Consider the following 112,797-nt stretch of genomic DNA (forward strand, 5'->3'; position numbering starts at 1 on the left):
GCCCAGAGCTGGGGCGTCACTGACCTCCACGACGGCCACAAAGCCGTCTGGGTCCGGCTCGCACCAATCAGACCCGACCATCAGCCCCGCGTCACCCGCCAACCACGGACACACACCATCAAACCTGGTGTCGGAAAGCTGGCGCGACGAAGACGCCGCGCCGCGACAACGTCCCCCTGGACGATCAGCGAACGCCGCTTGTCAGAGTCGACGACGTCGGATCATCATCACTCGGACGGCGGGCTGCGCGTGGCAGGCCTGCCCGCCGCGGCTGGAAGGGAGTGCACGATGACGGTCGGCGCGCCAGCAGGCCCGGGCAGCGGCACCGGAGCGGCCTGGCACTGGATGACCGGCGGACTGCCCCGGCAACGACGCCGGCGCCCACCGGAGCAGATCCGCGCGTCCCGGCTGGAGACCATGCCGCCGATGACCCCGTTGTCCGACCGGCGCTGCGCGCGGCCCACGCCGCGCTCTGCACGCTCATCGCCGCACATGTCGCTGCCAGCACCACCGCACGAGGCTGCGCAGGCGATCCGGCGTCGGACGCCACCAGCGCGCGGAGGGCGCGACATGGCATCGGCGCTGCTGCTCACCCGTGCTGCGCTCGTCGTGGTCGTCGTGATCTGCGCATGTGTCGCCTCGTTGGTGATGGCTGCCATGCTGCGCTAAGCCATCTGCACCATCCCTGTGCCCGAGCAAGTAGCCTGCCAGGTCGAGCCGCCGCACCCTGGCAAGGGTTACCGCAGACGGATTCGCCGCAGGCCCACCCGGCCTCGACCGTCAACGCCCACCTCCCTCGCATTGGGCCGGTCCGTACTCGCCGACGTGACGGGCTTTTGTGGGGCAGCGCGTGTCCCTTACGGTCGCGCGCGACGACTGAGTGGGTGGGTGTCTGGCGGGACGCTGCGCGGCGGCCCAGCACCGCCAGCAGGCCAAGGCTGACCAGTGACAGGACCCATTGCGCCAGAAGCTTTTGGATGCCGTCCCAGACCGCGTGCAGTCCGACCGCTACCGCGAAGGCACACACGAACCCACCCACGGACCTGCTCCGCCAGCCCGCCAGAGCGCGGCTGCTGTCAATCCCGTCCAGGAGGCATGCACGCCGGGACAGAGCAGTCCACGGACGAGCAGGATCTCCATCAACGCCTGGATATCACCGCGGCTGTTGATTAATGCGGCCACGGCATAGTCCATCGTCTTGAAGACCGCGACCCCGGCGCCGAAGGCGACGCCGAGAACCAGACCCTCCGCCATTGGTCCCTGTCCGGTTTCCCGCCGCCGGTGGCCGGGTTGGCCAGTGGGCGGGGCATGAGTTCCAGAGCGAATGAGTTGAGGGAGCGGCGCGGGTGCTGTGGCCTGGCCGGGGTGCCGGCTACCTGCGACTGCGTACCTCGGGGCGCCCGGGTTCAGGGCATGAGGTGGTGGACGATGGCGGCCGGGCAGGGCGCGTGGTGCAGCAGGGCGAGGCTGGTGGAGCCGAGGAGGATAAAGCCGCCTCGGGCCGCGGGCGCCGACGACGAGGAGTTCGGCGTCGGCGTCGGCGAGGATGCGGGGTTCATCACGCAGGTGTTGTTCGTCGTTGATGCCCCGGCGGGTTGCCAGGCGTAGTTGGCGCGCCGGGGCGCGGCACGCTGGAAGGCTTCGCCGAAGGCGAACCCGATGGCGTGGTCGTTGGTGGGTGAGCCGTCGACGCCGACGATGACGGGGCCGGTGCGGTCGGTGTCGCCTTTGACGATGAGGACGGAGCAGGTGGCATGGGTGGTGGTCTGCCCGGCGACGGTGCCGATGAGCAGGCCGGTGAAGTTGCCGGGGCCGCGGGCGCCGATGACGATCATGTCGGCGGTGTGGGATTCGGCGGTGAGCATCTTGGAGGGGGCGCCGGTGACGACGACGCCGGTGACCTCGAGGCCGGGCTGGGCCGTCGCGGCAGTGTCGGCGGCATGCTCGACGATCACGTCCGCCTGGTTGCGCAGTCCGGCCTCGGGTGGGCCGTGTTCGGGTGGATCGAGGGGCACGTGGAACAGGGTCAGACGAAAGCGTGGACGATGCGTAGGGGCGCATGTCGCCAGGCGGCCTCGGGGGCGGCGTAGCGGACGGCGCGGGAGTGCGTCGTCGGAGCCGTCCACGCCGACGACGATGGGTGCGCGGATGGTGGTCATCGATTCTCCCGTGGTCGTCGTGAGGGTGGCTGCCCGCCGTTACGGTGAGCCGGTTCGGTTGGTGGTACGGCGCGAAGGATTCGTAGCAGGAGGGCGCCGACGACGTAGGCGGACAGGGCGATGGTGGGGATGCCCAGGGGGGCGGGTTGGGTGCGGGGCAGGAGGCTGTTATCGAGCAGCCCGAAGGACACCGCAGCCATACCGGTCACGGCCAACATCAGGCGGGGCGCTGGCCGGGCCAGCGCGCCGGCAGCGAGGGCGGGTAGCCAGCGGGGTCGGTGGCGTGGAGTTCGGACACCGCGGATCTCGATGGGGCCAAAGAGGGCGACCAGGACGGCGAGGACGGTGGTGAGCATGGTCAGCCAGGGCAGCCGCCACGCGAACCAGGCTGCGCTGCCCGCGGTGGGGGTGGGCAGGACGTCGAGGGTGTGCAGGGCGGCGGTGAGCAGGATCGCGGCGGTGATGTGCCACAGGAAGACGGTGAGGATGACCGCGTTGACCGCGATGACCACCATCCAGGGTCGGGTGCGGTGCAGCCACCGCTCGGCGCGGCGGCGTGTCAGCAGGGCGACGGCGAGCTGCACCGTGAGGAGGGCGAGCAGGGCGAGGCTGGGTGGGGACATGTTGTGCAGCCGTTCCCCCGGCACGTTGATCATGCTGACCGGGTACGGCCCGGGCACGGTCAGCACCACCAGCACGACCGCACCGCCGGCCAGCATGGCCCACAGGACGCGGGGCCGGGTGGGGAGGCGTCCGTCGCGCCAGAAGAAGCCGACCTGGTGGATGGCCAGCCATCCGAACAGGAAACTGCCGTTGCCCCAGGCCTCTTGCCCGGACAGGCGGGCGAGATCCCCGGCGGCGACGAGGAGAAGCAGGACTACGGGTACGGCGGCGCCGTAGCGGCGGTGCAGGACCCACATCAGTGGAGTGAGGGTGACCACGATCAGGTAGACGGCGAGGAACCACAGCGGGATGGCGGCGAACCACACGACCAGCCGCACTCGCTGTGGGTCGGCCTCCAGCAGGCGGGCGATGCCGGCGCCGGCGGCGAGAACCGCCACGAGGGCGGTGGTGGGGCGTACCAGTCGGGCGGCGCGGTGCACCAGCCAGTCCCCGGCGCGCTGGCCCTTGCGGCGGGCGGAGGTGAGGGAGGCGGCGTTGGCGTAGCCGCCGACGAGAAAGAAGATGGGCATGACCTGCACCAGCCAGGTGATTGGGTACGCCCACCGCAGGTCCGGCAACGCAGAACGGCCGGTCAACTGCCCGTCCTGGTATCCGACGACGGTGACCAGCCAGTGCCCGAGCACGACGGCGGTGATGGCGACCGCGCGCAGCAGGTCGACGAACCGTTCCCGCTCCGGTGGCGTCCGCTCGGCCAGGCGCCGCACACCGACCAAGGGCTTCACCCCTGTCAGCGCACGACCGGTCCGGCATCGCCGCTGGAGCGTCCGGTGGCGGACACCGGCTGCCGTGACGCGGGCTCGTAGCCGCCGGGCAGATCGTGCAGGTCGGGCAGTGGTACCTCGATGCCGGCGGGCGGCAGGGTGCGCCGACGGTGGCGGGCTGCCGCGGCGAGGGCCGCGGCGGCGATCGCCGCGCAGGCCAGGTGGAGGGGGCGGGCAGTGACCGGGCGGCGGGATGAGCGGCGCCAACGGTTCATGATTGGATGCCTTTCGGTGGGTTGGTTGGATGCGGGGCCGTATGCCGGCTCGCGGATGCGGTTGGCATCGGTGGGCTGCTTGTCAGTGGCCGCGGTAGAGGATGTCGATGTCGGCGGCGTAACGCTCGGCGACCACCTCGCGTTTGACCTTCAGCGTGGGGGTGAGTTCGCCGTCGGCCTCGGTGAGGTCGCGAGGCAGGATGCGGAAGGTCTTGACCTGTTCAGCTTTGGACACGGTGCGGTTGGCGCGGTCCACAGCAGTCTGGATGTCGGCGCATAACTGTGGGTCGTCCCGCAATTGGGCCACGGTGGCGTCCGGGCGACCGTTGGCGGTGCGCCACCGCTGCCAGGCCTGCGGATCGATGGTGACCAGCGCGGCCACGTAGGGGCGTCCGTCGCCGACGAGCATGCATTGGCTGATCAGCGGATGGGCGCGGACGGCGTCCTCGATCGGTGCGGGGGCGAGGTTCTTGCCCGCGGCGGTCACGATGATCTCCTTCTTGCGGCCGGTGAGGCGCAGGTAGCCGTCGGGGTCGAGGCTGCCGAGGTCACCGGTGCGCAGCCACCCGTCGTCGGTGAACGTGGCACGGGTCGCCTCGGCGTTGTTCCAGTAGCCGGGAAACACCACGTCCCCGTCAACCTGGATCTCGCCGTCGTCCGCGACGCGGATCCGCACGCCCGGTAGGGGCCGGCCGACGGTTCCGATGCGCTGCGCGTCGGGCAGGTTCGCCGTCAACGCCGGCGACGTTTCGGTCAGGCCGTAGCCTTCCAGCACCGTGATGCCCGCTCCACGGAAGAAGTGCCCCAGACGCTCACCCAGCGGCGCCCCACCGACGATCGCCATCTGGCACCGCCCGCCCAGAGCGGCCCGCAGCTTGCGGTAGGCCAGCGCGTCGAACAAGGAGTGCGCCAGCCGCAGCAGACTCCCTGGTCCCCGTGGTGTATCCAGGGCGCGGCTGTAACGTACGGCGATCTGGTCCGCAGCGGTGAACAGCCATCCGCGATGGGCGTCCTCGGCCTTCTGCCGGGCCCGGTTGTGCATCTTCTCGAACACCCGCGGCACCGCCAGGATGAACGTCGGCCGATGCTGGCGCAGCTGATCGAGGACCCCGGCGATGTCGGAGCTGTGCACCATCGTCGCCCGCGTCTGCACCATCCCCACCTGGATCAGTCGGGCGAACGCGTGCGCCAGCGGCAAGAACAGCACCGTCGACGCCCCTGTGTGCAGCAGCTGCGGCAGCACCGACACCGCAGCGGTCACGTCACAGAAGATGTTGCGGTGGGTCAGCACACAGCCCTTCGGCCTGCCGGTCGTGCCACTCGTATACACGATCGTGGCCACATCCGCGCCGCCCACCCGCCGGCGGCGCGCGTCGACCTCGCTGTCGGCGACGCTGCTTCCCTGCCCGGCCAGGGCGATCAGCCCACCGGCGTCGATCTGCCACGTCACACGCAGCGCGGGCAGACGCTCGCGCAGCCCGGCGACGGTGGCCGCGTGTCCGGCGGTCTCCACCACGCAGCCGACCGCACCGGAGCCGGCGAGGATCCACTCGATCTGCTCGCCGCTGGCGGTGTCGTAGATCGGCACCGTCGCCGCACCGACCGCCCAGAGGGCGTAGTCGACCAGGGTCCACTCGTAGCGCGTGCGGCTAATCAGTGCCACCCGGTCACCCTGCTCGATGCCGGCGGCGAGAAACCCGCGGGCGAGCGCGTGGACATCGTCGCGGAACGCCGCGCAACTCACCAGCGAAGCCGCCCCCCGTCGGGCCCGCTGCACGGGCCAAGACCGCGGATCCGGGTCCGGGCGGAGAAACTGCACCGCCTCCGGATCCTGCTCGGCGTTGTCCCACACCACCTCGGCCAGCCCCGGCACCCGCTCCCCGGTGAGCACCGGCTGCACTGCGACGTCCTGCATGCCATCCCCCGTCAGGTCATGACCGGGCCCGCGATGCACGTCATGCCCGTGAGGGCCATCATGCCGCCGTCAGGTGTGGCGGTGACGGCGTTCGGCGGAACGCGCCCCGCCCCGACGGGTACCTCCACGCGCGGGTGTCTGCCTCTCGGCCAGGAGGCAACCAACGAAGCCCGCGGCTAGGACGACCGCCACGACGCCGAGGTCGACCGCCACCGGAGGACGACCCACCGGCGTCTCCGACAGCATCAACTCCACCCCGGCGAGGACCGGCAGCACCGCCAGCGCGGGTCGCAGGTAGCGAGAGCGGCGGATCAGGACTGCCAGACCGAAGTACAGGCTGTGCAGACCGAGCACTGCGAACGCGTTCGCCGTCCACCATGCAGTGGGCCGGCTACCTCACCGAACTCCGTAACCGGGATGGAGGACGGGGTTCATGGTCTGCTCCGACGGCCTCAAGGCATGATCGACGCATCGAACAGGTCTGGCCAGAGGCGGTGCACCAACAGTGCGTCGCCCACTTGGTGCCGGCCAGCCTGCGGTACACCAACCGCAAGGACTGGCAGAAGATCACCCCCGCGCTACGGGAGATCTTTACCGCCCCCACCGTCGCGGCAGCGGAGGCCCGGTTCGAGACGTTCGCCGCCGAGTTCGGCAGCCAGTACCCGGCCGCGATCCGGCTCTGGCGGACCTCCTGGCCGCAGTTCATGCCCTTCCTCGACTACGACCACGAGGTCCGCAAGGTCCTCTACACCACCAACATCATCGAGAGCCTCAACGCCCGGTTCGCCAAGCCGCCCGCCGCCGCGGGCACTTCCCGACCGAGCAAGCCGCCATGAAGATCCTCTACCTCGTCGTCCAGCAGAATCGCCGGGTTGGTGGGAGCATCACCGGCCGGGTCTACGGTTGGGCCAAAGCCCTCAACGCCCTGATCCTCACCTACGGCGACCGGATCACCATCTAACAACCTCGATCACACCACAGGCCCAAACACGGAAAACGACACACTCCCTAGCCGAGGAAGCGCAGCATGGGCGCAAGAGCGATCAAGCGTCGCGTCTGTCGACAGATCGATGACGGCAAGGTAAGGCAAACCGGTGGTTTCGGCGGCGGCGACCCGCGACCTTCGTGGTAGTGCGACGATGTTGATCGCGGGCGACTAGGGGTCCGCGCTGCCGTGATCAGTCGAAGAGGGCCGGTAGGTGCGCGACGGTGACGGCGAGGCCCAGGGCCTTACTGGTGGGATTCTTGCGGTGTTGTGAAGATCGCGATGAGTTCTCCGATGGAGTGGTCGCGTTCGGCGGGGTGGCGGAAGGGCCCATCTTGGTTGATGGTGTATCGGTTGCGGCGCCCGACCCGTTGTCGGGTCAGGTACCCCTCTGCTTCGAGGTCGGACACGATGCTCTGCGCGGCGCGTTCGGTGATGCCGATCGCCTGGGCGGCGTCGCGCAGGCGAGCTTCCGGGTCTCGGGCCAGCGCCAGCAGCAGGTGCCCGTGGTTGCTGAGGAAGGTCCACGTGGGTCGGGTGTCGGTTTCGGGCATCGGATCAGGATAGTTGGTGGGTGACCTTGACGGTCGCCTCTGGACGAGAAGCAACGATCTGTGTTTCGCGTATTGCTCCTCTTCTTTCTGGGTATGGTCAACTGGTGGTGGTGCCGCTGTTGCATGACGTGCCGGCCAGCTTGGCCACTCTGCACGGCAAGCAGTGGCCGCTTCGGCCGTTGTTTGCCCGCTGGCTCGGCTTACGTCTGCGGGTGGCCGCGATCGACACCGACTCGTTCGGCACGTTCACCGGGGAGGTGCCCCGGTCGGGTTCGGCCCGGGAGACCGTGATCCGGAAGGCGCGTGCGGGGATGGCGGCGTCCGGCTGCCGGGTCGGGCTGGCCAGTGAGGGAAGCTTCGGTCCGTATCCCGGTACGCCGTGGCTTGCTGCCGATGTCGAGTACGTCGCCTTCGTCGATGACCGGTTGGGCTTGACTGTGGTGGAGTCGGTTCTGAGTGCGGAGACGAACCACGGTCACGTGGTGACCGACGGACGTGATCTCGGCTCGTTGTTGGCGTTTCTTCGGCGGTGTGGGTTTCCGTCGCACGCCGTGACGGTGCAGCCGGCTACCGGCGGCGGTCGGCCCGTGAAGGGCGTCCACCGGCTCGGTGAGTTGATCAGCACGGTTCGCGACGCCGCGCGGTTGAGCGCTGACGGTCGTGTGAGGGTCAGCGCGGATCTCCGTGCGCACGTGAATCCGAGCCGGATGCGGGTGATCGCCGCAGCCGGGCGCCGGCTGGCTGAACGGCTGGCGACGCCGTGCCCGGCGTGCGCGATGCCAGGATTCGGTCGTGTCGAGACGGTGATGGGGCTGCCGTGCGAGGCCTGCTGGTGTCCCACGGACCAGGTGGCGACGGTGGTCAGGTGCTGCGTGTCGTGCCCGTACACCGCGCGGACGGAGCGTACTGGCGGCGCCGACCCGAGTGTGTGCGAGCGGTGCAATCCGTAGTGACGGTCTCAGCGGTGGCTGGCGCGGTGGGTATCGTCGAGTGTCACGGGTCGGATGAGCTCACTCCTGTCCTGCCAGCACAGACCGACCAGGTAGCACCGCCGGGCTGAGACTGCGGTAGTCAGGATATTCGAGCGTTTCCGCAGCATCGCGGCCGTGTGGCGAATCCGGGTGTCGGGTGTGCTGCCGGGTAGGCGGCAGACGTCGTGGCCGAGGATGATCACCAGCGCGGCGTTCATCTGCTCGATGGCGTACTCAAGGCTTGCGAGCACGGCCGGACCGATGGCGAGGCCGGCGGTGCGCACCGTGTACAGCTGTGCTCCGGTGAAGAGGCTGTCGATGTCCGCGTGCGGGTCGGAGCAGGCGAACAGTGCCGCCGGGCGGTCGACGGCAGAATCCCGTTGGCGGTCAGGTGGCAGGAGCGGGTGGAGATCCACGGGCGGAAAGACCGCGTCGGCCCGAGACCCGGCCATCGAGGCGATCGGTAGCTCGGTCGGCGGTCGGCGGTCGCGGGTGGCCGAGGCCGGCCACGGCCGGAGCGGGGTGCAAAGTCGCATCAGTCTTCGCCCTGGGCGCGGGTGTAGCCGGGCTGTCCGTCGATGGTGAGCAGCCGTTCGACGTGGCAGATGTCGAAGTGGTGGGCGATGCGGCGTTGCAGGTCAATGATGTTCTGCCAGTGCAACGTGGTGTGCGGGTTGGTCAGGACGAAGCGGCAACGGTGCTGGTCGACCTCGTCGGTGATCGCGCCGGTGGGTGGATACACCCTCGTGCCGCGGTTGGAGATCATCTTGAGGTGAAATGGGCTGCCGTCGGTGAGGCGCTCGAGTCGCGGTCCGATGGCAGAGCTGGGGGCGGTGGACTGGATGAAGATGTCCGTGCCGACGATCCGCTGGTCGACCGGCGCGGTGCCCTGTGTGGCGGAGTGGCGTGGTAGGCGGATCGGCTGGTGTGCGCGGACGTTGGTCCGGGTGGGGGCGCGGCCAAGGTTGGCGATGATGCGGCGGGTGTAGTCGCTCGTGCTGAGGCCCTTGTCGTAGCCGACGACGTCGCCGGTGAGCCCGCCTTCCTCAAGTGTAACCAGGAGCGCTTGTTCTACGCGTTCGGCGACCTCGAAGCGGCCGAGGTGGCGCAGCATGGCCACCGCAGACAGCACCACGGCGCTCGGGTTGATCTGGTTGGTGCCGGCGTATTTGGGGGCGGAGCCGTGTACGGCTTCGAAGATCGCCACTTCGGCGCCTATATTGGCGCTCGGGGCGAAGCCGAGGCCACCGACGAGCCCGGAGGTGAGGTCGGACAGGATATCGCCGTTCATGTTCGTGGTGACGATGACATCGAACTGCTCGGGTCGCTTGACCAACTGGTGGGCGGCGTTATCCACGATCATGTGTTGGGCGGTGATATCGGGATACTCGCCTGCGATCCGCTCGAAGGTGCGTTTCAGCTCGCCTTCGGTGAGTTTCATGATGTTCGACTTGGTGGCGCAGGTGACGGTGTGCCGGCCTTCGGCGCGGGCCAGCTCGAACGCGAACCGGACGATCTTCTCGCAGCCAGTGCGGCTGATCAGCTTCAGGCACTGGGCGACGCTGGGGGTTTGCATGTGCTCGATACCGGCGTACAGGTCTTCGACGTTCTCGCGCACTACCACCAGGTCGACGCCACGACCGCTGAACGGGGTGTGCACGCCGGGCAGTTCCCGCACCGGCCGGACGTTAGCGTAGGTCTCGAACAACTTGCGCAGGGTGACGTTGGCGGACTTCTCACCGTACCCGACCGGCGTGCCCAGCGGGCCCTTGAGCACAACCCGGTTACGGCGGATCGATTCGATCGTCTCGGCCGGCACCCCGGAGGCCACGCCCCGGCGGAACACGCCCTCGCCGGCCTGCTGCTCGTCCCACACGATGTTGGCACCCGCCGCGTCGAGGATCGTCACCGCGGCCGCGACGCACTCGGGGCCGACGCCGTTACCGGAGATGACGGTGATCGTCGCTGGGGTGTCGATGTCACTGACTGGTTGCATTGGCCTGCCTCCTTGCGAGGGATGTCTACTCACGATAAGCCAAATACGAAGCATAATGCAAGAATTGCGCTTCGTATGTTTGGATTCCGGCAGCCAGCCGGCGGCGATGACTGCCCGTTAGGGGTGATGTCGCTCGTAGTCTTGGTGCCGCGGCGGCACGGGACTGTCGGGCGGGCGGTGCTCCTGGCGGTGTCTTCGCCGGACCCTCAACTACCTACACCTGGGGGAGACCGAGACGCGCTTACCCTGCTCGCGCAATGCCCCGGAGCCCACCGCAGGGCATCTGGCATGCCCGCTGCCTGTCTCGCCGCCTGCACCAGTCAGCCCCGAGATGCTCGCCGTTGACGAACCCCCGTCTCCCCGCCCGCCCTGGTGGCGACAGCCTCACCCTCCGGCGACGACCACCACACCTTTTCAGCTAGGGCACCCCGGACTGTAGTCCTCCTGGCCGTACCGAACGACCACCTGGCACAACTTCAAGAAGATCAACGATGAGCAGCGGGCCGGGACCCGCGGTTCATGTCTACCGGGTTGGCACACCGCCGCCCCGGTCAAGGTCACGTTCTACTCGTCTCGACCGAGGGCCCAGCCGATTCCGCCACCGCCCAACGGAAACCTGCGCCTGCGTGGCGGTCGGGGTGGTAGCAGCGGGACGATCTCGGCCCTCGATCGTCCGAGACGACCCGCGGCGGCTGCTCACCCCTCCTCACGTTCAGACAGAACGATCCTCCCGTCCCGAGGACACGCCCAACATCATTTCGTTAGGGGCTCTTGGTCGCAGGGGCCGAGGCGACGAAGCGCCCTGCTGACGTTCGCTTCCATCAGGCGCTGCGGCGGTGCTTGCCACTCTCGGCTACGAGCCCGCACCGGCGCAGAACTGGGCTTCGTCGCGGTCGCCGCCCTACTGTCGTTTCTCCGGGATAGGCACCCGCCGGTCCCTCGGGCGAAGTCATCGCTGTGACCCGGGCGACGGGCATTGCGGGCGGGTTCTGCCGCGGCACAGCCAAAGGCCGCGACGTATCGGTCACGACGGCGAGCCTGTCATGGAGGCCACCGGTCAACCACGCGGATCGGGTGAGGACGACCGGTAGACGTAGTACATCTCGCCGGTGAAGACGACACCCGTGGCGACGGTGCCGCACGCCACGGCCGCGACGGTGGAGGCGACAGTTACCGCGACGAGGGTCACGGCGAGCCCGACCAGCAGGGCGGTGATCGCCGCACTCATCGCCGCGGTGGTATAGAGCAGTTGGGTGCGGCCGGGTCGGGCGCCGGTCAGGCGCTACGGGGCGGCCATCGGATCGCGGCCGCCTGCGGCGGCATCGGCGAAGAACGGCTGCCCGGGGGCCATCTGGTCGTGGTAGTAGCCGCGAATACGTTGGATGCGCTGCAGGTTCGGGGAGTTCTCGACCATCTTTCTGGACGAGCCGGACGAAGGTCAGCCAGCCGATCAGGATGAGGGTGGGGATCACCGCCGCCAGGTACGGGGCGCGGATGTCGCTCTGGCCGGAGACGAAGCCGAGGCCGATCAGGGCCGCGGACAGGGTCGACAGGAAAATCGTTGCCCGACCGGTGGCCTCGGCGATCGTTGCCGAGCGAGAGGTCTGCAACATCATCGGCGTGTGCTGCGAGCGACACGTTCCCGTGGCAGGTCACTTCACCGGTACGGCCTCGCGCGTCGGTTCCTCGCCTCGTCGGTGCTGTCCGGACAGCTGGCACGCTGACGGTAGATATCTGGGCTCCCACTAGACAAGCGAACTGGTCTTCGTGAATAATGGTGCGTAGTTCGAGGGGGAGTACCCACCTACCGGACGCGTCGGCCGTCAGTACGGACCCACCCGGGCCCCGGCCGCGCGGACTGCCGCGCCACAGGGCGGTTCGGGGAGACCTTCGACCAGCACACCGGCGCCACACGCGCTGGTCCGGTCGAGGGGAGATTCCCGGATATGTCCGCACCCTGGTGGGCCTGGGTGGCCCTGACGGTGGCCATCGCCGTCATGCTGGCGGTTGACCTGTTCCTGCACCGCGACAACCACGTCATCGGCTTCCGCGAGGCCGCCATCTGGTCGGCGGTCTGGATCGCCGCGGGTCTGGCGTTCGGGGTGTTGTTGTGGGTGTGGCAGGGCGGTGACGTGGCCGGCACCTACTACGCCGGCTACCTGATCGAAAAGGCGCTGTCGGTGGACAACGTCTTCGTCTTCGCGTTGATCTTCACCTACTTCGCGGTGCCGGCGTCGGTGCAGCACAAGGTGCTGTTCTGGGGCGTCATCGGCGCTCTGGCCTTCCGGCTGGTGTTCATCTTCGTCGGCGCGGAACTCCTCGAAACATTCTTCTGGACCGCGTACGTCTTCGGTGTCTTCCTCATCTACACCGGCTACAAGATGGCCTTCAAGCACGACGCGGAGATGCACCCCGACCGCAACATCATCGTCCGCCTCGTGCGTAGGGTCATCCCGACCGACGCCCGCTACCACGGCGACAAGTTCTTCACCCGCATCGACGGCAAACGCGTCGCGACCCTGCTGTTCGTGGTGCTCATCGCCGTCGAGGCCACCGACCTGATCTTCGCCATCGACTCCGTCGCGGCGATCCTCGCGATCACCACCAGCACCTTCATCGTCTGGACCGCCAACGCCTTCGCGATCCTCGGCCTGCGCAGCCTCTACTTCTGCCTCGCCGGCCTGCTGCGCCGCTTCGTGCACCTGCACTACGGCCTGGCGTTCCTGCTCGCCTTCGCCGGCATCAAACTCATCCTCTCCGAAACCCCCGTCGGGAAACTGCCCATCCCGGTCACCCTCGGCGTCATCGTCGCCACCCTCGCCGTCTCCATCGCCTGGAGCCTCGCCGCCACCCGCGGCCAGCCGGCACCGGCCGACGACCCCAACACCCCCGCCCACCGCTAAGCACGGAGCACGGAGCACACCCATGACGCAGCTACCGCTTCCCGCCGACCCTGACGCCACCGCCCGCGCCACCGTCGGTACCTATCCCACCTACGCCGCCGCGCAACACGCCGTGGACTACCTGTCCGACCACGACTTCCCCGTCCAGCACGCCACGATCGTCGGATCGGACCTGCGGCTGGTCGAAACGGTCCTCGGCCGGATGACCACACCCCGGGCCGCGGCCGCCGGCGCGGCCAGCGGCGCCTGGCTCGGCGTGCTCATCGGCGCCCTACTGTCAATCTTCACCCCGCAGGCGTGGTGGCTGGTCCTGCCCGTCACCACCGCCGCCGGCGCGGCGTGGGGCGCCACCGCCGCAGCGCTCGCCCACGCCGCCACCCGCGGCCGCCGCGACTTCACCTCCACCCGCCACCTCGCCGCCGCCAGCTACGACCTCACCGTCACCGCCGACCACGAGAACAACGCCCGCCGCCTGCTCATGCAGCAGGCATGGCGCGACACCTGAGGAGAAGCCATGACAACACGCAGCACCGCAGGCGAAGGCATGAGCACCGAAACCGCCCGCAGCCAGCCGTCCATCACCGTCCCGTCCGCCGGCCAGATCACCGCTCTGCAGGCCATCCGCGAGTACCCGGCGATCTCGCTGCTGCTGACCACCACACCCGCGACCACCCTCGCCAACGCCGATGCGCTGCGCCTCGACGCGCTGGCTGAGCAGGCCGTCACCCGCGTCCGCGCCGAACTGCAACCCGCCGCCGCAGCACCGGCCATCCGGCGACTGCACGAACTGCTCCAGCAGGCCCGAACCGGCCCCGCCGGACACGCCCTGGCCGTCTACGCCAGCGCCAGCACCAGCGCGCTCATCCGACTGCCGCTACCGGTACGCGACCGCGCCGTCGTCGACCCCACCTTCGCCACCCGCGACCTCGTCCGTGCCCTACACCGCACCCCACGACACCTCGTCCTCACCCTCAACACCCGCCAGGCGCGACTCTTCGACGGCGTCGCCGACAACCTCCTACCCGCCCTCACCCACACCTTCCCCCTCCACGCCGCCCGAGCACGCGGCGACCGGGGCGGGCGTGCCGACCGTCCCGGACGATCGACCCGGGGCACCGGACCCGATATCGACTTCCTACGGCGAGTCGACCAGGCCCTCGGCGCGTACACCCGGCTGCACCCGGCACCGCTGGTCATCGTCGGCGACGACCGCGTCACAGCCGCCTTCCGGCACCTTTCGGTCAACTGCGACCGTCTCGCCGGCACCGTCCGCGGCAACCTCGTCGCCAACGCCCTGCACGACCTCACCGCCCGCATCCGGCAGACGCTCAACGACTACCTACGCCATCGAGAAGCCGAAGCACTCGCCCTGCTCGAGCAGCGCGCCGGCGCCGAACGGGTCGCCTCCGGCATGCCAGCCGCCTGGCTCGCGGCGCGCACCAACCGCCCGGAGATGCTCGCCGTCGATGAGACCATCTTCTATCCCGCCCGCCTCAGCGACGACGGCGACACCCTCACCCCCGCCAGCGATGTCGAGCACCCCGACGTCATCGACGACGCCGTCGACGAACTCATCGAACTGGTCCTCCTGCGCGGCGGATGGGTCGCCCTCACCCGGGCCGGCACCCTCGATCGGCACGACGGCGTCGCACTCACCCTCAGACGATAAGCACCACGCAGGGACGCAGACGAACAATGCCGTGGCACGACGAGCAAGCCAGGACCACACCGAAAGCTGCCTGAACCTGCCCCCGCCCCACAGCGGAGAGGAAGTCCGACAATGACACCGCACCACGCGGTCCACGTCTATCAAGTCGACGGACGACACCCCAGCCGGGGCCACGTCCTGCTCATCCTCACCGACGGCCCCGCCGACCCCGCCGCCGCCACCCTCGCTGCCCAACACGCCGCCGACGCCGGAGTGCTGCTTTACACCGCCGCAGTCGTCGCCGACACCGGCTTCAGCATCAACGCGCTACTACACCGCGCCCGTGCCCGCCGACACGCCACACACGCCGCAGCCATCACCAACCGCGTCGCCCCCACCCTGCACGCCGCCGGCGCCGGCCATTTCCTGGACGCCGCCACACTGAAACTACCCGTCAACGCCCAACACGCCGACCACCTGCCCACCCCCGCAGTCACACGACTCGCCCGAAACCTCGACGCCGCTCAAATCATCACCACACTGCCGCTACACGAACCACTCAACGGACTAACGCCCGGAACGCACCACGACCAGACCCGCAGGCAACTCCCCCAAACCTCCCCGGCAACACCATCAGAATGATCCCCGGGTCAGTCGCAGTGGTGAGAGGTTGACGGCGCGCGGGATGCAGGTCCGCCGGGAGGATTCAAGCTTCGTCCTTGACCGAACCATCTTGCCCTGGCCAACAGGGCCGCCGCCACGAGCGGCGAGCACTAGCACATCCGCCCGAGTGGCGCATCCGTTTCGTGATCTCATTCGCGACTCGAAGCATGACGTCTCACGGTTCGGACCTCTCGCGAACAGCGCGTCACGCGGCTGCGGCGACCAACGCATTTTCGCCGCCCGCCCCATTCATGGGTGCGCAGCCCCATGGATGGCTGGCCGGCCGGATGGGCGGCGGCGAGTTCGTCGTGCTCGCGACCTGCCGCATCACCACAGCCGGCGCTGCCATGGCTCACACCAGCGTCACCGCCATGCCGGTTCCCACATACCGCCGACTGCACGCTGTCGTTCTCAGTCGGCGTCGCCGACACCCACTGCATCGGCACCGACCCCGCCGCGCTACTACGCTCCGCGGACACCGCATGTAATGGGCCAAGTCCGCAAGCGGCGACCGGCACGCCACCTACCGTCCCGAGCAGCTATCAGATACACCGCAGTCGTGTGCTGGCCGACCTTCTGCGGATGATCGCTAACGGCTCGAAGCTCCGCTGCACGGATGACCGAGATGCGACCGAGGATCGGGTACTCCCGTAGCCGAGGTGTGCCTTAGGCTTCGCCGTGCTCAGATCCTGGAGACGCCAGAGTCCTGCGCTACCGCACTCGGTCGCACCGTGCCCTGCGGGCACTGGGCACCGCCCGTTGCTGCGGAGATACGGGTCTGACCAGACAAGGCACCTCGGCCCCCTGAAGGGATAACGGCAATGCTGACGGCAGACACCGTCCGTCCGGTCGGTCATGCGGGGCACGCCTCCCGCACTCTCTGGTCTTGACGTATGGATGGCAGGAGTCCGCGACAGCTGTCCTACTGGGTGCTTGGGCTGCTCCTGGCGTCGTCACTGATCGCCGCGGCCGCTTATCCCTTCGTGGTCGGCCCGAGCGGCGTGGCTCTCTACATCGGCGCGGCCACCCAGGCTACGATGCTGTTGGCCGGTGCTCGTCGACTGGCGATGTCGGGCCGGCATGACGCGCCCGCTATGTGGATGCTGTTGTGCAGTAACGGACTCGGTCTGTCGGCTGTCGCGTGGGACGCCCTGAGCGCTACCACGCTGATCGCAAGCCCATCCCCCACCGACTGGACCGCGATGACCGTCGTCCAGTACGGCTTCTTCGTAGTAGGCATCTTGGTGGCAGCCGGTGCGCACGCCGGCCGCGAGCGTGTCGAGGTGACCGTGGACGCGGCAATCATCGGGGTGGCGCTGGCCCTTCTAGTGTGGACTTTCCTTGTCCAGCCATTCCTCGGCTCTAACTCCCCCGATGCGATCGAGTTCGGCACGGTCGTCTGCTTGACGGTGTTGGACCTGCTCGTGCTGGCCTTCTTGGTCCGTTCGGTGATCGACCGGTCACTAACGGCCGGCCCCAGCCCGGTGCTAGCCGCAGCGGCCGTGGTTGTTCTGGCGGTCGACCTCGCTTACGCCACCCGGATGGCCAGTATCGGAATGACCGCTTTCGCTCCCGGCGGCGCAATATTCGCCGGCTGGCAGATCTGTCACGCGCTGATCGGAGCGTTCGTGCTGATCGCGGCGGCCCCGCCGCGATCAGTCTCCCCACCGGGCACTCCGCGGCGGCCCCCTGGGCGGGGACGCCTGGCGATCATGGCAGTCCTCGCGTTCCTTACGCCGATCGGAACCGCCGTCACCACACACCGGTCGCCAGCAGGCAAGGACACCACGTGGCAGCCGATGATGGCCGTGGCCCCGGCCATCCTCACCGGCGCCCTCTGCCTGCTACTCGTCGTCCGGGTCGGGATAGTCGCGCGGCTGGCCGCAGCACAAGCCGGCGCCCTACGAGCCCAGAAAGTCCTCGTACGCGAACAATCTGAGGCCCTGATATCCGCGATCGGCGAGCAACAGGTCCTCCACGCTCGGCTTACCCGGCAAGCGCTGATCGATCCACTAACAGGCTTGGCGAACCGCCGTCTCTTCCGGCAACGGCTCAATCAGATACTCAGCCAACCCGAGCCAGCAGGCACACTCCTACTCATCGACCTAGACGGATTCAAGGAAGTCAACGACACCCTTGGGCATCCAGCCGGTGACCGACTTCTCGTCGAAGTCGGTCACCGGCTCAGTGCACTGAGCACGGAGCACACAACTGTGGCCCGACTGGGAGGCGACGAATTTGCCATCCTCGACGAGACGGATGATGTTGACCGTCTCGCGCTGGCCCACCGAATCCTGGCCGCCCTGCGGCAGCCGTTCGCCTCCATCGCCTCCCAGGTCATCCACGTCACCGCCACCGTCGGTATCCTCGTCTTGCGCAAGGCAAACGACGAGGCGAGCGCCCTACAGATGGCAGACATCGCGCTGTACGCGGCCAAATCAGCCGGCAAGGACCGTGCGGAGATCTTCCACGATGGACTGCTCGCCGCTCAGCTCCATCGATCCCGACTGTCCTCCGAGCTGCGGACTGCGGTTGTCGCCGACGAACTCACCGTTGCCTTTCAGCCCATAATCGACCTGAGAACCGGCAAGGTAGTGTCGATCGAGGCACTGTCACGATGGCGGCGAGAGGACGGCACCGTCGCCTCACCGGCCGAATACATCACGCTCGCGGAGCAGACGGGCCTCATCCACGAGATCGGTGACCACGTACTTGAACAAGCCTGTCGTCATGGCGCCACGTGGAGTCGACGCCACGGAGTGTCCATCGCAGTCAACGTTTCGGCGCACCAACTCCATGAGGAAGGGTATGCGGAGCGGGTGTTCAGCGTTCTCACCGCCACAGGGCTGCCCCCGTCATTCCTCACCCTGGAAGTAACGGAGTCGACCATCGTCGGATCCGGCGCCAGCGGAAAGTTCCGACTGGCTTCCGATCAACTGCGTAGGCTGCGCAAACAAGGGGTGCAGGTAGCGGTGGACGACTTCGGCACCGGCTACTCGTGTCTCGCGTCGCTGCACACCCTTCCCGTCGACGTCGTCAAACTAGACCGATCCTTCACCGCATTACTCGACACAGACGACAACCGCGGGCGATTCGTTCACGCGATCATCGAACTTGGACTCAGCCTTGATTTGGCCGTCATCGCCGAAGGCGTAGAGACCATTGACCAACACAACCGTCTCCGAGATTCGAGTTGCTTCTTGGCGCAGGGATATCTCTTCGGTAGGCCCATGTCGGGGGACATCATGGCGACCCGACTAGCACATCATTCGGATTCGACTACATCATCGCCGGTTGCGATCGGGCATAGACACGGGGCCACGGGAGCAACCGATAGTGCGAACGTTCGAGCTGATCGATCTGGGGACGCGCTCCGGCAGCGTAGAACGTAATTGGTGTCCACCTCTCACGGGATTCACCGCCACCGCGGATCGTCTTGCACCATCCGTGGGCCCGGACCACCCGCTGCCACCCTCAGCACCGCGGCATCCTGCCCAGCCTGTTGACGACATCTTCGAACAGCCACCTTAAGCACGACAGACTCAGCAGGGCCTTGACATCGGCCGAGCGGGGTTGGACCTCCTCGCGCACCACACCCTCACCGCGCTTCTCGCGCCGCAGCCCGGGCCGGAGGCCCGGTGCGCACATAGGCGCCCCCTTCGCCGCCGCCGCGACGTGTCACCTACCTGGCGCGGCGCAACAGGGCCAGCAGCAACGCACCCAGGTCACGGCTGTCAGCCAACATGTCGAACGTGTGGTTGGTCTGCAACTCGGAAAGCACCGGCCCCCGGGCGTTGATCACCCGGAACGCGGCGCCGTAATCAACGGCAACGACATAACCGGTCACCAGCACGTGATGCCCGCAGACACCGAGACGGTCAACTCCTGCAAGATCAACAACAAGTTCATCGGCCTGATCACCGACCACCGCCTTGACGATCGCGGCCCGCAGCATCACCACATCCGGGCCACCCAGCAGACCGGCAACCCGCAACACGACGGCCGCATCATCAGCGAACCGAGTGATCTCCAGCAACGTGACCTCGCTCTCGCCATGACCGTCAACCGTTGCATCGCGACGCCACGCAACGCACAACCATCGATCACACAGCGAGGTCCGGGCCAGCAATCACCCCAAGCCTAATGCCAGCCACTGTCTCCAAGCCGGCCCCTGCTCACCACCCCGGCAGGACGGTTACTCAACGCGACCAAACAAGACCACGGTGGGGCCAAATCAGACCGTCACCCCAGCTCCCGACACAATGCAGTGGGGCCAACTCAGACCGTCCGGGTGGGGCCAGCGGAGACCGTCAGAATCACCGCTGGGCGAACTCGACGCATTTGCCCGCCGCCGCCCAGACCAACCATGACCAACAGATCCGCGAGTTGAGGTCCACGTCCCGACAGCCTGTGCTCACCGCTCGGGGCGTAGAAGAGTCTCCGCTTCGGAATGCAAGCGTGCGCCGGGCCTGTCCGGCGGACGGGTGCCGCCAGTCGCAGCGCTGCCAACGCGGGTGGAAGGCGTCGGCGACGACCGGCCGTCCTTCAGCATGATCACGGGCGGCCTGCAAGATCGAGCGATCAGCATCAGCGACCGCCGCGCCGACCCCTCACGCAGCCGCCGGGTGGCAGCTGGCCGGGACCTCGGTGACTTGCTCGGTGAAATGGCATGCGCGGGCGGCCGATCGTCAGTACCAGCGTTGTTGCGCCAGCACAGCCCGCACTGGTCGGGCACCCACCGGCAATTCTCGTGGCCTGGTCATGGTCCGCTGCTTCACCCTCACCGCCCGTTGCCCGCACTGCGGGCGGCATCGCGCCTGCTGAGCACCGTGGGCCAGCAGGATCTCGGCATCGGCCGGATCCCGACACGGTTGGTGCGGGCTTCGGCAGGGCCGCTCGCAGTCGGTCCCAGCGATGCAGCACCTGCGCACGACTCTGCGCGCCGCGCTCAACGTCGCCGTCCGCGACGTGCACGGCACCTACCTCGTCGGATCCGCCGAAGGACCGTCATCAGTCACAGCCATTCTCATCCTGCGTAGCGGTTCGCGTCGACGTGGTGCAGGATGAGGATGGCCTGCACGATCACGGTGGCGCGGCGTGGCAGCAGCGCAGCTTGGCAAGGATCTTGCCGGTCTTGAGGGTGGCGATGGCTCGTTCGCCGGGGCTCGGATCCTCGCGTGCGCTCGGTTGACCGTTTTCTGCCGGCGTGACAGCTTCGGCCGGAAGCGGTGCCGCTTGAACGGCGTTCGCACGGTGCCCCGGGCGCCTTGGTAGCCCTAATAGGCGAAGGTCATCACGTCGGCGCTGGTCAGCGTCGATGATGCCGTGGATGCGGGCGGAGGTGAGGTCGTACGCCGAGCCCGGCAGTGCCGGTGAGGCCCAGACGAGCCCGCCGGCGGCGTCGGCGATGACCTGCACGTTGACGCCGTGGCGCTTTACCGAACGGGACCGTGTCGATGGTGCGCATTCGTTCCAGGGTGAGGCACTCCTTGACCAGGATGCCGCCCCTGGCGGCGACGGCGGTGGACAGGGCGATCGCCATCGACCTTAGTGCTCGTCGTTGATGAGGCGGTCGAGGACGGCCGCTGTGGTGATCAGGGAGAGATGGCTGAACGCCTGCGGGAAGTTCCCGACCTGCTGGCCATCGGGGGCGATCTCCTCTGCGTATAGGCCGAGCGACGTGCTGTAGGTGAGCATCTTTTCGAAGGTCAGCACGGCGTCGTCGAGCCGGTTCGCTTGCGCGAGTGCCTGGACGTACCAGAACGTGCACATGTTGAAGGTGCCTTCGGCTCCGGCCAGACCGTCGGGCGAGGCGCTCGGGTCGTAGCGGTAGACGAGGCTGTCGGAGACCAGATCGGTGTCGATCGCTTGTAGCGTCGTCCGCCACAACGGGTCGATCGGCGAGATGAACCCGAGTGCGGGCATCGCGAGCAGTGACGCGTCCAGGATCGGCGCGTCGAAGTGCTGAACGAACGCCCGTCGCTCAGTATCATAACCGCGAGACATGATCTGCTCGTAGATGGCATCGCGTTCCGTCGTCCAACGGGCCGTGTCGCCGGGGCGTCCACGGCGCTGCGCGAGGCGGACGGCCCGATCGAGCGCCACCCAGGACATCAAACGCCCGTAGGTGAAGTCCTGCCGGCCGCCCCGGGACTCCCAGATGCCGTCCTCGGGTTGATTCCAGTGCTCGCAGAGCCAGTCCATGACCCGTGCGGCCTTCCGCCACCCCTCGCTCGTGGTGAGTAGCCCGCTGCGGTCGGCCAGGTCCAGTGAGTTGAGCGCCTCACCGTGGATGTCGAGTTGGAGCTGACCCGCGGCGTCGTTGCCGACCCGCACCGGCGCCGACCCTCGGTATCCCTCCAGGTGATCCAGCACCTCCTCGGCGATGTCCGAGGAACCGTCGACCCGGTACATGACCCGCAATGGCAGGTGCCCCTCCTCGGCCTCGCGCAGGCGCGCGTCGAGCCAGAACAAGTATTTTTCGGCCTCGTCGGTGAAGCCCAGGCTGAGCAGCGCCTGCACCGAGAACGACGCGTCGCGGATCCACGTGTAGCGGTAGTCCCAGTTGCGCTGCCCGCCAACCCGCTCCGGCAGGCCGGCGGTGGGCGCGGCGACCAGCGCGCCGGTCGGGGCGTACGTCATCAGTTTGATGGTCATCGCGGACCGCTCCACCTGCTCTCGCCAGCGGCCGCTGTAACGGGAACGACGCAGCCACCGCCGCCAAAAGTCGCGGGTTTGCGCGAGCAGATCGTGGGCCTGCTCACTGCTCAACGCGCGGGGGATGGTCGGGCCACCCGTTTCCAAGACCACCCCGGCGCTGTCGCCCTCCTGCATCGTGTACGTCACGGACAGGCCCTCCGCGTCACGCCGGATCTCCTCGGTGTCGAGCAGCCGCTGCCCCCTCGCGAAGGGTGTGAGGGTGAAGGTCAGGTTCGGGCTCCGAAAGGCGGCACCCCCCAGATGCATCTGGATCTCGTACGGGTCCCGGCCGTAGTTGAACCCGGGCTGGCAGTGGGCGTGGAACCGCATGCTTCCGCGCACCATCCGAATCAATCGGATCAGTTGGTGCCGGTCGGTGGCCTGCTCTCCGGCGACCGGCATGAAGTCCAGCACCTCCCCCACACCGTCCGGGCTGTGGAAGCGTGTGATCAGGATCGGCGTACCAGGAAGGTAGAGCTGTTTGCTCGCGTACTGGATACCGTCCGGCGCGACCTGGAAGTAGCCGCCCCTGCGTCTGTCCAGAAGAGCGCCGAACAGACTCGGCGAGTCGAACCGGGGTGCGCAGAACCAGTTGACCACGCCGTCTTTGCTGATCAGCGCTGCCGTCTGAAGATCACCGATCAAGCCATGATCTTCCACCGCCGGGTAGGTCGTTTCCACTGTTAGCTCCCGCCCTCGTCCAACCGACGGGCGGTGTACCCGGAAAACGGGACAATAGACGGTGCAGTGCGGCACGTACTCGTCATCGCTCCGGCCGAGATACCGCGCGGCTGGTGATCTGCTCGGCGTGGCGGGTCTGGGTGTGCAGGGCGTCGGCGACGAACAGGACATCGGTCAGGCTGCCGAGCACGGCCTCCACGGCGTCGAGCAGTGGGGTGAAGGCGGGGATTTCGTTGCTCTTGATGTCGACGGTGACCTGGGCCAAGACGATGCCGGTGCTGGTGTTCAGCGCGGACAGCAGATGCGTCTGGCGGCCGTCGGGCAGGCGGGCGCCCCTGAGTGTCTTGCCGTCCACGGCGATCACGGTCCGGTAGCGGCGCGGCCGGGTGGTCACCGGTGGTGTCCGGGTCCGTAGCCAGCCGGCCAGGACGCTGCTGATCAGGGTTGCGTCGAGGCGGGTCAGCAGCCGCCATACCGTGCTGCCGGCGGGCACGCCGCGGGTGAACCCGAGCCGCTGCTGGTCCGATTCGTCCAGGTCGTACAGCTAGTCGGTGATCGCGGCGAACGAGGTGGCGCCGGCCAGGACCGCGCAGACCGCGACAGCCAGCAACGCAGCGAGGGGGTACCGCACGCCGTGAGGGTTACGCGGGTCTGGGATCACGCTGACAGCGTCCAGGAGCGCACGATGTTCACCGTCGGTGATCGGCTCTGGCGGGTGTCGTGAAGTCCTAGAGAAACTCCATGATCACCTTGAGGGCTTCACCCGCTTCATCCGCCTCCATACAGGCCGGTCGCCCACCGTAATCCCAGCTCACAGGCTCGCCGAGCGAGGACGCAACGGCCCTGCCTGTTCGCCAGGCTGGAACTGATCGACCCCGGGCTCGTCACCTGCTCGCGCTGGCGCCCTAACGGCAACGACACGACGCCCGCCTCCGCGTACTGCGCCGTCGCTCGCAAGAACAACTAACGGCACGGGTATCGAAGATCGATACTGAGCACGGTATCCGACGGCACGCCACAGCCGCAAATCGCCATTTCCGACAACTGATTGCCCAAGTGGTGGTGACCGAATACGTCGGGCGGATCGCCCACCGGCTGTCCCGCTACTCGTCGACACAAGGTGGCAGGCCGGGTACGCCGCTACGGAGAAGGCGAGCAGCGCGATCCCAGCGAACGGTTCCAGGGTATTCACGTGGCCCATCTGGTGTCAGCGGCACCCTGGCGCGTAATCGGCTCAGGGGCAGCAGCGTTAATCGCCGGCGATGCGTGATTGAAGTCGGTGATCGTGGGTACCGTTCGGGTTGGCGCCCGTGCGCCACGTCGAGGTCGGCACCGCCGTGCGTCAGCTTTGTCCTCCCCGGCGCCGGATCGATGGTATCGATGGTGGCCACCTGATCCGGCTCACCCACCGCCTTCGCCGGGCGAGGACCGAGGCCTTTGGTGGACCTATCCCCTAGTCGCGGCGTGCTGCACGCCGACCATCACGACACGAAGCCGGCGCGGTATGTCGCCCTGCGCGGGGAAGCCGACGGATCGACAGCCGACCACCTCCAGGCCGAGCTGAGACGCCTGCTCGCGCCGTCCTGGCTCACTGTCCTCAGGGTGGACCTGAGCGCGTTGCGGTTCCTCAACTGCGCCGCACTGTCCGCCCTGCTGACGGTCAGGGCAGCCGCTACGCAGTGTGGTCAGCAGTTGTCGATCACCGGGGCCGACGGCTGTCCCGCCCGTGTGCTGGCACTCACCCAAGCAGATCTGGTGTTCGGTCATCCACCGCTGCCTGGACACCCTCGCACGCCTCTCGCGAGCCCTGCCCTGAACGCCGCTGTCGGCCCTGCCTGAAACTTTACCCGGCGTTGACCGGTGCTGGCACCCCTCAGACCCCCATTCGGTAATGCAAGCGTCGAACAGCGACGCAGCAGCCCCAACTCGACCGGCTGTTTGGAATGTCCAGATGCCGCGGCACCAAGGCGCTGGTGCTTCACTTCGCCCAACTCGCCGGCACCCGCACCGCCTCGAGCGTCGCCGAAGTGGGAGGGGGCGCGGGGGTCACGTCCACCATCCTGCCGCATGGCAGTGACAGGGCTCGCTGATCTGGTTCGGCCCCTCGCTGCGGTCGCCGGGCGGTGATGGGTGGGTGACGTCACTCTGATCGTCTGTTTGACTGGGGTCTATGCAGTCGGGGGAGGCGCGGCTGGCGATCGACTGGGGCGGTGCCAGCACGACAGGAGTGCTGGCGTGGCCTGACGGGTCATGGTCGCCGCTGAGGTTTGGTGCGGATCCATCGTTGTCCAGCGCGGTGTTCCTATCAGTGGACGGCAGCGTCGTTACGGGCCAGGACGCCTGGCGGGCCGCGGTGGCTGAGCCGGGCCGGTTCTTCCCGGCGCCGCGCCGCTCCGTTGAGCAGCAGACACCTGTCTCTAGTGGCGAGGTGGAGGGGCTGGACCTGGTCGCGGCGACGTTGCGGAAGGTGGCGGAGCAGGCCAGGAGTGTCGTCGGTGGCGAGGTAGGGGATGTGCGGCTGGTCGTGCCGGCCGGGTGGGGGCCGCGGCGGCGCACCTGGTTGCGGCACGCGGCGCACCGGGCGGGTTTGCCGCAGCCCCGGCTGGTGGAGGCGCCGGTGGCCGTGGCGAGCTATCTGCTGGCCTCAGGCGTGCAGGTGCCGGTCGGGTCGTATCTGGTGGTATGCGATGTGGGTGGTGGCGCGGAGGCGAGTGTCCTGCGGCGCGGTCCAGCCGGATTTGAGGTCCTCTCCACCCTGTCCGACTCTGCGGCGGGCGGGTTCGCCGTCGATGATGCGTTGACGGGATTGCTCTCAGAGGGTGAGGCGGGCGGGGAGGCGGTGGACGGTTCCCGGTGGGCGCTGCTGGCCAGCGTCCGGGTGGCGAAGCACGCCCTCGGCGAACAGCCGGCGGTGACCGTGCCACTGCCGGGCAGGCCGGCGGTGGTGGCGAACGGGATACTTCTCGAGCAGGCCGTACGGCCGGTCGTGGAGCGCGTCGCCGAGCTGACGGTAGAAGCGATCGCTGCGGCCGAGGTGGACCAGACGACGATCGCCGGCCTCTACTGCGTGGGCGGCATGGCCGGTATGCCGGCGGTGGCGCAGGCCCTCGCCGATCGGGTGGGTGTTGCGCCGGTTGTGCTCGCCGATCCGGTACTCGCGGCCGCCTGCGGCGCGGCGGACGCGGGCGCGGCGAGCGTCGCGGGTGACGCGGAGGTGATGGAGTCGCCGGTGCCGCCGGTGCGGCGGGCGGTGGCGATCGCCGTGCCGGGTTTTGCGTCCTTGGGGTTGGTGGGGCAGTTCCTGCTCACCGCGGAGTGGAATGGCGCGTCGGTGTACCGGTGGGCGTTGCTGAATTGGGGTGAGCTGGCGATGGCGGCGGTGTTCGCGCTGGTCGCTGCTCTTGGTGCGGGCACGGTGATCGCGTCGGCGCTGGCTGCCCGCCCTGGTGAGGCGCCGATGTCTGCTGGTGGGCAGGTGGGCACGGGCATCCTGGCGTCGATGTCGTTGGGGGTGACGGTGGCCGGGTTGTACGCGGTGGTGGGTAGCGTCTACATCGGTCAGGAGGTGGGTGCGTTCCTGCGGTGGGCGTTGCTGCCGATCGTTCCGGTGGTGGTGGCTGCCGTGATGGCCGTCGTCGCGGCCCGGCAGTGGCGCGCGCCCTTGGGCGGTTGGTCACGGTTGCTGGCGTTCCCGACCGGTTCGGTGGTGACCGCGGCAGTGGGAATGGCGCTGATCCAGTACTCGCTGACGGCGGACCGTTGGCCTGCGCTGGTGTTGTGGATCGACGTCTCGGGCCGTCTCGGGGGTGTGCTTCTGGGTGTCGGGGTGGCGATGGCGGTGGTGTCCAGGCCGCTGCTGCGGCTGATCCTCGCCGCTCCGCTCGGGGTGATCAGCGCGGCGATCGTCGGCCAGGCGGCGTCCGGCATGCTCGGGGTCATCTACGCCGCCGCGGTCGGGGTGTGGTGGGCGCGGCAGGTGTGGACGCGCGTCATCCGTCCGGCGCGGGCCGTGGTGCGCCAACCGTGAATGGCACCGCGCGACAGGCGGTCTGGCGGCGTTGTGGGAGTGGTTGAGGTGCGCTGGCCGCGGCGGCTCGGTTACCTGCTGCTCCTTGTGTTGCTTCTCGTGGTTCCACCGGTGGTGCTGGTGGAGATTGTCGGGTGGCCGGATCAGCAATGGCCGGGTCTGCGGCAGTGGGTGGCGACGCCGCTGACCGCGCAGACCCTGACCGTCGCGTTGATCGTGCTGGCCTGGCTGGTGTGGTTGATGTTGGCCGCCACGGTCACGCTCACTGTCGCCGCCCGGATTTGGTCCGGGGCGCGGTGTTTGCGTCGCGTGCCGCTGCCCACTCCGTTGCAGGCCACCGCTACCGGCGTAGCCGGTGCCGCCGCGTTCGGCGTCGGTGCTGGCTATGCCGGCGCGGTGGCCCCGCCGGAGGATCCGCTGCCTGCAACCGTCGGCACCCTCGACGACTCCGGCGGCGCTGCGGCGGCTGATCCCAGCGACCTGTTGCAGGGCGACCAGGACGGTGGGGTGGTGGTGCCGGGCGGCTGGTTGCCGCGTGAGGCTGCCGAGCAGGTCGCCGCCGCAGCTGGGCTGCTGTGGCTACGCCGGCGGCGCGCCTACCAACCCGGTGCCTCGGGGTCGAGCGCACTTGGCGATGGTGATCTGACGCCGCTGCCCGCGACCGTGACCGCCCTGCAAGCCGCTCTTGTCGTCGCACCTGCGGACACGCTGACGCGCTCGGCTGCGGCCACGGCGCCGCAGCTGTCGGGTTCGATCGCGGCCCTGCCGTCCGGCTCGGTCACGCTCACCGGTCCTGGCGCCCACTCTGCCGCTCGCGGTCTGCTGGTCACTGTCGTCCTGGAGGCACTGCGGCATCCGTCGCCTGCGCCGTTGGTGATCACCCGCACCGCTCTGGCCATGCTGCTCGACCCGGGGGGCGGGCGGGTATGGCCGCCGATGCCCGGCGTGCGGGTGGCTGACTCCGTCGACGACGCCGCGGCGGTGCTCGCGACTGTCGCCGGGCAGGACGGTCCCGGGGCGGAGCCGCGGCAGGCCGCCCCGCTCACGTCCAGTCGGCCGGTGTTGATCCTAGAGTCCTCGCCGCCTGCCGGCACGGTTGCCGCGGCGATAGCGGCCGGCGCTGGCACCACCGTTCTGCTCGCTGGCGGGGCGGACGCGGTGATCTGGCACGTCGACGCGGGCGGCCACATCCGTGACCCGCGTCGTCCCGACGAGGCTGGGGTGCGGCTGTGTGTGCTCGACCCGGTGGCGGCCACCGATCTACTCACCGTGATCACGATGACGTATGCACCGGATGTGCCCCCCGCTTCTGCGTTCGAAGCCGCCGCTGTCGCAGCTGAGCTGCCACGCATTCCCCGTCAGGCGACCAGGCTGCCACCCCAGCGGCCACCGGCGTATACGGCGTCTTTCAACAGCACCATTCGTGCGGCGGCTACGGTGGGCCGCCTCGACCTGCGGGTTCTCGGTGAACCGATCCTGCTCGCCGACGACGCACCCGTGCCGATCCGGCGTAGCGCTTCCCTGCAGGTGCTCGTCTTCCTCGCCGTGCACCCCGACGGGGCCACCACCGGGCAGCTCGCCGAGGCCATCTGGCCAGGTCTGCCCGCCCACCGCCTCACCGGCCGCCTGTACACCACCCTCAGCGACCTGCGCACCAGCATCCGGGCGGCCTGCGGTCTGACCGTCATCGACCACACCGACAACCGCTACCGCCTGCACCCAGCGCAACTGGATTCCGACCTGTGGCGGCTGCGCGCCCTGGCCGTACACGCCTCCACCGCCGTCACCAACCCGGCCGCCGCATGGCAGGCCGTCGTGGACGCTTACACCGGCGACCTCGCCGCCGGCCACCCGTGGCCGTGGCTCGACCCGGCCCGGGAGGCCACCCGCCGCCACGTCCTAGACGCCTACGCCGCCCTGGCCGCCGCCGACCCAGACCCGCGCCGCGCCCTCGACCTGCTCCACGCGGGCATCCGCGTCGACCCCTACAACCAGACCCTCCATCAACAGGCGATCGGAGTCCTCACCGCGCTCGGTGAGCACGACACCGCCGCCGAGCTCACCGATGTCTACACCCGGCGTCTCACCGCCGCCGGTCTCTTATCCGAGGCCCACAGGGCATCACACGACGGCGCCGAGCCGGTGTCCGGCAGGTAGCCGACCGCACCTCCTTCGCTCATCTCACCCCGGCCGGTCGGCGTCGGCTTGCGGCGACTGTCGTCAGCCGGTGTGGCAGTGACCTGCGGCTGTGAGGTGCTGTGAGGTTGTGTAAGGCCGTGTCAGCTCCCACGGCACCGTCACGGGCATCGCCCGCCCCTACCGTCAACGCACCGGATCAATGAGCGTTTGGGTGAGGTGACAGGGTCATGCGAACGACATCAGGCGTACGGTCGATCACCGCCACGCTCACCTCCGGGCTTGTCCTCGCCGCCGTACCGGCCGCCCTGGTCCGTTACCTCGGGCTGCCGGAGGTGGCCGTGCCATCGGCGAGCGCGGTACGGGTCTTCGTCCGGGAGCCCCTGACTGAGGACTTCATCCTGGTCCTGGTCCAGGCCGGCGCGTGGGGCATCTGGGCGCTCCTGGCCACCACCACCGGTTTACGCGGATACCAGCGGCTCACCCGCGCGCTGCGCTGGCTGCCGGCGCTACACCTACCCGGACCGCTGCAGCACCTGACCGCGGTGATGCTCGGCGCCACCGCCGTCAGCGCCGCCACCGGCGCGCTACCGGCCCACGCCAGCCAACCCGGCCCGACCGCCACGACCGGCGACGCCATCCCCCGAGAAGCAGCCCGGTCGGTCGATCGGAGCACCCTGATCGGGAGCCAGCCCGCCACTGATACCACCGCCCCGCGCGCTACCCACACCGTCGCCCGCGGCGACACCCTGTCCGCGATCGCCCAACGCCGCCTCGGCGACGACGACCGGTGGCCGGAAATCTTCGCTCTCAACCGCGGCACCCGCTTCCCCGACGTCGGCGGCACCCTGCGCGACCCCGACGTGATCCGCCCCGGCTGGACCCTCGACCTGCCCGCCGACGCCGCCGCGGCACCGCAACGGCAGACCCGGACCACCCCACCCGAGCCCCCCGCCACCGCCATACCGACACCCGCATCGCCGATGCCCTCGCCGCCCACCACCGCCACGCCCAGTGCCGGGCCAACAGCCTCCGCCACAGCCCACACGCCTACCTGCGGCGCGTCCACCGGTCAGGCCCCTGCTCGCACAGCGGCACCGACGACCGCTACCGACGGCTCCGACACCACCAGTGCGGCCCCGGACCGCGACACCCGCGGACGGTCCGGCAACGGCGTGCTCCTGCCCAGCGGCAGCTGGATCGACATCGGCCTCGCACTGGCCATCGTTGCCGCTGCGGCACTGGTCTGGGCCCACCGGCAACGCCGCTACGTACCCCGCAAGCCCTCCACGTCGCCCCGCACGCACGACACGGACCTGGCTGCCCTGCCGCGCGTGGTCACACAGATCCGCCGCGGACTGCGCTGCGCCACCACCAAGCCCGACACGACCGATCAGCAGGACGGCACGCCGTCCGATCCCGACGGCGGCACCGACACCGCCGACGACCCTGCCGAGATTGACGCACCATCTATGGTCAGCGCCGACGAGCAGGTGCAGAACGCCGGGAGCCCAGTGCCGGTGGCGCCGTCTCTCGCGCACCCACTCTCGGTGGTGTGGCAACCGGCTGGGCTGGGCCTTACCGGGCCCGGTGCGCCCGCCGCCGCCCGCGGTCTACTCACCGCCGTCCTCGCCGCAGGCGACGGGGATCGCCCCGATGGGCGCACCGTGGTGGTCATGCCGGCCGCGACCGCCGCGACCCTCCTCGGCTCCGCCGCGGCCCTGCCCCGCACCCCCAGACTGCTCCTTGCCGCCGACCTCGACGACGCCCTGCGGGTCATCGACGAGCAGACGATGCACCGCAGCAGGCTGGTGCACCAGCACGACGTCGACACCGTCGCCGACCTGCGTGCTGCCGACCCCTGCGAGGAACCCCTCCCGCCGGTCATGCTGCTCGCCCATGACACCGGCCGTCACGCCCGCTCCCGTGTCGCCGCCCTCCTAGCCCAGGGCCAGCGCCTGGACATCCACGGCGTGCTGCTCGGCGCGTGGCCAGAGGGCGACACCGTCGACGTCGCCCACGACGGCACCGTCACGCCCGCCGACGGCGACGCCCGGTGCGGCGGCCACCCCGCCGAGGTCGGCCGCCTCGCCGTACTCAGCCCCGCCGAAACCATCGACATCCTCGCGACCCTTGCCGAATCCCACACGGGCCAGCCGCCCACACCCGCCGCCATCGAAGCCGCACCCTCTGCACTCACCGCGCCGGCGGACACCGGCAGCGCCGACACTTCAGCGGCCAGTCCTTCGGCACCGTCACCATCGGCTGACGACGCCACCGCGAACACGTCCTTCGATCCTGTCGACGCCGGCCGATACCGCGCCGCCGCGCGGAACCTCGACGAGGCGACCGATACTGCCCGCGGCGGGGCAGGCACAGCCACCGACGACATTTCCGCCGCCGACCAGCCCATCCTGCGGACATCCACGGCCGCGGCCGACGGCGGCGACACCGCCCCCGCCGACACCATCCCGACCGTGCCCGTCCCACCAACAGAGTCGACCGGGAAACCTCGCCCCGACACCCAGCCGCTGCCGGTGGCGCGGCCCGACCGCGTCATGGTGACGGTGCTCGGCGCCCCAACCATCGTCGGGGCCGACCCGCAGCGAAAGCCCCGCGCGAAGTCCCTCGAGCTGCTGGTGTATCTGGCGGTGCACGACGGAGCAGCCACGGCCGAGGCGATCCTGGACGACCTGCTGCCCGACGCCCCGGTGAGCAAAGCCACGCACCGGCTGCACACCTACATATCCGACCTACGCGCGGTGCTGCGCCACCAAGCCGGTCCCGGAACCTACCTCACCCGCCCGCACCACCAGTACCAGCTCCACGGCGACCGCTTCGACATCGACTTGTGGCGTATGCGAGAGGCGATCCGCGTCGCCGACACCGCGGGCACACGAGCCGAACGCATCGAGGCGCTACGCCGCGCCGCCGCCTACCGGCCTCTGGCCGAGGGCTGCGACTACGAGTGGCTCGAACCCCACCGGCATGCCGTACAGCGCGAAGCCCTCGATGCCGTAGCCGCTCTCGTCGAGGAACTCACCGACCAGCCCGCCGAACAGGCCGCCGTCTGCGAGACCGCCCTGCAGCACCACCCCTACGCCGAGACGCTGTACCAGCAGGCGATGCGCGCCCACGCCCGCCTCGGACACCTCGACACCATCCGCGCGCTGCGCCGCACGCTGACCCGACGCCTCACCGAGATCGACACCGAACCGTCCGAGGACACCCTCGCTCTGGCCGACCGCCTCATCACCGACCTGCGGCGACCTCGACAGAACCCACGCAGCCCACAGCCCTTCGGCGACGGAGCACCCGCATGACCCTCGACAATCGACCACACACCCTCGCCGCCGACGCCATCACCGGCGAGCGTCTACGGCGGCTGCGGTGGGCGGTACGCGCCACCCTCACCCTCGGCGTCGCCGCGTCGCTGGCCGCGAACGTCCTGCACGCCCAGCCGAACCCGATCAGTCAAATCATCGCCGCATGGCCGCCCCTGGCGCTGCTACTCACCGTTGAACTGATCTCCCGCGTCCCCCACCACCGCTGGATGCTCGGCGCGATCCGCATCACCGCAGCCGCCACAATCGCGATCATCGCCGCCTGGGTGTCCTACTGGCACCTCGTCGGCGTCGCCGCACGCTACGGCGAAACCGGCTACGGCGCCGCCTACCTTCTCCCCATCTCCGTCGACGGCCTCGTCATCGTCGCCAGCGTCAGCCTCGTCGAAATCAGCGCCCACATCCGCGCCACGTCCTCGCAAGCAGCAAACACCCCCTGCAGCGAACACCGCCACACCCCAGCACCCACAGACCCCGCGACCGTGACTCCGCCACCAGCCGAACACTCCGGCCGGTCGGACACGGCAGAGATCGCCGCAAGCCACGCCGACGCACGTCCGCTCGCGGGCGCCGAACGGACCGCCGCGCCGACGGCACAAACCCACGCCTCAGTCGCGATGCCCCCACCTGCGGCTACAACCAGACCACCGAGCGCCGACGGCGACACACCGCCACTGCAGCCCGACACCGCGAAGACACCGCCCGACCCCGTACGAGCGTCTGCCACCGGAAAGCCGGCAGGACCGCCTTCGGGCAAAGCACGCACGGCTGCCGCGTCACGCACCAACACTAGGCGGTCGACGTCCACCGACACGGCACCCCAGGCGACGCATACCGCACAGACTGGTCGGGACGCGCCGTCACCCGGGAGAGCCAAGAGCGGTGACCGGCAGGAGGAAAACCCACAAGGCAATGGCGACACCTGGTTGACCGATACCGCCGCAGCGGTGGCGTACTGGCGACACAATGATCCCGCGCTGCAGCCGGGCGAGGTCGCTGCACGGATCGGCAGGTCAGAACGGACTGTGCGCCGCCACTGGCAGCCACGAGCAGAGTCCCTCACCGCACGGCCCAACGGCCATCCCACCGGCAAGCTGCACCGCTAATCCTTATTCCGACCCGGTGCCAATGATCCGGACGCCGGCCCGATGACAAAAGGACCGCTTTCCTGCTCCACGGGGCCGACGAGGTGGACGGCATTAGCCGGGGACAGGCCACCAGCGCACCCACCCCGTTACGACGGCGGGCTGCACAGGGCCATCCTGTCCAGCTCACCGAAATCCCGAGGCCGCCCTGCGGGTGCCCACTTCGCGTTGGCGCCCGCAGGGCGATCAGTGCTGCACCCCGGACGGCGACTGGGCAACAATTGCCTGACCGAGTAGCCGTGCGTCCGCACGCTCCTTTCGGCGCTGGGAACGTCAGGGACGTTGCAGGGTCGGCTGCACCGACGGCGGGTAGGCGTAGCCGGCGTCCCAGGGGAAGCGGCCCTGCGGGTCGGGCCACACGACCTGCTGCACACGAACCTGCTGGCCGTATCGGGCGACCGCGGCGCCCGGGTGTAGCTGCTCGGTCGGAGTGCCGTCGATGACGACCGCGTCGTAGCCGGCGATGAGGTCGCCGATGCGTTGACCGTTGGTGAAGCGCTCGGCTCGGTCGTAGACGCGGACGGCGAGGTCGTTGAGCAGTTGATGGGCGATGGCGGGATCAAGTCCGGCGATCAGCAGCTCGGGATGGTCGTGAGCGGTGAGACCGACGGTGTAGGCGAACGGGGCGTTGTCGTCGGTGTCGTCCGCGCCGGGGTGCACGAGCGTCACCGCCCAGCCGACCCGGTCGATGATCTCGCTTTGGCGGCGTAAGAAGTCCTCGTTGCCGGTCACCGGTCAGTTCCTTCCGTGCTGTCGTGACGCTCGGGCAGAGAGGGTGGATCGACTTCGACGAAGCCCCAGATCCGCTCGATGAGCTCCAGCGCCTGGGTGCGGTAGCGGTCGGCGAAACCGCGGCAGATCGCCGGCTTCGCCTGCGGGTGTCGGTAGTGCGGCAGGGTGTCATGGCAGATGATGTAGGTGCCTCGCTCGCGGGCATCGGCGATCAGGGCGCGGAGTTGCCCTGCATCGAGGTGCATCTGGTTGCCGGGGGCGAAGATGCAGGTGTCGCACTGCCGCGACAGCAGCCGCGACTTGCCGAGGACCGGATCGCCGACGCTCAGGTCGGCGTGGCCGTCCCCGCTGTCGGGGTCGCGCTCGGTGGGCACAGGTTCCATGATTGCTTCTCCTGCTGATACGTAGGGGGCACCGCTGTTGTGGCGGTCCCCAGGGGCGATGTCGTTCGTAAGTGAGGCCTGCCTGGCCAGGTGAGCCAGCCGGTCTGCCCGGGTTGGGGCATCACGCTGGTGGAGGTCCTGGCTGACGGCGCGCTGGTTATCGCGTGAATCCCCTGCCTGGCGCCTCGACGGCCACGGTTGTGTCCGGCGCACTGCGGGCGGCGTTGAACGGGCAGGGGATCGTCGTCGTGGCTGGTCGCTGATGACGAAGAGCGCCGGCCCGAACAGGTCAGGCCGGCGCGATGGACGAATACGGTTCACGGTGTAGGCGGTGTGGTCAGTCGCCCTTGGGAGTAGGTGGGTGTAGGGCGACGGTGAGTCGGTCGACGGGCGGCCATCCGTCTGTGTCGGGCTGCCACGCCTGCGCGTCGTCGGGGCTGGGGAAGGGGCCGACGATGACGATCTGGGCGCGGTCGCGGTCGAGTAGCACCAGGCCCACGCTGGTCGTGTCGGGCGTTTGAGTGTGGGCGGCTGCGGCGATGTCGGGCGGGATGGTCAGCCACTCGCTGGTGTCGATTGTCGTGGTGTCGGGGTGGTGCAGGGCGGCTGGTGTGGTGGCGGCGATGTCGGCGTTGTGCATGGCGAGGTGGGGGGCGTAGTCGCAGGCAGTGGCGCTGCCGGCGAGGGGGCCGTGCAGGGACAGGGTCGCGTCGGTGGTGGCGGCGAGCAGTGCGTGGGGTTGGCGGTCTTCGGCGGTGTCGAGTAGGGCGAGGCTGAAGGCGTCGCGGCTGCTGATGTCGATGAGGGTGAGCATGGCGGGTCGGCCGGTGGCGTTGTTCCAGCCGACGATTTCGAAGTGTTCGCCGGCGAGGGTGAGGAACCGCTGGTAGGCGCGGTTATCCGTGTCGAAGGGGTAGTCGGTGTCGAGCATGATGTCGCTCTTCCTTCTCTGATAGGGGGCGCTGATCGTCAGCGGCGGCGTGGATGCGGTGGTGCGCGGGTGGGGGTCAGCGGGCGAGGACGGAGACGGTGTCGCCGAGGAGCAGGGGCGCCCCGTCGGGGCCTTTGATGTGTGAGTGGATCCAGATGCGGTAGGGCTGGCCGTCGGCGTTGACCAGGCGACGCCAGTGCCCGCGCACGATGAACCGGACGCGGTAGTGCCATTTCGCCTCGCCGGTCGGTTCGGCGGTGGGTTTGGTGCGTCGGAGCATGACCACGCGGGTGTCGTGGCGCAGGCTGGCCCGCAGCGCCCGCCTGCGGGCGGGTCGGTCCAGGGGTGGGTGGGCGACGGTGGCGATGGGTTGTACCAGAATGCGTCAGAACGCGTAGAGCACCGCCGCGACGGCCCGCATGCTCATGACGGACTCGTCAACGCAGAAGCGGCCGTCGGGCGCGGATTCCCAGTCCGTGTCGACGGTTTCGGGTAGCTCGCCGTGAGCGGCGATCGGGGTGCCGATAGGGATCTCGGCGAAGGTGTTGAGCACATAGGGGCCGAACTGCGCGGCGAGTTCGGGGGCCTCGGCGATGTGGTGGCGGCGTCGGGTGGCGGCGGGGTCGAGGGGGTCGTCGCGGTCGCCCCAGCCGGTGATCAGCCAACTGGTGCGGCCGATGTCGCGGTTGTGGACCTTGGCCCAGGTGATCGCGCCGATGGAGGTGAACTGGCCGTGGACGCCGCGTTCGTAGATGGGTTCGGGCAGGAACAGCACACCGGCGTCGCTGGGCGCTACGTCGTTGGTGACGATGTCGCCGGTCAGGTCGAGAGCTTGGGCGGCGGCGGCGATGATCGCGGTCATGGCGGGGGCGAGGACGTAGGGTTCGCCGTCGCGCCACAGCTGGTGGGCGATGCGGCTGAACGCGTCGCAGACAGCGGCGTTGTGGGCGGCGTCGTCGTCGAAGCGGGATTCCAGCCACGCTCGCAGGTACTGCTGGGCGAACCGTCCACGGCTGTACTCGGTCATGCGCAGGCGCAGGTCGACCGCCGCGCGGGCGTAGCCGGCGAGGGTCCTTTCGGTATGGAAACTCACGGGTCGTCCTTCCTTGATGGGAGCCCGAGGGCTCGACGGCCGGTGGGGTTGCGAACTCAGAGGTCGGCAGGGCGGGCTCAGTGCTCACGCGGCCCGTGGCGACGGCGTAGACCGCGGCGACGGTGCCTGGATCGGCCGGGTGGGTCGGAACCAGCCGGCGAACCGCGTCGCGAGGGCGGCGGCCGGTGCGGTGACCCGTGCCCGGCCGCGCGCGATCAGGGTGCACCGGGTGGCGGCCTGGTAGGCCCGCCGTGCGTCACGTGCCGGTGGGCACGGGTATGCCTCGCCGACGCAGCGCAGGTTGGCGCAGTCGCCCGGCCGTTCGGGGTGGGGTGGGTGAGCGTCGGCGACGTCAGCGGCGAGCAGCCACAGCAGGACGTCGCTGACGTTGCGGGGTAGGTCGCGGCGGTGCGGCATGGTCGGGTATCCCTTTCTGAGGTCGGGTCGCCGCCCCGGCCAGCGGTAGTGCGATGCCCGCTGTCGGGTTCGTCCGGGCGGCGATCGGGTGCAGTCACGCTCGACTTCGCGCATTGATCAAGTCGTCGCCTACGCCTGGGAGCCGGGAGCGTGGCTGCCGGCCGGGGGTCTGGCGCCGAGCGCGTGCGACGTGACTGCCTCTCGCTGGGGCATGGTCAGCCGGGCCAGCCGCGTCGCCGCGGCTGGCCGCCGGTGGTAGGGGTTTGGTGGTGGGGGTCAGTCGTCGCGGTGGATGAGGAAGCAGTCGGGTGTGGCGGGGTCGTCGTGGCGGTAGTCGTCGAGGCGGGCGTCGTAGTGGGCGGGCCGGTCGCAGTGCCGGCAGCGCATCGGCGGCGCCTGATTGAGGTCCTGGCCGTTGGGGTCGTAGGCGGTGGTGTGGTCGTGCGCCGGGTAGTTGCACGCGCCGTGGGTGCAGTACGGGCGGTCGCCGTGGCGCAGGCGCGCCACGACGAGGCCCTGCACGGCGACGGTCAGATCGATGCTGGCCTGGGTGCCGTCGTAGGGGACACCGGCGGCGATGAGGTAGTCGTTGGCGTCGATGTAGCGGTGCAGGTCGGCGTAGGAGCCGATTCCGGCGGGCACGATGCCTTCGCTGATGTCGTCGTCGATCGCGGCGACGATGGTCTCGGCGTAGCGGCGTACCCGCCCGGCCTGATCCGTGGTGGGTGTGTCCGGGGTGTGGTGGGCCGGCCAGATGCGGACCAGGGCGCGCAGGTGAGTGATGTGCGTGGCGCGTTGGGCGGTCAGGGTGTCCATGGGCGGCCCGAGGGCTTGGAGCACACCGATCGGGTTGAGGGTGGGTGCCGGGTCGCCGGGGCCGGCGGCCAGTGAGCGGTTGATCTCGTCGAGGTGCGCGCCGATGGTGTCGGCGCATCGGGCGAGGTCGGTCTCGGTACCGGCCAGGGCGCGGCAGGCGTCGCCGATGGCCGCGGCGATCGTCGCCGCGACCTAACTGTGCTGTCGGGCATGGGCGATCTCGTCGTCGCCGATGCGGTGGCCGGTGTACTTGTGGGCAAGTCGCAACGACACGGATGGGCTCCTTCGCGGCGGGGTGGCGCGGTCGGCGGGAGACAGTGTCATCGCAGGCCCGCGGGGGTGTCGGTGGTGGTGTCGATGTCGCCGGGGGTGGCGTTGTCTCGGGCGGTGTTGTCCCAGTCGAGGTGAGTGTCGTGATCGGTGCCGCTCAGGGCGGCGTCGATGGCGTCCTCGGCGGCCTCGACGGCGTCGTCGCGGCTGGTGGCGGTAACCTCGACCGTCACCGGCACGGTGAGGCGGACCTGCCAGCGGCGCAGCAGCCCGGGCAGGTCCAGCGCGTGCAGGATCCGGTCGGCGGCATCCGGGGCGATGTCGTGCTCGGCGGCGGCGTCACGCAGTGTCTGCCACACCTGCCGGCGCAGTGCCACGGACCGCCCGTCGATGGCTACGGGTGGGGCGGTCGGGGCACTCTGCTGCGGCGTTCGGAGGTGGTCGTGAATGCGGTCGGTGGTGTGGGTGAGCCATCCCAGCGGTGCGGGTTGGCCGGGGTGGAAGGCGTCCCACGCATCGCGCAGGACCGTCTCCAAGCTCGCTGGGCGCGGCTCGTGGTTGTCAGCGGTGGACATGCGGTCTCCGAATCGGTGAACAAGCCGACGGCCCCGCCTCTTCGACAGGGAGGCGGGGCCGTTTGGGTGGGGTGGTCAGTCGTGGCGGCGGTTGCGGATGACGCGCACCTCGTAGGTGTCGGCGGTGACGGTGAGGTGCAGCCACCGGTAGCCGGCGGCGTGCGCGGCGCGCAGGGTGTCGATCAGCGGCGTGGGCGTTACCTCGGTGAGGTGCAGATGTTCGACGAAGTCGTCGCCGAGGTCCGGGGCGTGGGGGTGGCCGTCGGTATCGGGATTCCAGCCGTGGGCGTAGACGATGAGGTTCGCGTCGGGCCGGCTGGGGTCGGTGAGTCGGGGAAGGCCGCTGGACATGAGGTAGACGCCGTGGTCGTGGACCCACTCCAACGCGCCGGGGCACGGCGTGCCGTCCTCGCGTTCGGTGAAGGTCGGGGCGTGCTCGGCGGCGGCGACGGCGTGTTCAGCCAGCCGCAGTGTGTCGGTGAGGTCGAAGTACAGGTGCGTTGCCATCAGGGGTCTCCTTGCGTAGTTCGACAGGCCCTGGGACCGGCCGGCGTGGCTGGTGCGCGGGCCTCGTGTGTGCCGTTGCCGGTTGGGTTCAGGTGGAGCTGCTCCTGGGCTGTGGTGATCGCGCGGGCGCACCGAGGCCGAGACGGGCGCCGATGGCCGGGCCTTGGTGGACGGCGGCGACCGCGGTGGGGAGGTGGCGGTGTTGCCAGCCGCGCAGGGCCGCTTGCAGGTCGGCGCCGAACCGGCGGTGTTGGGTGAGGGCGGCGGTGAGGCCGGCGGCCTGTTCGATGCCGTTGTTCGCGCCGCGGGCGGTGTGCGGGCGTACGGGAGCGAGGGCGTCACCGAGCAGGACCGCCCAGCCGGAGCCGACGGGCCATGCCATGCGGGTGGGCGGGTCGATGTCCATCACCGGCACCGCCATCCGGACGGCGGTGGCGTGCACGGTCGCGGCGTGCGGGGCCGGCAGCAGCCGGGTGGCGTGGGCGTCGACATGTGCGCGGGCCGCGGCGCTCACGTGCTGCGGCAGGGCGAACAACCGCCGCTCGGGTGGCGCCCCGAAATGGCGGGTGTAGTCGACGGGGGTGCAGGTGAGGTAGAACGTCCAGTCCAGCCCTCCGGGGACGGGGGCGACGTTGTACTGGCAGCCCAGGCCCGGCTCTAGGCGCAGGAAATCGCGCAGGGCCGCCTCGGGGGTGGGTGCGTGTCCGCGGTGGGCGACGTAGCCGGCGTAGCGCAGCCGGCGCGACGGGTCGAGCAGGCGGCGGCCGGTGGAGGCGCGGCCGTCGGCGAACACCACCAGGTCCGCGACCTCCCGGGAGCCGTCGTGGAACGCCAGCAGGGGTTGCCCGTGGCGGGTGCCGAGGTCGGTGAGGCGACGGCCGGTGTGCAGCACGCCGTCGGGTAGGCGGCTGGTGAGCGCGTGGTGCAGCAGTGTCCAGGTGGTGTTGCGGCCCGGGTAGGCCTGTCGCGTGGTGTGGATGTGCTGGCGGGCGCGGACGGTGACCTGCCAGACCGTTTCGGAGTCGTAGGCGACAAACTCTCTCTGGTCAATGCCGAGCCGGTCGAGGACGTCCAGGGCGGGGTGTTCCAGGCCGATCAGTCCGCCTTCGCGCGGCGCCGCGTCGGGGGCGGCTTCGTAGATGGCGACCTTGTGGAAGCCGGCGTCGAGCAGCGGCAGGGCGGTGGTGCAGCCGGTGAGGGATCCGCCGATTACGGCGATGCGCGGTTGCGTGCCTTGGGCCAGCGGATCGATCGGGGTGGAGCGCGGTGCGCTTGTCGGGTGGGTGAGCAGGTGTCGTGCCATGAGGTTCCCTTCTGAGCAGGGGGAACCCGGGCACTGCCGCTCGGCCGTGCCCGGGTTGCGCGCAGGTGCGCGGGTGGCCGGGCAACGGCCTGGTTCGTGCGAAAGAAGGTCAGCGGCGAGAGGTTGGGGCTGTCATGCGTGTTCGAGGGCGGCGACGGCGGCGTCGGCGATCGCGTCGACGGCCGCAACGGGGTCGTCGACCAGGAGGGTGGTGGTGTGGCCGAAGGTGTGCCCGGTCAGGTCGGCGGGGCGTAGCCACAGAACCGCGCATCCAGACTGGTGCAGGGTGGTGATCAGCCGTTGCGCGGGTTCGATGTCGGGCAGGTCGCCGTCGGAGACGACGGCGAGCATCCGCAGCCGTCCGGGTTGGCGCAGGTGCAGCAGTTGGTCGGCGAGTTTGACCGCGTCGCCGAACGCGGTGGTGCCGCCGACGGCCGGCATGTCCAGGACGTGGGTGGGGTGCTGGCGGGGCGGCACGAGCACCGTCGCGCTGCTCCCGAAGCCGATCATGGTGGTGATGGCGTGGTTGGTGCGGGCGGCGTGAGCGAGCATCCAGCCGGCCGAGGACATCGGCGCCGAGTAGGAGTGCATCGAGAAGGACGTGTCGACGAGTACGGCCAGGTGCAGGGTGGGCTTCGGCGGCGGGATCTGGGAGCGGCGCTGCCAGGGTGTGGCGGTGGGCATGCTGCCGGCGGCGATCTGCGCTTTCGCGGTGATGGCGTGGCGGGTGCGCAGCCGCCCGGGCGGTATCGGGCTGGGTCGGCTGTCGGGCTCTGGTACGTGGGTGCGGGCTCGACGCATCCGGGCGGCAAGGTGGCGGGCCGCGCTCCGCTCGGCGTCGGTGGGATCGCGGCGCGTCCACCACGCGGGCGCACCGTGCTGGGACTGGATCTGCTGGGCGGCGTACTCCGCCGGTGTGACGCCGGTGGCGTGCGCGAGGTAGTCGGCCAGGGCCTGGGCGAGCTGGCCGGCGAACGCGCCGGGGTCCGGCTGCGGCGGTTCCGGCCGCTGGTGGGGATCGATGCCGAGGATGCGGCACCACCGCCACGCCAGGTCGATCATCGCGGTGGCGTCGGTGTCGTCGACGGTGTGCGCCTCGCGCCACACGTCACGCAGCTGCCGCAGCGTCTTGCGGCCGAGGACCGCGGTGACGACGGCCCGGACGCCCTTGATGTCCTTGGCGGTGATGATGCGCGCGTCCACGCGGGCCAGGAGCAGGCCGGCGAGGTGGGCGGCGTGCCAGGCGTCGTCGACCGGCGCGTCACCGGGGTCGAGGAGGGCGGTGACGGTGTGGCGCAGCCACCGGCGGTCGCCGCGGCGCCTGCCGCGCTGCCGGTTCTCGGCGCGGGATTCCTCGAGCAGGTCCGCGACGGCGGCGACGACCGGCGGCGTATCGGTAGGTGCTGTCCACAGGCTGTGGGCGGCGTGCGCGGCTTCATGCACGAGCAGCCCGTAGGCGGTCGGCACGAGGCGTTTGTGGCTGGCCTTGTGCGGGTCGGCGACGTCGGGTGCGCCGATGTGGGTGGCGTCGACCTCGACGCGGCGGGCATGCGGGTAGAAGCAGGCCGGGGCGCCCCCGCCCGCACCGGGGGCGACGGTGACGCTCAGGTCGTGCCGGCCGGTCAGGGTGGGGATGTGCCGGGTCCAGGCGTCGCTCCACGCGTGCCAGTCCGGGGCGCTGGCCGCCGAGGCGCCGGAACCGGCACTGCGGTGGCTGGAGGGATGCGGCATCGGGTTGTTCTCCTTCCGAGAGGGGTTAGCGCTGTTTGCCGAGGGTCAGTGGGGTGATGTCCGCGCCGAACTGCTGCTGGAGGGCGGCCAGGACCTGCTCGCGGTCCTCGAGTGGGGCACGGCCGACCAGGTTCGCCACCGCCGCGGCGGAGCCGAGGGTTTTGCTGAGGCGGGTGAAGCCGAGCAGTTCGCGCAGCTGAGGAGCCCAGCTGACCCGCCCGGCGGCGAGGTCGGTGTTCAGCGCGATAGCGGCCTCGACGGCGGGTCTCGGGACGCCGAGGTGGCGGGCGAGGTCCCAGTCGGTGGTGACCTCGATGTGCACGTCGAAGCGCGACGCGAGCGCCTCGGTGAGGATCGCGCCGTGCACGCCCGGGTTGTGCCCGGCGATGACGTAGAACCCGTCGGCGGCTTCGACGCGTTCGTTGCGGTAGCCGGGGATCGTGATGACGCGGCGGCCGTCCATCGCGGGGTAGAGCACGGCGAGGACCTTCGGTGTGATGAGGGTGGCGTCGTCGACCAGCAGCGCCCGGCCTTCGCGCATCGCCACGACGAGGGGGCCGTAGACGAACTCGAACCCGCCGTCGGGCAGGGGGATGAAGTTGCCGAGGAAGTCCTCGACGACGGTGTCGCCTGTTCCGGCGACGGTGAGCAGGTCACCGAAGGCGGCCTCGACGAGGGCGGTTTTGCCGGTGCCGGGTGGTCCGTAGAGCAGCACGGGGATGCGCTTGTCGCGCAGCCGTCGCAGCACGTCCACGTCGGTGGCCCCGGCCAGCCTGCGCGGGAAGTACAGGTCGCCGTTCGGGCGCGGCACCGGTTGGCGCAGGGTGGAGCGGGTGCCGCCGGTGCCGGGAGCACGCGGGGCGGGTGGGGGCATCGTCCCGGCGGCGTCGATCCCGGCCTGCGTGATCTGGTACCGGTGCGGGCCGGTCAGGTGCGTGGCGTAGCCGGCCTTGGCCATTTTCTTCAGCACCTCGGAGACCGCGCCGGTCGAGGGGACAGCCAGTGCTTTGGTGATCTCTCCGACCGTGAGCAGCCGGTCGGGGTGAGCGGCGAGGTGCGAGGCGACCTTGTGGTACAGGTAGCCGGGGCGCCTGCCATTGGCAGTGGTCGGTGTGGTGGCAGGTGCGGTGGTGGGGTCCATGCGGGTCCTCCTGTAGGCAGGGGTGGGCCCGCGCACCCGTCTCCGGGTGCGCGGGCAGGAACGAAGTCCGCGCAGCGGAGACAGGAACAGTCAGAGCGGCGTTACGACAGGGCGCTGGGTGTCATCGGTCGCGAGCCAGGTGCGCCAGCCGGGTCAGTCCGGCCGCGATCCGGGATCCGGCGACCCGTGGTGGCGCGCCGCGCCGGAGCGGGGGTGCCGCTAACCGGCGGTGTAGGCGGCCTCGCCGTCGGCGTCGGTCATGCGAATGATCCACCGTGGGGCCCCGGCGATGAGGTCCTCCCGGTGGACGTTGGGCCACTGGTAGCCGTCGCCGCCCAGCCGGGCGATGGTGTACCGGGGATCGAGAAACCCGTCGACCACGACGTACAGGTACCGGCCCATCTCCGCGGTCAGTGCCGGCGCGACGGTGACGATCTCACCCGGCTGCAACGACCGCTGGTTGTCCTCCGACAGATGGTCAGCCATCGGTCACGTCCTTGCCCCGCAGGCCCTGCTCGGCGTCGACAGGTGGGGCGGGGAGGGTGCCGGCGATGCGGTCACAGTCGTAGGGATCCCCCGGGATCCAGGTCCATGACCGGCCCATCACGATGTACCGGCCCTCGGCGTCCGGCCCGATCCGCTCGATGGCCTCCGGGTCGTCCTGCACGGGGGTCTCGTCGGCGACGATGACATCACCGTCGAAGAACATCCGCCCTACCGACTGGTCCGTCCTGCGGTCTAGGTCCACCTCGGGGCAACCGGCCTCGGCCAGGGACTGGCGGAAACAGTCGCGGACAGCCTGCTGGTCGGCGACGATCGCCTCGGCGACGTCGCGGGTGCAGGTGAACACCGCCCACCCGTTCCACCGGTCGACCAGGGTGCCGACGAACCCGACCGGAATGCGCATCTGCCCGTCGGCGTTGGGCTGCCACGCCCAGTCGCCGGCGAACACCCCCGGCCCGCCCAGGCGCACCCGGTCAGGATGTACGTGGGTGAGGTCCCGGTCGTCGCCGTCGGGGTGCAGGAGCATGCGGCACTGGCGGGCCGCCTCGGCGTTCGCGGCGTCGTCGTAGCCGTCGCACCACGCCCACCGCGCCTGATCGCACTGCCGCGCGGTCAGCTGCTCCCAGGGCGGCGCGTCGGGCGGGGCGTGCTCGGCGTACCGGTCGGCGTCCTCGGCGAGGTGGTACGGTTCGGCCGTCGGCAGCTCGCCGAGGACCGCCGGGTCGACGTCCTCGACGCCGCGCAGAACCTGTCGCGCGACCGCGGTGACGTCGCCGCGTGCGCGGCCTCCCAGACTGTGCTGCGCCCACCAGCCGGCGGCATCGCGCCCGGCAGCCGCCCCCGCCGCACGCAACGCGTCCAGGGCTCGCTGCCACCCGTCGGCGGTCACTGTGGCGGGCAGGACTCGGTCGCCCTCGGCGAGCAGCAGCGATAGGCGGGAGCCGCTGTCCCAGGCCACGTCGAGAACCTGGCTCTGCAGGTCGTAGCGGCGCACGGTGCCTTCGTCGCCGGGGCGCAAGAGGGTGTGCGGATCGGTGGTGTGTTGCAGGGTGACGCGGTCGCCGGGCTGGTAGGTCACCGGTTCGCTCCGTCGCCCGGGGTGGGCATGAGCCACCAGGACCAGTCAGGCACGGCGACGTCGAGCAGTAGCAGCCCGTCGGCGTCGCGGCGCAGCCGGTGCGGACCCCGACGGTCCGGCCAGTTCAAGTCGAACTCGACCCCCATTCGGCGCAGCCACGGCTCACGCCATGCGGCCTGCTCCCCGGTGGGGGCGGTGGCGGCGCAGACGGCCTGGGCGGTGGCATCGGGAAACCGCCAGACCGGCGCGTCGTGTGGATGCCGGGCGAGGCAGATCTCGGCGTCGAAGCCGGTGCGCGCGTCTGGCAGCCACAGGTGCGCGGGCTGCCAGTGGTGCCCGTGCAGGGTGTAGCCGCCGCACCCCAGCACCGGCTCGGCGGCGTCGGGATCGAACGGAACGGTGCTGTGCCGCAGCCACCGGCCGCGCCGGGTCGCCTCGTACACCTGCACCGAGTCGGTGGCGACATCGACCAGGTACATGCACTCCAGCCGATCATCGACTGGTGCGTCGAGCCGCTCGCGGCGGATGCTGTCCAGCAGGTCGGCGGTGTCACTGACATCAGTCACCGGATGGGTTACGCCGGCCGAGTCGGGACGGCCAGCCGGGGGGTTCGGCCACGCCCAGTCGTGTCGCAGCACCGTGTCGGCCAGAGCCTTGGTGTTGCTGTTGAGGGTGTGCTTCCAGACGAGCCGCAGCAGCGGGATCACCGCCTGAGGGTGGCTGTCCGGGTGCAGTAGCCAAGCGGCGTAAGCGCCCTCGGGGGCGGTGACGCCGATCAGGGTAAAACGATTCACGACGGTCCTCCATTGAAGATAAATGACGCCGCCCGGCTGGCCGGACGGCATGAAGGGTGTGATGGGTGGGTGGCAGCGCCACATCAGGCGGGCGCTGCCCGGGACGTCCAGCCGACGCCGACCTGGTTGCCTGGCGAACGGCGGCGGCGGTGGGCAGGCGGCGTGGCCGCGCGCTGCGGTGCCGCTCACCGCAGTGCAGGGATGGCGGTCAGTCCGCGCAGCCTTGGGTGCACCCGTCCGGGCTGCACTGCAGGTCCTTAGCCATCCGGGACAGCATCTGCCGGTCCCCGGGATCGTCGACGAGGTCGGTGATCGGCCAGCCGAGGCCGGCAGCGAACACACTCACCTTCGGCGCCCCGTACATCGGGTAGCCGGTGGCGGCCATCGCGGCGGCGACGTCGTCGTGGCCGAGCAGCCACGCCAGCTCCGCGAGCTTGGTGACCGAGCGGCTCGCCGAGCCACTGCGGTGGTCGAGGATCTTGCCGATCGGGAGATCGAGGTACCAGCGGGCGTAGTTCTCGGTGTCGCTGTGCCGGCTCCACCGCTGCTGGTCCCACTGCGCCGCGGTCGTTGCGGGGTCGCAGAACTGCTGGGCGTGTTCGAAGTCCAGCGCCTCCATGAGGACCTCCTCGGCGAATCCGAAGAGGTCGTCGTCGCTGGCGTGGATCACGTGGATCCGCGCGGCGATGTCCTGCGGCGATCGCATCGTCATGACAGGTACTCCTCCAGTAGTTGGTTGGCGTGTCGTAGATTTGTCGGCTGCTGACCCGGCGCGCGTCGGGCATGCTGGTGACCCGAAACGGGGATGGGGTGGGACGTGCATCAGGCGCTGCTGGCGTACGGCTACGACGGCGAGGTCGACGTCGATGAGGCGCAGGCGCTGCTGCCCACGGCCGCCCAGCTGGAGGGTCGGCTGCACCAGGCCAGCGCGGCTGGGCTGCTCGACGGCCCGGATGCCCGCGACCCGCAGTACCAGCTGTCCCTGCTCGGCCTGCACGTCGAGCCGTGGGGCGACGGGCATCGCGACCAAGCGGTCATCGCCTGCCGAATCGACATCACCGAGCTGGACGACCTCGTCGGCCCCGACCTCGCCGAACCGGTCGCAGACGGCGAGCGCGAGAGGCTGAACTCGGTGATGAAGACCCTCGGCCTGCCCGCCGACGACGAGCCGGGGTGGATGCGGCCGTGCAGGCGTGAGCCTTGCACCGGTGGCGGATCATCAGTGTAGGTTCGCGTCAGAAATGTCGGAAGCCGGTGCTGTTGACCTGGCGTCAGTTCATGCTTCTCATCGATTTGTCGGCGGATTCATCTCACCGATCTGTCGTTCTCTTGATGATCTTGTTTGTAGGCGAGTCCAGGTCCCGATTTGGTGAGGCGGGAGAAGGCGCGCTTGTGGCACGCTGGCCGCGTGTGACGCTGGATCTTGATTTGGTGGTCTTGTCGTACCGGGCTCCTACAATGCGCCGATGACGAGATTCGTGCAGCAGTCCGACTACACGGGCGCGGAGTTCATCGACCTGCCAATGTCCAGCGCCACCTTCCGCGAGGTGGATCTCAGCGAAGCCCGGATGCGTGGCGTGCTGCTGTTCAACGCCGACATCGACGGGGCGATCGACGGGCTACGGATTAATGGCGTGGAGGTCAAGCCGTTGGTCGAAGCCGAGCTGGATCGCCTGTACCCCGAACGGCTGCGACTGCGGCCGACCACACCCGAGACGGCGCGCGACGCGGTGGATGTCATCGAGGAGCTGTTGCACGCGACGGTCCGACGCGCGAGTGTGCTGCCGGAGGAAGCCGTCTATAGATCAGTGAACGACGAATGGTCACTCGCCCAAACCCTGCGGCACATGATCTTCGTCGTGGACGCCTGGTATGGCCACGCGGCAGCACTTCGCCCGTACCCGTTCCATCCGATCGGCGTGCCCGCATCGTTCACCACCAACGGCGCCGAGTTCGGCATCGACGAGTCGGCCGCGCCCACCCTCGGCGAAATCCTCGCCGTGCGCGACGAGCGGATCGCCGATCTGCGCGCGTATCTGTCGCAGGTCACGCAGGATGAGCTTGACCGAGTGCGGGGACCCAACACCGCGATCGGCTGCCCTCCACCCGCCGAACGCACGGCGCTTAAGTGCCTGCAAGTCATCGTCAATGACCAGTGGGCGCACGTGCAATTCGCCAACCGCGACCTGGCTATCCTGGAACAAGCGTATGCGTGATCTTCCACGACGTCCGCCAGCGATCGTGCTACCTTCAGATCGAAGTTGATCGACGCCACGCCGAGCGGTCTCGCAGAATCTTGTCGGAACCGACATCCGTACCGACACGGTTCTGAGAAACCGACATCGTCAATGCGAACCTACAATCAGAGCTGAGCGACGATCCGCCGGACGGCGGCCAGTTGGCTGGCCCACGCGGACAACTTGCTGATCTTGACGACGTCGCCGCTCTGCGGGGCCTGCACGATCAGTCCTTGGCCGAGGTACATGCCGACGTGACCGGGGCGGGCGGTGCTGCCGCGGCTGCCGGCGATGAACAGCAGGTCCCCGGGCCGCAGGTCCCGGTGGTCGCCGACCGTGGTGCCGGCGTGGATTTGCTCGCTGGTGGTGCGGGGGATGCCGATGCCGGCGGCGCGGTAGGCCTGTTGCATCAGCGACGAGCAGTCGCACTGGTGCCGGGCGATGCCGGAGTGCGGGTCGGTGCAGTCCCCGCCGAAGGTGTACGGCGAGCCGAGTTGCTGCAGGGCCCACCCGATGGCGGTGACCACCTGCGGCGGGGTGCCTGGTGGCAGGGTGAATCCATCTGGCAGGGGCGCCTGGTCGGCGCCGGGTTGTCCGTCACCTGCGTCGAACAGGCACAGCGGGTTGCTCATCGCCTGTTCCAGGTCGGCGGCCACGGGCCCGGCGGGGGTGCCGCCGGCCAGGACGCGGACCAGGGCGATCGCGTCGTCTTCCCATTTGGCGTAGGCGCCGGGGTAGGCGGATCGCTGCACTGCCTGCGCGGCGTCGGTCAGCGCCATGGCCTGCCATCCGTCGACGGCCAGCAGCGCGGTGTAGAACTTCCCGGCCGCGTAGGCGGGGTCCTGCAGTTGCGCAGGTGTGCCCCAGCCTTGGGAGGGGCGCTGCTGGAACAGTCCGACGGAGTCGCGATCTCCGCCGGGCAGGTTACGCAGGGTGGATTCCTGCATGGCGGTGGCCAGGGCAATGACCCAACCCCGGGCCGGCACCTTCCGCTGGGATCCGACGGCGACGATCGCGGCGGCGTTGCCGGTCTGCTCGCGGTCCCACCCGCCAGTGCCGGCGGCGGGCGGGGACACGGCCAGGGTGGGCAGCAGCGGCTGCCCGTCGGGGCCGACCGCCCCGTAGCAGGCGGCCGATGCGGTGCCGCCGCCGGTGAACAGGGCGCCGATCCCGCCCGCGCAGAGCACCAGCACGGCGATGACTCCGGCGGCGACGGCGGCGAGCGCGCGGGCGTTCACAACGGTGCTCCCGCCGCGACCCGCGACCCGCACAACTCCTGGTCCGGACCGCTGCTGGCGGGGTGCAGGCAGCTGATGAGCTGGTAGGTGGCGGTGCGGGTGCCGTCGCTGGTGTGCACGCCGATGGTGGAGGTGTCGGCCTCGATCAGGTACACCCATTCGATGTCGAGGTGCCCGGCGTGGCAGAGCGGGAACACGGTGACCGGCTCCGGCGCGTCGATGACGCCGTCGGTGCTGCTGGCCAGGGTCATGCCGACGCCCGGCACCGGTTGCTGACCGGCAAAGTTGGATGCGGTGGCGGCGGTGGTCTCCGGGTCGAGGTGCTCCCAGTCGTGGGCGAGGACCGCGCTGATCAGTTCGGCGGTGTCGTGGTGGGCGTGGCGGGCCCAGATGGCGGCCAGGGTGGGCGGCACGACGGCGGGGTGCCCGTCGAAGAGCACATACCGGGCGTGCACGAGGTGCGGGGTGTCAGGGCTGGTGGCGCCGATGTAGCAGGAGGTGCTCACGAGACTGGACTCCTTCAAACGATGAGGCGTGCGAGAGCAGTGGGTTGCTGTCAGTGCTGGTGGTTCTCGTCCGGGCGCTGCCGGGTGGCGGGCGTGGCGCGCCAGCCGAAGATCGGGTCGGTGGTCTCGGCGGATACACAGCGGTTGCAGCGCGCGGAGGTGTCCTCGCCGTAGCCGGCCATGGACGGCAGCTCGGTGAAGGTGACCTCGTCGACCGCGCCGCAGATCAGACAGCGGATCGACGCCCCGCCCGGCCCGCACGTGCCGAACACCGGCTCGTCCGGGTCGAGGCCGGTCATGACGCGCCGCCTGCGTGACCGGCCGCGGTGTAGCCGACGGTGGCGGCCAGCAGCGCGGCCAGCCCTGGGTGTGTGGCAGGGATGTCGGCCGGGTCGGGGGTGTCGTCGACCAGAACGAGCGGGTGGTCCTCGCCGCGCAGGTGGGTGAGCTGGTAGAGGCGCCCGTCGATGTCGACAGCGTCGACCCGGCGAACCTGCCGGGGTTCGCCGTCGCGGGTGTGGATGTCGTCGTAGCAGGCGGCCCAGGCCAACAGCCGCGCGTCCGGGGCGGTCGCGCGCACCCGGGCGACCATCGTGTGGAGGATTCTTTGGTAGGGCGTGGGCGTCGCGGGGTGGCGCAGGCTGTCGGCGAGGCGGTGCAGCAGCGCGGGTAGCCCGGCCGGGTCGGTGAGCAGGTCCTCGGGGTGCAGCGGGAACTGCAGGCTGCGCATCTTGCGTCGCCGTGGGGATGCGGGGTTGAGGGGCCAGTCGTGGACGAGCAGCAGTGTCGGGGTTTGGCCCCAGCCGAGGTGTTCCGCGTCGGCGTCAGCGTCGACGAGGCACGCGGTGAGGGTGTGGACGGCGGTGAAGGACAGCACGGGGTCTCCCATCTCAGGGGTGCAAGACGCCAAGGACCCCGCGGCCGAAGTGGCTGCGGGTCCTCGGCGTGGGGTGCAGACGGGGCGGGGTTCAGTGGCGCTGGCGGTCGCGGCTGCGCGCCGTCGCGGTGCGGTGGGGCAGGTACTCGCGGACCCCACCGTCGGCGGTCTTGGCCTCGTACATCGCGCTGTCGGCTTGGGTTAGCAGCTGCCGGGTGCTGACGTTGGGGTGGTGGGTGTGGGTGTAGCCGACCGAGGCGGTCACGTGCAGGTCGCCGTTGACCACCCGGATCGAGTCTGCGGCGATCGCCTGCCAGGCGGCGTTGGCCGCGGCGGCGGTGTCCTCGCGATCGCCGGTGACGAGCAGCGCGAACTCGTCGCCGGAGAGCCTCGCGGCGATTCGCATGGGGCGGGGGAGGCTGGCCAGGCGACGGCCGACCTGGTCGAGCAGGTCGTTGCCCACCTCGTGGCCGAGGGTGTCGTTGACGGTCTTGAAGTTGTTGAGGTCCAGCAGCACGACTCCGGCCGGTGTGTTGTCGGCGAGGGCGGCGCGCAGGTGAGTGAGGAACAGCCGCCGGTTGGGCAGGCCCGTGATGTCGTCGTGGGTTGCCGCCCAGCGAGCCCTCATGAGGGCTCGCTGCTGTCGCCACAGCAGGGGTGCGGCGAGGGCGAGACCGGCGAGGATCCCGCCGGCGCAGGTGAGCATCTGTTGCACGATTTGCGACACTGGTGTGGCTCCTTGTTGCAGAAGGAGCACCGGGGGCGGGCGAGCAGCGTCCAACTTCACGCCCGCCCCTGGGCTACCTGACGAGTGGGTGCAGCCGCTATTCGGCGGCGGGGGCGAGTTGGAAGGTCGCGGGCTTCTCGACGGTCTGCACGACCTTGCCTTCGCCGACCAACTTGACCGCCGCGTTCACGACCGCGCCCGGGCGGGCCTTCAGCACGCCGGTGCCGGCCTCGGCGGCGTCGATGAGCTTGCACAGCTCGCCGGTCTTGTAGGCCCGGTCGGGGTGCGATTCGAGGATGTCCAGCACCGCTGCGCGCAGGGAGCCCTTGGCGCGGCGGCTGCTCGCGCTCGACGTTTCCGTCGAGGCGGTCGTGTCCGGCTCGGCGTCCTCGGACGCCGCGGCGCGGGGCTCGCTGTGGCCGTCGAGGGCTGCGTCGGTGTCGGGCGCGGTCGGTGCTGCCGTCGGGGCTGGCGCGGCGGGCGGTTCGGCGTCAGTGGGGCTGGTGGGCTGTAGGGTGGGCGGCTCCTCTGCGGTGCTGTCGGCCGGCTCCGGCAGGTTCTCGTCGGGGGCCTGCGCCGGCGTCACGGGTGGCGCGTCGGTGCTCGTGTCGGCGGGCGGCGGGGTGCGATCAGCGCCGACGGTGGTCCGGCCGGCGTCGGTCAGCCGCCACACCGCGCGCTTGTCCTCGGTGCGCACCGGCTCGGCCTGCCCAGTGTGCTCCAGCGCGCGCAGTTTCGCGGTGGCGGTGGAGTAGCCGAGCCCGGCCGTGTCGGCGACGGCGGCGGCGGTGGCTTCGCCGAGTTCGGCGAGTGCGGCCAGGACCTTGAACATGGCGTGCGGCGATACCGGTTCGGGGGCGTCGCTCATGGGCCTCTCCTTGTGTGAGGTGGGATCGGCACTGATCCACGCTTCATCCGCTGCGCGGATCAAGTGCGATGGCCGGATCTCGGGACTCCGGGATCCGGCCACGGTCGGGTTGGGCGGGGTTGCGGGTCAGAACGGCGGGTCGTCGTGCGCGGCGGGCGCGGGCCGTGGCGGGCGATGGGCGGGAGCGCGCTCGCCCAGCCGTGCGGACAGGGCGGTCAGGTGCAGCCGCAGCCGATCCCGCACGGGCATCGCGGCAACGATCGGTGAGGTGTGCCAGAGCCACCGGTAGGCGCCGATGCTGTAGTAGCCGTCCTGGTCGGGGTAGCAGCGGTCATCGACGTCGAGGCGGATCCCATCGCCGAGATCGGATTCTTCGAGAAGCACGGCGGTGGTGCCGTCGAAGCGCAGCAGCGGGTACTCCCCCGGCATGGTGCCCAACCGCCAGGGTCCGGCGAGGTCCGCGGCCATCCGGCGGACCGTGTGTGGGTGGAAGCGGCAGATCAGGTGCCCGTCCACGCCGGTGTCGCAGCCGTCGGCGACCAGCGCGGGGTAGCCGCCGTCGCCCGTGCGTGCGGAGGTGACCATGGCCGGACGCCATCGTGTTCCCGGCGGGGCGATCTCCGCGCGGTAATCGAGCAGCGTCACGGCTCTGGCGTCCAGGGCGGTGCCGGGCCAGGTGTCGGTGTCGATCGCAAGCCAGGGCTGGTCGAGGTCTCGGCCGGCGCGCAGAATGTCGATCAGCCGCCGCCCGTCGGCGTTAACGTGGCGCAGCGGCAGATAAAGGTGCTGATCGGGTTCCGCCGGCGCGTTCTGACGCCGCCATGAGCCGCCGTGGGCGACCTGTTCGTCGCCCTGCGGGCTGTACCAGAGTGGCACGCCGTTGGAGCGCAGCTGTCCTTCGCTGCCGGTGCGGCGCAGGATCAGGGCGGGGGTGTTGTGCTCGCCCGCGGCGAGTTGTGCTCTGGTGAGGCGGTGAGTGGGGCAGGCGAGAGCGTGTTCTGCCAGGGGCAGCACGTCCTCGCCGCGGAACCACAGTTTGCCGGGCATGGTGAAGGGACCTCCTCAGATGAAGGGGAAGGGCTGGAAGAGGAACAGGGCGGCCTGTCTCAGGCCAAGCGGGCGCGGGCGGCCCCATGCCCGGGGCGCCCGGCGATCGCAGGACTCGCGCCCGCAGTCAGAGGAGCGCCCATTCGGTTGAAGAGGGGCGCGGCGGGCCGCGGCGATAGATCTGCGTGGTGCGAATTGCGGTGAGGACCAGCCCTGGCTGGCGAGGGTGCGCCGAGCGGGGCACAGACGGCAGCGGATCAGCTGCGGTCAGCGGTATGACCGGGTTGGCGGTAGTCAGGCGCGCGCTGCGTTGAGCAGTCGTCGCAGGCTCGCCGCGACGACGCTGGGGTGCATCTGTGGGGTCGGCTCGTCCACGGTGACGGTCGTGATGGTGGACGCGCCGCGCATGCGCAGCATCTGGTAGACGCGACCGTCGATGTCGTGGGCGGTCACTGCGCGTACCGGGATGCCGCCAGGATCGGCGGGCAGGCCGTGAGCGGCGGCGGCCTGGCGGCCAGCGTCGCTGGTGTCGAGTCCCTCACCGAGGAACGCCATGGCGACCATCGGTCCCAGTTGCGCGCGGGTCCACGCCCGCAGTTCACGGGCCTTAACGGTGGTCAGGGACTCGGCGACGGCGCGAAGACCGACCCAGTACGGCACTCTCAGGCTGGCACCGGGCATCGCGTGTAGCTGCCACACCGATGGATCGATGGGCAGTTCCTCGACGTCGAGGCTTCCCACGCGGGTGTGAGCGGTGGAGTCGAACAGGCCGAGCAGCGCCGGGTATGCGCCCCAACCTTGGGTGTCGGCGAGGGCTTCGACGGCGCTCAGCGCGGCCGTGACAGCGGCGGCGCGACGTTCTGGCTTCATATGTGCCTCCTTGGCATAGACAGGGGGCAGGAGCGTCAGTGCCCCCTGCGGGGACCGGCACCGCCGGGCGGCGCGCCTGGTGTCCCCCGGGTACAGGGATCAGGGCGCGCCGTCCGGACGGGTGTCATGCGGTGGTTTCCAGGGCGACCGCGAGGAGCCGCTGGTCGGGCTCGAGGGTGTCGAGGTGGCGCAGGGCCTGCTCGAGGTAGGTCACCCGGTGGGCGAGGGCGTCGCTGGTCGGGGCGAGCTTGCGGCCGTCGGTGGTGAGCAGCGCGTCGCCGACGACGGCGCTGGCGGCCCGGTAGTGCTGGTAGGCCATCTGGCCTGCCTGGTACATCTCCAGTTCTCCGACGCCGGGTTGGCCGGGGCCGGGGGTAGCGGCGGCGTGCAGTCGCATGGCGTTGACGCGCGGCTGGGCGTGGAAGTCCGCCACCGCCGTGTCGTACGGGTACTTCTGGGGGTCGGTGAGGTGGCGGGTTTCGAAGGTCGGCCACGGGGTGGCCGGCCTGGTGCCGTGTACCGCCTGCTGCCAGATCTGGTAGCGGATGGCGGCGCCGATGGCGGCGGCGTGGCGCATGCCCTGCAGGTCGAGCAGTCTCACGGGTCCTCCCGCGCAGGAGGCGGGGCGGCCCTTGCGCAGGCCGATCATCTGGTGGCGCTGCCACAGCCGCAGCTGGGGTACCGCCCAGAACAGTGGGGTGAGGGTGCCGGTGACACCGAAGTGGGTGCGCAGCTGGTGCGCGGTGAGCGCCTCGGCGGGCAGCTCGTCGGGCAGGCAGATGACCATCGTGGCGATGGTCGGCGCCGGCGTGACCGCCGCGGGCACGATGGTGCTGCTGGCCTTCGCGGGGGCCTGCGGGCGCGGCTGCGCCTGGGCGGCCTTCGCGGGGGCCGGTCGGATGGGGGTGGCGGGCACGCGGCTGCCGTGACGGGTCAGCGGGGTGCCGTTGACAGCGGACATGGTGGGGTCCTCCTTCGGGTGGGTGATGAGGTGTCGGGGCGCGCGGAGCTGACCGGCTCACCGGGATCGTGGGTCGGAGTCAGGTCGGCAGGCGATGCAGGTCGCGCGTGGGCGCGGAGGCGACCAGGCCACTGGGTTCGTGGGTGAGGTCGGTGGTGCGGGGCGCGTGGTGCGCTGGTGCGGGTTGGCTGGGTGCGACCGTGGGGGTCGCCGCGGGTGCGCGTGCCGACCGGCGTAGGCGGGTGGGCGTGGCGTACCGGATGTGCGGCGGGGATCCCTGCGGTGGGACCGAACCGGGTGAAGCGATATGTGGGTGATGTAGTGCCGTGAACGGTAGCTCCGCCCAGCCCCACCTGATCGTCGCCAGCACCACCGCCGTCCTCGCTCCCGGCCTGTACCAAACACCGTACGGGCTGGCCAAACGGCGCCAAGTCATCACCTACGCCCACGCCGGCATACCCGGAATCGCGCTGCTCCTGCCCATCCTGCGCCAAGCAGCAGACGACGCAACTCCGCGGCGCTGGCCGAGGTGGTCATTCGACCACGCCGCCAACGAGCTGCACTCGGCCGTAGAGGTGGCGCCCGACTCCGCGTTCATCGTCAAGGTGCCGAGCCTCGGCGGTGGCGCCCCGGACGCCGCCGACGGCCAGATCGGTCCTTCGATCCCAGCCGTGCTGAGGGCTCATCTCCAGTGCCTGCTAACCGATCGGAACAGTCTGCACGCTCACCGCAGCGCGGCCCGCTCCCGACTGGGTCTGTCTCCACCCCAGCTACGACGCCGCGTCGACCATCATCTCGCGCCGGCCGAGCTCGTCCGCCGCTTCGCCGACCGGTACCACGTCACGATCGTCCGCGACCACGCCGTCTCGACCCCGGACGGAGGAGAAACGCCGCCTCATGCCTGACCGGACGAAGAAGATTCTCGTCATCGGTGCCGGACTGTGTGGCCTCGCGATAGCCGTCACCGTCGCCCGGCGAGGGTTCGACGTCGCCTGTGCCGGCGACGGACGCCGGGGGGCCTCGCTGGCAAACTTCGGTCAGCTGCACTCCGGTGCAGTCTTGGCACCGGTTCTACCCGACGTCGCTCAGGCTTGCTGGCACCACCGGAACGAATGGCCGGACGAACTGCTCCGCCCCGCCCAGGTCGGCGAGCCGTGGGGCTACGCCCTGTTCAACACCGCCGAGGCTGTCGACAGGTACCGCACCGCCTGGCAGCACATTGGCATCGACGTCGAAGAGATCAACCCAGGCCACCCAGCCCTTGCGGCGACGCGCCCGCCTGCAGCCGCGTTCCGTGTACCGGACTTCAGCGTCGATCTCGACATCTTGCACGCCCGCCTGACCGCGCTGGCGCGCGACTCTGGCGTGTCATTGCTGCCGCGGCGTCAGGTCAGGCTGCATCGGGACCCGGAGACGGGGATGGTGACCGTCGGCGACGACGGCGGTAGGCAGGACTTGATCGTGCTGGCGGCCGGTGCCGACATCCCCGACTTGCTGGCCCAGGCGGGCATCGCGCACACGCTCCGGCAGCGCCGCATCGCCTGGGGTCGGCACGCCGGGATTCGTCCGACCGCCTTGACCTACTGGCTCGACGGTGACCTTCTGGCCATCAGTCCCGATCGCACCGACGCGCGCATTGGGCTGCCAAGCATCAACGGCGAGTACGGGACGAACGAGGTCGAGTACGCGCGGATGCGGATGGCACTCGTCCGGCGCGGGCTGCACTCGTCCGACGCCGAACTCCGCTTGCAGTGGGGCACCGTCTGCGAACCTTCCACTGCTCGGGCGGACCCGACCAGCTTCGTGGCGGACCTTCGTGATCCCCCTGCTGGCTGGAGCAGAGCGCTCAACCTTCTCGTCGCGGTACCCGGGAAGTGGACCACAGCGTGGCACTGCGCCGAACGCGTCGTCAGCTCCCTCGAAGAGGAGAGTCAGCTCAACTGATCCCGATGGCGTCGCGGACCCGCTCCAGCACCGGACGGGTCTGCTTGCGCGCCTTGTCCGCGCCGTGCGCCAGCAGGTCGTCAAGCTCGCTGCCCGACGCCATAAGCGTCTCGTAACGGTCGCGCATCGGCGCGAACCGTTCGTTGAGCGCCTCGGTCAGCTGCGCCTTGACCTCGCCCCAGCCCATTCCGCCCGCGAGCAGGCGAGCCCGGGTCTCGGCGACCACGGCGGGGTCGCCGAAGCGCTCCAGCAGCGTGAATACGGACGAGGATTCCGGCTCCTTGGGCGCCTCCACCGGAACGCTGTCGGTGGTGATCCGGCGGATCACCTTCTTCAAGGCAGCTTCGGGGGCGAAGAGCGGGATCGTATTGCCGTAGGACTTGCTCATCTTCCGGCCGTCGGTGCCGGGCAGCGTGTGAGCGGTCCCTTCCTCGGGCACGACGGGCTTCGGGATCTTCAGCTTGTACCGGTCGCCATAGATGCTGTTGAACGAGCCCGCGATATCGGCGGCGTACTCGACGTGCTGAAGCTGGTCGCGGCCGACTGGAACCACGTCGGCTTCGACGATCAGGATGTCGACGGCCATAAGCACCGGGTAGTTGAACAGGCCCATGTTCACGCCCGCGTCGAGGTCTTCCCGACCGGCCTCACGGTTGCGGTCGCGCGCCGCCTTGTAGGCGTGCGCCCGGTTCATGAGTCCCTTGGCGCTCATGCAGGACAACACCCACGACAGCTCGAAGATCTCGGGGATGTCGGACTGGCGATAGAAGGTGGTCCGGTCGGGGTCCAACCCCGCGGCCAGCCAGGTCGCGGCCACCGAGCGCGTGTAGTGCCGCATCAGGGCGGGATCACGGACCGTCGTGAGCGCGTGGTAGTCGGCGATGAAGTACATCGACTCGTAACTGTCCGCCAGGTCGAGCGCGGGCAGGATCGCACCAACGTAGTTGCCGAGGTGCGGCTCGCCCGTCGGCTTGATGCCCGTCAGCGAGACCTTACGCGCCGTAGAACCCATGCCCCGACATTACTATGCGGCCGAGGCTGGTCGATGTCCATGTCGGCCTTGCCGAGCGGTGATCCTGGCCTGTCAGCTCCTCGGCAGACTCAGCAGATCCGGCAACTCCGCCATGTCGGTGAAGAGCGCGTCAGCACCGTCGAGCGTCTGATCGGCCGGCACGAAGCCGAGTACGCGCATGCCAGCCGCCTGGGCGGCGGCGATTCCGGACGCGCTGTCCTCGACCACCACACAGCGCCGCGGATCTGCCCCACAGCGCTCAGCGGCCAAGAGGAACAGATCCGGAGCCGGCTTGCCGTGCGCGACGTCGGCAGCGGTGAAGATCCGGTGCTCGAAGTACCGTGCGAGCCCACTCGTCCGCAGCGTGAGGGCCACCTTCTCGGGGCGCCCGTTCGACGCCACGCAGAACGGAACATCGAGCAGGCGGATCACGTCCAGCACACCGGGCACCGGACGCACCCGAGCGCGAAGGGCCGCGTCAACGGACCGGGTGAGCGAGTCGAACCATCCTGCAGGGGTGGACGTGCCCAGTAGCGTGAGTACGCGCTCGGTGGCCTTCTCCTGGGATAGGCCGGCGAACTCCCGCTCACACTCCTCGTCGGTGATCTCGACGTCGAGCTGTCGTAGGTATCCCGCCAGCACACCGGCGACGATCGCCTCGCTGTCGACGAGCACCCCATCGCAGTCAAAGATCACGAGATCGGGGCGGCTGCCGGCGGCCACTTCGCTGTCCGCTTCACGCCCGCCTTGCACAGGTTCGATTGTCTCCCATCGGGCGACCCGGGGCGAGATGCGGAAGGCTGCGCCAACGCGCCCCGAGACCGCCGGGCATGACGCACGGTGAGCCCTGTCGAGGGGTGTAAACAGGCATCAGAGAGGCGTCGGCTCGCTGCGGTGGGCGGCGAGTACGGACCCGACAACGATCGCCGCGAGCCCGAGGATCGCAGCCATGCTGATCTGCTCGCGTAGGAAGGCCACGCCGAAGGCGACGGCGAAGGCGGGTGAGAGATAGAAGGCGAGCGCGGCGCGGGCCGGTCCGATCTGGGTGATGAGCTTGTAGAAAAGCGCGAGCGTCGCGCCCGTGCACGCGATCCCGAGCACGAGCAGGGCCGCTGTCCCTTCCAAGCCAGGCAACCTGCTCGGAACCGTCGCCGAGGCGGGCACGGCCACGGCTGCGGTGGTGACGAGCATGGCGGAGGTGGCGACACCGAGGGGCGGAGCCTCGGCGTACCTGCGATGTATCAGCATCGCGCCAGCGGCATAGCAGACCGCCGCGACGAGGATGAGCGCGCCGCCGAGCAGCGCCAGCCGACCTCCACGCAGGTCGACGCCGAAAAGCAAGACCAGGCCGACCAGGCCGAGGAGCACCCCGGTCAGGCCCTTCCAGCCTTGCGGACGCTCATCGGGTGCGAAGCGGAGGGCGAGGAGCGCGACGAACAGTGGCTGCGCACCGACGAGGATGCCGGCGACGCTCGCCGACACGTACTGCTGGCCATAGGTGAGCAGCAGCAGCGGCGCCGTGGACTGCACCAGCACCGTCTCGATGATCGCCCGAGGGCTGCGCCAAACGGGCCGAAGCGCGTCCCGGCGTATCGCGAGGGGAAGCAGCAGAAGCGCGGCGAGGAGCACGCGGCCAAGGACGACGAGCGCTGGCGAGAGATCGCGCAGAGCGACGGTGATGAGCGGGTACACCGCGCCCCACAGGGCGGACAGGATGACCAGTTCGATCCAGGAGCGGCGGGTCACAGCGGGTCGGACCGGGTCGACGTACGCACGCGCTCTAGTTAATCAGCACCTGCCGGTAGAGGCTCTGCACGCAGTCGAGGCCGGTCCAGGGCAGCAAATCGACCAGGAGCTGCCGTAGGCGCTTGCGGTTGCGTTCGGATCCAGTCCGGCGCGCGAGGACGTCGGCCTGGATGGCGGCGTGACAGGCCTGCTCGATCTGGTTCATCTGCGTGTACGCGACCGCGAGGTCGATAAAGGTGCCGGAGCGTTCCCGTACGAAGTCAGCGGGCAGCAGTGTCAACGCTTCGTAGAGCGAGCGGGTCGCCTCGGTGGGCCGGCTGAGTCGGGTCAGGCATCGACCCTTGAGTCGGGCGGCGTGGCAGTCGGCGTTGAAGAAGCTCAGCCAGGCGGGCGTGTTGGCCGCGCTGACGCCGTCGAAGACCCGCTCAGCTGCGGCCAGGGCGGCCATTCCCCGGCGAGGCTCGTCAAGGAGACCGTACGCCTCACCGATTGCCTCACTCAGCCAGGAGTTGACAGCGGCCGGCATGCCCTGCCCGCCGACGTCACGGGCGGTGCCCAGCAGGCTGAGGGCGGTACGGCCGTCACCGCGGTGCAGGTGGATCTGGCTGAGAACACCGAGACCATAGGAGTGCAGGGCTCGGTCGTTCGCCTTCTCGGCGAGCGAGATCGTGAGCCGGCAGAAGCCATGTGCCTGTTGGTAGCGCTGCGCGTCGATGGCGAACCAAGCCGCGAGCTGGGCGGCGTCGCCTGCGGCGCGCAGTAGCCGGTGATGGGTGCCGGTGTTGGTGGTGCGGTTGCTGACCTCCAGCATTCGGTGCAGGTGAGCGCCGAGATCTGCGCTTACCCGGCCGGAGCCCTCCCGGTAGTCGAGGTGCCGGTAGGTGTCGGTCAGGATCTCGAAGTCCTCGACGATCCGGTCGGTGACCCGGGTCAGGACCGTGCCGGCGGGCAGCGGAGCGCCAGTGCTGTGCTCGCCGGTCGATCGGCCAGCGTGCGGCTCCGGTTCGCTCTCGCGTAGGGCCGCTGTGTCGAGGTGGCTGTGGTCCTCGCCACCGAGCAGGTCGCCGGCCGCGCACCGGTAGAGAAACGCCAGCTTGTTCAGCGTGTCCAACGACGGGGCCCGGCCCGCCGGGCCCGGCCAGATCTCCCAGTACGAGATCTGCTTTGCGGTCTTCGGCGCCTCCGCGTCGGGCCACTGCTCGTTCCAACGCCGCGCCACGTCAGCCTGCGTCAAACCATGCGCGAGGCGGAAAGCCACCCGCGGGTTGAAGCGGTACCGCTTCCGCCAGTGCGAGGCGATCTGCCGGTACGTCCAGCCACTGGCGCGAAGCTCGTCGGCCTCCTGCTGGTAGCTACGCGCGCTCCTCGCCATCCCCGCCTCCGCCTCCGGGCCGCCGTGAGTAGCACGTTAGCGATCACCGTCGCTGTGACGGAAGCCATCCACCCGAGTACTCCCCGTGATCCGTGGAGTCCTGGCGGATCGGTGATCCCCACCAATCGGGGTCGATCTTTCCGGCTGCGGACGCGACCCTCGATCACGACGCAGATCGCCTGCTCAAGGGCATTGCCTGGCGGCACGCGATCCAGAACCGGCCGGAGGCGCGGGCGCTGATGGCGTCGCCCTCAAGCAGGTCGACCACCCACCACCTGGCGCTGCGCCCGAGCAATCGATGGGAAAAAGAGGCTCGCTGATGTATGAGCAAGACGAGTTAGCCCGATACGGCTACCGGCAGGAGTTGGCCCGGAGGCTGCGGTTCCGGGACTTGGTCGCCTATGGCTTGGTGTACATGGTGCCGATCGCGCCGATGGCGATCTTCGGCAGCGTCTACGCCGGCTCCGGCGGCATGGTGGCACTGGCGTACGCGGTGGGTGTGGTGGCGCTGGTGTTCACCGCGTTCTCCTACGCGCAGATGGTGAAGGCGTTCCCGATGTCGGGCAGCGTCTACAACTACGCCGGCCGGGGCATCAGCGCACCGGTCGGTTTCCTGGCCGGCTGGGTGATCCTGCTCGACTACGTTCTCGTGCCGGGTCTGCTGTACCTGGTGGCGTCGGTGGCGATGCACGCCACGGTCCCGGCGGTGCCGGTGTGGTTGTGGCTGCTCGGGTTCGTCGCGGTCAACACGGTCGTCAACTCGGTCGGCGTCCGGATGACCGCGATGGTGACCCGGGTGATGCTCGTCGGCGAGTTGATCGTCCTGGCGGTCTTCCTCGCGGTCGCCGGTTGGGCTCTTGCCTCGGGCAGGGGCAAGTTCAGCTGGGATGCCTTCTACAACTCCGACACGTTCACCTGGTCCCTCGTGGCCGGGGCGGTGTCGATCGCGGTGCTGTCCTTCCTGGGCTTCGACGGGATCAGCATGCTGGCCGAGGAGACCAAGGGCGGTTCCCGGCAGATCGGCCGGGCCATGGCCGCCGTCCTCGTCCTGGCCGGTGTGCTGTTCATCGCCCAGACCTGGCTGGCCGCGATGCTCGTCCCCGAGCCGGCCTCGCTGCTCAGCGACGGGGATCCGAACGGCACCGCCTTCTACGACGCCGCGGCCGTGGCTGGCGGAGGGTGGCTGGCGACGTTGTGCGCGGTGGCGACCGCGATCGCGTGGGGCCTGCCGAACTCGATGGTCGCGCAGGTCGCCACCTCACGCCTGCTGTACGCGATGGCCCGCGACCGGCAACTGCCTGCCTTCTTGGCGAAGGTGTCGATCCGCCGGAACGTGCCGATCAACGCGACCCTGCTCACCGGCGCCGTGTCCCTGGTGCTCGGCCTGTACATGGCCACCCGCGGCGACGGGATCACGCTGCTGTCGTCGCTGATCAACTTCGGGGCGATGGTCGCCTTCCTCGTTCTGCACGTCTCGGTGGTGGTGCACCACCTCATCCGCCAGGGCAGCGGCAACTGGTGGGCGCACCTGGTCATGCCCGGGATCGGGTTCGCGATCCTCGCCTACGTGGTGGTCAACGCCAACATCGCCGCGCAGCGCCTCGGTCTGGCCTGGCTCGCCCTGGGCACGGTTGTTCTCGCCGGCCTGTACCTGTCCGGCCGCCGGCCCGCCCTGTCGGGTCTGGCGCCCGCGCAGCCGCAGGCCCGCCACGTGGAACGGGTGTGACCGCCATGGACACGATCACCTACCGTCCCGCCCGCGACGAGCTGGCCTACACCTTCGGCGGCCGGATGCCGGTGGCCCACGTCCGCTCCGGCGACATCCTGCAGGTGCACACCGAGGACTGCTTCGGCGGTCTCGTGCGAGGGCCGGCGGACCTGCCGTCGCAGGTGTGCCGCATGCCATACCTGAACCCGGTGTCCGGGCCGTTCTTCGTCGAGGACGCCGAACCCGGCGACACCCTCGCCGTCCACCTCGCCGCCATCACCCCCGCCCGGAACTGGGGTGTGTCCTCGACGTTCCCGCACTTCGGGGCGTTGACCGGCACGTTCCACACTGCCACCCTGCAGCCGCCGCTTGAGGAGCGGGTGTGGGTGTACGACATCGACCGGCACGCCGGCACGGTCCGCTTCCACGCCACAGCCAGCGACCACTGCGTCGACCTGCCGCTGGACCCGATGATCGGCACGATCGGGGTCGCTCCTGGCGGGTTCGAGGCCCGCTCCACGATCGTCCCCGACAGCCATGGCGGGAACCTGGACACCCCGCAGCTGCGCGCCGGAACGACCCTCTACCTGGGGGTGAACGTGCACGGGGCGATGCTCGCCCTCGGCGACGGACACGCCCGCCAAGGCGAAGGCGAGGCCTGCGGGGTCGGGGTGGAAATCGCCACGACCACCACCCTGGCCATCGAGGTCATCAAGAGCACCCCAACGGTGTGGCCCCGGCTGGAGACCGACACGTCGATCATGTCGGTCGGCTGCGCCCGGCCTCTGGAGGACGCCTACCGAATCGCCCACCGCGACCTGGTCGCCTGGGCCAGCACGCTCACCGGCCTGGACGAGCTCGACACATACCAGCTGGTCTCGCAGGCGGGGCGGGCGCCGATCGGCAACGTGTGCGACCCGAACTACACGGCCCTCGCCGCCGTCGACAAGACGCTGCTGCCGGACCCGACCGCCGCCTACACGGGGGTACACGCCCGGCTGCGGCAGCGCGCGGCCGGGCGGGGATAGACGGCCGGTGCGATGACCGCGTCGATTCCTCAGCTGCCGCTGCGTGACGAGCTGTTCCTGCTTGGCCACAACGACGACACCGGCCAACCCCACATCCACCGGCAAGCCCTCTCTCTCGGCATGGCCGGCGCGGTCCTGACCGACCTGTACCTGGCCGGACGGATCGCCCTCGACGACACCGAGGACGCCAGCTCTGGCGGGCAGCAGCGGCTGTGGCTGCACCGCGACCGGCCTGTCGGCGACCTCATCGCCGACACCGCCATCGCCTCCATCCGCTACGCCAAATCCGCCCCGACGCTGCGCGGGTGGCTGACGTGGTTCGCCGAGGACCTGTACGAACGCACCCGCGCCGGCCTGCACGCCGGCGGGATCCTGCACCGCACCAGCCGACGCCGCCTCGGCGGCCTCGCCCGCACCGACGTCTACCTCGCCACCGACACCAAATGGGCGGTCGTGGCACGGTCCCGGCTGCGGTACCTCGCCGCCGGACGCGAACCGCCCGACAACCACACCGCCGCCCTCGCCGGCCTCGTCGCCTTCCTCGGCTTGGCCAGCCATCTCTATCTCGACGACACCGCTGCCGTCACCGGCCAGCTGCGGGCGATCGCCGAGCAGCACCACCGCCCGGTACGCGACATCACCGCCGCCGTCGACGCCGCGGTCGGTGACCTCGCCACCGCCGCCTACCGCTGACCCGTTTCTAAGGAGAACAGGTTCATGGACGCTGCCATGCGCATCCGCGCCGCCCGCTGGGCCGACAAAGACCCCGTCGCCGCGCTGATCGCCGTCGCCCTGCACCCCACGCCGCTCGCCGCCTGGCTCGTACCCGACCCAGCCGTGCGGTGCCGGGTGCTGACCGATGTCGCGGCGATCTGGGTGGAGCACGCCATGTTCTACGGCGACAGCCACGTCACCGACGACCTGAGCGCCGCCACCGTCGGGTTCCACCGCTACCGGCCAATCCCGCCACCGGCCAACTACCAAAGTCGACTGCGCGACGCGGCCGGTGCGCACGCCGACCGCTTTGACCAGCTCGATACCCTGCTGTCCGCAGCCCGGCCGATCGAGCCGCACTACCACCTGGCGTTTCTCGTCGTATACCCCGACGCCCAGCGAGCCGGGCGGGCGACGGCGATGGTCACCCACCACCGCAGCCGGCTCGACCGGATCGACCTGCCCTCCTGGACCGACACCACCACCAGCGCTCAGGCCCTGTACACCCGCCACGGCTACACCCCACGACCGTCGATCGTTCTGCCCGACGGGTCGGCCCTGTGCCCGATGCGCCGCGATCCCGACCGCAATTCCGGCACCTGGCCCACCAACCGTGCCCACCCCGCCGCAGCCGGCCAGACAAGTGCCGCCCCCTCAGCGACACGACGTTGAGGTGTCAGCGGCGGGAGATGCCGCAACGAATCACGCCCACATTTCGCCCGAGCTGACCGCAGCGCTGTCGACGCCGGCCGCCGTTGCCGGGCCTTCCCGCCACGCTCGCCAAACGGTCGTCGCCACCCACGTCCCAACATCAACGAGCTGTCCGAGGAACGTCGAGCCGATGGCCTACCCCCGCAAGTACTCTGACGACTTCATCAAGGCCGCCGTGCAACGGGTGGCCGCCGCACGTGACAACGGACATCGTGGTCCGATCTCCGCGGTCGCCCGCGAGCTGAACCTCGACCGGCGCCTCGTGCAGGACTGGGTCAGTAGGGCCCGGACCACCAGCGCCGCCGCACCCGACCCGCCGCCCGAAGCCGAGCCAGTCGTGGAACCGTCACCGGTTCTCCTGCCAGCTGATCTCCTGCTCTGCCGCACCTGCGAACAACCCATGACGAGTAACCCTGACGGGGACCGGGTCGTCTACCAGTGCCCGGGAAACTGTCGGCCGCACGGACTCGACGCCGCCGTCGTCACCGACACCGTCGGTCGGGCGGTCCTGCGCCACACACCCGCCATCGTCACCGCCACCGGTCACCCCAAGAGCGCCAACCTCGCCGCCGCGCACGCGGGCCGTGTCCTCGCCCGCGTCACAGCCGGGCTCACCGCCACCGACCTGCGCTTCACCTGGCGCGTCGCCCTCGCCCCGGCAGGCCATGCCGCGCCGGCCCTCGCTGAACGGCTGTGCTCAGCCCGAAACCTCGCGGCCACCGACCCGGTGCGCGCCCGAGAGGTCCTGCGCGACGCCCTCGCCGGCGTCGACCCATCCACCGCCGACGCGCACCCCGCCCTCGCCGACGCCGCGCACCTGCAGGCCGAGCTGCTCATCCGTCTAGGCAACCCCGCCGCCGCGATCCGCTGGGCCAGCTACGCCCACCACAGTCACGCGCACCTGCACGGCCCGTCCGCCCAGCCCGTCCTCACCGCTCTGCACACCCTCGCCACCGCCCACCGGCAGGCCGGGCATTACCAACGCGCGTACCACGCGTACCGACACCTCGCCGAACAACTCACCACCACCGCCGGGCCGGACGCCCACCCCACCCTCGCCACGCAGGCCACCCTCGCCCTCGTCCTGCGCGACCTCAGCCACTGCGGCGCCGCCCGACGCCTACTCGCCAACACCATCACCGCGCACCGCCGCGCCCACCCACATCACCGCGTCGCCGCCCGCATGCTTCAACACCTGCACGAGATGTGGCAGCACTGCGCAGACCGCGGACACAACCACCCCGACATCGAGGCTGATCCCATGGGAGATCAGCGTCAGGACAGTCGGGGGGACTGAGGCCTTCCGGCATCGCCAACGGTCACGTGGCCGACCGTCGATCAGCCGGTGCGCATTTGACCGGACCGTGGCAGGTCGACGGGTCTGTACCGTTGCGCCAATGAGCAACGAGTCCTCACACGCGAAGTCGAGGACGGTCACTGGCACCCAGCCGTGAACGACTCGCCACCGGGGAACCTTCCCACTATCAGTTCCGCGGGCGGTCACAGCGTTGAACCGCCGAGCAGCCGCGTCCCCGCTCACCCCATGGGCCGGCAGACCGATGCCGGGGCGAACCGAATCCGGGTCCAGGTGCTCGGCACACCGACGATCCTCGGCGTGCCCGACGGGCAGCACGTCCGCCCGCAGGCGATGGAGTTCCTCGTCTACCTGATCGTGCGCGGAGGATCGGCCTACCAGCACGACATCCTCAGCGACCTCCTCCCCGAACCGGCGCACCGCCTGGCCACACAACGGCTGCACACCTACACCTACAACCTGCGCCAGATCTTCCGCTCCATCAGCGGCAACAACACCCACCTGCGGCTACGCCGACACCACTACACCCTCAACACCGACGCCTTCGACGTCGATCTCTGGACCATGCGCGACGCCATCACCGCCGCCCAACACGCCACCAGCCCCGCAGCCAGCACCGCCGCCCTACGCCACGCGATCTCCGTCTACCGCGGACCCCTCGCTGCCAACACCGGATACCTATGACTCGCCTGGCACCAGCAAGCGGTAGCCCGCGAGTTCCTGACCGCGGCCGTCAAACTCGCCGAGGCACTCGCCCACCGCCCCGAAGAAGCCAACGCCGTCCTCGACATCGCCACCCACCACCACCCCGACGATGAACTCCTCACCTCCGCCGCTGCCACCATCCGTGATCGGCTGGGCTGACAGCCGCCCTCACCACCACCGCTGCCACAAGCGACCTGAAGGTCCCTGCACTAACCAAACCGGGTCCTGTCAGATTCTACGAACGCCTCAACTTCGTGATCTTGCAAGGTTCATCCGAAAGGTTGACGCCTAGAGCGGTGCAAATTATGTCAGAACCGACACCCACGAGTCACCAGAAGCACCATCGCCAGATGTCGGTCGGACCACCATCCACTTGGCGTCAGCGAGATGCGTAGCCCCACCATTCGACTGGGACATACGCGGCCCGATCCTGTCACCGTTGCGAGGCCGCACCTCCCGGAGCCCACTCGTTCGCGAACGTCTCCATCTGGCGAATGACCAGGTCGACGGCCTCACGCTCGTGATCGGGCGGATAGTCGTAGCGAGCCAGCAGGCGGCGGATATGGCTGCGGAGCTTGGCACGTACCGGTTCACGGGAGAACCAGTCCACCGTGATCGACGACTGGATCGACTTGACCAGCTGCCGGGCGATCTCCGCCAGGGTGCCAACACCCATGAGCTCCGTAGCCGCACCGTTTTGGGCAACGGCGTCGTAGAAGGCCAGTTCGGCGTGGTTGAGCGGAGGGTCGAACTGCTGGCCGCGCCGAGCGTCCGCGGACACCCGCTTGGCCAGCTCGACCAGCTCGACGATCAGCTGCGCGCTGGTCAGCTGCTGACGCATGTAGCGGTTCATCAGGTCTTCGAGCTGGGCGGAGAAACGTTCCTGACGGACCACGTTGTGCTTGGTGACCTCACGCATCTTCCGCTCGATCAGCCGGCGCAGCGCTGCGGCGGCCAGATGCGGGGTCTCCGAGTCCTGCAGGCGCTGCAACGCCACCCCGTTGAGTTCGGTGATGTCGAGCTTGCCGAGGCCCGCCTCCTCGTAGATGTCAGTGATGTCGGCGGCGTCGACCACCTCGGCGGCGAGCTGGGACAGGTAGCGTTCCACCTCGGCCGTGTTGGGCAGGCCTTTGGCCTCCCGATCGGCGGCCTCCTCCTTGACGATCCAGACCCGGACGTCACGGAAGTAGTGGATGTCGCGGCGCATCCGCTGGATGTCACCGGCGCGTTCGGAGAAGTCTCGGCTGGTCGCGCAGAGCGTATAGAAGCGTTCCAGCCGGCCCGCCGAGTCACGGAAACGCCGGTGCAGCGGCTTCGTGCCGGGTTCGACGTCGTTGCCGGGGGTTCGTGGGTTGCGTAGGAAGTTGGCGGCCTTCTTCACCGCCCGACGCCAGCGGGTCGGGTCCGTCTCGTCGTCCAGGATCTCCCGCCACTTGACCGGGGTCAGCATGGCCTCGAGGACAGAGATCTCGTTGTACACCTCGCTGATCGCCCGGTCGATCTCCCTTCCGAGGGTCTGGTCCTCCTGGTCGCTGGACGTGTACTCGGTGAGTGCCTTGCGCAGGTTCTCGGTCAGCGGGGCGTAGCCGACCAGCAGGCCGTCCTGCTTCTCCCGGAACCGGCGGTTGACCCGGGCGAGCGCCTGCATCAGGTTGGCGCCCTTCATCGGCCGGTCCATGTAGATGGTGTGGATCGGCGGCGCGTCGTAGCCGGTGAGCAGCATCGAGTGCACGATCAGCAGTTCCAGCTCGTCGTCCGGGTCCTTGGCGCGGGCCTGGATGGTCTTCTGCTGCGACGGGCGCAGGTGGTGCGGGCGGAGTAGCTCCTTGTCGCTGGGCACCCCATGGAAAACAATCTTCATCCTGCCCTTGTGGACGGCGGGGTCCGCCCAGTCGGGCCGAAGCTCCTTGAGGGCGTCGAAGACGCGGACGCAGATCTCCCGCGTCGCGCAGACCAGCATCGCCTTGCCCGGCCCGCCGAGCTGCGGCCGCATCAGCTCCCGCCGCTTCTCCCAGTGCTCGACGAGGTCCTTTGCGAGGGTCGCGACCCGGTCGGGGGCGCCGTAGACGGTGTTCATGGTGGCCGCGTACGCCTCGGCCCTGCGCCGCTCCGCGTCGTCCAGGCTGGCGGTGAGCTTCTTCACCTGCTCGTCGATGCTCTCCGGGTCAATGTCCGGTGGCAACGACACCGGAATGATCCGCGGCTCGTGGTAGACCCGCACGGTCGCCTCGTCGTCAACGGCACGCTTGAGGTCGTACACGTCGATGTGGTTGCCGAAGACGGCCTGGGTGTTCACCTCGGCGGTGGCGATCGGGGTGCCGGTGAAGGCGATGAACGTGGCGTGCGGCAGCGCGTCGCGGAGATGGCGAGCGTAACCGTCCAGGCTGTCGTAGTGGCTGCGATGCGCCTCGTCGACGATCACCAGGATGTTGCGCCGGCCGGAAAGGAGCGGATGCGGCCGGCCGGCGTCGCGCTCTTCCTTCGTACGCCCGAACTTCTGCAAGGTGGTGAAGATGATGCCGCCGGCGTTCCGGTTCGACAGCTTGTCCCGCAGCTCCGCGCGGGTGTCTGCCTGCTCCGGCTCCTGGCCCAGCAGCGTCTGGCTGTCAACGAACGTATCGAAGAGTTGGTCGTCGAGGTCGGTGCGGTCGGTGAGCACCACGATGGTCGGGTTCTTCAGGGCGGGGTGCCGGGCGGTCAACGCCGCCGTGCACACCATCTCCTCGGACTTGCCGGAGCCCTGGGTGTGCCAGACGACGCCCGCCTTCCCGTCACTCTGCGATGCCCGCACGATGCACTCGACGGCCCGGATGACCGCGAAGTGTTGGTGCGCCTTCGCGATCCGTTTCGCCTTCGACGTGAAGTTGACGAAGCCGCCGGTGAGCTGCAGGAAGCGCCGCTGGTTGAACAGTCCATAGAGGGCGACGGTGAGCGCCTCCGGGCCGTCGTAGTCGGGCGAGGTGGTGTCGACGCGTTCCCCCTCGTCATCGATTTTCCACGGCGCAAAGTGCTCGTAGGGGGTGAACGGGGTGCCGTACTTCGCGGTGACCCCGTCGGAGATCAGGCACAGCACGGCGTGCCGGAAGGCGAGCGGGAACTCCGCGAGGTACGCCTGTAGCTGGGCGTGCGCGCCCGTCAGCGTGGCGTTCTCGTCGGCGGCGTTCTTCAACTCGACGATCGCGACCGGCAGACCGTTGAGGTACAGCACGATGTCGAACCGGCGCCGGAAGTCGCCGTCGACGATCGTGACCTGGTTGATCGCCCGGTAGACGTTGCGGCGGGGGTCGTCCAGGTCGGCCAGGCGCACGGTGGGGTTGTGTTCGGCACCGAATGCGTCGGTGTACGTGATCGAGCGGATGCCGTGGACCAGCCGTTCGTGCGCCGCCCAGTTCTCAGCGAAAGCCTCCCGGCTGGCCACGTCGGTGGCGGCCCGCACCGCGTCGGCGATCGCGGGGGGCGGCAGGTCGGGGTTGAGCCGCTCGACCGCGGCCCGCAGGTCCTCCACGAGCACCAGATCGGCCCAGAACTGCCGCTGCCCCGACCCCGGCGCGAAATCCTTTCCGGCACCCGGCTCCCACCCGAGCTCACCGAGGTGATCCAGCGCGAGCGCCTCCCAGCCCGCCTCGTTCATCCACCCGCCCCCACCCATCCCAACCCCTCCCCGTAAACCCTTGCCCTACTTAAATCGTTTCTTCCACGGCTTCCACGGCTTCCCCGGCGTCTTTGACCCCCAACCGTCCCGCCATCAGTTCCGGTAGCAATGTGTCTCGTAGGGCAGCCAGGGTGCGCTTCTCCAGAAGGCTAGCTGCCACGCGACGATGAATGCCGGTAAGGACCTTTGAATAGTAGGCCCTGCGCTCGGGCTCCGGCAGTGGCAGCTTCCATGACGGCAGATCCGTTAGTGGGATCCGGTCCACTGTCGCTCCATGAATGGCGAGCTCTTTTATCTGGCGATGAAAGGCAGGGCTCAAGTACGAATGTAGCAACAAAGCGCCCGACGTATCCGGTGATTTGGGGCGCAGCGCTGCCATTCTTCGCCCTAGGCTTGCACGGATGCCGGGAAGCATCAGCGCCGCATCTCCCAAGCGTGTCTCATACGAGAATAGGACATCGCCTTCCTGCGGTTGAACGCGACGAGTCCATCGCGGGAAGTCCTCCTCTGCCATGAAGACGGACTCGTTGAGATCCAGCAGGCCATCTTTGAGGCTGCTGATGCTAAGGAACCAAGGGCCCTCAGGAACCTTCCGAGGTGTAGCGTGAGGCCCATCCAGTGCGGCCGCAACGTCGTCAATCGTCGTTTCCGTCTCAGGTTTTGAGGCATCGAAAATCGACTGTGCCAGCTCAATTGACGTTTTAGCGATACGCTCGTTGGCCACAATCTTATCATCGATCGCCTTCAGCAGCCTGACAATCCGCCGCTGCTCGACGAGGGCTGGCACCCGCAGCAACTCCGCGTCCAGGAACCGCTCGAACTGGAAGTTGCTAATTCCGGTTGACTGATTCTCGTAGGCGCCCGCCCGGCCGGAGTTGTACATGTCCTGCAGGCCGTAAAATGCGTACCGGGGCTCGACCAATGTGGTATCGAAGCGGACAACCCGGCAAAAGCTCGCCGGGATAACCGGACCCGCGAAGCAAGACAGTACGCCCTCGCCGATGAACAGAGTACGGCCGGTGGTCTGGCCGCGAGCGGCGCTGCCGCCGGAAATCTCCAGCACTACATCCCCTGGTCGCAGGACACGCTGGGCCAGCTTGGAACGCTTCTCCCAGCGCTGTGGCACCGCGTCTACTCGACCAGAGCGCACCGAGGCGAAATCGGTACCGCGGATAATCGACACCTGGTCGTGATCGTCGAGGGGGCTGTCCGAGCCCCATCCTCCACCCCGAGCGAACACCACCAGTTCTCTGAACGGGCGCTGCCTCATCCGAGCCTCCCGAGCTGCCCGCGCAGCGTTTCTTCCAGGTGGCGTGATTCGTCGAAGTGTGCGTACAGCTCCCTGGTGAGACGTTCGATGCGGTCGGCGAGCGGCTCGGCGTCCGGGTCTTCCTCAGCCTCGGCAGCGCCGACGTAGCGGCCCGGGGTGAGGACGTGGTCGTGGGCGGCCACCTCGTCCAGCTTCGCGGAGTAGCAGAAGCCGGGCACGTTCTCGTACGTCTGGCCCTTGGCCTTGGCGGACTTGGTGCCGCGCCAGGCGTGGTAGGTATCCGCAATCTTGGCGATGTCGTCGTCAGTCAGGATGCGCTCGGTGCGGTCGACCATGGTGCCGAGCGCGCGAGCATCGATGAAGAGGACCTCGTGGCGCCGGTCCGTCAGCGCCTTCCCGCCCTGCGGGGTCTTGTCCTTGGTCAGGAACCACAGGCACGCCGGGATGGCGGTGGTGCGGAACAGGTTCGGCGGCAGTGCGACCATGCAGGCCACTAGGTCCGCCTCGACCATCGCGCGGCGGATGTCGCCTTCGCCGGACTGCTTAGACGACATCGAGCCGTTTGCGAGGACGACGCCCGCGCTGCCGCGGTCGCCCAGCTTGTAGAGGATGTGCTGGAGCCAGGCGTAGTTGGCGTTGCTCTGCGGCGGCACGCCGTAGCGCCAGCGCGGGTCGGTCTCGCGCCGCGCCCAGTCGCTCATGTTGAACGGCGGGTTTGCCATGATGAAGTCGGCCCGCCGGTCCGGGTGCTTGTCGTCGGCGAACGTGTTGGCCCAGCGGTCGCCGATGCCGACCGGGTCCATGCCGTGGATGGCGAGGTTCATCTTCGCCAGCCGCCAGGTGCGCTCGTTGGCTTCCTGGCCGTAGACGGCGATGTCGTGGGTGTGGTCGCGGCCGGCGCGGGCCTCGACGAACTTCTTGGACTGCACGAACATGCCGCCGGATCCGCAGCACGGGTCGTAGACCCGGCCCTCGTAGGGCTCCAGCACCTCGACGAGAACCCGCACCACGCTGGACGGGGTGTAGAACTCGCCGGCTCGCTTGCCCTCGGCGCGGGCGAAGCGCTCTAGGAAGTACTCGTACACCTCGCCGAGGACGTCCTGTGCCTTGCGGTCGCCGTGGCCGGTGAAGCGGGCGTCGCTGATAAGGTCGACGAGTTCCTTCAACCGCTTCTGGTCGACGTTGTCCCGGTTGAAGATCTTCGGGAGGACGCCGGTCAGCGCCCTATTCTCCTGCATGATCGCGTCCATGGCGTTGTCGAGCAGTTCGCCGACGCCGCTGGGGGCGTTCTCCACCAGATAGTCCCAGCGGGCGGTCTCGGGGACCCAGAAGACATTGGCGCTGGTGTACTCGTCCCGCTCGTCGAGGAACTCGGCGCGGCGGTTCTCCGGGATGTCGGCGAGGCTGTCGGCGATCTGGTCGCGGCGCTCGGCGAACGCGTCGGAGACGTACTTGAGGAAGACCAGGCCGAGGACGAACTCCTTGTACTGGGCGGCATCCATGGAGCCCCGCAGCTTGTCGGCGGCCTTCCACAGAATGTCCTGGATCTGCTTTGTGCTGGACACGCCGAACAGCTCGGCCTGTCCATTGGCGCGTTTACGTGGGGGCACTATGTGTTCCGTTCTCTCGTTCAGGAGTTCGTACCGTACAGAGTCGTGAGGGTGCCGTCGGCGAAGCCGGTCACGATGAGTTCGCGCAACGTCGCCAGGAGGTCGGCCTGCCGCTGCAGTAGGTGCTCGCGTTCTTCCAGACGGCGAAGCGCCTCGTCCAAGCGAGCCGCCTCCTCACGAGCCAGGTCGGCGATCGTGGCGTCCATCAGTCGCGGCCCCCGCACTGCACCAGGGCTGCGCGCCATGTTGCGGGCAGTGCCCAGGAGTGCCGCCAGCACTCGGGGAGTGAACGGGTCGCTAGAGGAGATACGTAGGCCGCTGGCCGGAAACTCGATCACCGAAAAGCCTTCGTTATCGAGGAGAACCCCGAACCGGGGGACGCTGGTGACCACGAGGTCACCCGGTTCGGTGAAAGCGACCTGCGGGTACTGCGCGGCGAGGGTGAGCCGGTCCATCCAGCGCTTGGACGACTGCGCCAGCACCTCTGTAGTGCCGATGACCCGATGGTGGCCCCGCGGGCCGACATGCTCGGGGTTCAGGCGGTGCCCGGTGAGGGGGCGGACCCGGCGAGCCGTTCGTAGCGCCTCGCAAGAAAGCTCCTTCGGGCTGATTCCCTCGCGATGCACCGCTCCGGTGTTCAGGAAGCCATTCTCCTTCCCGTACCGGACGGCCTCTTGCTCAGCATCGGTGAGACGCCCCTCGACCTCGCCGATGAGTGCGGGGCGGTCGGCGGCCAGGCGGGCGCGGAGAGTAACTGACGCTGGTCCGGGCGGCCGGAGCGCGGCAGCCCGACGCAGGTCGAGGCTCTCCAGCGGGACGATTCGACCGGTCCGAGGGTCGTGGCCGTCGCTGCGGTGCCCCTCGGCGCGCCAGAGGAGGATGTCCTCAGCTGCGGACTCGACAGTGGTGTGGTCAAGCGCGTGACCGCTGAGGTCGGCGAGTAGCACGCGGCCCTTGGTGGTGGGGAGCGGGTCCCGGGTCAGAAGCCACAGAGCGGCGCGATGACCTGGCCTGGCCGGGTAGACGCCGCCCGGCAGTTGCACAACTGCCTCGACGATGCCGCTGCTCAGCAGCGCGGACCGGCGCAACGCCGCTGGCCCGTCCCGTAGTTGGTCAACGAGACTGCTGGCAGGGCCGACGATGATGGCCGTGCGGCCCGGACCGAGCAGATCGGCGATCGCTTCAACCCGGTCGAGGTCGGCGAGGGCTTCTCGGCTCTCCGCCGGTTGGTAGGGGAGCCGAGTGACGATGAGGTCCGGTTCGGCGAACTCCTCGTTCAGCTCATCGGCGCGCACGTCGAACTGGAACTCGGGTAACTCGGCGAGGAGTAACTGCCGGCGCACCAGACGGGCGAGTTCCTCGTCGGCGACGACCGCGTTGACTCGCAGATTGTCGCGGTCCTGGTCGCTTACCAGCGCTGTCAGTAGGTCGCCTGCGCCCGCGTTGCCGTCGGCGATGTTGAGGGTACGGTGGGCGCGCAGCCGGGTCGGTACGTCGGCCACCCGACGGATCAGGGCGACCGTCTCCGGGGTGAGTGCATCCGCTGTCAGCTCAGGCCAGCCGAGGCGGTTGGCGGAGCTGAGCAGGAACTGACAGCTGTGCCAGGGGTCGAAGGCTCCCTCGATCAGTTGCTCGACCAGTTGGGCGAGCCCGGTCGGTTCAGGGGCATCGGCCAGCTCGTGCAGCAGAAACTCGTCTTCGGGGTCGAGGCGGCGAGCCAGCGGCAGAGGATCGGCTGGCAGTGCCTCGCCGGAGAGGTGGCGGAGGCAGAGCGCGGTGCCGAGGACGACGACCGTGCGTCGGCCGCCGTGCCGCCGGGCGTACGCCGTCAGCGTGTGCATGGACCGCTCGGCGCGCAGGGTGTCCGGGTCGGCGTGGCCGAGCCCGGTCCGGAGTAGCCAAGCCACGACCGCGTCGGCGGGAAACAACGGCTGTACATGGTTGCCCGGAACGGGCGCAGGGAAGTCGGGGTGCCGCCGGCGCCAAGTCGTTACCGCAGGCTTTTTGACCCGCGCGAGCAGCGCGATCTCGCGCTGCGACATCAGCTCCGCCTCCACGATTCACCTCCTCGCTCTGGCGATCAAGGTACGAGTCCTGGACCGTGAGGACGACCGTGGATCTGTTATCCCGGGATAACAGTGTGTAGGGCAGTGTAGGCGACCAATCTGCGGTTCCCTCGATGCGCCAACGACATCAGGGGGTCTGATGAACGACACGCTCACGCTCTACCAGGAGCTCGTTGACCGCCTTCAGCGGTCCCAGGTGCCCGGCCCGGTCAGCGACCTGGTTCTTGCCGCCTTCCACGGCGGGCAGGTTCTCGATGACGTACTGCGAGGTGAGGCCCTCCCGCCGTCGCCCGAGTTGGGTGAGGCGGGCGGTGCAACACCGCAGGCATTCCTGGAAGAGGTCCGGGTTGCCGGCTTCCGCGGGATCGGCCAGCAGGTCACGGTTGGGCGGCTGCCCAAGACCGGGCTGACCGTGTTCGTGGGCCGTAACGGCTCCGGGAAGTCCAGCATCGCCGAGGCCGTCGAGTACGCGCTGACCGACGATTCCCTGCGCTGGGCGCAGCGCCCGCCGGCCTTCCGCGAAGGCTGGCGGAACCTGCACCACGACGGCGCATCGGAGATCCGCCTCAGCCTTCGCCTCGACTCCGGCCAGCAGGTGACGACCCACCGCACCTGGCCGGCCGGGGCCTCCGACCTGACCTCCGGGACGGTCACCACGACCATGGGCGGCGCCGCGATGCCGCCCGGTCAGGCGCCGGAGTGGATCGATCAGGCCACCAGGTACCGGCCGTTCCTTTCTGCCCGCGACCTCGAACGGGTCATCACCGCGAAGCCGACCGAGCTGTACGACGCGATCGCGCCGATCCTCGGCCTGGGCCCGCTACGCGACACCGACGCCCGGCTGCAGCAGCGGCGCAAGGTCTACGACGACCGGGCCAAGGCGCTCAAGGCGGCCTTCACCGAGCTGCGCGAACAGCTCGGCCAGGTCGACGACGACCGTGCCCGCGACGCCCTGAGCGCGCTCGGTGCCCGTCCGCTCCGCGCAAACCTGACCCTGCTGGCTGACCTCGCCTGCGGCGACACCGCCACGTCGGAGGAACCTGCAGCGGCAGCCGCCCGGCGGCTCGCTCAGCAGGACTTGCCCGACCTGGGTGGGGCGCTGGTTGCCCTCGCCGAGTCTGCGGCGGCGATGCGTGAGGCGACCGCGACCGACAGCGGCGCCGCGGATCGAAGCGCTCGGCTGCTGCGGGCTGCGCTCGACGTGCACCACGATCGTGGAAACGGCCCTTGCCCGGTGTGCCGCGTCGGGACCCTGGACCAGGACTGGCGTACGCAGGCCGAGGAGGAACTCGCCACGATCGCCGCGGTCGCCGCGGCGGCACGCGCGGCCCAGCAGGCTCACGCGCACGCCCGGCGTACGGTCGATGGGCTGCTCGGCGACATCCACCGGCTGCTGGCACCGGCCGCTGCCACTCTGGCGCCCTACGTCCCCGGCGAGAGCGCGGCGATGTGCGAAGCTCTCGCCGGCCTCGGCCCCGATCGGGTCTCCTGGGACAGCGTCGTCGCGGCGCACACCACCCTCGTGAAGGCGGCGGCCGGCTGGCTCGCCCAGCGTCAAGACGCCTGGCGCGAGCCCGGCGCCGCGATCCGCCGGTGGGTCGACGCCGCGGCCATGGTCCGCGCCGAGGCGCCGGCCCTGGCTCTGCTCACCAAGGCTCGTGCGGCTCTCGACACCGCCGAGAAGGCGATCCGTGCCGACCGACTGGGCAGCTTCGCCGCGCAGTCGGACCGGATCTGGCAGAAGCTGCGGCAGGAGAGCAACGTCGAGCTGCGCCGGCTGCGGATGGAAGGGGTGAACAACACCCGCCGGATCCTGTTCCCCGTAGCCGCCGACGGCGTCGAGACCAGCGCGCTCGCGGTGATGAGCCAGGGTGAGCTGCACGCCCTCGGCCTCGCGGTCTTCCTGCCCCGTGCCTGCGCCGACACCAGCCCGTACCGGTTCGTGATCATCGACGACCCGGTGCAGAGCATGGATCCCACCAAGATCGACGGCTTGGCCGAGGTGCTGCGGGAGATCGCCCTGACCCGGCAGGTCATCGTGTTCACCCACGACGACCGACTGCCGGAAGCGATCCGCCGCCTCGACATCGAGGCCGACGTCCGGGAGGTCACTCGCCGCGAGGGCTCGATCGTCGAGGTCCGGAAGGTCTGCGACCCGGCGGACCGCTACCTCGACGATGCCCGCGCCCTGGTCGCCGCGGACATCGCGGACGAGGCGAAGTATCTGATGGTCGCCGGGTTCTGCCGGTCCGCGATCGAGTCGGTGAGCATGGATCGCTACCGGGCCGCCGAGCATCGGCGCGGCACGCCCTACCAGCAGATCCAGGAAGGGCTCAGCCGGGCGCACACCGTCAAGGACCGGCTCAGCCTCGGGCTCTTCGGCCGCCTCGTACCCCGACCGGAGCTCTTCGCTCGTCTCGACCGTGACTACGGCACGCAGGCCACCCGGACGGTCAAAGCGGTGGCGGATGCGGTCCACGGCCACCGGAGCATGCCCGTCCGGGCGATGGTCGCCAACACCGCTGCGCTCGTGGGGCGGTTGCGATGACGACGTCCCTGTACCTCGCCACCGCCGACCGGATGCTGAGTAGCGTCATCCGAGGCACCCGTGGAGCCTGGCCCCGTGCGTGCGCGTGGCTGCTTTGCCACGAACTGGAAGCAGCGATGGACCGGTACTGGGCTCGCGTCTGCCCGGAGATCGGACGGACCCGGGTGCAGCGGCCGAAGCTGCTGCTGCTCGCCCACTACGCCGGCCCCGACCTTGGGCGCCGGGCCAGCTACCTGTGGTGGGCGCTGTCCCGCGCCGGTCACCACCACCACTACGAACTCGGCGTCACCGCAGCCGAGCTGACCCGGCTCCGTACCGAACTCCTCGACCTCGTCGCGCTCCTTGACCACTCGGAGGCACCCACATGCTGAAGCGAGATCAGGCCATGCTGATCCTCGGCGTTGAAGCGCTGGCCATCGTCGGCGTCGTCTACTACCTCATCACGCTCGACCTCATCAGCCTCGCCTGGTCGGCGTCGATCGCGATCGCAATCCCGGCCTGGCTGCTCGCCGTGAAGGCGCCGACGACGTGCGGCGTGACCACCCAGAACGGCGGCCGGTGCGGACGCAAGGTCAACGGAGTGATCTTCGGCTGCGGCCGGTCGAACCACACCTGGGTAAAGCTCTTCGCCCGCTTCGGCTGGCGTCGTCAGCCTGACCCGAGCAGTCGGCGGAGCCGGTCTACCGAGGCTACCGAGGTCACCGAGGTGGTGACGGTGAAGATCGCCGAGGACTGGAAGAGCACCGTGGCATTCTGGCTCGCCCTCACCGCGACGACGTGCGCCCTGGTAAGCGCCACCGTCGATGCCACCAACTTTCTTCGCGCTCAGGAGCCGCCGAAGTCGCCGGTCGCCGTCTCCCGCTGACCCTGACTTGCTCCATCGATGAATCGAAGACCACGTCCCGGCGAGGATCGCCCGCTACGGCCTCTCCCGCGCCACGCAGCACCTGTTCGAGTTGGCCTTCAGCTGCGCCAAGCCGCGCCCCGGCACTGCAACATCTCGGCCTGCTCGATGTGCCGACGAGGCGCGGCCGCACTCCAGGCAAGGAGGTGGAGGTTACTCAGTGGGGTCGTCCCGATGACGTCGGTGTCGGAAATCTGATGCATAGATGAACGTGTCATGCGCCCTATCCTGGAGGGCTTTGCCTCGGGCCGACGGCCCGGCGGATCAGCACTGGTGTACGTCGACTGACTTGGAGACGAGATGCTGTTGACCCAACCGGATGTGCTCCACCTCGTTCAACAGGCCGCCGGCCGGTGGGCAGACCAACTGATCGACTTCGGCCCGCGCAACACGCTGCTCTACTTCAAGGAGCGACAGACCACCACCCTCGATCTCGCCGAGGCGGCTGCTGAAGTGGTCGCCGATCTGCTCCGGGGACAGAAGGTTCGCCTACGGACGCTGTTCCCGGACCAGGACCGGCACACCACCGCCTGCAACACTGCCCGCAGTCTCCGCCGGAAGCTGGTCGAGCTGGAGGAGGAGCAGGGCATCCAGGCTGGTTGGGTGACCCGCGGTCTGGTCGGGCAGGTGAACGCCGTCGAAGTCCAGGCCGTGGACCTCGTAGTTGTCGTCGCCGTCGCGGTGAACGGGCTGATCGGTCAGGTCGTCGCAGGCGCCGACCAGCGCCTTGCGTAGCAGATCCCTCACGGTCGGGAACCAGGCCGCCGCGCTGCTGAACCGGCGCTGCCGAGCCTGCTCGTCCCGAACCCGGTCGAGAGCGGTCCGGAACGAACCGTCCTCCTGGATGGCTCTCGCCTTCACCATCGGGTAGTCCGCCGCCAGCTTCTCTATCGCGGCCCGAATCGAGATGTTCTCGTGGTCGGCCATCTCCTCGGCCAGCTCCGACTCGTCGCGGACGACGCCCAGCGCCTCGGAGTATGAGATGTCAAAGCTCTCCGCGAGTCTCTTGGCCTGCGGGTTTTTGCTCACGACGATGTCCGTCTCTCCCTCGTGGTGCCCACGCCACCACCGAGGGGTACGACATCCGCCATCGGTGATCATCTTCTGCGACGAGCTTTCGGCCCTTGTCCCTCGGTGTCGCGCAGGGGCGTGGCCGCGGGCGACAGGAGAACCGGGTGGCGCAGAGCCACCGCACCCACCACGGTAGCTCGCCGGTGCGCGCTCGATCCGAGCGGGCCGCTGGCCGCCTGGCGACGTGAGGGCGGGGCAGGTGTCCCGGCCGCGACTAACGGCGGCACACGGGCGACCAACGTGCGGCACGAGCGCGCACGGCCGCGCGCCTTCCTCATTCGGTCATGGCAATTCGCGACCAACCCGCCCCACGGGACATCGCAATCGACACTTATCGATCAATCCGACCGCTCTCGACGCTGCCGCCGGTCAGACCCACCCGGACACGCGTGGACTACCCGGGAAATGGCGGGACGTAGGGCACGCTCGTCGGACGAGCAGCCACCGAGCAGCCAAACGTCCACGAGGGACGAAGAAACAGAGAGCCTGACCCGCGTTTTCGCAGGTCAGGCTCTCTTGATCTTGTGCGCCCGAAGGGACTCGAACCCCTAACCTTCTGATCCGTAGTCAGATGCTCTATCCATTGAGCTACGGGCGCTCGGTGCTCGGCCAGTCTACACACCCGGCTTTCGCGCGGAGACTCCGGGATTCGAACCCGGGAGGGGCTTTAAGACCCCAACCGCATTAGCAGTGCGGCGCCATAGACCAGACTAGGCGAAGTCTCCTCGGTGGCCCGCAGACCACCGCGCCCGAGGATACAGGTCCCCACCCACCGGGAGCAAAACGACTTCCCCGGCGTACGTCGGGCGGGGAGGTGCCGTCTCACGTCGAGCGCTGTACTCGGGCGTGATCACCGCTACGCTCCATCGATATGCAGGAGCAGCCGTCCAGCGAGCCCACCCGCCGAGAGCCTGCTGCGGGAGGGCGGCGACGCTCCCCGAAGGCAGCCTTCACCCCGCCACCGGCACCGCCGGAGCCCGAACCGGATCCGGACACCGCCAAGCGGCCGACCCGACGGGCGAAGCCGGCGCCCACGGTTCTCTTCCAGCCACCCGAGCCGGAGCGGACGTTGCCCCGCCAGACGGCCCGGTCGACCGATCCGGAGCGGGTCGGTACGTCGGACCCGGACAGCCCGGGTGATCCGACCCACACCGCCGCCGACGCTGCCCGTGGGTCCGGAACCGGTCGGCCCGGGGACGACGAGTCCCCCTCGGTCCAGCTCACGGACGGCCCGGACGCCCCCGGCGAGGCGGGGGCGACGGCCGAGCGGACCGCGACCCCTCGTCCGGGGGCCGGCACCCGGAGGACGGCTCCGGCCGGGAAGGCAGCCCCAGCTACGAAGGCCACGCCGGCCGGAAGGGTAGCCCCGGCGAAAAGGACAACGCCGGTCAGGAAGGCCGCCCCAGCCACGAAGGCCACGCCGGCTGAGAAGGCCACGCCGGCGAGCGGGGCGACCCCGGCCGAGGCCACCCCGGTCGAGGCCACCCCGGACAGGGCCACCCCGGACAGGGCCACCCCGGTCAAGGCCACCGCGCGGAAGGCCACCCGGAAGCAGACCGCTTCCACCACACCCCGCACCAGGAGACCGGCCACCCCGGCGGCGGTCGACGCGTCGAGCGCGACGGACACGCCGGATCCGGTCCTGCTGACCCCGCGCGCCGCGGGGTCGACGCCGGCAGGGGACGCGGCGGTGGGGCGTACCTCCGGGTCGGAACTGGGGCGGATCGTCCGGACGGTGCGGGACCACCCGGGATTCGCGCCGGAACTGCTGGCCCTGGCCGCGGTCGCGGGGATCGGTCCGCAGGCGCGGGAGTGGGCGCGGGAGCTGCGGTCGGCGTACCCGGATGCCGGCGACGACGGCCTTGCCCGGCTCGCGACCCGGCGGTTCGTCCGGCGCGCCGGGACGGGCGGCGCGGTCGCGGCGGCGGCGGGACTGTTCGCGCCGGTGGTGGAGTTGGCGGCGGTGCTGTGGACCCAGGCGAACCTGGTGCTGCACCTCGCCGCGGCGTACGGGCGCGATCCGGCGCATCCGGACCGGGCGGTGGAGTTGCTGGTGCTGACCCAGGTGCATCCGGACGAGGAGAGTGCCGCAGCGGCGCTCGCCGCCGCTCGGGCGCTGGACGGACCGGGTGATGAGCCCTGGCCACGGGCGGCGGAGGCGGCCTGGCGGTTGGCGGCCCCGCTGACCGCGCAGGCCGGCGGGTGGATGGCGCTGCGGTTGGCGTCGCGGGTGCTGCCGGGGGCGGCGGTGGTGGCCGCCGCGGTCGGCGACGCGGCGGCGGCGGAGCGCGTGGCGGCCCGCGCGGTGGCGGCCTACCGCCCGATCCGGGGCCGCTGAGCCGACGGCACCGGTCCGGCGCCCGCGACGCGAGCCGCCGAGCGCCGGGCAGCGCGGGGCGGCAGGGCAGGGCTCAGAGCCAGTCGAACCACTCCCGGGGCAGCAGCGCGTAGCCGACGAAGGCCGCCACGTCGAGCAGCGTGTGCGCGACGACCAGCGGCATCACCCGCTTGGTACGCAGGTAGAAGAGAGTGAACACGACGCCCATCACGACGTTGCCGACGAAGGCGCCGAAGCCCTGGTAGAGGTGGTAGGAGCCGCGTAGCAGCGCACTCGCCGCGATGACCGCGCCGAGTCGCCACTGGAGTTGCCGCAGCCGGGTGACCAGGTAGCCGACCACGATCACCTCCTCCAGCAGGGAGTTCTGCAGGGCGGCGAGGATCAGCACCGGGACGGTCCACCACAGGTCGGGCAGCGCGGCCGGCACCAGGCTGGCGTTGATCCCGAGCTGGGCGGCCACCCAGAACAGCGCGAGGCCGGGCAGGCCGATCAGCGCGGCCAGCCCGGCCCCCCGGGCCAGGTCCTGGCCGGGCCGCCGGGCGTCCAGGCCGAGGGTCCGGGCCGGGTCGCCGGGGTCCCGCGCCAGCAGGTGTACGGCGAGCAGCACCGGCAGCAACGCGAAGACGATGCCGAGCAGTTGGTACGTGAGGTCGAGGTAGGGCCGGGCGGACCGGGAGGTGTTCAGCGCGGCGGTCTGCGCGGACAGCGGCCCGTCGGCGGTCAGCTTGGCCACGATCGAGACGAGTGCGTAGACGGCCGACTGGCCGAGGGAGAGACCGAGCACGAGCAGCGTCTCGGTGCCCAGGGTCCGGCGCGCCACCGGACGGTCGAGGTCGACGGTCACCGCACCACTGTGCCCGACGGCGACCTCCGGCGGCACGGCGAAGGACCCTCACGAGCCGATCGCACATTCTGTGCGACCGGTGGACACGCTCCGTGGACATTCTATGGATGCCCGATCCGCCCGAGGAGAAGGAGCGTCCGTGGACGACGTCGCGCGGTTGCTGAAGGAGAGCTGGACCCTGGTCGAGGAGGACCGGGAGCGGCTGAGCGCCCACTTCTACGCTCGGCTGTTCCTGCTCGATCCCGAGCTGCGCAAGCTGTTCCCGGTGCAGATGACCGGACAGGGCGACCGCCTGCTGGAGGCGATCATCACCGCCATCCACACGCTGGGGGATCCGGAGAGCTTCGACGAGTTCCTTCGCGGACTCGGCCGGGACCACCGGAAGTACCACGTCGACCCGGAGCACTACCGGACCGTGGGAGTGGCGCTGCTGGACGCGCTGCGCAGCACCGCTGGTGACGGCTGGAACCTGGAGTACGACCAGGCGTGGCGGGACGCGTACGCGGTGATCGCGGCGAAGATGGTGGCCGGGGCGGCGGCGGACGACAACCCGCCGTTCTGGCACGCCGAGGTGCTCACCCACGAGCGGTACGGCCCGGACACGGCGGTGCTGACCGTACGCGCGTTGCAGCACCCGCTGCCCTGGCGGGCCGGCCAGTACGTCAGCGTCGAGGTGCCTCGGCACCTCCCCCGGGTGTGGCGGACCTACTCGGTGGCGAACGCGCCGAACGACGACAACGTGCTGGAGTTCCACGTCCGGACACCGGCGGGCGCCGGCTGGGTCTCCGGCGCGCTGGTACGCCGGGTGCGGCCGGGCGAGCTGCTGCGGGTGGCGGCGCCGATGGGGTCGATGACCCTGGACCGCGAGTCCGAGCGGGACGTCCTGCTGGTCGCCGGCGGCGTGGGGCTGGCACCGGTGAAGGCGCTGGTCGAGGAGTTGGCCGCGGTCAACCGGACCCGCTGGGTGCACGTGTTCTACGGGGCCCGTACCGAGGCGGACCTGTACGGCCTGGACGGGATGCGGGAGCTGGTCGCGGCGCACCCGTGGCTGTCGGTCACGCCGGCGTGCAGCGAGGACCCGGACTTCGACGGCGAGCTGGGCGACATCGCCGACGTGGTGGCCCGGTACGGACCGTGGACGACGCACGACTGCTACGTGTCCGGTTCGGCGCGGATGGTCCGGGCGACCCTGCGGGTGCTCGCCGAGGACGAGGTGCCGCCCGCGCGGACCCGGTACGACACGTTCGGCGACCTGTAGGAGCGGCCGGGGGGCCGACCTTCGGGTCCACAGACCTTCCTCCCCCCGGACCGGGGTTGCGTGCCCCCGCCCCCTGGGGCACGCAACCCCGGTCCCCCCGAACGGGCGGCCCGGCACCGCCCCCGTGATCACGCCCGCCCGGCCGTCCTTTCCCACCCGGGCGGGCGTGATCGTCCCGCCTGGCCGGCGGACCCGGCCGGGCCGCGTCGGGTGCGCTCAGTAGCGCCAGGGGTTACCGGTCTCCCGGTACTCCTCGACCGGTACCAGGGGCACCCCGGGGGCCATCCGGTCGACGTAGAGCCGGCCCTCCAGGTGGTCGATCTCGTGCGCCACCAGCCGGGCCATGCCGTACTCGAAGGATGTGATCATCCGGCCGCCGTCCAGGCGGGCGTGCTCCACGTCGATGCGCAACGGGCGCGGCACCAGGCCGCGGTGGTCGAAGTAGGAGAGGCAGCCCTCGTACTGTTCGTCGATGTCCGCGGCGGCGTCGACGACCCGCGGGTTGAGCAGGACGACCGGCTCGGCGGCCCGGTCGGGGGCACGGACCAGCGCGGCGGCCCGGCCGATGCCGAGCTGCGGCGCGGCGATGCCGACGCCCTTGCTGAAGGGGTGCAGCTCGTCGAGGCGGAGCAGGGCCGCGGTGAGCCGGTCCAGCACGTCCCGGGCCACGTGCTCCTCGTTCGGCAGGTCGAACGACCGGCTGGGCTGGCGCAGCAGGTCGTCGCCGCGTTGCAGGATGCCCAGGCCGCGCATCCGGTCGCTGGGCCGGACCCGGCCCGGCTCCTCGGGGCCGCTCTCCGGCCGGGCCCGGAAGCGCCACTGCATCCGGTACCGGGCGTTCAGCGGCGGATCGTCGGTCGACCACTCGAAGATCACCCGGTCGCCCTCCGCGCGCCGGCCGACCGGCGTCCGCAGCGGGCCCTCCTCCGCCGAGAGCGAGGTCTCCGCGCCCCAGACCTGCGGGTCGAGCGACGCCGGCAGGTCGAGGGACACGCCGAGGTGCCGGGTCGGTACGCGGACCGCCCGCTGGAACCAGGGGCCCCACTTGTCCTGTCCGACGGTGTACGCGTACTCGATGGTGGCCCGGTCCCCGGGGTAGAGGGCGAACCGGCGGTCGGCGTTCTCGAAGAGCAGCCAGATCTCCTTGAACGCGTCCCGGTCGTGCTTGGCCCGCCAGTGCATCGCGTCCCGCTCGTCGCCCTGGGTGCGGTACGCCCGCAGTTGCAGCTCGGCGAAGGTGAGGGGGTGTTCGCGGTGGTGCCGGTTGGAGCGCCCCGGGTCGTTGGGGTAGCGGTCGACGGCGACCCGGACCAGGTAGCGGGTGACGGGTTCGGTGCCGGCGTTGTACAGCTCGCGGCGGATCACGCAGTGGTAGGAGTCCTCGTGGTGGGTGAGGCCGGCATGCTCCCGTTCCACGATCAGGCCGGTGCCGGGTGGCATCCACTGGCCGGGGGCGGGCAGCTCGCGGTGCGCCTTCTCGGCGCGGGTGTGCCGCAGTTCGTCGTACTCCCGGAAGCGCTGCCAGATCGCTCCGCTGGCCTCCAGGACGGCCTCGGCCCGCCGGGCGAAGTCCTCGGTGGGCCGGTGCCGGCGGCCCTCGACGTGGCTGACGTACGACGGGTCGAAGCCCATCAGGGTGGCCAGTTGCTTCTTGGACAGCCCTCGCCCGGTCCGGTGGCGGGCGAGTTCGGCCGCGAAGGAGTCGGCGGCCCGATCGAGCGGTGAGGCAGTCATCAGCTTCCTCGTGGCCGGGAGTACCAAGTTTCACGTTCCGTCGCCGCACAGACACGGATCTGCCAGGTTGTCGACACGAACCTTGACGATGCAACGAAAGCTGTCGATACTGCACCCGGCCGTCCCGCCGTTTCCCGCACCTCTTCGCGGGTAGTACGCCGACACGCCGGGCGAGCGACGCATCCCGGACGAGTGACCTGGGCCTCCCGCACAACCCAGGAGAGGCTTCCCTTACCGATCCGGTCGGGGTTAGGCTAGCCTTAGCTCAGTAACGAGCTCTTCGGACGGGGGATGGGTCAGGTGACAGCGGTCATGCCGGGGCGCGAGGTCGCCGTCGCACCGCTTGCCCCGGTGACGGCCGCCCTCCGCCACATGTTCGGCACCGACGCCCTGCCCGGCCTCGCGCCCGGCCTGCTGGTGACCGACGAGTTCGGCTGGTCGCCGGCCACCACGCTGATCGACGGCACCCGACTGCCCGAGTTCCTGCGCGCCGCCTCCGTGCGCTGGGGCGGCACCCCGCACGCCTGTGCGGCACTGGCCTGGAAGTCGTACAGCTACTGGACGGCGCTCCCGGTCGTGCTCGGCTGGGCGTCGGCGCGCCGGGTGCCGCTGCTCGACCCGGCCGACGTCCTGATCCACTTCGAGGACCACCGGCAACTGCTCACCATGGGCCTGCGCCGCTCGACCACGGTCGCGGTGCTGCCGAGTGACCCGCTGGCCCTCTCCGGGCTGCCCGAGGTGCGGGTGGTCGCCGACGAGGCGGAGCTGCTGGCCGCACTGCGCACCTCGCTCCTCGACGCCCATCTGGCCCCGATGGTCGCCGCGATCCAGGCCGAGGTGCGGATCGGCGCGCGTACGCTGCTCGGCTCGGTGGCCTCCGGCATCGCGCACGGCGTCCTGCGGGCCGCCGACGGCCTGCCGGGCTCCTCGGTCGACACGATCGACACGTTGCTCGGCGCCCTCGACCTGGCCGACCTGATCGAACTGGTGCCCGGCCCGGCCGGCGAGCCGACCGTGCAGCGGCGCACCTGCTGCCTCGCGTTCACCCTGCCCAAGCCCAAGATCTGCCAGGGCTGCTGCGTCCGGTCCTGAACGTCCAGCGGTGCGTCCGGGGGCTCAGTCGGTGAGCGGACGGACGTCCCAGAGCCAGACACCCCCGGTGTACGTGGGGCGGATCCCGGTCAACTCGGTCATCCCCCGGCGCAGCGCGTCGGCGTGTGCGGGCGTGCCGAGCACCACCGCACCGGCCCGCCAGTACCGGAGGTCGTCCACCGCGTCGACCCGCGCCTGCGGGGTGATCGGCGGGACCGCACCCGTACGCCGGATCTCGGCGAAGAATGCGCTGGTCGGACGCGGTGGGGCGGTGAAGAGCGCGACCCGGTCCCGGCCCGGCCGGGTGTCCGGGCCGAGGAAGTAGCCACGGGCGATCGGCATCGCCAGCCCGGTGTCGGCCGACCAGCGCAGCGGGTCGGCGTAGTGGGTGTCCGGCAGTGGCAGGGTCACCACACTGCGCCCGCCGGCCGTGTACGGGCGCCAGGCGCCGGAGGTGACGAAGTCCGGCGTCGGGTCGAGGCGGACCGCGGGCAGCGGGGTGGGCAGCAGGGGCACCAGCGCCATCGCCAGCACGGTGACCGTGGCGAAGCGGATCTGCCGGCGCGCCCCTGGGTTCTGGTCGGCGAGCCGGCGCGCCCGTTCCGCCGCGTACGCCAGGAGCAAACCCACCACCGGGGTGATCGCCAACGCCCACCGCGTCGGCACCACCGAGTGCAGCACCGGCAGGTCCTCCAGTAGGGCCCAGGGCGCTCCGATGCCGGTGCCGCGACCGTTCAGCTGGATCTCCCGACCGAGCGAGAGCACCGCGAAGAGCAGCCCGACGGCGGCCAGCCCACGGACGACGGCGTCCCGCCGCAGCCACCAGACCAGCGCCACCACGAGCACCACCAGCGGCCAGCCGAAGAACGCGTTCTCCTCGGTGGGGTTCTTCGCCAGGCCGCGCGCGCCGCGCTCGTCGCCGGCGAGCGACTCCCGGGAGTACGCCACGAACGACGCCAGGTCGGTCGAGTAGCCCCGGATCAGCCGGGACAGCCCGGAGTAGGCGCCGGGGCCGAAGAACTGGACGTACAGCGGGTACGCGAGCAGGACCAGCGACACCCCGGCGGCGACGGCCAGTCCGGCGAGGAAGGTCCTCCTCCGGTCGCGGAGTTCCGGCCGGCCCAGGGCGAGCGCCACGACCACCACGCCGAGACCGATCGCGGTCATGAAGAGGATCTCCAGGTTGACGAACGCCTGCCAGACGATCACCAGGGCGAGCAGCACGCCGTTGCGCAGCCAGCGGCCGGGCTCGGCGAGGCGGACGGTGCGCCAGACGATCAGCGGCACCACGTACTGCGAGACGATGTTCGGGTGCGCGTTGGCGTGCGAGACCATCGCCGGGGCGTACGCGCAGAAGACGGCGCCCAGCCAGGCGGGCCCCCGACTGCCGACGACCACCCGGGAGAGGACGAAGTACCACGCGGTGGCCGTGGCGATCATTCCGAGGGTCAGAAAGAGCAGAAAGGACGCGCGGGGACCGAATGCCAGGGTGATGGGCGTCAGTGGCAATGAAACGGATAATACGGACGTATTCGCCATCAGATTGACGCTGTCCGGAACGTTCATCCGGTCAGACCCGAACGGATAGGCGAATTCGGTCACCACCCGGGCGCCATGCGCCATCATCCACTCGAACTGCGACTGGTCGGTCCGGTTGTCCCGCACGCCGCTGGCGGGGTCCAACCAGAGCCGTGCGGTGATCCAGAAGGCCGGCACGACGAAGCTCAACACCGCGAGCACGTCCCGACGGTCGACGCGTTTTGGCTGCTCGACGGGCACCCGGGCGGAACCCTCCCGGGACGTACCGGCAGGGCGGTCCGATTCGGGAGTAGTCATAACGATTCGTAGAGTAGTCAGGCTATGACGCCGCCGTGACATGTTTCGGGGTACTGGGTACTATGTGCCGGGTTCGCCGACCGCCGATCACGCGCCCACCCCCCGACCGCAATTCGGCCACTCCGGTCCCCCGATTCTTCGCCGTAACACGCGGATGGTTCACTCTGTCGGTCCAGGCGCGGGTCGAGTCATACCGTGAGGAATCGACGCATGGCAGAAATCACTGGGGATCAGCGCGTGCAGTCCGAGGTGCTGGAGGGCCTCGCGACGGCGGTCAACCACCGGCGCTGGTTCGTCGAACTCGCCCTGCCCTACCTCGGCGACGACCCGATCGAGATCGGCAGCGGCCTCGGTGACTACGCGCTCGAGTGGGCCGATCACCTGCCCCGCTTCACCGCCACCGAGGCGGACCCGGACCGGCTGGTCTCGCTGAAGGAGCGGCTGTCCGAGAAGCCCGGCATCGAGGTACGGCAGATGCTCCTGCCGCACTCCGAGCGGGGTGACTACAGCGCGGCCGTGTCGTACAACGTGCTGGAGCACATCGAGGACCACGTGGGCGCGCTGCGCAGCATGCGCGAGCTGGTCCGGCCGGGCGGTGCGGTGATCATCATCGTGCCGGCGTTCATGTTCGCGATGAGCCCGGCGGACGTCGCCACCGGGCACGTACGCCGCTACACGAAGAAGACCCTGGGCGATGCCATGACCGAGGCCGGGCTCACCGTGGAGAAGATCCACTACGCCAACGCGCTCGGCCTGATCGGCTACTTCATGGCCACGAAGGTCTTTCGGCTGATGCCGAAGGAGGGCCCGATGGTGAAGGTCTACGACACCCTCGTCCTGCCCGCTACCAAGGCCGCCGAGCAGATCGCCCGCCCCCCGTTCGGCCAGTCCGTCTTCGCCGTGGCCCGCGTCCCCGCCTGACCCCGCCCCGCCCCCGCCCCCGTTTACGCCCCGTTTCCGCCCCGTTGATCATGGGGTTGACGGGTGAGTTGATCTCCAAACCACCCGTCAACCCCATGATCGACACGGATCTGCCGGCCGGACTACTCCTTGAGCTGGTAGGTGGGGCGGATGACCGCGCGGGCGAGGGTGTGGAAGGTCAGGTTGAAGCCGACGTACGCCGGGCTGGCGTCGGGCGTGACGTCCAGGGTCGCCACGTCCAGGGCGTGCACCGCGAAGACGTAACGGTGCGGGCGGTCGCCGGGCGGCGGAGCCGCACCGCCGTACCCGTCGCTGCCGTAGTCGTTGCGGACCGTGAAGCCACCGGCCAGGTCGTCGCCGGAAGCGCCGCGCGGCAGTCGTGTCACCCCCGCGGGCAGGTTGACCAACGCCCAGTGCCAGAAGCCGCTGCCGGTCGGCGCGTCCGGGTCGAAGCAGGTCACCGCGAAGCCCTTGGTGTCCGCCGGGAAGTCCGACCAGTGCAGCTCCGGCGAGACGTTGTCGCCACCGACGCTGTCGTGGGCGTACGCGGCGTCCATCGGCTCGCCGTTCTGCACGTCGTCGCTGGCCAGGGTGAACGCCGGGACGGTCGGCAGCAGCTCGTACGGGTCCGGGGCGATCGGTCGTTCCAGGGTCATCGGGACGGGTCCTTCCGGTGCGGGCGAATGGTCCTGCGACCCCTTCTTACCCCGCCGGACCCCGGGACCGAACGAGGAACCCCGGTCGTGCCCTGCGGACTCGACCGTACGGGGCCACAATCGCCCCGGAGGTGATCCACGTGGTCGACCGGAACAACGTCCCCGTGCTGCGTCAGGTGGTCCTCGACTGCACCGACGCCAGATCGTTGGCCGAGTTCTACCGCTCGCTGCTGGGCCTCAGCTACCGGGACGGTGACGAGCCGCCCCCGGCGGGCGAGCCGGACGAGCACGGATGCGACTGGCTGGTGCTGCGGACCGAGGCCGGCGCCCAGCTGGCCTTCCAGCAGGTCGACGCCCTGCCCGAGGCGACCTGGCCGGACGGCCCGGTGCCCCAGCAGATGCACCTGGACCTGACCGTCGGGTCGGTGGCGGACCTGCGGGTGCAGCACGAACGGGTCCTGCGCCTCGGCGGCCGGCTGCTGCGCGACGAGATCGACGACCCCGACGAGCCGCTCCGCGTGTACGCCGATCCGGCCGGGCACCCGTTCTGCGTCTTCGTCGGCTGACCAGTCTTCGTCGGCTGACCAGCGGTCACCGACGCGTCGTCGACGGAAGCGGAGGGTGTGGGATTCGAACCCACGAAGACATCGCTGCCTTACCGGTTTTCAAGACCAGCGCCATCGGCCACTAGGCGAACCCTCCCGGCCCGCGCGCCCCGAGGGGTACGCGGCCGTGCCTAGTCTGCCATGACGAGCGGTCGGGCGAGCGGGCACCGCTGGGTCGACGGCGCTCCACAGTGGTGTCCGGCGGTGGATTCCCGGGCCGGGCGTGGGGCGGCCGGCCGTTGGGGTAGACAGGAACCATGCGCGCGATCACGATCCCGGAGCCTGGCGGACCCGACGCACTGGTGTGGGCCGAGGTGCCCGACCCGGAGCCCGGCCCCGGCGAGGTGGTCCTCGACGTGCGGGCCAGCGCGGTGAACCGGGCGGACCTGCTGCAACGGCAGGGGCTCTACCCGCCGCCGCCGGGCGCGCCCGCGTACCCCGGGCTGGAGTGCTCGGGGGTGGTCGGCGCGGTCGGGGCCGGCGTGACCGGTTGGGAGGTCGGCCAGGAGGTCTGCGCGCTGCTGGCCGGCGGCGGGTACGCGGAGCGGGTCGCGGTCCCGGCCGGGCAGCTGCTGCCGGTGCCGGCGGGCGTCGACGTGGTCGACGCCGCGGCGCTGCCGGAGGTGGCCTGCACGGTCTGGTCGAACGTGGTCCACCTGGCCCGGCTGGCGTCCGGCGAGACGCTGCTGGTGCACGGCGGCGGCAGCGGGATCGGCACGTTCGCGGTGCAGCTCGGCGCGGCGCTGGGCGCGACCGTGGTGGCGACCGCCCGTGGCGTGAAGCACGAGCGGCTGCGCGAGCTGGGTGCGGCGCACGCGGTCGACTACCGGGAGCAGGACTTCGTCGAGGAGGTCCGGACGGTCACCGGCGGCCGGGGCGCGGACGTGATCCTGGACATCATGGGCGCGTCGTACCTGTCCCGGAACGTGGCTGCCCTCGCCGACGGCGGCCGGCTGGTGGTGATCGGCATGCAGGGTGGGCGCAAGGCGGAGCTGGACCTGGGCGCGCTGCTGGCCAAGCGGGGTTCGGTGGCGGCGACGGCGCTGCGGTCCCGGCCGGCGGAGCAGAAGGCGGAGATCGTCCGGGGGGTACGCGAGCAGGTGTGGCCCCTGGTCGAGGCGGGCCGGGTCCGGCCGATCGTGGACCGGCGGCTGCCGATGAGCGAGGCCGCCGAGGCGCACCGCCTGGTCGAGTCGAACGACCACGTGGGGAAGGTGCTGCTGACGACCGGCTGAGCTACGGGGTGGCCGGCGGTGCGGGCAGCAGCAGGCGGGCGCCGGGGCCGTCGCCGGCCAGCGAGTCGCCGGGGTTGTTGAGGGTGCAGCGCCGCAGCGACAGGCAGCCGCAGCCGATGCAGCCGTCGAGGTCGTCGCGGAGCTTGCCGAGCAGCCGGATCTTCTCGTCCAACCGGTCCCGCCACGACCGGGACAGTCGTGCCCAGTCCTCGGCGCTCGGCGTACGCGACGCGGGCAGCGAGTCCAGGGCCGCCCGGATCTCCTCCAGGGACACCCCGACCTGCTGGGAGATCCGGATGAACGCCACCCGGCGCAGCTCGCCCCGCGCGTACCGGCGCTGGTTGCCGCCGGTCCGTTCGGCCCGGATCAGCCCGAGCCGCTCGTAGTAGCGCAGCGCCGAGGGGGCCACCCCGCTGCGCTCGGCGAGCTGCCCGATGGTGAGTGCTTCGTGCATCACGTGCCCTTGAGTTGAAGTTCGCTTCAACTTGCACGCTAGCGGAATGACGACGACCGCCGCCACCACGGCCACGCCGCCGGTGGACCCCCTGCTGGAGCGGGTCCGCGCCGGCCGCGAGTTCGGCCCGAACGTCCACTCGACCCTCGACGTGCTCCAGGTCCTCTACGACCGGATCCTGCGGATCACCCCGACGACCGTCGACGACCCCGACCGGGACCGGTTCCTGCTCTCCAAGGGGCACGCCGTCGCCGGGTACTGGGCGGTGCTCGCCGCCCGCGGCTTCATCCCCGCCGACTGGCTGGACGACCAGGGCGGGCCGGCCAGCCGGCTCGGCGACCACCCCGACCGGCTGCTGGTCCCCGGCGTGGAGATCGGCTCCGGTTCGCTCGGCCACGGCCTGGGACTGGGCGTGGGCACCGCGCTCGGGCTGCGGGCCCAGGGCCTGACGGACCCCCGGGTGTACGTCCTCCTCGGCGACGCCGAACTGGACGAGGGCTCCAACCACGAGGCGATCGCGTACGCCGGCGCCACCGGCCTGGCCAGCCTGACCGCGATCGTGGTGGACAACTCGTCGGCCACCCACGGCTGGCCGGGCGGGATCGCGACCCGGTTCACCGTGAACGGGTGGACCGCCGCCACCGTCGACGGGCGCGATCACGACGCCCTGCACACCGCCCTCACCGGGCAGGACGAGCACCGGCCGCACGTCGTCGTCGCGGTCGTCGAGAGCGGGGAGTGACCGTGCGGGACACGTTCGTCGACACCACCACCGACCTGCTGGCCGAGGATCCGCGTACCGCCCTCGTGCTGGCGGACATCTCCGCCGACGCGTTCGCCCCGGCCGCCCGCCGGCACCCCGACCGGGTGCTCAACGTCGGCATCCGGGAGCAGCTGATGATCGGGGTGGCTGGCGGGCTGGCGTTGACCGGCCTGCGACCGGTCGTGCACAGCTACGCGCCGTTCCTCGTCGAGCGGGCGTACGAGCAGATCAAGCTCGACCTGGACCACCAGGGCGTGGGGGCGGTGCTGGTCAGCGTGGGCGCCTCCTACGACCGGGCGGCGGCCGGTCGCACGCACCTCTGCCCCGCCGACGTCTCGCTGATCGACACCCTGCACGGGTGGACGGTGCGCGTCCCGGGTCATCCGGCGGAGGTGCCGGCACTGCTGCGTACGGCGGTGGACGGCGACGGGTCCGCGTACCTGCGGCTCTCCACCCTGCGCAACGACGTGCCGCACGGCGGCGACGGCGCTCTCGTGGTGGTGCGCGACGCCGGGCCGGGAACGCCGCTGCTGGTGGCGGTCGGTCCGACGCTGGACGCGGCGTTGGCCGCGGTGGCCGACCTTCCGGTGACGGTGGCGTACACCAACCGACCCCGACCGTTCGACACCGCCGGCCTGCGGGCGCTGGCCGGCGAGGCGGTGATTCTGGTCGAGCCCTACCTGGCGGGGACCTCGACCCGGGTGCTGTCGGCGGCGTTGGCCGACCGCCCGCACCGGCTGCTGGCGCTCGGCGTGGGGCGGGAGGACCTGCGGCGGTACGGCACGGCCGACGACCACACCCGCTGGCACGGGCTGGACCCGGCCGGGGTGCGGCGCTCGGTGGTCGGTTTCCTGCGACCGGCCCCGGTGGGCTGACCGCCGGCGGGGCGGGTGGCGCGGCCGGCGCCTGGTCGACCGGGGCGGAGGGTCAGCTGGCCCGGGCGACGCGGGGGCGGCGGCGGGCGCGCTCGCGGCCCAGGATCCAGATCGCCTCGACGCCGTCCTTCCAGGTGATCTTCTTGCCCTCCTCGCGGCCCCGCGCCCGGTAGCTGATCGGCACCTCGTAGGGCCGGATGCGGCGACGCAGCAGCTTGCCGGTCACCTCGGCCTCCATGCCGAACCCGCGGGAGCGGACGTCCAGCGAGCGGTAGAGGGCGACCGGCATCAGCTTGAAGCAGGTCTCCAGATCACCGATGTACGAGTTGAACAGGACGTTCGCCGCCATGGTGACGCCCTTGTTGCCCATCACGTACCAGAAGCTGTAGGCGCTGTGGCTGCCGAAGGTGCGGTTGCCGTAGACCACCTCGGCCCGCCCGTCGAGCACTGGGTCGAGCAGCTTCGGGATGTCCTGCGGGTCGTACTCCAGGTCGGCGTCGAGGATGACCATGTAGTCGCCCTCGGCGTTGTCGACCGCCGTCTTGATGGCCGCGCCCTTGCCGGCGTTGCGCTGGTGCGTGATGACCCGCAGGCGGGAGTCGTCGGCGCGGCCGAGGATCTCGCCGGTGCCGTCACGGCTGCCGTCGTCGACGATGAGCAGCTCGATCTCGCAGGGGTAGTCCACCGCCAACGCCTGCTTGAGGGCATCCGCGATGCGTTCTTCCTCGTTGTAGACCGGCATGAGGATCGAGAGCTTCACGGAATTCTCCCGGGGAGCGGACAACACGACGCCATAGCGTACCTTGCCCGCCAGTAGGGCTTCGGCGGCGGCGGTGCGTCGTACGGGCGTGCGCCACCACACCGGCCGCCGATGAAATATCGGGATCGTCCGGTTCTGCGCTCCGCGCGCAAGCTTTCTGAGACGTATTCACATCTATCGAAATGCGCGTTACCTTCCGGTAACTCGGTCGACGTCCCGCGACCGAGCCGAAAGGAGTGCGTCGATGTCTGGTACTTCTGCCAGGCGCGAACGGACGCCCCGACGGCGGGCTCTCACCGCCGTCCTCGCCACCGCTCTCGTCCTGCCGATGCTCGCCGCGCCGGCCACCGCCACCGCCACCGCCGCCGCCGACCGTCCGACCATCCAACCGCTCCCGACGAACCTGGAGGCGATCCGCGCCGCCGAGGCCACCGCGCTCTACGGCGCACCCGGCATCCGCCCGCTGGAACAGCGCCGCACCGCGTTGATCACGATGGGCGACAGCGAGATCTCCGGTGAGGGCGTGGGCAACTACGTGCCCGGCACCCACCAACCCGGCAACTGGTGCGACCGCTCGTACGACCAGGCGGTGTTCCGGACCGGCATCACCGCCGACGAGAAATACAACGTCGCCTGCTCCGGTGCGACCCCCTGGAACCTGATCGCCGGTGGCCCCACCCAGCACAACGAGCTGAACCAGGGTGACCAGCTCGCCATCAAGGCCCGCAACACGCAGATCAAGCTGATCTGGGTGGTCGTCGGCGCGAACGGCGACGGCACCATCCAGTTCGGCCCGGTGGCCACCGACTGCGCGATCAGCCGGGTGTTCTTCCAGGGGCCGTGCTACCCGCGCTACACCGACCAGTGGACGATCCGCACCGACGGCAGCCGGCGCGCCGTCGAGGACGCTCTCCACTCCATCCGGCAGACCATGACCGGGGCCGGCTACCTGCGCTCGGACTACGAGCTGGTACTGATGTCGTATCCGAGCCCGGGCAGCCCGGACGTCGAGGACAACCCGAACTTCCCCGGCTGGTACTCGGGCGGCTGCCTGCTCTACCTCGCCGACGCGGCGTTCGCCCGGAACAAGGCGGTGCCGCTGTTCGAGTCGGCGCTGCGCGCGGCGGCGGCCAACACCGGCACCCGGTACCTCGACGCCAGCCGCCTCTTCCACGGCCACGAGGTGTGCACCGACAACACCTCGGTCCGTGGCCTCTACATCGAGGTCGGCATCTGGGACGAGAACGCGGCCCGGCAGTCGTTCCACCCGAACGCGCGGGGACACGGCATGTTCGCCCAGTGCGTCACCCAGTTCTACGCCTCCGGCCAGGAGCGGGCCACCTGCGTCGACCCGGCCAGCACCGGCGCGGGCGTGCTCTACCCGGGGCTGTTCGAGTTCCGGCAGTTGCGCAACGCGGCCACCGGCACCTGCGTCGACGGCAAGGGGTACGACTCACGCAACGGCACCGTCCAGCAGTCGTACGCCTGCCACGGCGGTCGCAACCAGGGCTTCTGGTACGACCCGACGCGCCAGTCGGTGCACTCCGAGCTGTCCCACGACCGCTGCCTGGACGTCTCCGGCGGATCGGTGACCTCGGGCACCGCGGTCAACATCCACGACTGCCACGGCGGGGCCAACCAGAAGTTCGTGCTGGCCGGTGCCCAGATCCGCGCCGCCGGCAACAGCAACCTCTGCCTGGCGTTCGACAGCCCCTGGTTCGGCACCCCGAGACTGCGGCTGGCCACCTGCTCCAGCAGCACCCGCCAGCAGTGGTCCTTCGAGTCCCGCGCCTTCCCCAACCCGGTCGGGTACGGCCACGACGACTGGATCGGCTCCCGGGTGTACTGATCCCCGTGTTAACAAGGGCCCCCGGTACAACGCCAGGCGTTAACCGGGGGCCCTTCCTTACTCCCTACTTGCCGCGGGGGAGGACGATCAGGCGGGCCACGCCGTTCTCGCCCTCCTTGGCGCCCGCGACACCGAGCACGCTGCCGACCTCGACCGCCTCGGGCTGCACCGTGCGACGGCGCTCCAGCACCCGCAGCTCCGGGCCGAACGTCCAGGTCATCGTGAAGCCGTCGGTGGACTTCACGGTCATCTTCTGACCGTCGATCGCGGTGACCTCGCCGCGCTGCACCGCGACGGTCTTCGTGCCACCCTCCTTGGTCTGGACCACGACCTCCCCGTGCAGGGTGTTCTTCCGCAGCAGCACCCGCGCCTGGCGGCGCTTGCGCCACTCCTCGCCACGCTCGCCGCGACCCGGCCGGGCCTCGGTGGACGACGGGGACGGCGACGCCGCCGGCGCGGCGACGTTCAGCACGTCCAGTTCGGCCGCGTCGAAGCCCATCGCGGCGAGCGCCTGACCCTCGGTGCCCATCGCGGCGGTGACCTCCACCGCCGGCTCCGGCGCCGGCCCACCGACCGCACCGACCGCACCGCAGCCGGTCAGGCCCAGCGTGACCGCCGCGAGCAGTGTGGTGCCGGCCAATCCCCAACGTGCCATGACTCTCCCTCTCGTCGCGTCGACCGTGGCACCAGCCTGCCGGCCGCCGACCAGCGGAGCGTCAGGCCGATGTTCGGGTCGGGTAAGGATCCGGCGGCAGGCGGACGGTGATCGCCGCCCCGCCCTCCGGCGCGTGCCCGGCGGCGATCTCGCCACCGAGCCGCCGGACCAGGCCGGCGGCGAGTGCCAGACCCAGCCCGCTGCCCACCTTGCGCACCCCCCGGTACCGCTGGTGCAGCGCACCACGCTCGAACGCCACCGCCAGGTCGTCGTCGGTGAAACCCGGTCCGCCGTCGCGGACCTCCACCACGCCGCCGGCCGCCGGGTCCGCGCCGGCCGCCCGGACCGCGAGCACGATCGGCGCCCCCGGGGGTACGACCCGCAGCGCGTTCTCCAGCAGCCCGTCAACCACCTGCCGGATCCGACCCGGATCGGTGTACGCGGGCACCGGCCGGTCCGGGACCTCGACGCGGAACGGCACGCCCACGGCGGCGCACCGCCCGGCCCAGGTGGGTTCCGCGTCGGCGGCCAGCCGGGCCAGGTCCACCGGTACCGGTTCCAGCGGGAAGTCGGCCGCCTCCAGCCGGGCCAGCGCCAACAGGTCGCTGACCAACCGGTCCAGGTGCTCGGCCTCGGCGAGCATGGTGCGGCCGGTGGCCGGAACGTCCGCGCTGCCGATCACTCCGTCGGCGAGCGCCTCCGCGTATCCCCGCACCGCCGTCAACGGGGTGCGCAACTCGTGCGACACGGACAGCAGGAACTCCCGCTGCCGCCCCTCGCTGGTCGCCAGCGCCGCCGCGAGACCGTTCAGCGCGTACGCCAGATCGGCCACCTCGTCCGGCGGCTCCACCGGCACCCGTACCGTGCGGTCGCCGGCCCGCAGCCGGGCGGCGGCGGTCGCCGCGACCCGGATCGGCCGGGCCAGCCGGCGGGCGAGGAGCAGCCCGGCCACCACCCCGGCGGCCAGTCCGGCCAGCAGCGGCAGCCACAGGCTGAGCGCCACCTGACGCCACAGGTCGCCGGAGAGCGGGCGGGTCAGCACCAGCCCGTCCCCGCCGGGCAGCGGCCGCCCCTCGATCAGGGTGCGCCGGCCGTCCAGCGGCCGGCGGGTGGACACGCCACGCCCCTCGGCGATCCGCTGCACCAACCGGGGCGGCAGGCCCGGCCGGTCCGCCTTCCCGTTCCGGATCAGGTAGGCACCGATGCCCTGGGCCCGCAACTGCCGCAGCAGTCGTTCCTCGTCCGCGGTCCTGGTCGTGTCCAGTCGGGGCCGCAGCACCTCGGCGGCGAGCCGGGACTGGGCGGCCAGCGCCTCGGCGTCGCGGCGCTCCACCCCGCGGATCGCCAGGGGCACCGCGACCAGCGCGGTGACCAGCACCGACACCAGGGCGACCGCGCAGGTGACGAGCACCGCGCGGGCGGTCAGCGTACGGCCGAGGCGGGGGCGTCGCGGCGGCACCGGCCCGGACCCGAGCACCGGCAGCGCGACGGTCGGCTGCTCCCGCCGGCTCGGGCCGGCGCCGGTCCGGTCAACCATCGGCGGCGTACCCGACGCCCCGGTGGGTGCGGATCGGGCTGGTCGGCCCGAGTTTCGCGCGGACCTGGGCGACGTGCACGTCCACCGTGCGGGTGCCGGCGTGCGCCGCGTAGCCCCACACGCCGGCCAGCAGTTCCTCCCTGGTGAACACCCGGCCGGGTCGGGCCATCAGGTGTGCCAGCAGGTCGAACTCGGTGGAGGTGAGTTGTACCGGCGCTCCGGCGGCGGTCACCGTACGCCTTCCCGGGTCGAGGGTGACCGCGCCGACGACCCGGGGCCGCTCGGCGCCCTCGGGCGGCCCGGCGGTGCGGCGCAGCACCGCCCGGACCCGCGCGACCAGTTCCCGGGGGCTGAACGGCTTGGTCACGTAGTCGTCCGCGCCGAGTTCCAGGCCGACGATCCGGTCCACCTCGTCGTCGCGGGCGGTGAGGAAGATGACCGGCGTCCAGTCACCCGCCTCGCGCAGCCGCCGGCAGATCTCGGTACCGGCCATCCCGGGCAGCGCGATGTCCAGCACGCAGGCCACCGGGCGCAGCCGCCGCGCGGCGGCCAGCCCGTTCGCGCCGTCCCGTTCCAGGTGTACGCCGAAGCCGTCCCGGCTCAGGTAGAGCCGGACCAGGTCGGCGATGGCCGGCTCGTCCTCGACCACGAGAACGAGGCCGCGGGCCGGAGCGTCGGCGGTCACCGGCCCATGATGGCCGACCCGGGGGGCGGCGGAACGTCCGGACCGTGTTCGGGTTCGGTAAGGAACCGGTCAGCGGACCACGGCCGGCCGCAACGACGTCGGTCGCGGGGCGGCCGAGGCGGCGGCGATGCTGGCCACCAGCCGCTCCCGAGGCGCCCGCAGGCGGGTCCGGAAGGCGTGGTTGAGCAGGGCGTCCAACTGCCACACCTGCTTCGGGTGCCGGGTGCGGATGAGGAACCGCTCGCGGATCCCGTCGATGGCGGTGGCGGCCAGCTCGACCGCCTGGAGTCGGGGGTCCGGGCTCCACGTGACGTTGCTCAGTTCCCGCAGCTCGGTGTTGAGGTGCAGGCGCAGCCGGTGCAGCACCCGGGTCTGCTGGGTGACCACGAGGCAGCGGTGGGTGAGCAGCAGGAGATATTCGCCGGCGGCCGGCCGGTCGGGACGGCTGCACCGACTGACCAGGATCGTCGCGTCGCCGGAGCCGACACAGCGTCGGAACACCGGCATGTGCCGGGTGGCGGTCTGCACCGCGAGACCGGCCTCGGTCGCGGCCGGAAGGAACGTTCGGGAGAAGACGTCCATACTCGGCCCAACGAACGGTGACCGGGGGTGACGCGGGTCACGCCGGAGATTTGGAACTTCCACCGGCACGGTCGCACCCGCTGTGCGACGTCCGGATCAGCCCGGCGACGGCTCCGTGCGACGCGGGGTTGATGTCAGAGGAGTTCGAGGATGGTGGCGTTGGCCATGCCGCCGCCCTCGCACATGGTCTGGAGGCCGTAGCGGATGCCGTTGTCGCGCATGTGGCCGAGCATCGTGGTCATGATGCGGGCACCGGAGCCGCCGAGGGGGTGGCCGAGGGCGATCGCACCGCCGCGCGGGTTCAGCCGCTCCGGGTCCGCCTCGGTCTCCGCCAGCCAGGCCAGCGGCACCGGGGCGAACGCCTCGTTCACCTCGTACACCCCGATCTCCTCGATGCCCAGCCCCGCGCGGCGCAGCGCCTTCGCGGTGGCCGGGATCGGCGCGGTGAGCATGGCGACCGGATCGTCGGCCGCGACGACAGCGGTGTGGACGCGGGCCAGCGGGCGCAGGCCGTGCCGGCTGGCCCACTCGCTGGTGGTGACCGCCAGGGCCGCCGCGCCGTCGGAGATCTGCGAGGCCGAGCCGGCGGTGACCACGCCGTCCGGGCGGAACGGGGTGGGCAGCTCGCCCAGCTTCGACAGGGAGGTGTCCCGCCGGATGCCCTCGTCGGCGGCGAACTTCGCGCCATCGGCCAGGGCGACCGGGGCGATCTCGGCCTCGAAGGCGCCGGCGTCCTGCGCGGCGGCGGCCTTCTCGTGGCTGGCCAGGGCGAACTCGTCGAGCTGGGCACGGGAGAACCGCCAGCGCTCGGCGATCAGCTCGGCGCCGACGCCCTGGTTGAACGGCAGCGCCGAGTCCTGCGCGACGCCCGCCACACCCCGGTAGCGCTCCAGGATCGCCTCGCTGAACGGCAGGCCGCCGCCGACGCTGGAACCCATCGGCACCCGGGTCATCGACTCGACGCCCCCGGCCACCACCAGCTCCGCCTGGCCGGACGCGACGGCCGCCGCGGCGAAGTGCACCGACTGCTGGCTGGACCCGCACTGCCGGTCGATCGTGGTGCCCGGCACCGACTCCGGCCACCCGGCGGCGAGCACCCCGTTGCGGGCGATGTTCCACGACTGCTCGCCGACCTGGGAGACACACCCCCACAGCACGTCGTCGACGAGGGCGGGGTCGATGCCGGTGCGCTCGGCGAGGGCACGCAGCACGTGCGCCGACAGGTCGACCGGGTGCACGCCGGCCAGGCTGCCCTTGCGCCGCCCCACCGGGGTGCGTACGGCGCCGACGATGACTGCGTCACTCATGACTACTCCCCGGTAACCTCGGCTGGCTCCGATCGTACGTCCTCGGTGCGGTGGTCGTCCGCCCCCGGGTCCGCTGGCATGCTGGACGGATGCGTCCCCTCGTGTCCCCGGGCCGGCAGTGGCGGGTCCCGGCGGTCCTGCCCGTGGCGAAGGCGGGCGGTGCGGTCGTCCTGGTCGCGGTCGGCCTGCTCTTCGCCGACGGCGACGTCGTCCAACTGGTGCTGGCCGTGCTGGCCGCGGCGATCCTGCTCGGTTGGGCCACCCGGGACGTGCTCGCCCCGGTCCGGCTCGCGGCCGACCCGGAGGGCATCACCGTGGTCCGGGGCTTCGCCGGCCGGCGACACCTGCCCTGGTCGGCGGTGGAGGCGGTCACCGTGGACCGCCGGGCCCGGCGCGGCCTCGCCGGCGAAGTGCTGGAGATCGACGCCGGCGACTCGCTGTACCTCTTCGGCCGCATCGACCTGGGTGCCGACCCGGTCGAGGTGGCCGAGGCGCTGCACGCGATCCGCCCGGACTGACCCACCGCCGCCGTTGTCGGTCAGCCGCCGAGCAGCACGGCGGTGCGGACCAACGCGATGCCGAGCAACGCCACCAGCAGGACCGCGCCGCCGGCGGCCTGCACCAGTGTCCGCCGCGACCGCGGGGCGTACGCCAGCACCAGCGCCATCAGCCCGCCGACCACCAGGCCACCGAGGTGGCCGGGGACCGAGATGCCGGGCACGGTGAACGTGAAGATCAGGTTGATCACCAGGATCGGGATGATCTGCGAGATGTCCCGCCCCATCCGGCGCTCGATGATGATCAGCGCGGCGAACAGGCCGAAGACCGCGGTGGACGCGCCGGCGGTGGGCCGGTTCTGCTCGGTGAAGACGTACGCGGCCACGTTCCCGCCCAGCCCGGAGAGCAGGTAGAGCGCACCGAAGCGCAGCGGACCGAGTTGCGCCTCCAGCGACCGGCCGAGCACCCAGAGCGCCCACATGTTCAACAGCAGGTGCAGCACGCCGTAGTGCAGGAACATCGCGGTGACCAGGCGGTACCACTGACCCTCGGCGATCCCGCCGATCGTGCCGTCGGGGAAGATCGCGGCACCGAGCACCGCACCCCAGTCGGTCAGCGGGGTGCTGCCGCCGAGCAGCCCGCCGAAGCCGGTGCCGCCGACCACCGCGTCGCCGTTGCGGTCCGACGCGATGGAGGCCAGCATCACCAGCACGTTGATCGCGATCAGCGCCTTGGTCACCAGGCCACGCCGACCGGCGGCACCGCCCCCGAAGGCGGTACGCGCCGGTCGTACGCTGCGGCGACCCTCCTCGACACACTCCGGGCACTGGAACCCGACCGAGGCGTCCCGCATGCAGTCCGGGCAGATCGGACGGTCGCAGCGCGTGCAGCGCACGTACGTCTCCCGGCCGGGGTGCCGGTAGCAGACCGGCGTGGTCGTCGGCGGGGACTCGCTCACCGGAGGCTCCAGGTGCCCGGGCGCTCAGTCATGCGAGCAAAGGTACCTCGCGGTGGGTCAGGCGGCCCCGCGCTCGATCTCGACCCGCTCGATCACCACGTCCTGCAGCGGCCGGTCGTTCGGGCCGGTCGGGGTGTTGGCGATCGAGTCGACGACCTTCACCGACTGCTCGTCGGCGACCTGACCGAAGATGGTGTGCCGGTTGTTCAGGTGCGGGGTCGGCGACACGGTGATGAAGAACTGCGACCCGTTGGTACCCGGGCCGGCGTTCGCCATCGCCAGCAGGTACGGCCGGTCGAAGCGCAGCTCGGGGTGAAACTCGTCACCGAACTTGTAGCCCGGGCCACCCCGACCGGTGCCGGTCGGGTCACCCATCTGGACCATGAAGCCGCTGATGACGCGGTGCGAGATCGTGCCGTCGTAGTACGGCCCGCTGCCCGGCTGGCCGGTCCGCGGGTCGGTGTACTGGGCGGTGCCCTCGGCGAGCTCCACGAAGTTGCGGACGGTCTTCGGGGCGTGGTTCGGGAAGAGCTCCAGCCGGATCGGGCCGGCGTTGGTGTGCAGGGTGGCGTAGACAGCCTCGGCCACGGGTACTCCTCACTCGTTGGTCAGTTCCATGCGGATCCTCCCATGTGCCCGATCTGGCAGTGCGGAGGCATCCGAAGGTGGAGGATGACGAAGGAACAACTCCCAGGAGGTGGGACCGTGTTTGGAATCGGGCGGCGCAAGACCCAGGGGCAGCTCGCGAAGGCCGAGCTCAACCAGGGCATCGGCCACCTGCGGCAGGCCGCGACGCACGCGGCCAAGGGCGCCGGCGCCACGGTCGGCCCGCGGGTCCAGGCGGCCCGCGGTGCGGTCGCGCCGACCGCCGGACTGGTGCGGGACCGGGCGTCGAGCGGCTTCGCCACGACGGTCGCGGCACTCGCGCCGGTGGCCCTCGCGGTGCGGAACGCCCAGGCCGATGCGGCGGGCAAGGCCGTCGCCGGCCGGAAGATCGCCTCCGCCAAGCAGGCCGCGGTGGCCAGGAAGGTCAAGACGAAGAACATGAAGGCGAAGAAGAAGTCGAAGCGCGGCGGGTCCATGATGACCGGTCTGCTGGCGGCCGGCGTGGTCGCCGGCGTGGCCGGCGCGGTGGCCATGCGTCGCCGGCGGGAGCAGCAGGAGTGGGCCGAGTACGACCCGACCCGCACCCTGGAGCCGATGCGCGACGAGGTGGAGACGCTGGAGGTCCGCACCACGGGCCGGGGCGACGCCCCGGTGACCGACGCCTCCACCCTGTCCAGCTCCTCCGGCGTCGCCGGTGGCCCGACCGGCGCCGGCAGCTCGGCGGTGGCCGGCGGTTCGAGCGCCTCCACCACCACCCCCGGCAAGCAGCCCACCGTCCACGCCACCGACAAGGTGCCGTCGGTCGCAAAGGGCGCCACCGACGTCTCCGGCCGCCCGGCCGACGACCTGTCCAAGGCGCTCGGCAAGGACACCGCCCGCACCAACGGACGCCGCTGACCCCAGGGTCAGCTCCGGGGGCGGGGCGGGGGATCTCCCCCGCCCCGCCCCCCCTTCCCCCGCCCCCTCGACCGCGATCTTGCACTTTGTGTCGGCGTGAATGGTGTAGATGCCGCATAACGACGACCGAAAGTGCAAGATCGCGGGAAGCGGGGTGGGGGCGGGGGCGGGGGCGATTACAGCCAGCCGTTGCGGCGGAACCAGCGGTACAGGGTGAACGAGGACGCGAGCATGACGGCCCACACCCCCGGGTAGCCGTACGTCCACTTCAGCTCGGGCATGTTGTCGAAGTTCATGCCGTAGATGCCGGCGATGGCGGTCCACACCGCGGCGATGGCGGCCCAGGCCGCGATCTTGCGCATGTCGTTGTTCTGGTCGACCGTCACCTGGGCCAGCCGGGCCTGGAGGATCGAGTTGAGCAGGTCGTCGTAGGAGTTGACCTGCTCGACGGTCCGGCTCAGGTGGTCCTGCACGTCGCGGAAGTAGCGACGGATCTCCTTCGGCACGTCCCGGTTGGTCTGCGCGGTGAGCGTCAGCAGCGGGCGTTGCAGCGGCACCACCGCGCGCTTGAACTCCACCAGCTCCCGCTTCATCTGGTAGATCCGCTGGATGCGGTGGCCGCTCTGCCGGTCGAACACGTCGACCTCCAGCGCGTCGAGGTCGTCCTCCAACTGGTCGGCGACCTCCAGATAGAGGTCGACCACCCGGTCGGTCACCGCGTACGCCACCGCCCAGGGGCCGTGCAGCAGCAGTTCACCCTTCGCCTCCAGGTCCGCCCGGACCGGCGCGAGCCGGCAGGCGTCGCCGTGCCGGACGCTGATCAGGAAGTTCGGCCCGATGAAGAGCATCACCTGACCGGTCTCGACCACCTCGGAGGTCTCGGTCAGCTCCGCGTGCGGGCAGTAGCGGGCGGTACGCAGCACCAGGAAGCTGACGTCGCCGAACTGTTCGAGCTTGGGCCGCTGCTCGGCCTTGACCGCGTCCTCGACGGCCAGCTCGTGTAGGCCGTAGGTGGCGGCGATGGCGGACATCTCGTCGAGTTCCGGCTCGTGCAGGCCGAGCCAGACGAAGCCGTCGTCCCGCCGGGCCGCGGCCAGCGCGTCGGCGTAGTTCCAGTCGCCGGGCTGCCGGCGGCCGTCGACGTAGAGCGCGCAGTCGACCACCGCCGCCCGCCGGGGACCGGCCGGTTCCGGGGTGTGCTGGGAGCCGTCGGCGTTGAACCGGCGGGTCATCGCCCGCACCGGCGCCGTCCAGGCAGCCGGCCTGAGCACCCGCCCGCCCGGCAGCACCGTCCGCCCCCGCTGGGTCCGGTCCGCCATCGCGACCCCCTTCCGCGTTGCGTCGCGCGTTGCAGGGTACGCCGCCGTGACGCTCACCGCGTGTGACAGTGAACGGAGGGGGTGGCGCCGGGCGGACCGGGTCGTGTTCGGGGGTGAGGGGACGACACGGCCCGCCCGGCGCCCTGTGGGGGCGGGGGTTGATGCTGCTCGCGCCGCACCACCTGCCGCCGGCCGGGCCAGCGGGGTCGGACCCGCCCGCCGGCCCGCGGAGCCGTCCGGCGAGTGAGTTGCGCTACAGGTGGTGAGGGACGCTCGCAGCATTGTGGGCCGCCGGCCGCTCCGGCGGGAGTCCCGGAGCGGCCGTTAGCGTTCTACTGTCGGAAACCCGACAAAAACTCATCCTCGTACGGCGGCCAGCGCCTCCGCGAGGCGCCGGACGCCCTCGTCGATCCGGTCGGCGGTCACCGCCGAGTAGGCCAGCCGCAGCGCGTGTCGCCCGCCGTCGACCACGAAGTCGCTGCCCTTCACCACCGCGACACCGCGCTCGGCGGCGGCCGGGGCGAGCACGTCCACGTCCACGTCCTCCGGCAGCTCGATCCAGAGGAAGTAACCCCCGTCCGGCTCCACGAACCGGGCCTCCGGGATGTGCCGGCGCAACGACTCGGCGAGCACCCCGGCCCGCTCGCCGAGCGCCCGGCAGACCGTGTCGATCGAGCGGTCGATGTCGCCGGAGACGCAGAACTGGTGCACGATCGCCTGGGACACCATGCCCGGCGAGATGTAGAGGCTGGTCGCCTTCTTCGCGATGTCGGCGATCAGGTCGGCCGGGCCGACCAGGTAGCCCACCCGCACGCCGGGACACACCGTCTTGGTGAAACTGGAGGCGTGCACCACCACGCCCCGGGTGTCCAGCGACAGCATCGACGGCAACGCCTCGCCCCGGAACCGGATGTCGGCGTACGGGTCGTCCTCGAAGATCGTGAAGTCGTACTCGGCAGCGAGGTCGAGCAGCTCGCGCCGCTTCTCCAGGCTCAGCGTCACGCCGGCCGGGTTCTGGTAGTTCGGGATGATGTGCGCCAGCCGGGGACGCACCCCGGACTCCAGCACCTTGCGCAGCTCGGCGGTGTCGAGCCCGTCCGGCTGGATCGAGATGCCGTGCAGCTCGCTGCCCATCCGCTGAAGGTTGAGCAGGGTCCGGTCGTAGGTCGGGCGCTCCACCACCACCGCGTCGCCGGGGCGTACCAGGTGGTCGAAGAGGAAGGCGTCGGCCTGCAACGAGCCGTTGGTGACCAGCACCTGATCGGCCTCGACCCCGTGCTTCTCGGCGATCCACCTCCGCAGCGGGAGGTAGCCGACGGAGGTGCCGTATGCCGTCACCCCGGCCGGATCGGTGTCGAACGCGCGGACGGCGGCGGCCTTGAGCCCCTCGACATCGACGATGTCCAACGAGGGAGCCCCACGGGCGAAGGAGATCAGCTGCTCGGCGGTCATGGCTTCGAAGCGTACGGAAGCCGACGGGGTGCGTGCGGTCGGCACGGCGATGTCCGCATCCTGAGCCACCGGGTCGGGTGACCCACGCCGCCCGGACGGCGGCAGATCAGACCGGAAGGCCGAGCGGGTCGTGCTGCGCCTCCCGGGACAGCCCGTCCAGGTGCACGCCGAGGGCGGCCATCAACTGCCCCCAGTCGAAGTAGGACCGCCAGGCCGTGATCAGCCCCCGGCGGACCCGCACCACGTCCGCCACGTCCCAGCTGACCGTCCGCATGGTCGGCGACACCGTGCCGAACGGGGTGTGCAGGACACCGGTGTGGGTGCCGGTCAGCCGCACCTCGACCGCCGCCCCGCCGGCCGTCTGCACCGCGCCGGTGCGGTCCACGTAGAGATCCGGGAAGGCCCCGGTCCAGGTCCGCAGCAGGGCCGGCAGCTCGATCGGTCGCACCGTGACACCGGGCATCGAATAGAAGGCGTCCGGCGCGTACAGCTCCGGCAACCGGGCCACGTCCCGCCGCAGGAGCATGGCGTACTGCTGCTCGACCAGCCGGTCCGCTCCACGCATGGCGACCTCCCCCACGGCCGCGGTCGTTCCGCGCCCGCAGGGGATCCTTACCCGTCGATCGGCCGGTCAACCTCCCGCGGTGGGGACCATCCGGCTGCGCGACCAGACCCGCATGATGTCCCGGACCGAGATGACCCCGGCCACCTCACGGCCGTCGAGGACCACCAGGTGCCGGAATCCGCCCCGGGCCATGGCGGCGGCCGCCTCCTCCACCGTCCACTCCGGCCCGGCGTAGACGACGTCCCACGTCAGGTGGGCTCCGGTCCGTTCGACGTCGCAGTCCAACCCGGCGCCGATCGCGTTGAGTACGTCCCGTTCGGTCATGATCCCGACCCCCTCGGAGTCCGGGTCGATCACGACGGCCGACCCGATCCCCCGGGCGGACATCATCTGGGCCGCCTGGCGGAGCGTGTGCTCCGGCCCGACGACGAGAACCTGGCTGGACATCGCTTCCCGAACCTGCATCACGCATCACCCCTTTGGGACGGTGGCACCCGGTACGGACATGGTGCGCCCGGTGTGTTTCCAGGACAAGACCGGTCACCGTTCCGGTTCGCCGACCGGCGATCGTCGCGGCGGCCCCCGGCTCGCTACTGTCGACGGGTGTCCTCCGAGCCTCTGCGCTGCGCCGGCGCCCTGATCGTCGACGACGACGGCCGCCTCTTCTTCCAGCGGCGGTCACCGGACCGGCGCCTGTTTCCCGATTGCTGGGACATCGTCGGCGGGCACCTGGAGCCGGGCGAGGACGTCCAGGAGGCGCTGCGGCGCGAGGTGGCCGAGGAGACCGGCTGGACGGTGTCGCACGTGCTCGCCCCGGTGGGTGAGTACACCTACGTCGCCGACGACGGGCTCACCCGGATCGAGAGCGACTGGCTGGTCCGGGTCGACGGCGACCTCACCCGGCCGGTCCTGGAGGCGGGCAAGCACACCGAGTACCGGTGGCTCGCCGAACGGGACCTCGACGTGCTCGACGAGCACCGGGACGTCAACGACGGCCTGATCCGGCGGATCGCGGCGGACGCCTTCGCCGCCCTGCGCTCGATCGGTCTGTGAACGACACCGTCGAGCTGGCGCCGCACCGGTTCGCCGGGCTGGTCGCCCCCGCGGTCGACCGGACGTACGCCGCCGGCCTGCTCGCCGGACACGACGGTGGCGGCGCCGAGCTGAGCCAGCGGTACGGCGGACCGGCCGCCACCGGCTTCCTGGTGGAACTGCGCACCCGGCTCGCCGCGCCCGGCGGCACGGTCGACGCCGCCGGATTCGCCGCGGCCACCCGCCACCGGGACCCGGACGCCTGCCGGCGGGCCCTGGACAAGCACGTCGCGTACGGGATGATCCACCGCCGGCCGGACGGCGGGCTGTCGGCCACCGAACGCGGCACCGCCTTCCTCACCGAGCTGTACCAGGTGCACGCCGAGGTGACCGAGGAACTGTGGGCCGGGCACGACGCCCGGGTCCGCCGGCTGGTCGAGGCGTGCGGACGGGTCCTCGCGTACGCGCTGGTGCTGGCGGACGACGACGGCGCACCGGGGGCGTTCCCGGCCCTGGCGCCGCCGCACGAACCGGACGGCACCTCGCCGGGCGTGCTGCTGCTCAACCGGCTCGCTGCCCTGCGGTTCCACCGCGCCGACGCGCACGCCGCCGCCTGGGCGGCGGCCGGGCACCGCACGGGAAGCGTCGTCGAGCTGGTGCCCGGCGCGGAACGGCTGGCCATCGAGCTGGAGACGGACCGTCGGGCGGCCGGACCGTACCGGGTACTCAGCGCCGAGGAGCGGCTGAGCGTCCTGGCCGACCTGGCCGCGCTGCCCGGCTGACCGGCTCCGCCGGGGGTGATCGGCGTTGCCGGCGGCACCGCCGACCGGCGGAGCTATCCTCCTCCGGTGACTGCCGGACGAAGAGAACATGGTGCCAGCATGGTCGGGATGGTGCTGGCGGCGGGCGCGGGCCGCCGGCTGCGCCCGTACACCGACACCCTCCCCAAGGCGCTGGTGCCGGTGGACGGTGAGACGACCATCCTCGACATCGCGCTGCGCAACCTCGCCGAGGTCGGCCTCACCGAGGTGGTGGTGGTGGTCGGCTACGCCGCCGACGCGGTCGAGCAGCGCCGGGCCGACCTGGAGAAGAAGTACGGCGTCACGATCACCCTCGTGCACAACGACAAGGCCGAGGAGTGGAACAACGCGTACTCCCTCTGGCTGGCCCGGGAGTGGTTCGCGCGCGGCGTGCTGCTGGTCAACGGCGACACGGTGCACCCGGTGAGCATCGAGCGGACCCTGCTGGCCGAGCGCGGCCCCGGGGTGCTGCTGGCGGTCGACACGCTCAAGCCGCTGGCCGAGGAGGAGATGAAGACCACCTTCGACGCGGCCGGCCAGCTCACCCGGATCACCAAGGTGATGGACCCGGGCGAGGCGTACGGGGAGTACATCGGCGCGACGCTGATCGAGCCGCAGGTCGCCGCGCCGCTGGCCGACGCGCTGGAGGCCACCTGGCGGCGGGATCCGAACCTCTACTACGAGGACGGCTACCAGGAGTTCGCCGACCGCGGCGGGGAGGTGCGGGCCGCGCCGATCGGTGACGTCTCCTGGGTCGAGGTCGACAACCACGCCGACCTGGCCCGGGCGCGGGAGATCGCGTGCCACTACTAGCCCGCAGCGTCCTCACCCCGCTGCACATCGACGTGCGGCGGGGGGCGGTGGCCGACCTGGGCGCGATCCTGGCGGACGGGCGGATCTCCGCCGGCGGTGACGTCGCGGTGGTGGTCGGCCCGGGTCAGGGTGCCCAGATCGCGGAGCTGATCAGGCCGTCCCTGCGCTCGGCCGACGTGTTCACCGTCTCCGGGGCGACCCTGGACGCCGCCGACGACCTCGGTGGCAAGCTTCGCGCCAGGTCGTACGACGCGGTGGTCGGGATCGGCGGCGGCAAGACCATCGACGTGGCCAAGTACGCGGCGACCCGCCGGGGGCTGCCGATGGTGTCGGTGGCGACCAGCCTCGCCAACGACGGGATCGCCTCCCCGGTGGCCAGCCTGATCACCGACGGGATCAAGGGCTCCTACGGGGTGCACATCCCGATCGCGGTGATCGTCGACCTGGACTTCGTGGAGAGCGGCCCGGACCGGCACAACCGCGCCGGCATCGGTGACGTGATCAGCAACATCAGCGCGCTGGCCGACTGGGAGCTGGCCCGCCAGGTACGCGGGGAGCCGGTCGACGGACTGGCCGCGTCGCTGGCCCGCGCGGGTGCCGAAGCGGTGCTCAACCACCCCGGCGACATGACCGACGACGCGTTCGTCACCGTGCTCGCCGAGGCGTTGATCTCCAGCGGCCTGGCCATGGCGGTCTGCGGCACCAGCCGCCCGTCCAGCGGTGGCTGCCACGAGATCATGCACGCGGTCGACGCGCTCTTCCCCGGCACCGCCTCGCACGGCGAGCTGGCCGGGCTGGGTGCGCTGTTCTGCACCTGGCTGCGCGGTGACCTGCGGCGCTTCGGGGAGATGTCGGCCTGCCTGGCCCGGCACGGCCTGCCCCGGCTGCCCGCCGAGGTGGGGCTCACCGACGAGCGGTTCGTGGCGGCGGTGCAGTTCGCGCCGCGTACCCGACCGGACCGTTACACGATCCTCGAACACCTCGCGCTGTCGCCTACCGAGACGCGGGAGCGGCTGGCAGACTACGCCGGTGCACTCCGCGACCACCTTGGCTGAGCCGTCCCGTCCCACCGTCGCCGACTTCCACCGGGTCAACCGGGGCGGCGGACTGTTCAGCGAGTCGATCAGCCAGTGGCTGGGGGCGGTCTTCGCGCTGGTCGCCCAGCGGCTCGGGCTGCGCCCGACCGCGCTGACCATCACCAACCTGGTGCTCGGCCTGGCCGCCTCGGCGACCGTGGTGGTGCTCGCTCCCGAGGTCGCCGCCGGGCGGGTGCCGGCCTGGGTGGTCGGGCTGCTGGCGCTGGTCGGCTGGCAGGTGGCGTACGCACTGGACTGCGCGGACGGGCAGCTCGCCCGGGTGACCGGTCAGGGCAGCGCGGCCGGCGCGCGGGTCGACGTGCTCTG

Annotated in this window: 109 protein-coding genes, 3 tRNA genes and 2 pseudogenes (1 of these 114 only partly in view); 46 read left to right on the forward strand and 68 right to left on the reverse strand. The window is 70.4% G+C overall.

Annotated features, from left to right (window positions below; all coding sequences use genetic code 11):
* Positions 1 to 288 precede the first annotated feature (288 nt).
* Positions 289 to 669 (forward strand): hypothetical protein, encoded by a 381-nt coding sequence (locus tag D7223_RS32485; RefSeq protein ID WP_147442471.1) that lies wholly within the window; start codon positions 289 to 291, stop codon positions 667 to 669.
* Between the two features lie 339 nt (positions 670 to 1,008).
* Here the strand turns inward: D7223_RS32485 and D7223_RS14420 are convergent, their stop codons facing one another.
* The 5 genes from D7223_RS14420 to D7223_RS14440 form a co-directional block, all read right to left on the reverse strand.
* Positions 1,009 to 1,254, reverse strand: a complete 246-nt coding sequence (locus tag D7223_RS14420) for a PrsW family glutamic-type intramembrane protease (protein ID WP_120728924.1) — start codon at positions 1,252 to 1,254, stop codon at positions 1,009 to 1,011.
* Positions 1,255 to 1,406: 152 nt separating this feature from the next.
* Positions 1,407 to 2,159: a universal stress protein gene (locus D7223_RS14425; protein ID WP_120728925.1), complete on the reverse strand. Its 753-nt coding sequence runs from the start codon at positions 2,157 to 2,159 to the stop codon at positions 1,407 to 1,409.
* Positions 2,156 to 3,556 carry an acyltransferase family protein gene (locus D7223_RS14430; protein ID WP_120729255.1) on the reverse strand — a complete coding sequence of 467 codons (1,401 nt, stop codon included), beginning with the start codon at positions 3,554 to 3,556 and terminating at the stop codon, positions 2,156 to 2,158. The genes D7223_RS14425 and D7223_RS14430 overlap by 4 nt, the downstream gene beginning before the upstream one ends.
* A gap of 14 nt (positions 3,557 to 3,570) precedes the next feature.
* Positions 3,571 to 3,819, reverse strand: coding sequence for a hypothetical protein (locus tag D7223_RS14435; protein WP_120728926.1), 249 nt, complete (start codon positions 3,817 to 3,819; stop codon positions 3,571 to 3,573).
* 82 nt (positions 3,820 to 3,901) lie between these two features.
* Positions 3,902 to 5,734 (reverse strand): AMP-dependent synthetase/ligase, encoded by a 1,833-nt coding sequence (locus D7223_RS14440; protein WP_120728927.1) that lies wholly within the window; start codon positions 5,732 to 5,734, stop codon positions 3,902 to 3,904.
* Positions 5,735 to 6,255: 521 nt separating this feature from the next.
* On the opposite strand from D7223_RS14440, the gene D7223_RS33535 reads away from it, so the two are divergent.
* A complete protein-coding gene (locus tag D7223_RS33535) occupies positions 6,256 to 6,570 on the forward strand; it encodes a transposase (RefSeq protein ID WP_238161963.1) in 315 nt (104 codons plus the stop codon).
* Positions 6,567 to 6,695 carry a hypothetical protein gene (locus D7223_RS33955; RefSeq protein WP_272948696.1) on the forward strand — a complete coding sequence of 43 codons (129 nt, stop codon included), beginning with the start codon at positions 6,567 to 6,569 and terminating at the stop codon, positions 6,693 to 6,695. The genes D7223_RS33535 and D7223_RS33955 overlap by 4 nt, the downstream gene beginning before the upstream one ends.
* Positions 6,696 to 6,964: 269 nt before the next feature.
* On the opposite strand, the gene D7223_RS14455 is transcribed toward D7223_RS33955, so the two are convergent.
* The gene (locus tag D7223_RS14455; RefSeq protein WP_120728929.1) at positions 6,965 to 7,273 is read right to left on the reverse strand and encodes a helix-turn-helix transcriptional regulator; all 309 of its coding nucleotides are present in this window, start codon (positions 7,271 to 7,273) and stop codon (positions 6,965 to 6,967) included.
* A 104-nt stretch (positions 7,274 to 7,377) separates the two neighbouring features.
* Here D7223_RS14455 and D7223_RS14460 point away from each other — a divergent pair, with 104 nt between their 5' ends.
* Complete coding sequence (locus tag D7223_RS14460) at positions 7,378 to 8,223, forward strand: DUF6671 family protein (protein WP_238161964.1); 846 nt, start codon at positions 7,378 to 7,380, stop codon at positions 8,221 to 8,223.
* 8 nt (positions 8,224 to 8,231) lie between these two features.
* On the opposite strand, the gene D7223_RS14465 is transcribed toward D7223_RS14460, so the two are convergent.
* The 4 genes from D7223_RS14465 to D7223_RS33960 form a co-directional block, all read right to left on the reverse strand.
* Positions 8,232 to 8,696, reverse strand: coding sequence for a carbonic anhydrase (locus D7223_RS14465; RefSeq protein WP_238161966.1), 465 nt, complete (start codon positions 8,694 to 8,696; stop codon positions 8,232 to 8,234).
* Positions 8,697 to 8,779: 83 nt separating this feature from the next.
* A complete protein-coding gene (locus D7223_RS14470; protein ID WP_120728931.1) occupies positions 8,780 to 10,240 on the reverse strand; it encodes an NADP-dependent isocitrate dehydrogenase in 1,461 nt (486 codons plus the stop codon).
* A gap of 1,057 nt (positions 10,241 to 11,297) precedes the next feature.
* Positions 11,298 to 11,468 carry a hypothetical protein gene (locus D7223_RS32790; protein WP_158610891.1) on the reverse strand — a complete coding sequence of 57 codons (171 nt, stop codon included), beginning with the start codon at positions 11,466 to 11,468 and terminating at the stop codon, positions 11,298 to 11,300.
* 54 nt (positions 11,469 to 11,522) lie between these two features.
* A complete protein-coding gene (locus D7223_RS33960; RefSeq protein ID WP_272948697.1) occupies positions 11,523 to 11,654 on the reverse strand; it encodes a hypothetical protein in 132 nt (43 codons plus the stop codon).
* A 532-nt stretch (positions 11,655 to 12,186) separates the two neighbouring features.
* On the opposite strand from D7223_RS33960, the gene D7223_RS14475 reads away from it, so the two are divergent.
* The 5 genes from D7223_RS14475 to D7223_RS14495 all read left to right on the forward strand — a co-directional run bounded on the left by D7223_RS14475 (position 12,187) and on the right by D7223_RS14495 (position 18,846).
* Positions 12,187 to 13,143, forward strand: coding sequence for a TerC family protein (locus tag D7223_RS14475; protein WP_120728932.1), 957 nt, complete (start codon positions 12,187 to 12,189; stop codon positions 13,141 to 13,143).
* A 22-nt stretch (positions 13,144 to 13,165) separates the two neighbouring features.
* Positions 13,166 to 13,648: a YflT domain-containing protein gene (locus D7223_RS14480; RefSeq protein ID WP_120728933.1), complete on the forward strand. Its 483-nt coding sequence runs from the start codon at positions 13,166 to 13,168 to the stop codon at positions 13,646 to 13,648.
* Positions 13,649 to 13,687: 39 nt separating this feature from the next.
* A complete protein-coding gene (locus D7223_RS14485; protein WP_120728934.1) occupies positions 13,688 to 14,812 on the forward strand; it encodes a baeRF3 domain-containing protein in 1,125 nt (374 codons plus the stop codon).
* A 111-nt stretch (positions 14,813 to 14,923) separates the two neighbouring features.
* Positions 14,924 to 15,433 carry a hypothetical protein gene (locus D7223_RS32795; RefSeq protein ID WP_158610892.1) on the forward strand — a complete coding sequence of 170 codons (510 nt, stop codon included), beginning with the start codon at positions 14,924 to 14,926 and terminating at the stop codon, positions 15,431 to 15,433.
* Positions 15,434 to 16,383: 950 nt separating this feature from the next.
* On the forward strand, positions 16,384 to 18,846 hold the full coding sequence (locus D7223_RS14495) for a putative bifunctional diguanylate cyclase/phosphodiesterase (protein ID WP_158610893.1): 2,463 nt from the start codon (positions 16,384 to 16,386) through the stop codon (positions 18,844 to 18,846).
* Between the two features lie 290 nt (positions 18,847 to 19,136).
* Here D7223_RS14495 and D7223_RS32490 read toward each other — a convergent pair whose 3' ends face one another.
* The 5 genes and pseudogenes from D7223_RS32490 to D7223_RS33540 form a co-directional block, all read right to left on the reverse strand.
* Complete coding sequence (locus tag D7223_RS32490) at positions 19,137 to 19,583, reverse strand: hypothetical protein (RefSeq protein ID WP_147252649.1); 447 nt, start codon at positions 19,581 to 19,583, stop codon at positions 19,137 to 19,139.
* An 897-nt stretch (positions 19,584 to 20,480) separates the two neighbouring features.
* Positions 20,481 to 20,890: pseudogene (locus D7223_RS14505) on the reverse strand (transposase family protein); the annotation flags it as partial.
* Between the two features lie 111 nt (positions 20,891 to 21,001).
* Entirely contained in the window at positions 21,002 to 22,834 is a 1,833-nt protein-coding gene (locus D7223_RS14510) for a glycoside hydrolase family 15 protein (RefSeq protein WP_238161968.1), read from the reverse strand.
* 82 nt (positions 22,835 to 22,916) lie between these two features.
* The gene (locus D7223_RS14515; protein WP_186832308.1) at positions 22,917 to 23,327 is read right to left on the reverse strand and encodes a transposase; all 411 of its coding nucleotides are present in this window, start codon (positions 23,325 to 23,327) and stop codon (positions 22,917 to 22,919) included.
* Positions 23,328 to 23,378: 51 nt separating this feature from the next.
* The gene (locus tag D7223_RS33540) at positions 23,379 to 23,495 is read right to left on the reverse strand and encodes a transposase family protein (protein ID WP_147252647.1); all 117 of its coding nucleotides are present in this window, start codon (positions 23,493 to 23,495) and stop codon (positions 23,379 to 23,381) included.
* 168 nt (positions 23,496 to 23,663) lie between these two features.
* Between D7223_RS33540 and D7223_RS14520 the strand changes: the two are divergent.
* From D7223_RS14520 to D7223_RS14545, 6 genes and pseudogenes are all read left to right on the forward strand, one after another.
* Positions 23,664 to 23,801 (forward strand): annotated as a pseudogene (locus tag D7223_RS14520) (SAM-dependent methyltransferase); the annotation flags it as partial.
* Between the two features lie 497 nt (positions 23,802 to 24,298).
* The gene (locus D7223_RS14525; protein WP_158610894.1) at positions 24,299 to 24,673 is read left to right on the forward strand and encodes an STAS domain-containing protein; all 375 of its coding nucleotides are present in this window, start codon (positions 24,299 to 24,301) and stop codon (positions 24,671 to 24,673) included.
* A gap of 331 nt (positions 24,674 to 25,004) precedes the next feature.
* Positions 25,005 to 26,861 carry an Hsp70 family protein gene (locus D7223_RS14530; protein ID WP_120728939.1) on the forward strand — a complete coding sequence of 619 codons (1,857 nt, stop codon included), beginning with the start codon at positions 25,005 to 25,007 and terminating at the stop codon, positions 26,859 to 26,861.
* Between the two features lie 39 nt (positions 26,862 to 26,900).
* Entirely contained in the window at positions 26,901 to 29,018 is a 2,118-nt protein-coding gene (locus D7223_RS14535; protein ID WP_120728940.1) for an AfsR/SARP family transcriptional regulator, read from the forward strand.
* Positions 29,019 to 29,227: 209 nt separating this feature from the next.
* On the forward strand, positions 29,228 to 32,320 hold the full coding sequence (locus D7223_RS14540) for an AfsR/SARP family transcriptional regulator (RefSeq protein WP_120728941.1): 3,093 nt from the start codon (positions 29,228 to 29,230) through the stop codon (positions 32,318 to 32,320).
* On the forward strand, positions 32,317 to 33,447 hold the full coding sequence (locus tag D7223_RS14545) for a DUF2637 domain-containing protein (RefSeq protein ID WP_120728942.1): 1,131 nt from the start codon (positions 32,317 to 32,319) through the stop codon (positions 33,445 to 33,447). The genes D7223_RS14540 and D7223_RS14545 overlap by 4 nt, the downstream gene beginning before the upstream one ends.
* A 312-nt stretch (positions 33,448 to 33,759) precedes the next feature.
* Here D7223_RS14545 and D7223_RS14550 read toward each other — a convergent pair whose 3' ends face one another.
* The 16 genes from D7223_RS14550 to D7223_RS33550 all read right to left on the reverse strand — a co-directional run bounded on the left by D7223_RS14550 (position 33,760) and on the right by D7223_RS33550 (position 46,473).
* On the reverse strand, positions 33,760 to 34,218 hold the full coding sequence (locus D7223_RS14550) for a DUF4262 domain-containing protein (RefSeq protein ID WP_120728943.1): 459 nt from the start codon (positions 34,216 to 34,218) through the stop codon (positions 33,760 to 33,762).
* On the reverse strand, positions 34,215 to 34,601 hold the full coding sequence (locus D7223_RS14555; RefSeq protein WP_120728944.1) for a hypothetical protein: 387 nt from the start codon (positions 34,599 to 34,601) through the stop codon (positions 34,215 to 34,217). The genes D7223_RS14550 and D7223_RS14555 overlap by 4 nt, the downstream gene beginning before the upstream one ends.
* Before the next feature lie 337 nt (positions 34,602 to 34,938).
* The gene (locus D7223_RS14560; RefSeq protein ID WP_120728945.1) at positions 34,939 to 35,532 is read right to left on the reverse strand and encodes a hypothetical protein; all 594 of its coding nucleotides are present in this window, start codon (positions 35,530 to 35,532) and stop codon (positions 34,939 to 34,941) included.
* A 76-nt stretch (positions 35,533 to 35,608) separates the two neighbouring features.
* Positions 35,609 to 35,812 carry a hypothetical protein gene (locus tag D7223_RS33545; protein ID WP_238161971.1) on the reverse strand — a complete coding sequence of 68 codons (204 nt, stop codon included), beginning with the start codon at positions 35,810 to 35,812 and terminating at the stop codon, positions 35,609 to 35,611.
* A 105-nt stretch (positions 35,813 to 35,917) separates the two neighbouring features.
* Positions 35,918 to 36,625 (reverse strand): hypothetical protein, encoded by a 708-nt coding sequence (locus D7223_RS14565; protein ID WP_238161972.1) that lies wholly within the window; start codon positions 36,623 to 36,625, stop codon positions 35,918 to 35,920.
* Positions 36,626 to 36,709: 84 nt separating this feature from the next.
* Positions 36,710 to 37,042: a hypothetical protein gene (locus D7223_RS14570; protein WP_120728946.1), complete on the reverse strand. Its 333-nt coding sequence runs from the start codon at positions 37,040 to 37,042 to the stop codon at positions 36,710 to 36,712.
* 276 nt (positions 37,043 to 37,318) lie between these two features.
* Positions 37,319 to 37,858 (reverse strand): hypothetical protein, encoded by a 540-nt coding sequence (locus D7223_RS14575; protein WP_120728947.1) that lies wholly within the window; start codon positions 37,856 to 37,858, stop codon positions 37,319 to 37,321.
* Between the two features lie 320 nt (positions 37,859 to 38,178).
* Positions 38,179 to 38,703, reverse strand: coding sequence for a hypothetical protein (locus tag D7223_RS14580; protein WP_120728948.1), 525 nt, complete (start codon positions 38,701 to 38,703; stop codon positions 38,179 to 38,181).
* A 75-nt stretch (positions 38,704 to 38,778) separates the two neighbouring features.
* Entirely contained in the window at positions 38,779 to 39,210 is a 432-nt protein-coding gene (locus tag D7223_RS14585; RefSeq protein ID WP_120728949.1) for a DUF3085 domain-containing protein, read from the reverse strand.
* Positions 39,211 to 39,298: 88 nt separating this feature from the next.
* Positions 39,299 to 40,513, reverse strand: coding sequence for a Rossmann-fold NAD(P)-binding domain-containing protein (locus D7223_RS14590; protein ID WP_120728950.1), 1,215 nt, complete (start codon positions 40,511 to 40,513; stop codon positions 39,299 to 39,301).
* A 132-nt stretch (positions 40,514 to 40,645) separates the two neighbouring features.
* Entirely contained in the window at positions 40,646 to 42,244 is a 1,599-nt protein-coding gene (locus D7223_RS14595) for a VWA domain-containing protein (RefSeq protein WP_120728951.1), read from the reverse strand.
* Between the two features lie 25 nt (positions 42,245 to 42,269).
* Positions 42,270 to 43,385, reverse strand: coding sequence for an AAA family ATPase (locus D7223_RS14600; protein WP_120728952.1), 1,116 nt, complete (start codon positions 43,383 to 43,385; stop codon positions 42,270 to 42,272).
* 219 nt (positions 43,386 to 43,604) lie between these two features.
* Positions 43,605 to 43,871: a hypothetical protein gene (locus tag D7223_RS14605; RefSeq protein WP_120728953.1), complete on the reverse strand. Its 267-nt coding sequence runs from the start codon at positions 43,869 to 43,871 to the stop codon at positions 43,605 to 43,607.
* The gene (locus D7223_RS14610) at positions 43,864 to 44,967 is read right to left on the reverse strand and encodes a DUF4314 domain-containing protein (protein WP_120728954.1); all 1,104 of its coding nucleotides are present in this window, start codon (positions 44,965 to 44,967) and stop codon (positions 43,864 to 43,866) included. The genes D7223_RS14605 and D7223_RS14610 overlap by 8 nt, the downstream gene beginning before the upstream one ends.
* Entirely contained in the window at positions 44,964 to 45,761 is a 798-nt protein-coding gene (locus D7223_RS14615; protein WP_147252646.1) for a hypothetical protein, read from the reverse strand. The genes D7223_RS14610 and D7223_RS14615 overlap by 4 nt, the downstream gene beginning before the upstream one ends.
* Positions 45,762 to 45,969: 208 nt before the next feature.
* Positions 45,970 to 46,473, reverse strand: coding sequence for a hypothetical protein (locus tag D7223_RS33550; RefSeq protein ID WP_238161974.1), 504 nt, complete (start codon positions 46,471 to 46,473; stop codon positions 45,970 to 45,972).
* A gap of 105 nt (positions 46,474 to 46,578) precedes the next feature.
* Here D7223_RS33550 and D7223_RS14625 point away from each other — a divergent pair, with 105 nt between their 5' ends.
* Together D7223_RS14625 and D7223_RS14630 are read left to right on the forward strand one after the other, a co-directional pair.
* Positions 46,579 to 46,989, forward strand: coding sequence for a hypothetical protein (locus tag D7223_RS14625; protein ID WP_147252645.1), 411 nt, complete (start codon positions 46,579 to 46,581; stop codon positions 46,987 to 46,989).
* 238 nt (positions 46,990 to 47,227) lie between these two features.
* Entirely contained in the window at positions 47,228 to 47,977 is a 750-nt protein-coding gene (locus tag D7223_RS14630; protein ID WP_120728957.1) for a DinB family protein, read from the forward strand.
* A 146-nt stretch (positions 47,978 to 48,123) separates the two neighbouring features.
* Here D7223_RS14630 and D7223_RS14635 read toward each other — a convergent pair whose 3' ends face one another.
* The 9 genes from D7223_RS14635 to D7223_RS14675 form a co-directional block, all read right to left on the reverse strand.
* Positions 48,124 to 49,236 carry a C40 family peptidase gene (locus D7223_RS14635; RefSeq protein ID WP_238161976.1) on the reverse strand — a complete coding sequence of 371 codons (1,113 nt, stop codon included), beginning with the start codon at positions 49,234 to 49,236 and terminating at the stop codon, positions 48,124 to 48,126.
* Positions 49,233 to 49,742, reverse strand: a complete 510-nt coding sequence (locus D7223_RS14640) for a hypothetical protein (protein ID WP_120728959.1) — start codon at positions 49,740 to 49,742, stop codon at positions 49,233 to 49,235. The genes D7223_RS14635 and D7223_RS14640 overlap by 4 nt, the downstream gene beginning before the upstream one ends.
* A gap of 50 nt (positions 49,743 to 49,792) precedes the next feature.
* Positions 49,793 to 50,041 (reverse strand): hypothetical protein, encoded by a 249-nt coding sequence (locus tag D7223_RS14645; protein ID WP_120728960.1) that lies wholly within the window; start codon positions 50,039 to 50,041, stop codon positions 49,793 to 49,795.
* Positions 50,038 to 50,631 carry a hypothetical protein gene (locus D7223_RS14650; protein WP_238161977.1) on the reverse strand — a complete coding sequence of 198 codons (594 nt, stop codon included), beginning with the start codon at positions 50,629 to 50,631 and terminating at the stop codon, positions 50,038 to 50,040. Before D7223_RS14650 ends, D7223_RS14645 begins: the two co-directional genes overlap by 4 nt.
* A gap of 79 nt (positions 50,632 to 50,710) precedes the next feature.
* Entirely contained in the window at positions 50,711 to 51,346 is a 636-nt protein-coding gene (locus tag D7223_RS14655; protein ID WP_120728962.1) for a GGDEF domain-containing protein, read from the reverse strand.
* A gap of 97 nt (positions 51,347 to 51,443) precedes the next feature.
* Positions 51,444 to 52,214 (reverse strand): MarR family winged helix-turn-helix transcriptional regulator, encoded by a 771-nt coding sequence (locus tag D7223_RS14660; protein ID WP_120728963.1) that lies wholly within the window; start codon positions 52,212 to 52,214, stop codon positions 51,444 to 51,446.
* A gap of 126 nt (positions 52,215 to 52,340) precedes the next feature.
* Positions 52,341 to 53,261 carry a hypothetical protein gene (locus tag D7223_RS14665; RefSeq protein WP_238161979.1) on the reverse strand — a complete coding sequence of 307 codons (921 nt, stop codon included), beginning with the start codon at positions 53,259 to 53,261 and terminating at the stop codon, positions 52,341 to 52,343.
* A 294-nt stretch (positions 53,262 to 53,555) separates the two neighbouring features.
* Positions 53,556 to 54,131: a hypothetical protein gene (locus tag D7223_RS14670; protein WP_120728964.1), complete on the reverse strand. Its 576-nt coding sequence runs from the start codon at positions 54,129 to 54,131 to the stop codon at positions 53,556 to 53,558.
* A gap of 124 nt (positions 54,132 to 54,255) precedes the next feature.
* On the reverse strand, positions 54,256 to 55,092 hold the full coding sequence (locus tag D7223_RS14675; protein WP_238161980.1) for a hypothetical protein: 837 nt from the start codon (positions 55,090 to 55,092) through the stop codon (positions 54,256 to 54,258).
* Between the two features lie 326 nt (positions 55,093 to 55,418).
* Between D7223_RS14675 and D7223_RS32495 the strand changes: the two genes are divergently transcribed.
* Complete coding sequence (locus tag D7223_RS32495; RefSeq protein WP_147252644.1) at positions 55,419 to 55,997, forward strand: hypothetical protein; 579 nt, start codon at positions 55,419 to 55,421, stop codon at positions 55,995 to 55,997.
* Positions 55,990 to 57,036, forward strand: coding sequence for an NAD(P)/FAD-dependent oxidoreductase (locus D7223_RS14680; RefSeq protein WP_120728965.1), 1,047 nt, complete (start codon positions 55,990 to 55,992; stop codon positions 57,034 to 57,036). Before D7223_RS32495 ends, D7223_RS14680 begins: the two co-directional genes overlap by 8 nt.
* On the opposite strand, the gene D7223_RS14685 is transcribed toward D7223_RS14680, so the two are convergent.
* The 4 genes from D7223_RS14685 to D7223_RS14700 all read right to left on the reverse strand — a co-directional run bounded on the left by D7223_RS14685 (position 57,029) and on the right by D7223_RS14700 (position 61,166).
* Positions 57,029 to 58,048 (reverse strand): tryptophan--tRNA ligase, encoded by a 1,020-nt coding sequence (locus D7223_RS14685; protein ID WP_120728966.1) that lies wholly within the window; start codon positions 58,046 to 58,048, stop codon positions 57,029 to 57,031. The genes D7223_RS14680 and D7223_RS14685 overlap by 8 nt on opposite strands.
* A 72-nt stretch (positions 58,049 to 58,120) precedes the next feature.
* Positions 58,121 to 58,801, reverse strand: coding sequence for an HAD family hydrolase (locus D7223_RS14690; RefSeq protein ID WP_238161982.1), 681 nt, complete (start codon positions 58,799 to 58,801; stop codon positions 58,121 to 58,123).
* 117 nt (positions 58,802 to 58,918) lie between these two features.
* On the reverse strand, positions 58,919 to 59,794 hold the full coding sequence (locus D7223_RS14695) for a DMT family transporter (RefSeq protein ID WP_120728967.1): 876 nt from the start codon (positions 59,792 to 59,794) through the stop codon (positions 58,919 to 58,921).
* Between the two features lie 34 nt (positions 59,795 to 59,828).
* Complete coding sequence (locus D7223_RS14700) at positions 59,829 to 61,166, reverse strand: NsdA family TPR-like regulatory protein (RefSeq protein ID WP_120728968.1); 1,338 nt, start codon at positions 61,164 to 61,166, stop codon at positions 59,829 to 59,831.
* Between the two features lie 92 nt (positions 61,167 to 61,258).
* Between D7223_RS14700 and D7223_RS32500 the strand changes: the two genes are divergently transcribed.
* The 7 genes from D7223_RS32500 (at position 61,259) to D7223_RS33555 (ending at position 67,326) form a co-directional block, all read left to right on the forward strand.
* Complete coding sequence (locus D7223_RS32500) at positions 61,259 to 61,486, forward strand: hypothetical protein (RefSeq protein WP_147252643.1); 228 nt, start codon at positions 61,259 to 61,261, stop codon at positions 61,484 to 61,486.
* Positions 61,486 to 62,892 carry an APC family permease gene (locus D7223_RS14705; RefSeq protein ID WP_120728969.1) on the forward strand — a complete coding sequence of 469 codons (1,407 nt, stop codon included), beginning with the start codon at positions 61,486 to 61,488 and terminating at the stop codon, positions 62,890 to 62,892. The genes D7223_RS32500 and D7223_RS14705 overlap by 1 nt, the downstream gene beginning before the upstream one ends.
* Positions 62,889 to 63,902 (forward strand): acetamidase/formamidase family protein, encoded by a 1,014-nt coding sequence (locus tag D7223_RS14710; protein ID WP_120728970.1) that lies wholly within the window; start codon positions 62,889 to 62,891, stop codon positions 63,900 to 63,902. Before D7223_RS14705 ends, D7223_RS14710 begins: the two co-directional genes overlap by 4 nt.
* Before the next feature lie 12 nt (positions 63,903 to 63,914).
* Positions 63,915 to 64,595 (forward strand): GOLPH3/VPS74 family protein, encoded by a 681-nt coding sequence (locus D7223_RS14715; RefSeq protein ID WP_120728971.1) that lies wholly within the window; start codon positions 63,915 to 63,917, stop codon positions 64,593 to 64,595.
* A 24-nt stretch (positions 64,596 to 64,619) separates the two neighbouring features.
* Entirely contained in the window at positions 64,620 to 65,288 is a 669-nt protein-coding gene (locus D7223_RS14720) for a GNAT family N-acetyltransferase (protein WP_186832307.1), read from the forward strand.
* 169 nt (positions 65,289 to 65,457) lie between these two features.
* Positions 65,458 to 66,624 carry a helix-turn-helix domain-containing protein gene (locus D7223_RS14725; protein ID WP_120728972.1) on the forward strand — a complete coding sequence of 389 codons (1,167 nt, stop codon included), beginning with the start codon at positions 65,458 to 65,460 and terminating at the stop codon, positions 66,622 to 66,624.
* Positions 66,625 to 66,870: 246 nt separating this feature from the next.
* A complete protein-coding gene (locus D7223_RS33555; protein WP_238161984.1) occupies positions 66,871 to 67,326 on the forward strand; it encodes an AfsR/SARP family transcriptional regulator in 456 nt (151 codons plus the stop codon).
* 454 nt (positions 67,327 to 67,780) lie between these two features.
* On the opposite strand, the gene D7223_RS14735 is transcribed toward D7223_RS33555, so the two are convergent.
* The 4 genes from D7223_RS14735 to D7223_RS14750 form a co-directional block, all read right to left on the reverse strand.
* The gene (locus D7223_RS14735; RefSeq protein ID WP_120728973.1) at positions 67,781 to 70,996 is read right to left on the reverse strand and encodes a type I restriction endonuclease subunit R; all 3,216 of its coding nucleotides are present in this window, start codon (positions 70,994 to 70,996) and stop codon (positions 67,781 to 67,783) included.
* Between the two features lie 31 nt (positions 70,997 to 71,027).
* Positions 71,028 to 72,269, reverse strand: a complete 1,242-nt coding sequence (locus D7223_RS14740; protein WP_147252642.1) for a restriction endonuclease subunit S — start codon at positions 72,267 to 72,269, stop codon at positions 71,028 to 71,030.
* Entirely contained in the window at positions 72,266 to 73,834 is a 1,569-nt protein-coding gene (locus D7223_RS14745) for a type I restriction-modification system subunit M (RefSeq protein ID WP_238161989.1), read from the reverse strand. The genes D7223_RS14740 and D7223_RS14745 overlap by 4 nt, the downstream gene beginning before the upstream one ends.
* 65 nt (positions 73,835 to 73,899) lie before the next feature.
* Complete coding sequence (locus tag D7223_RS14750) at positions 73,900 to 75,936, reverse strand: SAM-dependent DNA methyltransferase (protein WP_120728976.1); 2,037 nt, start codon at positions 75,934 to 75,936, stop codon at positions 73,900 to 73,902.
* Positions 75,937 to 76,084: 148 nt separating this feature from the next.
* On the opposite strand from D7223_RS14750, the gene D7223_RS14755 reads away from it, so the two are divergent.
* The 4 genes from D7223_RS14755 to D7223_RS34405 all read left to right on the forward strand — a co-directional run bounded on the left by D7223_RS14755 (position 76,085) and on the right by D7223_RS34405 (position 80,132).
* Positions 76,085 to 78,493 (forward strand): AAA family ATPase, encoded by a 2,409-nt coding sequence (locus D7223_RS14755; protein ID WP_120728977.1) that lies wholly within the window; start codon positions 76,085 to 76,087, stop codon positions 78,491 to 78,493.
* Positions 78,494 to 78,609: 116 nt separating this feature from the next.
* On the forward strand, positions 78,610 to 78,864 hold the full coding sequence (locus D7223_RS14760) for a hypothetical protein (protein WP_238161991.1): 255 nt from the start codon (positions 78,610 to 78,612) through the stop codon (positions 78,862 to 78,864).
* Entirely contained in the window at positions 78,858 to 79,358 is a 501-nt protein-coding gene (locus tag D7223_RS14765) for a hypothetical protein (protein ID WP_147252641.1), read from the forward strand. Before D7223_RS14760 ends, D7223_RS14765 begins: the two co-directional genes overlap by 7 nt.
* Before the next feature lie 339 nt (positions 79,359 to 79,697).
* Entirely contained in the window at positions 79,698 to 80,132 is a 435-nt protein-coding gene (locus tag D7223_RS34405) for a DUF4011 domain-containing protein (protein WP_120728980.1), read from the forward strand.
* A gap of 861 nt (positions 80,133 to 80,993) precedes the next feature.
* On the opposite strand, the gene D7223_RS14775 is transcribed toward D7223_RS34405, so the two are convergent.
* A tRNA-Arg gene (locus D7223_RS14775) sits at positions 80,994 to 81,066 on the reverse strand.
* Between the two features lie 36 nt (positions 81,067 to 81,102).
* Positions 81,103 to 81,193: transfer RNA gene (locus D7223_RS14780), tRNA-Ser, on the reverse strand.
* 965 nt (positions 81,194 to 82,158) lie between these two features.
* On the opposite strand from D7223_RS14780, the gene D7223_RS14790 reads away from it, so the two are divergent.
* Positions 82,159 to 82,806: a hypothetical protein gene (locus D7223_RS14790; protein ID WP_238161995.1), complete on the forward strand. Its 648-nt coding sequence runs from the start codon at positions 82,159 to 82,161 to the stop codon at positions 82,804 to 82,806.
* A 73-nt stretch (positions 82,807 to 82,879) separates the two neighbouring features.
* Here D7223_RS14790 and D7223_RS14795 read toward each other — a convergent pair whose 3' ends face one another.
* Entirely contained in the window at positions 82,880 to 83,650 is a 771-nt protein-coding gene (locus D7223_RS14795) for a CPBP family intramembrane glutamic endopeptidase (RefSeq protein ID WP_120729259.1), read from the reverse strand.
* Positions 83,651 to 83,789: 139 nt separating this feature from the next.
* Between D7223_RS14795 and D7223_RS14800 the strand changes: the two genes are divergently transcribed.
* Entirely contained in the window at positions 83,790 to 84,908 is a 1,119-nt protein-coding gene (locus D7223_RS14800) for a globin domain-containing protein (protein ID WP_120728982.1), read from the forward strand.
* Positions 84,909 to 85,124: 216 nt separating this feature from the next.
* Here D7223_RS14800 and D7223_RS14805 read toward each other — a convergent pair whose 3' ends face one another.
* Positions 85,125 to 86,642, reverse strand: a complete 1,518-nt coding sequence (locus D7223_RS14805; protein ID WP_120728983.1) for a peptide deformylase — start codon at positions 86,640 to 86,642, stop codon at positions 85,125 to 85,127.
* Between the two features lie 312 nt (positions 86,643 to 86,954).
* On the opposite strand from D7223_RS14805, the gene D7223_RS14810 reads away from it, so the two are divergent.
* A complete protein-coding gene (locus D7223_RS14810) occupies positions 86,955 to 87,734 on the forward strand; it encodes an IucA/IucC family C-terminal-domain containing protein (RefSeq protein ID WP_120729260.1) in 780 nt (259 codons plus the stop codon).
* Positions 87,735 to 87,758: 24 nt separating this feature from the next.
* Here the strand turns inward: D7223_RS14810 and D7223_RS14815 are convergent, their stop codons facing one another.
* Entirely contained in the window at positions 87,759 to 89,570 is a 1,812-nt protein-coding gene (locus D7223_RS14815; protein ID WP_120728984.1) for a DUF6311 domain-containing protein, read from the reverse strand.
* 210 nt (positions 89,571 to 89,780) lie between these two features.
* Between D7223_RS14815 and D7223_RS14820 the strand changes: the two genes are divergently transcribed.
* Positions 89,781 to 90,491 (forward strand): class I SAM-dependent methyltransferase, encoded by a 711-nt coding sequence (locus tag D7223_RS14820; protein WP_120728985.1) that lies wholly within the window; start codon positions 89,781 to 89,783, stop codon positions 90,489 to 90,491.
* 122 nt (positions 90,492 to 90,613) lie between these two features.
* Here the strand turns inward: D7223_RS14820 and D7223_RS14825 are convergent, their stop codons facing one another.
* Positions 90,614 to 91,147, reverse strand: a complete 534-nt coding sequence (locus tag D7223_RS14825; protein ID WP_120728986.1) for a YbhB/YbcL family Raf kinase inhibitor-like protein — start codon at positions 91,145 to 91,147, stop codon at positions 90,614 to 90,616.
* Positions 91,148 to 91,287: 140 nt separating this feature from the next.
* Here D7223_RS14825 and D7223_RS14830 point away from each other — a divergent pair, with 140 nt between their 5' ends.
* A complete protein-coding gene (locus D7223_RS14830) occupies positions 91,288 to 91,713 on the forward strand; it encodes a VOC family protein (RefSeq protein ID WP_120729261.1) in 426 nt (141 codons plus the stop codon).
* A 49-nt stretch (positions 91,714 to 91,762) separates the two neighbouring features.
* On the opposite strand, the gene D7223_RS14835 is transcribed toward D7223_RS14830, so the two are convergent.
* A tRNA-Ser gene (locus D7223_RS14835) sits at positions 91,763 to 91,849 on the reverse strand.
* Positions 91,850 to 92,009: 160 nt separating this feature from the next.
* Here D7223_RS14835 and D7223_RS14840 point away from each other — a divergent pair.
* Complete coding sequence (locus tag D7223_RS14840) at positions 92,010 to 92,987, forward strand: NAD(P)H-quinone oxidoreductase (protein ID WP_120728987.1); 978 nt, start codon at positions 92,010 to 92,012, stop codon at positions 92,985 to 92,987.
* Between the two features lies 1 nt (position 92,988).
* On the opposite strand, the gene soxR is transcribed toward D7223_RS14840, so the two are convergent.
* Positions 92,989 to 93,441: a redox-sensitive transcriptional activator SoxR gene (gene soxR / locus D7223_RS14845; protein WP_120728988.1), complete on the reverse strand. Its 453-nt coding sequence runs from the start codon at positions 93,439 to 93,441 to the stop codon at positions 92,989 to 92,991.
* Between the two features lie 46 nt (positions 93,442 to 93,487).
* Here soxR and D7223_RS14850 point away from each other — a divergent pair, with 46 nt between their 5' ends.
* Positions 93,488 to 94,183, forward strand: a complete 696-nt coding sequence (locus tag D7223_RS14850; protein ID WP_120728989.1) for a transketolase — start codon at positions 93,488 to 93,490, stop codon at positions 94,181 to 94,183.
* 2 nt (positions 94,184 to 94,185) lie between these two features.
* Positions 94,186 to 95,079 (forward strand): transketolase family protein, encoded by an 894-nt coding sequence (locus D7223_RS14855; RefSeq protein ID WP_120729262.1) that lies wholly within the window; start codon positions 94,186 to 94,188, stop codon positions 95,077 to 95,079.
* A gap of 52 nt (positions 95,080 to 95,131) precedes the next feature.
* Here D7223_RS14855 and D7223_RS14860 read toward each other — a convergent pair whose 3' ends face one another.
* Positions 95,132 to 95,839, reverse strand: a complete 708-nt coding sequence (locus D7223_RS14860; RefSeq protein WP_120728990.1) for a glycosyltransferase family 2 protein — start codon at positions 95,837 to 95,839, stop codon at positions 95,132 to 95,134.
* Between the two features lie 244 nt (positions 95,840 to 96,083).
* Here D7223_RS14860 and D7223_RS14865 point away from each other — a divergent pair, with 244 nt between their 5' ends.
* The gene (locus tag D7223_RS14865; RefSeq protein ID WP_120728991.1) at positions 96,084 to 97,688 is read left to right on the forward strand and encodes a ricin-type beta-trefoil lectin domain protein; all 1,605 of its coding nucleotides are present in this window, start codon (positions 96,084 to 96,086) and stop codon (positions 97,686 to 97,688) included.
* Positions 97,689 to 97,752: 64 nt separating this feature from the next.
* Here the strand turns inward: D7223_RS14865 and D7223_RS14870 are convergent, their stop codons facing one another.
* The 5 genes from D7223_RS14870 to D7223_RS14890 form a co-directional block, all read right to left on the reverse strand.
* Positions 97,753 to 98,343 carry a hypothetical protein gene (locus tag D7223_RS14870; RefSeq protein ID WP_120728992.1) on the reverse strand — a complete coding sequence of 197 codons (591 nt, stop codon included), beginning with the start codon at positions 98,341 to 98,343 and terminating at the stop codon, positions 97,753 to 97,755.
* A 61-nt stretch (positions 98,344 to 98,404) separates the two neighbouring features.
* On the reverse strand, positions 98,405 to 99,880 hold the full coding sequence (locus D7223_RS14875) for a sensor histidine kinase (RefSeq protein WP_120728993.1): 1,476 nt from the start codon (positions 99,878 to 99,880) through the stop codon (positions 98,405 to 98,407).
* The gene (locus tag D7223_RS14880) at positions 99,873 to 100,565 is read right to left on the reverse strand and encodes a response regulator transcription factor (RefSeq protein ID WP_120728994.1); all 693 of its coding nucleotides are present in this window, start codon (positions 100,563 to 100,565) and stop codon (positions 99,873 to 99,875) included. Before D7223_RS14880 ends, D7223_RS14875 begins: the two co-directional genes overlap by 8 nt.
* Positions 100,566 to 100,634: 69 nt before the next feature.
* A complete protein-coding gene (locus D7223_RS14885; RefSeq protein ID WP_120728995.1) occupies positions 100,635 to 101,147 on the reverse strand; it encodes a hypothetical protein in 513 nt (170 codons plus the stop codon).
* 134 nt (positions 101,148 to 101,281) lie between these two features.
* The gene (locus D7223_RS14890; protein WP_120728996.1) at positions 101,282 to 102,454 is read right to left on the reverse strand and encodes a thiolase family protein; all 1,173 of its coding nucleotides are present in this window, start codon (positions 102,452 to 102,454) and stop codon (positions 101,282 to 101,284) included.
* An 89-nt stretch (positions 102,455 to 102,543) separates the two neighbouring features.
* On the opposite strand from D7223_RS14890, the gene D7223_RS14895 reads away from it, so the two are divergent.
* Positions 102,544 to 102,972, forward strand: a complete 429-nt coding sequence (locus D7223_RS14895; RefSeq protein WP_120728997.1) for a PH domain-containing protein — start codon at positions 102,544 to 102,546, stop codon at positions 102,970 to 102,972.
* 20 nt (positions 102,973 to 102,992) lie between these two features.
* On the opposite strand, the gene D7223_RS14900 is transcribed toward D7223_RS14895, so the two are convergent.
* Positions 102,993 to 103,910: a rhomboid family intramembrane serine protease gene (locus tag D7223_RS14900; protein ID WP_120728998.1), complete on the reverse strand. Its 918-nt coding sequence runs from the start codon at positions 103,908 to 103,910 to the stop codon at positions 102,993 to 102,995.
* A gap of 57 nt (positions 103,911 to 103,967) precedes the next feature.
* On the reverse strand, positions 103,968 to 104,498 hold the full coding sequence (locus tag D7223_RS14905; protein WP_120728999.1) for a peptidylprolyl isomerase: 531 nt from the start codon (positions 104,496 to 104,498) through the stop codon (positions 103,968 to 103,970).
* An 84-nt stretch (positions 104,499 to 104,582) separates the two neighbouring features.
* Here D7223_RS14905 and D7223_RS14910 point away from each other — a divergent pair, with 84 nt between their 5' ends.
* Positions 104,583 to 105,413, forward strand: coding sequence for a hypothetical protein (locus D7223_RS14910; protein WP_120729000.1), 831 nt, complete (start codon positions 104,583 to 104,585; stop codon positions 105,411 to 105,413).
* A 176-nt stretch (positions 105,414 to 105,589) separates the two neighbouring features.
* Here D7223_RS14910 and corA read toward each other — a convergent pair whose 3' ends face one another.
* The 4 genes from corA to D7223_RS14930 all read right to left on the reverse strand — a co-directional run bounded on the left by corA (position 105,590) and on the right by D7223_RS14930 (position 109,214).
* Positions 105,590 to 106,732, reverse strand: coding sequence for a magnesium/cobalt transporter CorA (gene corA / locus D7223_RS14915; protein ID WP_120729001.1), 1,143 nt, complete (start codon positions 106,730 to 106,732; stop codon positions 105,590 to 105,592).
* A gap of 357 nt (positions 106,733 to 107,089) precedes the next feature.
* The gene (locus D7223_RS14920; protein ID WP_272948698.1) at positions 107,090 to 108,229 is read right to left on the reverse strand and encodes an aminotransferase-like domain-containing protein; all 1,140 of its coding nucleotides are present in this window, start codon (positions 108,227 to 108,229) and stop codon (positions 107,090 to 107,092) included.
* 61 nt (positions 108,230 to 108,290) lie between these two features.
* The gene (locus D7223_RS14925) at positions 108,291 to 108,749 is read right to left on the reverse strand and encodes an ester cyclase (RefSeq protein ID WP_120729264.1); all 459 of its coding nucleotides are present in this window, start codon (positions 108,747 to 108,749) and stop codon (positions 108,291 to 108,293) included.
* Positions 108,750 to 108,815: 66 nt separating this feature from the next.
* Positions 108,816 to 109,214 (reverse strand): CBS domain-containing protein, encoded by a 399-nt coding sequence (locus D7223_RS14930; RefSeq protein ID WP_120729002.1) that lies wholly within the window; start codon positions 109,212 to 109,214, stop codon positions 108,816 to 108,818.
* A gap of 138 nt (positions 109,215 to 109,352) precedes the next feature.
* Between D7223_RS14930 and D7223_RS14935 the strand changes: the two genes are divergently transcribed.
* The 5 genes from D7223_RS14935 to D7223_RS14955 all read left to right on the forward strand — a co-directional run.
* Positions 109,353 to 109,802, forward strand: coding sequence for an NUDIX hydrolase (locus tag D7223_RS14935; RefSeq protein WP_120729003.1), 450 nt, complete (start codon positions 109,353 to 109,355; stop codon positions 109,800 to 109,802).
* Entirely contained in the window at positions 109,799 to 110,563 is a 765-nt protein-coding gene (locus D7223_RS14940) for a hypothetical protein (protein ID WP_120729004.1), read from the forward strand. Before D7223_RS14935 ends, D7223_RS14940 begins: the two co-directional genes overlap by 4 nt.
* A 99-nt stretch (positions 110,564 to 110,662) precedes the next feature.
* Complete coding sequence (locus D7223_RS14945) at positions 110,663 to 111,394, forward strand: phosphocholine cytidylyltransferase family protein (RefSeq protein ID WP_120729005.1); 732 nt, start codon at positions 110,663 to 110,665, stop codon at positions 111,392 to 111,394.
* Entirely contained in the window at positions 111,382 to 112,449 is a 1,068-nt protein-coding gene (locus D7223_RS14950) for an iron-containing alcohol dehydrogenase family protein (protein ID WP_120729006.1), read from the forward strand. The genes D7223_RS14945 and D7223_RS14950 overlap by 13 nt, the downstream gene beginning before the upstream one ends.
* Positions 112,424 to 112,797, forward strand: partial view of a CDP-alcohol phosphatidyltransferase family protein gene (locus tag D7223_RS14955; RefSeq protein WP_120729007.1) — the 5' portion only. It continues 352 nt past the right edge of the window; 374 of the gene's 726 nt are visible here — the first part of the coding sequence; it begins with the start codon at positions 112,424 to 112,426; the stop codon falls past the right edge of the window. Before D7223_RS14950 ends, D7223_RS14955 begins: the two co-directional genes overlap by 26 nt.

The sequence above is a fragment of the Micromonospora endolithica genome (assembly GCF_003626595.1).
Classification (GTDB): Bacteria; Actinomycetota; Actinomycetes; order Mycobacteriales; family Micromonosporaceae; genus Micromonospora; species Micromonospora endolithica.

Coding starts and splice junctions, on each gene's coding strand:
- D7223_RS14685 (WP_120728966.1), bottom strand. CDS start 58,048: ATGGGTTCTACGGCGCGTAAGGTCTCGCTGACGGGCATCAAGCCGACG.
- D7223_RS14665 (WP_238161979.1), bottom strand. CDS start 53,261: ATGCCCGGCAAACTGTGGTTCCGCGGCGAGGACGTGCTGCCCCTGGCA.
- D7223_RS14765 (WP_147252641.1), top strand. CDS start 78,858: ATGCTGAAGCGAGATCAGGCCATGCTGATCCTCGGCGTTGAAGCGCTG.
- D7223_RS14890 (WP_120728996.1), bottom strand. CDS start 102,454: ATGAGTGACGCAGTCATCGTCGGCGCCGTACGCACCCCGGTGGGGCGG.
- D7223_RS33555 (WP_238161984.1), top strand. CDS start 66,871: ATGGGCCGGCAGACCGATGCCGGGGCGAACCGAATCCGGGTCCAGGTG.
- D7223_RS14660 (WP_120728963.1), bottom strand. CDS start 52,214: ATGAGCGACGCCCCCGAACCGGTATCGCCGCACGCCATGTTCAAGGTC.
- D7223_RS14465 (WP_238161966.1), bottom strand. CDS start 8,696: ATGGCCGGGTCTCGGGCCGACGCGGTCTTTCCGCCCGTGGATCTCCAC.
- D7223_RS14645 (WP_120728960.1), bottom strand. CDS start 50,041: ATGACCGGCCTCGACCCGGACGAGCCGGTGTTCGGCACGTGCGGGCCG.
- D7223_RS14480 (WP_120728933.1), top strand. CDS start 13,166: ATGACGCAGCTACCGCTTCCCGCCGACCCTGACGCCACCGCCCGCGCC.
- D7223_RS14440 (WP_120728927.1), bottom strand. CDS start 5,734: ATGCAGGACGTCGCAGTGCAGCCGGTGCTCACCGGGGAGCGGGTGCCG.
- D7223_RS14735 (WP_120728973.1), bottom strand. CDS start 70,996: ATGGGTGGGGGCGGGTGGATGAACGAGGCGGGCTGGGAGGCGCTCGCG.
- D7223_RS32790 (WP_158610891.1), bottom strand. CDS start 11,468: ATGAGTGCGGCGATCACCGCCCTGCTGGTCGGGCTCGCCGTGACCCTC.
- D7223_RS14705 (WP_120728969.1), top strand. CDS start 61,486: ATGTATGAGCAAGACGAGTTAGCCCGATACGGCTACCGGCAGGAGTTG.
- D7223_RS14675 (WP_238161980.1), bottom strand. CDS start 55,092: ATGTCCGCTGTCAACGGCACCCCGCTGACCCGTCACGGCAGCCGCGTG.
- D7223_RS14630 (WP_120728957.1), top strand. CDS start 47,228: ATGACGAGATTCGTGCAGCAGTCCGACTACACGGGCGCGGAGTTCATC.
- D7223_RS14895 (WP_120728997.1), top strand. CDS start 102,544: ATGCGTCCCCTCGTGTCCCCGGGCCGGCAGTGGCGGGTCCCGGCGGTC.
- D7223_RS14810 (WP_120729260.1), top strand. CDS start 86,955: ATGCCGGGGCGCGAGGTCGCCGTCGCACCGCTTGCCCCGGTGACGGCC.
- D7223_RS14840 (WP_120728987.1), top strand. CDS start 92,010: ATGCGCGCGATCACGATCCCGGAGCCTGGCGGACCCGACGCACTGGTG.
- D7223_RS14680 (WP_120728965.1), top strand. CDS start 55,990: ATGCCTGACCGGACGAAGAAGATTCTCGTCATCGGTGCCGGACTGTGT.
- D7223_RS14475 (WP_120728932.1), top strand. CDS start 12,187: ATGTCCGCACCCTGGTGGGCCTGGGTGGCCCTGACGGTGGCCATCGCC.
- D7223_RS32485 (WP_147442471.1), top strand. CDS start 289: ATGACGGTCGGCGCGCCAGCAGGCCCGGGCAGCGGCACCGGAGCGGCC.
- D7223_RS14560 (WP_120728945.1), bottom strand. CDS start 35,532: ATGCTCGACACCGACTACCCCTTCGACACGGATAACCGCGCCTACCAG.
- D7223_RS14580 (WP_120728948.1), bottom strand. CDS start 38,703: ATGTCCACCGCTGACAACCACGAGCCGCGCCCAGCGAGCTTGGAGACG.
- D7223_RS14715 (WP_120728971.1), top strand. CDS start 63,915: ATGACCGCGTCGATTCCTCAGCTGCCGCTGCGTGACGAGCTGTTCCTG.
- D7223_RS14555 (WP_120728944.1), bottom strand. CDS start 34,601: ATGGAACCTGTGCCCACCGAGCGCGACCCCGACAGCGGGGACGGCCAC.
- D7223_RS14420 (WP_120728924.1), bottom strand. CDS start 1,254: ATGGCGGAGGGTCTGGTTCTCGGCGTCGCCTTCGGCGCCGGGGTCGCG.
- corA (WP_120729001.1), bottom strand. CDS start 106,732: ATGGCGGACCGGACCCAGCGGGGGCGGACGGTGCTGCCGGGCGGGCGG.
- soxR (WP_120728988.1), bottom strand. CDS start 93,441: ATGCACGAAGCACTCACCATCGGGCAGCTCGCCGAGCGCAGCGGGGTG.
- D7223_RS14600 (WP_120728952.1), bottom strand. CDS start 43,385: ATGGACCCCACCACCGCACCTGCCACCACACCGACCACTGCCAATGGC.
- D7223_RS14875 (WP_120728993.1), bottom strand. CDS start 99,880: ATGGTTGACCGGACCGGCGCCGGCCCGAGCCGGCGGGAGCAGCCGACC.
- D7223_RS14755 (WP_120728977.1), top strand. CDS start 76,085: ATGAACGACACGCTCACGCTCTACCAGGAGCTCGTTGACCGCCTTCAG.
- D7223_RS14595 (WP_120728951.1), bottom strand. CDS start 42,244: ATGCCGCATCCCTCCAGCCACCGCAGTGCCGGTTCCGGCGCCTCGGCG.
- D7223_RS14815 (WP_120728984.1), bottom strand. CDS start 89,570: ATGACTACTCCCGAATCGGACCGCCCTGCCGGTACGTCCCGGGAGGGT.
- D7223_RS33545 (WP_238161971.1), bottom strand. CDS start 35,812: ATGCTCCGACGCACCAAACCCACCGCCGAACCGACCGGCGAGGCGAAA.
- D7223_RS32795 (WP_158610892.1), top strand. CDS start 14,924: ATGACACCGCACCACGCGGTCCACGTCTATCAAGTCGACGGACGACAC.
- D7223_RS14590 (WP_120728950.1), bottom strand. CDS start 40,513: ATGGCACGACACCTGCTCACCCACCCGACAAGCGCACCGCGCTCCACC.
- D7223_RS14805 (WP_120728983.1), bottom strand. CDS start 86,642: ATGACTGCCTCACCGCTCGATCGGGCCGCCGACTCCTTCGCGGCCGAA.
- D7223_RS14570 (WP_120728946.1), bottom strand. CDS start 37,042: ATGCCGCACCGCCGCGACCTACCCCGCAACGTCAGCGACGTCCTGCTG.
- D7223_RS33960 (WP_272948697.1), bottom strand. CDS start 11,654: ATGGTCGAGAACTCCCCGAACCTGCAGCGCATCCAACGTATTCGCGGC.
- D7223_RS14760 (WP_238161991.1), top strand. CDS start 78,610: ATGGACCGGTACTGGGCTCGCGTCTGCCCGGAGATCGGACGGACCCGG.
- D7223_RS14545 (WP_120728942.1), top strand. CDS start 32,317: ATGACCCTCGACAATCGACCACACACCCTCGCCGCCGACGCCATCACC.
- D7223_RS14850 (WP_120728989.1), top strand. CDS start 93,488: ATGACGACGACCGCCGCCACCACGGCCACGCCGCCGGTGGACCCCCTG.
- D7223_RS14720 (WP_186832307.1), top strand. CDS start 64,620: ATGGACGCTGCCATGCGCATCCGCGCCGCCCGCTGGGCCGACAAAGAC.
- D7223_RS14650 (WP_238161977.1), bottom strand. CDS start 50,631: ATGGGAGACCCCGTGCTGTCCTTCACCGCCGTCCACACCCTCACCGCG.
- D7223_RS14585 (WP_120728949.1), bottom strand. CDS start 39,210: ATGGCAACGCACCTGTACTTCGACCTCACCGACACACTGCGGCTGGCT.
- D7223_RS33955 (WP_272948696.1), top strand. CDS start 6,567: ATGAAGATCCTCTACCTCGTCGTCCAGCAGAATCGCCGGGTTGGTGGG.
- D7223_RS14700 (WP_120728968.1), bottom strand. CDS start 61,166: ATGGCGAGGAGCGCGCGTAGCTACCAGCAGGAGGCCGACGAGCTTCGC.
- D7223_RS14575 (WP_120728947.1), bottom strand. CDS start 37,858: ATGGACACCCTGACCGCCCAACGCGCCACGCACATCACTCACCTGCGC.
- D7223_RS14455 (WP_120728929.1), bottom strand. CDS start 7,273: ATGCCCGAAACCGACACCCGACCCACGTGGACCTTCCTCAGCAACCAC.
- D7223_RS14885 (WP_120728995.1), bottom strand. CDS start 101,147: ATGGACGTCTTCTCCCGAACGTTCCTTCCGGCCGCGACCGAGGCCGGT.
- D7223_RS14945 (WP_120729005.1), top strand. CDS start 110,663: ATGGTCGGGATGGTGCTGGCGGCGGGCGCGGGCCGCCGGCTGCGCCCG.
- D7223_RS14485 (WP_120728934.1), top strand. CDS start 13,688: ATGAGCACCGAAACCGCCCGCAGCCAGCCGTCCATCACCGTCCCGTCC.
- D7223_RS14930 (WP_120729002.1), bottom strand. CDS start 109,214: ATGCAGGTTCGGGAAGCGATGTCCAGCCAGGTTCTCGTCGTCGGGCCG.
- D7223_RS14740 (WP_147252642.1), bottom strand. CDS start 72,269: ATGAGGCAGCGCCCGTTCAGAGAACTGGTGGTGTTCGCTCGGGGTGGA.
- D7223_RS14825 (WP_120728986.1), bottom strand. CDS start 91,147: ATGACCCTGGAACGACCGATCGCCCCGGACCCGTACGAGCTGCTGCCG.
- D7223_RS33550 (WP_238161974.1), bottom strand. CDS start 46,473: ATGACGATGCGATCGCCGCAGGACATCGCCGCGCGGATCCACGTGATC.
- D7223_RS14470 (WP_120728931.1), bottom strand. CDS start 10,240: ATGCAACCAGTCAGTGACATCGACACCCCAGCGACGATCACCGTCATC.
- D7223_RS14540 (WP_120728941.1), top strand. CDS start 29,228: ATGCGAACGACATCAGGCGTACGGTCGATCACCGCCACGCTCACCTCC.
- D7223_RS14435 (WP_120728926.1), bottom strand. CDS start 3,819: ATGAACCGTTGGCGCCGCTCATCCCGCCGCCCGGTCACTGCCCGCCCC.
- D7223_RS34405 (WP_120728980.1), top strand. CDS start 79,698: ATGCTGTTGACCCAACCGGATGTGCTCCACCTCGTTCAACAGGCCGCC.
- D7223_RS14425 (WP_120728925.1), bottom strand. CDS start 2,159: ATGACCACCATCCGCGCACCCATCGTCGTCGGCGTGGACGGCTCCGAC.
- D7223_RS14725 (WP_120728972.1), top strand. CDS start 65,458: ATGGCCTACCCCCGCAAGTACTCTGACGACTTCATCAAGGCCGCCGTG.
- D7223_RS14605 (WP_120728953.1), bottom strand. CDS start 43,871: ATGGCTGACCATCTGTCGGAGGACAACCAGCGGTCGTTGCAGCCGGGT.
- D7223_RS14820 (WP_120728985.1), top strand. CDS start 89,781: ATGGCAGAAATCACTGGGGATCAGCGCGTGCAGTCCGAGGTGCTGGAG.
- D7223_RS14530 (WP_120728939.1), top strand. CDS start 25,005: ATGCAGTCGGGGGAGGCGCGGCTGGCGATCGACTGGGGCGGTGCCAGC.
- D7223_RS14910 (WP_120729000.1), top strand. CDS start 104,583: ATGACGAAGGAACAACTCCCAGGAGGTGGGACCGTGTTTGGAATCGGG.
- D7223_RS14865 (WP_120728991.1), top strand. CDS start 96,084: ATGTCTGGTACTTCTGCCAGGCGCGAACGGACGCCCCGACGGCGGGCT.
- D7223_RS14925 (WP_120729264.1), bottom strand. CDS start 108,749: ATGCGTGGAGCGGACCGGCTGGTCGAGCAGCAGTACGCCATGCTCCTG.
- D7223_RS14870 (WP_120728992.1), bottom strand. CDS start 98,343: ATGGCACGTTGGGGATTGGCCGGCACCACACTGCTCGCGGCGGTCACG.
- D7223_RS14670 (WP_120728964.1), bottom strand. CDS start 54,131: ATGAAGCCAGAACGTCGCGCCGCCGCTGTCACGGCCGCGCTGAGCGCC.